Annotated in this window: 90 protein-coding genes (2 of these 90 only partly in view); 42 read left to right on the top strand and 48 right to left on the bottom strand. The window is 43.9% G+C overall.

Going from position 1 to position 115,343, the window contains the following annotated elements; genetic code table 11:
* A protein-coding gene (locus KUV50_RS09955) for an amidohydrolase family protein (RefSeq protein WP_222579990.1) crosses the window boundary here: on the bottom strand, positions 1 to 2,248 show its 5' portion. It extends 1,028 nt beyond the left edge of the window; the window shows 2,248 of its 3,276 coding nt (coding positions 1-2,248); the start codon lies at positions 2,246 to 2,248; its stop codon lies off the left edge, out of view.
* Positions 2,249 to 2,658: 410 nt separating this feature from the next.
* Positions 2,659 to 5,199 (bottom strand): M14 family metallopeptidase, encoded by a 2,541-nt coding sequence (locus KUV50_RS09950; protein ID WP_222579989.1) that lies wholly within the window; start codon positions 5,197 to 5,199, stop codon positions 2,659 to 2,661.
* 267 nt (positions 5,200 to 5,466) lie between these two features.
* On the opposite strand from KUV50_RS09950, the gene KUV50_RS09945 reads away from it, so the two are divergent.
* Entirely contained in the window at positions 5,467 to 6,855 is a 1,389-nt protein-coding gene (locus KUV50_RS09945) for an aldehyde dehydrogenase (protein WP_222579988.1), read from the top strand.
* Between the two features lie 49 nt (positions 6,856 to 6,904).
* The gene (locus KUV50_RS09940) at positions 6,905 to 8,047 is read left to right on the top strand and encodes an SGNH/GDSL hydrolase family protein (RefSeq protein ID WP_222579987.1); all 1,143 of its coding nucleotides are present in this window, start codon (positions 6,905 to 6,907) and stop codon (positions 8,045 to 8,047) included.
* A gap of 19 nt (positions 8,048 to 8,066) precedes the next feature.
* Here the strand turns inward: KUV50_RS09940 and KUV50_RS09935 are convergent, their stop codons facing one another.
* Complete coding sequence (locus tag KUV50_RS09935) at positions 8,067 to 8,246, bottom strand: hypothetical protein (protein WP_222579986.1); 180 nt, start codon at positions 8,244 to 8,246, stop codon at positions 8,067 to 8,069.
* A 1,033-nt stretch (positions 8,247 to 9,279) separates the two neighbouring features.
* Here KUV50_RS09935 and KUV50_RS09930 point away from each other — a divergent pair.
* From KUV50_RS09930 to KUV50_RS09920, 3 genes are all read left to right on the top strand, one after another.
* The gene (locus KUV50_RS09930; protein ID WP_222579985.1) at positions 9,280 to 10,053 is read left to right on the top strand and encodes a DUF6503 family protein; all 774 of its coding nucleotides are present in this window, start codon (positions 9,280 to 9,282) and stop codon (positions 10,051 to 10,053) included.
* Positions 10,054 to 10,213: 160 nt separating this feature from the next.
* Complete coding sequence (locus KUV50_RS09925) at positions 10,214 to 13,153, top strand: hypothetical protein (protein WP_222579984.1); 2,940 nt, start codon at positions 10,214 to 10,216, stop codon at positions 13,151 to 13,153.
* A 463-nt stretch (positions 13,154 to 13,616) separates the two neighbouring features.
* On the top strand, positions 13,617 to 14,993 hold the full coding sequence (locus KUV50_RS09920) for an amidohydrolase family protein (RefSeq protein ID WP_222579983.1): 1,377 nt from the start codon (positions 13,617 to 13,619) through the stop codon (positions 14,991 to 14,993).
* Positions 14,994 to 15,345: 352 nt separating this feature from the next.
* Here KUV50_RS09920 and KUV50_RS09915 read toward each other — a convergent pair whose 3' ends face one another.
* The 6 genes from KUV50_RS09915 to KUV50_RS09890 form a co-directional block, all read right to left on the bottom strand.
* On the bottom strand, positions 15,346 to 15,939 hold the full coding sequence (locus tag KUV50_RS09915) for a TlpA family protein disulfide reductase (RefSeq protein WP_222579982.1): 594 nt from the start codon (positions 15,937 to 15,939) through the stop codon (positions 15,346 to 15,348).
* Positions 15,940 to 15,953: 14 nt separating this feature from the next.
* Positions 15,954 to 17,618, bottom strand: a complete 1,665-nt coding sequence (locus KUV50_RS09910) for a bifunctional metallophosphatase/5'-nucleotidase (protein ID WP_222579981.1) — start codon at positions 17,616 to 17,618, stop codon at positions 15,954 to 15,956.
* A gap of 39 nt (positions 17,619 to 17,657) precedes the next feature.
* Positions 17,658 to 18,080 (bottom strand): DsrE family protein, encoded by a 423-nt coding sequence (locus KUV50_RS09905; RefSeq protein ID WP_222579980.1) that lies wholly within the window; start codon positions 18,078 to 18,080, stop codon positions 17,658 to 17,660.
* A complete protein-coding gene (locus KUV50_RS09900) occupies positions 18,077 to 18,499 on the bottom strand; it encodes a hypothetical protein (RefSeq protein ID WP_222579979.1) in 423 nt (140 codons plus the stop codon). The genes KUV50_RS09905 and KUV50_RS09900 overlap by 4 nt, the downstream gene beginning before the upstream one ends.
* A complete protein-coding gene (locus KUV50_RS09895) occupies positions 18,496 to 18,906 on the bottom strand; it encodes a DoxX family protein (RefSeq protein ID WP_222579978.1) in 411 nt (136 codons plus the stop codon). Before KUV50_RS09895 ends, KUV50_RS09900 begins: the two co-directional genes overlap by 4 nt.
* Before the next feature lie 173 nt (positions 18,907 to 19,079).
* On the bottom strand, positions 19,080 to 19,430 hold the full coding sequence (locus KUV50_RS09890; protein WP_222579977.1) for a hypothetical protein: 351 nt from the start codon (positions 19,428 to 19,430) through the stop codon (positions 19,080 to 19,082).
* 92 nt (positions 19,431 to 19,522) lie between these two features.
* On the opposite strand from KUV50_RS09890, the gene KUV50_RS09885 reads away from it, so the two are divergent.
* Entirely contained in the window at positions 19,523 to 20,992 is a 1,470-nt protein-coding gene (locus KUV50_RS09885) for a pyridoxal phosphate-dependent decarboxylase family protein (protein ID WP_222579976.1), read from the top strand.
* Positions 20,993 to 21,071: 79 nt separating this feature from the next.
* Here the strand turns inward: KUV50_RS09885 and KUV50_RS09880 are convergent, their stop codons facing one another.
* Positions 21,072 to 22,493: a hypothetical protein gene (locus KUV50_RS09880; protein WP_222579975.1), complete on the bottom strand. Its 1,422-nt coding sequence runs from the start codon at positions 22,491 to 22,493 to the stop codon at positions 21,072 to 21,074.
* A gap of 137 nt (positions 22,494 to 22,630) precedes the next feature.
* A complete protein-coding gene (locus KUV50_RS09875; RefSeq protein WP_222579974.1) occupies positions 22,631 to 22,966 on the bottom strand; it encodes a translation initiation factor in 336 nt (111 codons plus the stop codon).
* A gap of 298 nt (positions 22,967 to 23,264) precedes the next feature.
* Between KUV50_RS09875 and KUV50_RS09870 the strand changes: the two genes are divergently transcribed.
* Both KUV50_RS09870 and KUV50_RS09865 read left to right on the top strand, forming a co-directional pair.
* A complete protein-coding gene (locus KUV50_RS09870; RefSeq protein WP_222579973.1) occupies positions 23,265 to 24,197 on the top strand; it encodes an arginine deiminase-related protein in 933 nt (310 codons plus the stop codon).
* Positions 24,198 to 24,338: 141 nt separating this feature from the next.
* A complete protein-coding gene (locus KUV50_RS09865; protein ID WP_222579972.1) occupies positions 24,339 to 25,163 on the top strand; it encodes a patatin-like phospholipase family protein in 825 nt (274 codons plus the stop codon).
* 18 nt (positions 25,164 to 25,181) lie between these two features.
* On the opposite strand, the gene KUV50_RS09860 is transcribed toward KUV50_RS09865, so the two are convergent.
* Entirely contained in the window at positions 25,182 to 25,676 is a 495-nt protein-coding gene (locus KUV50_RS09860; RefSeq protein ID WP_222579971.1) for a phosphoribosyltransferase family protein, read from the bottom strand.
* A gap of 156 nt (positions 25,677 to 25,832) precedes the next feature.
* Here KUV50_RS09860 and KUV50_RS09855 point away from each other — a divergent pair, with 156 nt between their 5' ends.
* The 4 genes from KUV50_RS09855 (at position 25,833) to KUV50_RS09840 (ending at position 29,272) form a co-directional block, all read left to right on the top strand.
* Positions 25,833 to 27,158, top strand: coding sequence for a (Fe-S)-binding protein (locus KUV50_RS09855; protein ID WP_222579970.1), 1,326 nt, complete (start codon positions 25,833 to 25,835; stop codon positions 27,156 to 27,158).
* Between the two features lie 307 nt (positions 27,159 to 27,465).
* On the top strand, positions 27,466 to 28,242 hold the full coding sequence (locus KUV50_RS09850) for a (Fe-S)-binding protein (RefSeq protein WP_222579969.1): 777 nt from the start codon (positions 27,466 to 27,468) through the stop codon (positions 28,240 to 28,242).
* Between the two features lie 16 nt (positions 28,243 to 28,258).
* Positions 28,259 to 28,747, top strand: coding sequence for a hypothetical protein (locus tag KUV50_RS09845; RefSeq protein WP_222579968.1), 489 nt, complete (start codon positions 28,259 to 28,261; stop codon positions 28,745 to 28,747).
* A 57-nt stretch (positions 28,748 to 28,804) separates the two neighbouring features.
* Positions 28,805 to 29,272, top strand: coding sequence for a hypothetical protein (locus KUV50_RS09840; RefSeq protein WP_222579967.1), 468 nt, complete (start codon positions 28,805 to 28,807; stop codon positions 29,270 to 29,272).
* Between the two features lie 268 nt (positions 29,273 to 29,540).
* Here the strand turns inward: KUV50_RS09840 and KUV50_RS09835 are convergent, their stop codons facing one another.
* Positions 29,541 to 30,962, bottom strand: a complete 1,422-nt coding sequence (locus KUV50_RS09835) for a hypothetical protein (protein WP_222579966.1) — start codon at positions 30,960 to 30,962, stop codon at positions 29,541 to 29,543.
* A gap of 183 nt (positions 30,963 to 31,145) precedes the next feature.
* Between KUV50_RS09835 and KUV50_RS09830 the strand changes: the two genes are divergently transcribed.
* Positions 31,146 to 33,518 (top strand): T9SS type A sorting domain-containing protein, encoded by a 2,373-nt coding sequence (locus tag KUV50_RS09830; RefSeq protein ID WP_222579965.1) that lies wholly within the window; start codon positions 31,146 to 31,148, stop codon positions 33,516 to 33,518.
* Here the strand turns inward: KUV50_RS09830 and KUV50_RS09825 are convergent.
* Genes KUV50_RS09825 through KUV50_RS09815 form a run of 3 tightly spaced genes read right to left on the bottom strand, consistent with a single transcriptional unit; the run spans position 33,508 to position 36,153 of the window.
* Positions 33,508 to 34,371, bottom strand: coding sequence for a fructosamine kinase family protein (locus KUV50_RS09825; RefSeq protein WP_222579964.1), 864 nt, complete (start codon positions 34,369 to 34,371; stop codon positions 33,508 to 33,510). The two genes, KUV50_RS09830 and KUV50_RS09825, sit on opposite strands and share 11 nt — an antisense overlap.
* Positions 34,371 to 35,072, bottom strand: a complete 702-nt coding sequence (locus KUV50_RS09820; protein WP_222579963.1) for a LytR/AlgR family response regulator transcription factor — start codon at positions 35,070 to 35,072, stop codon at positions 34,371 to 34,373. The genes KUV50_RS09825 and KUV50_RS09820 overlap by 1 nt, the downstream gene beginning before the upstream one ends.
* 13 nt (positions 35,073 to 35,085) lie before the next feature.
* Positions 35,086 to 36,153 (bottom strand): sensor histidine kinase, encoded by a 1,068-nt coding sequence (locus KUV50_RS09815; protein ID WP_222579962.1) that lies wholly within the window; start codon positions 36,151 to 36,153, stop codon positions 35,086 to 35,088.
* Positions 36,154 to 36,466: 313 nt separating this feature from the next.
* On the opposite strand from KUV50_RS09815, the gene fabD reads away from it, so the two are divergent.
* From fabD to KUV50_RS19590, 3 genes are all read left to right on the top strand, one after another.
* Positions 36,467 to 37,345: an ACP S-malonyltransferase gene (gene fabD, locus KUV50_RS09810; RefSeq protein ID WP_222579961.1), complete on the top strand. Its 879-nt coding sequence runs from the start codon at positions 36,467 to 36,469 to the stop codon at positions 37,343 to 37,345.
* A gap of 91 nt (positions 37,346 to 37,436) precedes the next feature.
* Complete coding sequence (locus KUV50_RS09805; RefSeq protein WP_222579960.1) at positions 37,437 to 37,991, top strand: YqgE/AlgH family protein; 555 nt, start codon at positions 37,437 to 37,439, stop codon at positions 37,989 to 37,991.
* A 6-nt stretch (positions 37,992 to 37,997) separates the two neighbouring features.
* Positions 37,998 to 39,923: an ABC-F family ATP-binding cassette domain-containing protein gene (locus tag KUV50_RS19590; RefSeq protein WP_222579959.1), complete on the top strand. Its 1,926-nt coding sequence runs from the start codon at positions 37,998 to 38,000 to the stop codon at positions 39,921 to 39,923.
* Between the two features lie 538 nt (positions 39,924 to 40,461).
* Here the strand turns inward: KUV50_RS19590 and KUV50_RS09795 are convergent.
* Together KUV50_RS09795 and KUV50_RS09790 are read right to left on the bottom strand one after the other, a co-directional pair.
* Positions 40,462 to 41,214 carry an SGNH/GDSL hydrolase family protein gene (locus tag KUV50_RS09795; RefSeq protein WP_222579958.1) on the bottom strand — a complete coding sequence of 251 codons (753 nt, stop codon included), beginning with the start codon at positions 41,212 to 41,214 and terminating at the stop codon, positions 40,462 to 40,464.
* 55 nt (positions 41,215 to 41,269) lie between these two features.
* Positions 41,270 to 41,887 (bottom strand): trimeric intracellular cation channel family protein, encoded by a 618-nt coding sequence (locus KUV50_RS09790; RefSeq protein WP_222579957.1) that lies wholly within the window; start codon positions 41,885 to 41,887, stop codon positions 41,270 to 41,272.
* 432 nt (positions 41,888 to 42,319) lie between these two features.
* Between KUV50_RS09790 and KUV50_RS09785 the strand changes: the two genes are divergently transcribed.
* Positions 42,320 to 43,033, top strand: coding sequence for a hypothetical protein (locus tag KUV50_RS09785; protein WP_222579956.1), 714 nt, complete (start codon positions 42,320 to 42,322; stop codon positions 43,031 to 43,033).
* Between the two features lie 3 nt (positions 43,034 to 43,036).
* Positions 43,037 to 43,945, top strand: a complete 909-nt coding sequence (locus KUV50_RS09780) for an aminotransferase class IV (protein WP_222579955.1) — start codon at positions 43,037 to 43,039, stop codon at positions 43,943 to 43,945.
* 446 nt (positions 43,946 to 44,391) lie between these two features.
* Here the strand turns inward: KUV50_RS09780 and KUV50_RS09775 are convergent, their stop codons facing one another.
* A complete protein-coding gene (locus tag KUV50_RS09775; RefSeq protein ID WP_222579954.1) occupies positions 44,392 to 44,745 on the bottom strand; it encodes an MmcQ/YjbR family DNA-binding protein in 354 nt (117 codons plus the stop codon).
* 310 nt (positions 44,746 to 45,055) lie between these two features.
* On the opposite strand from KUV50_RS09775, the gene KUV50_RS09770 reads away from it, so the two are divergent.
* Positions 45,056 to 47,323 (top strand): FUSC family protein, encoded by a 2,268-nt coding sequence (locus KUV50_RS09770; protein WP_222579953.1) that lies wholly within the window; start codon positions 45,056 to 45,058, stop codon positions 47,321 to 47,323.
* Positions 47,324 to 47,788: 465 nt separating this feature from the next.
* On the opposite strand, the gene KUV50_RS09765 is transcribed toward KUV50_RS09770, so the two are convergent.
* The 4 genes from KUV50_RS09765 to KUV50_RS09750 form a co-directional block, all read right to left on the bottom strand.
* Positions 47,789 to 48,427, bottom strand: a complete 639-nt coding sequence (locus KUV50_RS09765) for a hypothetical protein (protein ID WP_222579952.1) — start codon at positions 48,425 to 48,427, stop codon at positions 47,789 to 47,791.
* Positions 48,427 to 50,025 carry a toll/interleukin-1 receptor domain-containing protein gene (locus KUV50_RS09760; RefSeq protein ID WP_222579951.1) on the bottom strand — a complete coding sequence of 533 codons (1,599 nt, stop codon included), beginning with the start codon at positions 50,023 to 50,025 and terminating at the stop codon, positions 48,427 to 48,429. The genes KUV50_RS09765 and KUV50_RS09760 overlap by 1 nt, the downstream gene beginning before the upstream one ends.
* Positions 50,000 to 51,373, bottom strand: a complete 1,374-nt coding sequence (locus KUV50_RS09755; protein WP_222579950.1) for a patatin-like phospholipase family protein — start codon at positions 51,371 to 51,373, stop codon at positions 50,000 to 50,002. The genes KUV50_RS09760 and KUV50_RS09755 overlap by 26 nt, the downstream gene beginning before the upstream one ends.
* Before the next feature lie 293 nt (positions 51,374 to 51,666).
* Positions 51,667 to 52,701, bottom strand: a complete 1,035-nt coding sequence (locus KUV50_RS09750) for an agmatinase family protein (RefSeq protein ID WP_222579949.1) — start codon at positions 52,699 to 52,701, stop codon at positions 51,667 to 51,669.
* Positions 52,702 to 52,881: 180 nt separating this feature from the next.
* On the opposite strand from KUV50_RS09750, the gene KUV50_RS09745 reads away from it, so the two are divergent.
* The 6 genes from KUV50_RS09745 (at position 52,882) to KUV50_RS09720 (ending at position 60,826) form a co-directional block, all read left to right on the top strand.
* On the top strand, positions 52,882 to 54,078 hold the full coding sequence (locus KUV50_RS09745; protein WP_222579948.1) for a saccharopine dehydrogenase family protein: 1,197 nt from the start codon (positions 52,882 to 52,884) through the stop codon (positions 54,076 to 54,078).
* Between the two features lie 22 nt (positions 54,079 to 54,100).
* Entirely contained in the window at positions 54,101 to 55,240 is a 1,140-nt protein-coding gene (nspC, locus tag KUV50_RS09740) for a carboxynorspermidine decarboxylase (RefSeq protein ID WP_222579947.1), read from the top strand.
* A gap of 204 nt (positions 55,241 to 55,444) precedes the next feature.
* A complete protein-coding gene (gene prmC, locus KUV50_RS09735) occupies positions 55,445 to 56,257 on the top strand; it encodes a peptide chain release factor N(5)-glutamine methyltransferase (RefSeq protein WP_222579946.1) in 813 nt (270 codons plus the stop codon).
* 179 nt (positions 56,258 to 56,436) lie between these two features.
* Entirely contained in the window at positions 56,437 to 59,031 is a 2,595-nt protein-coding gene (locus tag KUV50_RS09730) for a TonB-dependent receptor (RefSeq protein WP_222579945.1), read from the top strand.
* A 181-nt stretch (positions 59,032 to 59,212) separates the two neighbouring features.
* Positions 59,213 to 60,370 (top strand): hypothetical protein, encoded by a 1,158-nt coding sequence (locus tag KUV50_RS09725; RefSeq protein ID WP_222579944.1) that lies wholly within the window; start codon positions 59,213 to 59,215, stop codon positions 60,368 to 60,370.
* Between the two features lie 42 nt (positions 60,371 to 60,412).
* Positions 60,413 to 60,826 carry an NUDIX domain-containing protein gene (locus KUV50_RS09720; protein WP_222579943.1) on the top strand — a complete coding sequence of 138 codons (414 nt, stop codon included), beginning with the start codon at positions 60,413 to 60,415 and terminating at the stop codon, positions 60,824 to 60,826.
* Positions 60,827 to 60,955: 129 nt separating this feature from the next.
* On the opposite strand, the gene KUV50_RS09715 is transcribed toward KUV50_RS09720, so the two are convergent.
* A complete protein-coding gene (locus tag KUV50_RS09715) occupies positions 60,956 to 62,407 on the bottom strand; it encodes a S41 family peptidase (protein ID WP_222579942.1) in 1,452 nt (483 codons plus the stop codon).
* A 116-nt stretch (positions 62,408 to 62,523) separates the two neighbouring features.
* Here KUV50_RS09715 and KUV50_RS09710 point away from each other — a divergent pair, with 116 nt between their 5' ends.
* From KUV50_RS09710 to KUV50_RS09700, 3 genes are read left to right on the top strand one after another with little or no spacing between them, the layout of a single operon-like run.
* On the top strand, positions 62,524 to 62,928 hold the full coding sequence (locus tag KUV50_RS09710; RefSeq protein WP_222579941.1) for a hypothetical protein: 405 nt from the start codon (positions 62,524 to 62,526) through the stop codon (positions 62,926 to 62,928).
* Position 62,929: 1 nt separating this feature from the next.
* On the top strand, positions 62,930 to 64,330 hold the full coding sequence (locus KUV50_RS09705) for a hypothetical protein (protein ID WP_222579940.1): 1,401 nt from the start codon (positions 62,930 to 62,932) through the stop codon (positions 64,328 to 64,330).
* A gap of 41 nt (positions 64,331 to 64,371) precedes the next feature.
* A complete protein-coding gene (locus KUV50_RS09700; RefSeq protein WP_222579939.1) occupies positions 64,372 to 65,118 on the top strand; it encodes a YggS family pyridoxal phosphate-dependent enzyme in 747 nt (248 codons plus the stop codon).
* A gap of 219 nt (positions 65,119 to 65,337) precedes the next feature.
* On the opposite strand, the gene KUV50_RS09695 is transcribed toward KUV50_RS09700, so the two are convergent.
* Both KUV50_RS09695 and KUV50_RS09690 read right to left on the bottom strand, forming a co-directional pair.
* The gene (locus KUV50_RS09695) at positions 65,338 to 66,471 is read right to left on the bottom strand and encodes an AI-2E family transporter (RefSeq protein ID WP_222579938.1); all 1,134 of its coding nucleotides are present in this window, start codon (positions 66,469 to 66,471) and stop codon (positions 65,338 to 65,340) included.
* 33 nt (positions 66,472 to 66,504) lie between these two features.
* Entirely contained in the window at positions 66,505 to 67,392 is an 888-nt protein-coding gene (locus KUV50_RS09690; RefSeq protein ID WP_222579937.1) for a DUF1080 domain-containing protein, read from the bottom strand.
* A 155-nt stretch (positions 67,393 to 67,547) separates the two neighbouring features.
* On the opposite strand from KUV50_RS09690, the gene KUV50_RS09685 reads away from it, so the two are divergent.
* Complete coding sequence (locus tag KUV50_RS09685) at positions 67,548 to 69,110, top strand: sulfatase (protein WP_410000042.1); 1,563 nt, start codon at positions 67,548 to 67,550, stop codon at positions 69,108 to 69,110.
* A 146-nt stretch (positions 69,111 to 69,256) separates the two neighbouring features.
* The gene (gene gdhA, locus KUV50_RS09680; RefSeq protein WP_222579935.1) at positions 69,257 to 70,588 is read left to right on the top strand and encodes an NADP-specific glutamate dehydrogenase; all 1,332 of its coding nucleotides are present in this window, start codon (positions 69,257 to 69,259) and stop codon (positions 70,586 to 70,588) included.
* A 105-nt stretch (positions 70,589 to 70,693) separates the two neighbouring features.
* On the opposite strand, the gene KUV50_RS09675 is transcribed toward gdhA, so the two are convergent.
* Complete coding sequence (locus KUV50_RS09675) at positions 70,694 to 72,229, bottom strand: hypothetical protein (RefSeq protein ID WP_222579934.1); 1,536 nt, start codon at positions 72,227 to 72,229, stop codon at positions 70,694 to 70,696.
* 282 nt (positions 72,230 to 72,511) lie between these two features.
* Between KUV50_RS09675 and KUV50_RS09670 the strand changes: the two genes are divergently transcribed.
* From KUV50_RS09670 to KUV50_RS09660, 3 genes are all read left to right on the top strand, one after another.
* Positions 72,512 to 73,063 (top strand): RNA polymerase sigma factor, encoded by a 552-nt coding sequence (locus KUV50_RS09670; protein ID WP_222579933.1) that lies wholly within the window; start codon positions 72,512 to 72,514, stop codon positions 73,061 to 73,063.
* On the top strand, positions 73,060 to 73,911 hold the full coding sequence (locus KUV50_RS09665) for an anti-sigma factor domain-containing protein (RefSeq protein ID WP_222579932.1): 852 nt from the start codon (positions 73,060 to 73,062) through the stop codon (positions 73,909 to 73,911). The genes KUV50_RS09670 and KUV50_RS09665 overlap by 4 nt, the downstream gene beginning before the upstream one ends.
* A gap of 229 nt (positions 73,912 to 74,140) precedes the next feature.
* Positions 74,141 to 76,789 (top strand): valine--tRNA ligase, encoded by a 2,649-nt coding sequence (locus KUV50_RS09660; RefSeq protein WP_222579931.1) that lies wholly within the window; start codon positions 74,141 to 74,143, stop codon positions 76,787 to 76,789.
* Positions 76,790 to 76,852: 63 nt separating this feature from the next.
* Here KUV50_RS09660 and KUV50_RS09655 read toward each other — a convergent pair whose 3' ends face one another.
* The 3 genes from KUV50_RS09655 to KUV50_RS09645 form a co-directional block, all read right to left on the bottom strand.
* On the bottom strand, positions 76,853 to 78,337 hold the full coding sequence (locus KUV50_RS09655) for a M48 family metalloprotease (RefSeq protein ID WP_261395080.1): 1,485 nt from the start codon (positions 78,335 to 78,337) through the stop codon (positions 76,853 to 76,855).
* A gap of 57 nt (positions 78,338 to 78,394) precedes the next feature.
* Positions 78,395 to 78,721, bottom strand: coding sequence for a HesB/IscA family protein (locus tag KUV50_RS09650; protein WP_222579930.1), 327 nt, complete (start codon positions 78,719 to 78,721; stop codon positions 78,395 to 78,397).
* Between the two features lie 168 nt (positions 78,722 to 78,889).
* Positions 78,890 to 80,071: a cysteine desulfurase family protein gene (locus KUV50_RS09645; protein WP_261395079.1), complete on the bottom strand. Its 1,182-nt coding sequence runs from the start codon at positions 80,069 to 80,071 to the stop codon at positions 78,890 to 78,892.
* Between the two features lie 120 nt (positions 80,072 to 80,191).
* Here KUV50_RS09645 and KUV50_RS09640 point away from each other — a divergent pair, with 120 nt between their 5' ends.
* Positions 80,192 to 81,037, top strand: a complete 846-nt coding sequence (locus tag KUV50_RS09640) for a hypothetical protein (RefSeq protein ID WP_222579928.1) — start codon at positions 80,192 to 80,194, stop codon at positions 81,035 to 81,037.
* An 86-nt stretch (positions 81,038 to 81,123) separates the two neighbouring features.
* On the opposite strand, the gene KUV50_RS09635 is transcribed toward KUV50_RS09640, so the two are convergent.
* Positions 81,124 to 81,534: an Hsp20/alpha crystallin family protein gene (locus tag KUV50_RS09635; RefSeq protein WP_222579927.1), complete on the bottom strand. Its 411-nt coding sequence runs from the start codon at positions 81,532 to 81,534 to the stop codon at positions 81,124 to 81,126.
* A 249-nt stretch (positions 81,535 to 81,783) separates the two neighbouring features.
* Entirely contained in the window at positions 81,784 to 82,953 is a 1,170-nt protein-coding gene (locus KUV50_RS09630; protein WP_222579926.1) for a dipeptidase, read from the bottom strand.
* A 140-nt stretch (positions 82,954 to 83,093) separates the two neighbouring features.
* Between KUV50_RS09630 and KUV50_RS09625 the strand changes: the two genes are divergently transcribed.
* Entirely contained in the window at positions 83,094 to 84,410 is a 1,317-nt protein-coding gene (locus tag KUV50_RS09625; protein WP_222579925.1) for a gluconate:H+ symporter, read from the top strand.
* Positions 84,411 to 84,528: 118 nt separating this feature from the next.
* Here KUV50_RS09625 and KUV50_RS09620 read toward each other — a convergent pair whose 3' ends face one another.
* Positions 84,529 to 85,197, bottom strand: coding sequence for an LrgB family protein (locus KUV50_RS09620; protein ID WP_222579924.1), 669 nt, complete (start codon positions 85,195 to 85,197; stop codon positions 84,529 to 84,531).
* Positions 85,194 to 85,583, bottom strand: a complete 390-nt coding sequence (locus KUV50_RS09615; protein WP_222579923.1) for a CidA/LrgA family protein — start codon at positions 85,581 to 85,583, stop codon at positions 85,194 to 85,196. The genes KUV50_RS09620 and KUV50_RS09615 overlap by 4 nt, the downstream gene beginning before the upstream one ends.
* Positions 85,584 to 85,923: 340 nt before the next feature.
* Here KUV50_RS09615 and KUV50_RS09610 point away from each other — a divergent pair, with 340 nt between their 5' ends.
* Genes KUV50_RS09610 through KUV50_RS09595 form a run of 4 tightly spaced genes read left to right on the top strand, consistent with a single transcriptional unit; the run spans position 85,924 to position 94,050 of the window.
* A complete protein-coding gene (locus tag KUV50_RS09610) occupies positions 85,924 to 89,034 on the top strand; it encodes a SusC/RagA family TonB-linked outer membrane protein (RefSeq protein WP_222579922.1) in 3,111 nt (1,036 codons plus the stop codon).
* A 25-nt stretch (positions 89,035 to 89,059) separates the two neighbouring features.
* Positions 89,060 to 91,015 (top strand): RagB/SusD family nutrient uptake outer membrane protein, encoded by a 1,956-nt coding sequence (locus tag KUV50_RS09605; RefSeq protein WP_222579921.1) that lies wholly within the window; start codon positions 89,060 to 89,062, stop codon positions 91,013 to 91,015.
* A 60-nt stretch (positions 91,016 to 91,075) separates the two neighbouring features.
* Positions 91,076 to 92,353 carry a DUF4959 domain-containing protein gene (locus KUV50_RS09600; protein WP_222579920.1) on the top strand — a complete coding sequence of 426 codons (1,278 nt, stop codon included), beginning with the start codon at positions 91,076 to 91,078 and terminating at the stop codon, positions 92,351 to 92,353.
* A gap of 38 nt (positions 92,354 to 92,391) precedes the next feature.
* On the top strand, positions 92,392 to 94,050 hold the full coding sequence (locus KUV50_RS09595; RefSeq protein ID WP_222579919.1) for a DUF4998 domain-containing protein: 1,659 nt from the start codon (positions 92,392 to 92,394) through the stop codon (positions 94,048 to 94,050).
* A gap of 1,031 nt (positions 94,051 to 95,081) precedes the next feature.
* Here KUV50_RS09595 and KUV50_RS09590 read toward each other — a convergent pair.
* The 7 genes from KUV50_RS09590 to hemA form a co-directional block, all read right to left on the bottom strand.
* Complete coding sequence (locus KUV50_RS09590) at positions 95,082 to 95,837, bottom strand: glycoside hydrolase family 16 protein (protein WP_410000041.1); 756 nt, start codon at positions 95,835 to 95,837, stop codon at positions 95,082 to 95,084.
* A 236-nt stretch (positions 95,838 to 96,073) separates the two neighbouring features.
* A complete protein-coding gene (locus KUV50_RS09585) occupies positions 96,074 to 96,484 on the bottom strand; it encodes a hypothetical protein (protein WP_222579917.1) in 411 nt (136 codons plus the stop codon).
* On the bottom strand, positions 96,471 to 96,722 hold the full coding sequence (locus KUV50_RS09580; RefSeq protein WP_222579916.1) for a UPF0175 family protein: 252 nt from the start codon (positions 96,720 to 96,722) through the stop codon (positions 96,471 to 96,473). The genes KUV50_RS09585 and KUV50_RS09580 overlap by 14 nt, the downstream gene beginning before the upstream one ends.
* A 427-nt stretch (positions 96,723 to 97,149) precedes the next feature.
* Complete coding sequence (locus KUV50_RS09575) at positions 97,150 to 97,893, bottom strand: carboxypeptidase-like regulatory domain-containing protein (protein ID WP_222579915.1); 744 nt, start codon at positions 97,891 to 97,893, stop codon at positions 97,150 to 97,152.
* 200 nt (positions 97,894 to 98,093) lie between these two features.
* Positions 98,094 to 99,134: a 6-bladed beta-propeller gene (locus KUV50_RS09570; protein ID WP_222579914.1), complete on the bottom strand. Its 1,041-nt coding sequence runs from the start codon at positions 99,132 to 99,134 to the stop codon at positions 98,094 to 98,096.
* 480 nt (positions 99,135 to 99,614) lie between these two features.
* Positions 99,615 to 100,673, bottom strand: a complete 1,059-nt coding sequence (locus KUV50_RS09565) for an LD-carboxypeptidase (RefSeq protein WP_222579913.1) — start codon at positions 100,671 to 100,673, stop codon at positions 99,615 to 99,617.
* Positions 100,674 to 100,919: 246 nt separating this feature from the next.
* Positions 100,920 to 102,197 (bottom strand): glutamyl-tRNA reductase, encoded by a 1,278-nt coding sequence (gene hemA / locus KUV50_RS09560; RefSeq protein WP_222579912.1) that lies wholly within the window; start codon positions 102,195 to 102,197, stop codon positions 100,920 to 100,922.
* A 203-nt stretch (positions 102,198 to 102,400) separates the two neighbouring features.
* Here hemA and aspS point away from each other — a divergent pair, with 203 nt between their 5' ends.
* A complete protein-coding gene (aspS, locus tag KUV50_RS09555; RefSeq protein WP_222579911.1) occupies positions 102,401 to 104,167 on the top strand; it encodes an aspartate--tRNA ligase in 1,767 nt (588 codons plus the stop codon).
* Between the two features lie 164 nt (positions 104,168 to 104,331).
* Here the strand turns inward: aspS and KUV50_RS09550 are convergent, their stop codons facing one another.
* From KUV50_RS09550 to rimP, 4 genes are read right to left on the bottom strand one after another with little or no spacing between them, the layout of a single operon-like run.
* Positions 104,332 to 105,078, bottom strand: coding sequence for a TIGR02757 family protein (locus tag KUV50_RS09550; RefSeq protein ID WP_261395077.1), 747 nt, complete (start codon positions 105,076 to 105,078; stop codon positions 104,332 to 104,334).
* A 36-nt stretch (positions 105,079 to 105,114) separates the two neighbouring features.
* A complete protein-coding gene (gene infB, locus KUV50_RS09545; RefSeq protein ID WP_222579910.1) occupies positions 105,115 to 107,964 on the bottom strand; it encodes a translation initiation factor IF-2 in 2,850 nt (949 codons plus the stop codon).
* Positions 107,965 to 108,013: 49 nt separating this feature from the next.
* Positions 108,014 to 109,282 (bottom strand): transcription termination factor NusA, encoded by a 1,269-nt coding sequence (gene nusA / locus KUV50_RS09540; protein ID WP_222579909.1) that lies wholly within the window; start codon positions 109,280 to 109,282, stop codon positions 108,014 to 108,016.
* 4 nt (positions 109,283 to 109,286) lie between these two features.
* Positions 109,287 to 109,790 (bottom strand): ribosome maturation factor RimP, encoded by a 504-nt coding sequence (gene rimP / locus KUV50_RS09535; protein WP_222579908.1) that lies wholly within the window; start codon positions 109,788 to 109,790, stop codon positions 109,287 to 109,289.
* A gap of 52 nt (positions 109,791 to 109,842) precedes the next feature.
* Here rimP and KUV50_RS09530 point away from each other — a divergent pair, with 52 nt between their 5' ends.
* Both KUV50_RS09530 and asnB read left to right on the top strand, forming a co-directional pair.
* Positions 109,843 to 110,667, top strand: coding sequence for a purine-nucleoside phosphorylase (locus KUV50_RS09530; protein WP_222579907.1), 825 nt, complete (start codon positions 109,843 to 109,845; stop codon positions 110,665 to 110,667).
* Between the two features lie 164 nt (positions 110,668 to 110,831).
* Positions 110,832 to 112,493: an asparagine synthase B gene (gene asnB / locus KUV50_RS09525; RefSeq protein WP_222579906.1), complete on the top strand. Its 1,662-nt coding sequence runs from the start codon at positions 110,832 to 110,834 to the stop codon at positions 112,491 to 112,493.
* Positions 112,494 to 113,138: 645 nt separating this feature from the next.
* Here the strand turns inward: asnB and KUV50_RS09520 are convergent.
* The 3 genes from KUV50_RS09520 to KUV50_RS09510 form a co-directional block, all read right to left on the bottom strand.
* The gene (locus KUV50_RS09520; protein WP_222579905.1) at positions 113,139 to 114,266 is read right to left on the bottom strand and encodes a glycosyltransferase; all 1,128 of its coding nucleotides are present in this window, start codon (positions 114,264 to 114,266) and stop codon (positions 113,139 to 113,141) included.
* A gap of 72 nt (positions 114,267 to 114,338) precedes the next feature.
* Positions 114,339 to 114,776 carry a hypothetical protein gene (locus KUV50_RS09515; protein WP_222579904.1) on the bottom strand — a complete coding sequence of 146 codons (438 nt, stop codon included), beginning with the start codon at positions 114,774 to 114,776 and terminating at the stop codon, positions 114,339 to 114,341.
* A 97-nt stretch (positions 114,777 to 114,873) separates the two neighbouring features.
* Positions 114,874 to 115,343: the end of an ABC transporter ATP-binding protein gene (locus KUV50_RS09510; protein WP_261395076.1), read on the bottom strand. It continues 1,246 nt past the right edge of the window; 470 of the gene's 1,716 nt are visible here — the last part of the coding sequence; its start codon lies off the right edge, out of view — the gene reads right to left on this strand; the stop codon is at positions 114,874 to 114,876.

Below are 115,343 nucleotides of genomic sequence, written 5' to 3'. Positions count from 1 at the left end.
GATCATGTACCGTCGTCACACCAAATGCCAGATTGGCCATCAACCGCCAGTTTTGCTGCGTAATCAATCCCTGGCGAAAAGCTCCAATGTGCGCATGGGCGTCGACCATGCCAGGCAGAATGGTCTTCCCCGCTAAGTCATAAATAATGGCATTTTTAGGAATATCTACCGATGTCCCTATCTTCTCGATCCGATTGTCACGGATCAATATTGTACCCTGGTTAATCACTTCATTATCCGGATTCATGGTGATCAGCCGGGCGTTTTTCAGAGCGATTACTCCGTTGGGTTTGTCGACCTCAACAGTCAGATCGATGGGCGTCCCGGTTTTCGCCATGGGTGGTAGACTATCTGGCGAACCCGGAAGAAATGCAAATCGATTTTTCAGTTCATTGACAAAGTACTCGTCCCCCAAGGTCCAGTAGATGTGCTCGCTGTCCGGTGACCAGTGGAGGTTAATTCCGGCATCTTGGGCAATCTGTGAAACCGGTACATAGCTGGATGAATTATCCAGATCGATGGTTTGACCGTTCATTACCAATGGTGCTACATATGCTTTGTGCAAATGGGTAAACGCAATCCATTTATTATCCGGACTCGGCACCAGTCGATTCGCGTACTTCGAGGTAACATGAATCTTTTCATCATTTCCCTCTAGATCGACGCTGATCAACTTTTTCGTCAGCGCACCAAAGAAAGTACCGCCGGTCTGAAGGAAAATCCGGTTCCCTGTTTTATTAAACATCGGATACGCTCCGTGATCGGTCACCTTACGTTCATTCGAGCCATCGACATCCATCAGGTAGATGCCCGGATTGACAGTATAGGTAAATCCCTGGTCTGTGTTTCCATTCTCTTTTTGAAATACGACATGCTGTCCATCCGGAGAAAAAGAAGGTGTGCGATAAATCCCTTTCTCGGTAGTCAATTGTTCTGAACTACCGGACGATAGATCCAATAAATGAATGGCGCCTTTCTCCCGATCATTCCAAGTCACATACAACAAGCGATTCCCGTTCGGAGAAAAAGCGGGCTCAAATTCAAAGTCACTTTCATCAGTCAGTCGTTCGGGTTGCCCGTCAGGCAAGGATTTTTTCCAAAGATAACCGACCGACTGAAAAACCAGCGTTTTACCATCCGGTGACGTCACGGCATCCCGGATCATCTGCGATGTAAATTCATCCGATGGTATCGGGTTGTTAAAATGAACCCGTTCAGCGATATCGATTTTCACATCTGCCGTAAAAGGAATAATCTGTACTTCCAGGGTTTTGATATCGATACGATTAATTTTGCCGCCGCTCCAAAAAATGATTTCGTTGTTTTCCGGCATCCATGCCATGTTCGGGTACACTCCAAAGATGGCCCACGCCTCCTGTTGATCCTTATCCAGCTGATCATAGATCGGCCATTCTTTTCCGGTAGAAAATTCATGGATATACAACACACTTTTTGTCCGAACCCGCTTGACATAGGCCATCATCGACCCATCCGGAGAAATGGTTGGTCTCGCTGCGCCACCCGGACCTCCGGTTACGGTTTTTGTTTCACCGGTCTCAAAGTCATACCGTTTGATTACATATATCTGGCTGTTGGGGTCTTTGTTGTACTGAAACTGTCCCCCGGGATACATATCTTCACTGTAGTACAGGTATCGGCCATCCGTTGACATAAACGGTTCATTCACATCCTGCTGATCGTTTTTTCTTTTGGTCAATTGAAGGCCGCTCCCACCGGTGATGTGGTATTGCCACATTTCTCCGGCGCCCAGACTTCGCTGTGAGCTAAAATGTTTTCGGGCAATCAAATAATTCCCATTGGGCATCCAGACGGCATTATTCAGTAAACGAAAATCCTCTTTAGTCACCTGCCGAGCTTCGGTACCATCTGCGTTCATGACCCAGATATTATCCCCACCACCGGCATCACTGGTAAATGAGATCATCGACCCATCCGGTGAAAAACGAGGTTGTATCTCAAAAGGAATCCCCGTGCGCAATGGAGTCGCTTCACCACCGTCAATAGACAACGTATAGAGATCACCCAATAAATCAAAAACAATCGTTTGACCATCCGGACTGACATCCAGATTCATCCAGGTCCCCTCATCCGTCGTGAAGTTATGTGGTTTGTATTGGAATTCTTCACCGGGATTGGAGACATCCCACTTGGATTTATCGTTCGTTGTTTCCTGACCGAAAACACCCCATGAACTGACCAGTAGAAGGAGCAAAATGATGACTCTCATAAGTAAACTATTTTATTTTCGCCCAAATATAAGGTAAATTAGCACGATCAGGAGATCCAAGAATAACCGAGGCTATGCTAAAACGTATGAGAATCTCCTTTGCCCTTTCTCCTTGCCCCTTTTTCCTTTCTCCTTTCCCCCTATTTATCCCTCTCTAGCAGTTTATATAATTCCTCGAATTGAAAGACTGACAGGTCAGTCGGCACCGCACAATGCAGTTTCAATGGTGAGGCCAAATTCTCCCCAAAAAACCATTCTAATCCAGACGCTGTCAGGTTATTCCCCGAGCCACCTTTCAGCTTGGGTTTTTGAGCTTCCTCGCTTTGAGCTTTGAGCTTTCAACTTCCTCGCTTGGGGCTTTGAGCTTAGTCCTTTCAGCTTCCTTGCTTTGAGCTTCCTCGCTTTGAGCTTTAATTACTCGCTCTCGAACTAATCAACCGTCCAAAAAAGATGGAATTAGCAAACAGTTTATTGGTACCATACCAAAATGCCCGAAAATTGGGGTTATCGGCAAAATTGATGATCCGTCCCGAACCGATCGCTGCCACCTGAACCGCACTGCTTCCACTGAATAATTTTATATTGGATTCATGCAAATATCCACTCCACAAAGGATCATCCGCATATACGATGGGATTTTTGTACGCCAACGGATCGACCTCAAAAACATGATTCCCTTTTTTGAATAATGGCAGGACGTCCTCTAGGTATCCAAAATTGAGCGGATGAGAACGATCAATTTTAGTTTTTACTATAGCACCACCGGTCACCCGGGCTCCGTATAAATCACTCATCTCATCATAGCCGGCACTGGTCGTGTCGATCGATACAGATTTCTTGTATTTGAAATGGCCCGGAAATTGCCGATCTGCCCAGCGTCCAGCGGATCCCTGTACAATAAAGGTACCACCCCGAGAAATCCATTGCTGTAATTTCTCTTTGGACACCCCACGGATTGATCCGGCGGTCAAAACAAGCACATTGTAATCATCCAGGTTATACGAAGAGAAATGTTCTCCGTCCAGTCTGGTTACCGGAATATGATAGCGGGTGTCCAGCAAATGCCACACCTCGCCGGAAGAATAAGCGGATGCCCCGTTCCCCACGATGAGACCAATTTTTGGCTTAACGACCTTTGCAAAATTCCGGGAGCCCAAATTGACCATACCGGTCGCACCGGTTGGGATACCTATGACCGGTACACCTTCCTGCTCCACGGCTGCTTTCAAGATGGATTCGATTGTTTCTTTGTCCTGGTTTTGGATGGGAATCAATACGCTGCCATAGTTAAAGTGATGACCATCATAAGTAAATGGCTGAGTACCCACGAATGCCCGGATCCCCTCATCAAGAAGCTGGTACAAAACCCGGGGAGCCAGATAATGCTCCCAAGGAAGGATATACGCATAGGTGGAAGTGGTGAAGGTCGCTTTTTCACCGGAAACTGGTTGGAGAACTTTCTCCAGACTTGACGGTTCCTGAACCAAGTCGTATGGGAGATCAAACGCCAGTGGTAATGTCCACGCAGATACATCATAAAACAGACTATCCTGGAAAGTGGTATTCGTTTCAAAAATGGTTCGGATGAGTTGTTTCTGGCGCTGATCCAGGGGTACATAATACGCATCATCGGCAGAATAACTATGATCACCGTGGGTCAGTTCTTTCGTGAGCCGAAAGATATTGATGTCATGCAATTGCAGTATTTTAGCCAATTCCTGCGTCTTGTGCGGATAGCTCTTATGGCCAAAAACATAACCTTCCGATCCGGAATAATCCTGTGAGTGGAAAAAGTCACGCTGGTACTTTTGGAGATCATTCTTCAGAGAAAGTCCGGCCTGAAGCGTGGATAGTGAGGTCACGAACTGATTGCGGATCGTGAAAGGAAAGGTCAATATTCCATGATCGGAATGTTGGATGTGCCCCCGTGAACTGCCCTGCTCAAACAAAATTCCTATACTGCCCTGAATATCCGGATAGGTCGATCCCTTGCCGTAGTAAAAATCATCAAAACTCTCTTTGGAGTAGTATAAGGAACCCATGCTGTCCAAAGCCGCTGCATGGAAGGTTCCGATTTCTTCCGTCAAATCCTGATTAATCTGAGGCGTCAGCGGATTGGTCCGGGAAGGAATACCAGGCTGAAAAAAGAAGGTTGAATTCGTTCCCATTTCATGATGATCGGTAAGGATGTTCGGACGCCACATCTGATACAGCTTGATTTTCACTTGACTCTCCGGTTGCTGAACCGGTAGCCAGTCCCGGTTCAGATCAAATCCATAATGATTGGTCCGACCGCCGGGCCACACCTCATCGTACTCCCGGTCCTGATTGTCAGGATTGAGTGTTTTACTTTTATTCATGTTTACCCAGGACGAAAAACGCTGCATGCCATCCGGATTGAAACTCGGATAAAAGATAATCACTGTGTTATCTAATATTTTCAGAATCTCCGGATTGTCCGAGGCAGCGAGGTAGTACGCCACCAGCAAAGCGGCATTGGATCCGGAAGCCTCGTTGCCATGAATGGAATAGCCCTGCCAGACCACTAACGGGAGTTCCTCTTGTGGGGCGGTCTGATCAGACATGGGATCGGACCAATTCAACTGATTTTGCCGGATTTCTTCCAATCGCTGCAGGTTGTCGGGACGGGAAATATACAAATGCACCAAAGGCCGGTCTTCGTGGGACTTTCCCATCGAATGAAACTGAATCCGATCCGACTCCTCGGCAAGTTTTTTCATATAGTACACCTGCTGAGTATGGGTCACGTGCCACTCCCCGATTTGAAAACCCAGAAACTCCTCTGGCGTCGTGATTTCCGGATTCAATGTTTGGACATCCGGCAAAAAATAGGACAGATCCTTTTGACTCTTTACTGAATAAGAAAGCAATACGGCTGATACAATAAAAAAGAACCGGGCAAACGTAATAATTGAAGATGTGATTTTCACTTTGAAATATTTAGTGGAAAGGAAAGATACTCTAGCCAGCGCATAATTCAAAGTAGCCGGTTGATTTTATGGCCAATATCGTAGAACAAGTTCATCCCCCCCTTTATAATCGGGATTATTAAACCAGAAGTGATATCGTTTGTTTGATAGTATAAATCGTCCTAATAAGCGCCTGATTTTAGCATGGACAATTTTCAACCGATCCCATTTTTATAAATAATCCAACGAATCACCCCACGACCATATAACGGTCGTTTAAATACGAGTATGATAACTACCAACCAAATCGTAAATTCTAAAACCATATTTACCAGGCAACAAGACTATTTCCGTTCAGGCGCCACCTTGCCCATCGATGCGCGGAAAAAGACTTTGAGAAAACTAAGAACCCTTCTCCAGGACCATGAAACGGTACTCAATGAAGCCATATACAAAGATCTTCGTAAATCATCGTTTGAAACCTACGCCACGGAGATTGGTCTCATTTTTGATGAAATCAATGTTCAGCTGAAATCGATAAAAAAGTGGAGTCGTCGGACCCGGGTCCCCACCAATATGGCCAACATCCCGGGTAGCAGCTATATCCAGCCGCATCCATATGGGGTTTCCCTGGTCCTGGGAGCGTGGAATTATCCGTATCAACTGAGCCTGGCGCCGGCGATTGATGCATTGGCTGCCGGGAACACTGTGATCCTAAAACCGAGTGAGATAGCGCCCCATTCCTCCAACGCCTTGGCAAAACTGATCAATGAACACTTCCCGAAAGAGTTATTTACAGTTATAGAAGGTGATGTGGATGTGGCCAGCGAGTTGCTGGAACTTCCCTGGGATAAAATATTTTTCACCGGCAGTCCACGGGTTGGCAAGATCGTGATGAAAGCTGCGGCAGAACATTTATCGGATGTCACCCTGGAACTCGGGGGAAAAAGTCCGGCACTAATTTCGGACGCCCTTTCAATGGACGTGGCGGCCAAACGGATCATCTGGGGGAAGTTTACCAACTGCGGTCAGACCTGCATTGCCCCCGATTATGCCCTGGTTCATGAATCGGTGATGGACGAAATGTTGTTAAAGTTCAAAGAGCAGATCGATGAAATGTATCAGAGCGGACAGGCCGACGAAGAGTATGGACGAATTATCAATGAGGAACATTTTGACCGGTTGGTCGGGTATCTGAACCAGGGAAATATCTATACCGGTGGACATCACGAAAGGGCCGATCTTTGGATAGAGCCAACAATATTGACAGAGGTTGATGAATCCGCTTCGGTCATGCAGGAAGAGATTTTTGGTCCCATATTGCCTGTTATTCCATTTAGCAACTGGGACGAAGCGCTTGAAAAAGTACGGAGTAAGCCACATCCCCTGGCTACATATGTTTTTTCGAATCGAAAATCTGAACAAAATAAAGCCAGTGATGAGCTCCAATTTGGTGGTATGACCATCAACGATACCATGCAACATATTGCCAATCCAAATCTTCCCTTTGGTGGTGTAGGTAATAGTGGTATAGGATCCTATCATGGAAAATGGGGATTTGATGCCTTCTCACACTACAAATCCGTCCAGAAAAAAGCGACCTGGATGGATGTGCCGCTGAAGTATCCACCTTACACCTCGTGGAAGGAAAAGATCCTGAGGCGAATTCTGAAGTGATTATTGGAAACTCTAATTTCCTTATATTAGCCCTTCAAACAAAATCAACATGAAATTAAACTTTCTAATCACATTTTTCATTTTCGCTTGTCTTTTTCCAATAGCTGTGCACGCACAGCCATCAACCGACCTTCAATGGTACGACCCGGTTCAGGAAGATAACATTCAGTTCCACGGTCAGGGATGGGAACACACCGATCTGGCTTCCCCCTACGACCGATTGCCCGCCAAAGCAGAACAAACCGTACGAAAAGCGGTCTGGAATCTGTCGCGCCACAGCGCAGGGATTTATCTTACTTTTTCTACAGATGCACCGGAAATCATCGTTCGTTACCAAACCACCAGCAGTCGCCTCGAAATGCCCCACATGCCTGCCACCGGCGTCAGTGGTCTGGATCTGTATGTCGATTATCAGGATGACGGTGGGCTTATGTGGTGCCGGGGCAAATACTCTTTTAAGGATACGATCACCTATACTTATTCTGCATTGAACAGCCGCCACCCGAAACCTGGAAAGATCTATGATTACCGCCTTTTTCTGCCCTTGTACAATGGGGTGAAATGGATGGAAATAGGTATTCCGGAATCAGCTTCTTTTTCAAACTCCAAATCAAAACCGAATCAACCGATCGTGGTGTATGGCACCTCCAGAGCGCAAGGCGGGTGTGCTTCCCGGCCAGCCATGGCGTGGTCGTCGATCCTTCAGCGGGATCTGGACAACCCGGTGATTAATCTGGCCTTTTCAGGCAATGGACAATTAGAGACCGAAGTAATCAGCCTGATCAATGAAATTGATGCCCGGCTCTATATTCTGGACTGTCTGCCCAATCTGGGTAGTCAGAAAAACTTCCCAGATGAAGAATTAAAAAAACGGGTCCGTCAATCTGTGGAATCCTTGAAAAAAGCGCATCCCAATACACCCGTATTACTGACGGACAATGCTGGATATTCGGATGAACCGGTCTCCGGACACATTCATGACGTCGTCGTCCGGGTGAACGGAATTCAAAAAGAGGTTTATGAGGAACTCAAAGCAGAGGGGATCTCCGATTTGTTCTATCTCACCAATGAAGAAATCAATATGTGTATGGATTGCACCGTAGATGGGACCCACGAAACAGACCTCGGAATGACCTATTATGGACTGGCTTATGCAAAGAAAATCCGGGAAATTTTCGACGAAGGGCATTGATTGGCAGATACTATTAATCTCATTTGTACTCAATTGAAAATAACACAATATAATCGTTGCCTCTTACATTTATTTCCTTCTGAAAAATATTTGAACCACCCTCATGGTCTATGTAATCCGCCAGTTCCTGAGCACCCACTGTCAAAACAAAAGTATTGTCATCAATGCTACCTTTCAGTTGTCCTTTGGGTAAATTCATATTTTCCGAGGTGATTACTGAATCATGATTTGACAAGCGTCCACAATATGCAATAAAGATGTGGTTGATATTTCTATATAATCGGGGTGATAAAAAACCAAAACCATGTTCAAAACTAAGATGGTCAGGTTGAACATCTTACGGAGTTTAATGCATTAACATTCCCGACCCCGAATGGCGCCTGCCGGCTTATTCGGGGTTATTTACTTTCAATAACTCCGGTTTTGTTTGGTATGAAGTCTGTTCAATATGAGACCGAATAGATTAGAATTTCACGATAAATAGAGATCATCACTATTCAGAACCCCGGATGGGGTTCAATGTGAATAACCCCCGGCAAGCGTAGTGCAGCCGGGGGGATACAGACCATCCCCAAAGAGAACCCCGTATGGGTTCAAATGAATAGCTTTAAAGCGAAAATGAAAAGAGTGTTTATAGAGAATGAATTTAAAATTGTTTCAGCAAAATGGTGAAAATTTGGGCTCCTGGAAATAGGTTTGATTTCCAAGTCGTGCATTCTCTTAGTCTAATCGACCGATTTAGAACTATTTTATTTCGTTCTGGAATTCATTTTGGACGGATATAATAGTACAAAAAGTAAATCGATTTTGATTATTTTATAGAGGTGTAGTCAATTTTGTTGATCATCTTCGGACTTCAGTCCTTTGATGCTTCGAGTAAATGGTCATAGGCCAGCACTTGTTTAGCGTATCAATGCTGCGTAGGAAGGGCCTCCGGGAAGAAGGAGCTCCTGCTCCTTGGAAAGCTTTTTTGCCCAAGAGCTGGAGCTCTTGCTTCCCGGAGCACAAAACACGATAAACAAGTAAATTGGCCACTTGCGCCACCGTTCTCCGTTGCTGACCACATGCTGAGATGAAGGGTGATGGATCCTCCGGGAGCTTTTGATCGTTATAGAAAATAAAGGATTGATGCACCGCGTGTATGACAACTGTATCTCATTAACCTAAGTTGTTTTACCAACAATTTTATCATACAGCTGTAGTTATAATGACAAGTATAAAAACAAAGTAAAATGAGTAGAATAAATGTCATCTGGTTGGTCGTATTCGTATTTGGGATCATGTCTTGTAAAGACCAGGGTGATTCCCCGTCTGGAAAAATTGATAATCAGGCGCACGATATTGTTTCCAAAGCCATAGAGGCCATGGGCGGTCATCAACTGGATCACGCCAAAGTGACTTTTGATTTCAGGGATCAATCGCTCAGTTACTACAACAAAAATGGCCAATTCCGGTACACTAGAACATTCCCAGATACCGCCGGCCACATCATCAAAGACACCTTGACCAATGACGATTTTGTCCGATATAAGGATGGTCAGAAACTGGATCTTACTTCTGAGGAAAAGGAAGCCCTGAAAGGGGGTGTGAACTCCATCATTTACTTTGCTTTTCTGCCCTACCGCCTCCAGGATGCCGCCGTGATCAAGGAATACATAGATCAAGTTAATATCAAAGGCAAGCCTTACGAAAAAATAAAAGTATCCTTTGAGCAAGAGGGCGGTGGAACCGATCACGAAGATGTGTACTACTATTATTTTGATCCGGAGGATTACAGTCTGGATTATCTGGCCTATGACTTTCATGTGAATGATGGCGGAATCCGATTCCGGTCTTCCTACAATGAAAGAACCGTCGATGGACTCACTGTCCGGGATTACATAAACTACATGGCCAATCCGGATTCTGTGGACTATTCCCGCATCGAACAATACTACGACGACGATGAACTCAAGGAACTTTCCAGGGTTGAGCTGAAAAATGTCAAGGTGGAACCACTGAAATAGTGAGGATGATAAGGTGTAAACCTCCTGGATCGCCCGATCAGGCTTTATACTCAGGATTCTTCATCCACCATACCTCAATGCAGACTGTCCTACGAGCTAATCAATCAAATGCGCAAAGAATATAATTTCAGTTTTAGGCAGGAATTGCTTTTATTTGAAGATGCTTGCCTGCACAACCATAGTACGCCCGGATAAAAACAACACTCGTTCTAATGCAATACGAGGTATTGATCAATCCACTTTGTTGCTGCGTCAACAAAATAAAACCGGACTATTTCGATTTCTGTTCTTGTTTTGTACTCTTTTTTTTACAACTGGCACTTCTCTTCTTTCCGCCCAAAACTTTGGTGGCGTCCCGCCCGGGAAAGCCTGGAAAATCAAAGGAAACGAATACATCGATGTGATCTACAACCAAAGCGGTTCACATATAGCGGATACCGTTCTTTTGCTGGTCAACTGGGTGAATAAATTTGACCCCTATTCACTGGGAAGTAAACGGGAACACGTCAACATCGTTCTGCGCAATGAAAACCTGGCGACCAATGGCTTCGTTGGCTATATCCCGTTCCGGTCTGAGTTCTACCTGTCCGGTGCTCAAAACCCGAATGTTTTGGGGTACAACGACTGGATCCGGCTGCTGACTCTACACGAATACCGGCACGTGATCCAATACAGCAATATGCGCTGGGGCATCTCGCGCATTGCCCGGGATATTTTTGGGGATGCTGCACAGGCCGGCGTTTTTAATCTCCTGGTCCCGGATTGGTTTTCAGAAGGCGATGCGGTGTTTTTTGAATCCCAGGTGACTGGGGGTGGCCGCGGACAACTGCCGGCTTTTTCTGCGGACTTTAGAGCCTTATTACTGGAAGATGAAAAATACTCGTACTGGAAATACCGCAACGGGTCATTCAAAGACCTCGTACCCAATAAGTACGTCCACGGTTATATGATGACCGGTTTTGGTTATAAGAATTATCAAGAACATTTTTGGCGGGATGTGCTTCATGAAACTTCGCAGCTAAAAGGACTCATACTCCCATTCCGCAAAGCAATCCAAAGAAATTCCGGATTAAAGCTCCCCGATTTTCACGATGCGATGATGGACGAGTATCAACGTTATCTGTATGACAAAATGGAGACGACACACCCCCCATCCGAGGAATTACTGCCCACTTCCGAAAAGATCAAAAACGAAATCCAACTTCTCATAGATTCTGCCGGCACGAAATATCTGCTGGAAAACAGTTATGATGAAATCAGTACCGTCTACCGGCTTGAGGGTAGTAAGAAAAAAAAAGCATTTAGTCTGGGGCGTACCAATGATCCATACCTGACACTGCGGGGTAACCGGATCTATTTCACCAATACCGAAGTTGGGTCCCGCTGGACCAACAGAGAATTCAGTGATATCTATTATTATGATTTGGTGAAAAACAAGGTGCATCGGGTCACCCGTCACAAAAAATACCTGGCGGTGGACTACCAACCAGGTACAGGTCGGTATCTTGCTGTAGAAGCCGGTAAAAACGGAACCAATAACATCGTCTCTTTCCGGGAAGGAGACGATCAGGTCGACACCCTGCTCCATGATAATAACACTTACTATTCGTATCCACGCTGGATGAGTGCATCGGGCGATGAGTTGATCTTCACTGGACGAAAGTATGGGAAAATGTCGCTGAGCACCTATGATATCTCCAGTAATGTATCCCAATATTTAGTGGGTCCGGTCCACGAAACCATCTCCAGACCTTTTGTCACCCCTTCTTGTATTTATTTTTCATCATCAAAATCGGGGATTGACAACATCTATTATTATGATCTTAAATCAGCAGAGGTGATCCCGGTGACGAAGGATATCATCGGAGCATACAATCCGACTATTCAATCCTTAAATAATTACGATGAAGACGAAAAGTTGTTCTTCAGCGCAAAAACGGCGTCCGGCCAACGGATTCAATCCATTCCATTGTCCAGGAAACAGCTTCGTTCCGCTTCGAACAATTCGGTGCCTGAATATACCCCCTTGTACGTTACCACGAACGCGGAAGGACTGAAAATGGATCTAACACCCGAGGATACCATCGCGATCGGAAAAAAATATTCACCCGCCAGGCATCTCATCCATTTTCACAGCCTTTATCTGGAACCTTCTTCTTCCCAACCCAAACTGTCACTACTTAGCAATGACTATCTGAACACCACAAAAGCAGGGGTGTACGGAAGTTACCTCCGGACAGATGAATCGTTTGAGTTTGGAGCAGAAATGACCTATGCAGGCTGGTATCCGGAATTGACCTTGAACGCGAATCACAGGTTCAACCGCAAATTGAGGTTCCAGCTCGATGACATCATCTATACCTTACCCAAAACGGAGACCTCCATCAACGCCAATGCTTCCGTCCCCTTGAATTTTTCCCGGCGTCATATGACACATTTTCTTCGATTTACCGGACAATATGGGTGGACCAAAGAGCACTTTGACCCCACTGCGATGGAATTGCCTCCACAGGTGAAGTTGGAGCCCCGATTATTCCAATCCGGTTTATTTAATGTCGACTGGACGTTTCGTCGACAAATGGCGTATCGGGACATTTTTCCAAAGTGGGGTGTAACGGGCAACCTTTTAGCCAAGAGAAGCTTTAGTCCGGGAGAAAGCTGGTTGCTGTATGGCGGTCAGGACTACTATTTACCGGGATTGTTCCGCAACGACGGATTTAAAATCGATTGGCAGCTTCAGCGCAACAGCCGTCTGGCGAATAATTTTCTCGCCTTCGAGCTTCGAACCACCCACAATCTGGATTATGATTACCAAAACTTCCACACCGGGGGTATCCTTAAATTGAATTATCTATTCCCCCTCGCCTACCCCGAAATCGTGATACCGCATGTGCTTTATACCAAGCGAGTTGCGGTCAATCTGTTCACCGAATATTTCCAATCAAACACTCAAAGTAAAACCTGGACCGGGATGGATGTATTTCTCACGGCGCGCTATTTTAATTTATTTGATTTCACGGCAGGTTTACGCATTTCGAGGCAATGGAATCAGGAATCCGAGCCCTGGTCGTGGAGTGCGGTGTTTTTGCATGATTTGTAGGTTCCGGGAGAAAGGAGCTCCAGCTCTTTGGATAATGCATAATTTGCCTTCCCTACGAGCTATACATTGGGATTACACGGACAAAACACTGCCACCGCCCCGATAGTTCTGAAAGAACTGAGTGGTTCATGAGCCCCGGTAGCGGCGATCTTTAGTCGCCGATATTTTCATTTTTAAAAAATGAAAATATAATGATGCCCAATCACATTAAAGATAGTGGAGCGTGCTTTATACCAACTATCGATACGCACCAGCCGAGATCACCGATACGTAACCTTCGGTTTTTTGGAAAACGATTGGAATGGATTTCCAAGAGCTCCCGGGGCAGCATTTCTTTTCCATGAGCTGGAGCTCCTGCTCCCCGGGGTGTTGTAAGAGTTAATTTTTTTCCTATCTTTAGTAGAATACATTTATTGTTTATGCGTCGACCTCTGGAACGTACCGTGATATAAACACATTGATTATGAAATACCTGATTCCACTTTTGATTCTTTTCGTTTCTTGTTCTGGCGAGCAGGATACTTCCATTTCTTTATCCGACGATGCTACCGTGATCAGCGAGGTAAATATAGTCGATGTGCGTGATGGGTCTATTCATTCAGACATGCATGTAGTGGTGGATTCCGGAATAATTACAGCTATCCTGGATGAGTCAAGCTCCTGGCCCGACAAAACCAAGGTCATTGAGGGAGACGGTAAATACATCACGCCCGGATTGGCGGAAATGCACGCCCATATTCCCTCTCCCAATGAAGGCGAAGATTGGATCGAAGACGTGTTGTTCCTCTATCTGGCCAATGGCGTAACCACCATCCGGGGCATGCTGGGCCACCCGCGGCACTTGGAATTGCGTCAGGAAGCACAAGAAAATAGCATTCTCAGTCCCCGGATATACACTTCCAGCACTTCCTTCAATGGGAATTCTGTTCCTACCGTGGAAGCCGGGCGCCAAAAGGTCCGTGATTCCAAAGAAGCCGGGTACGACTTCCTGAAGTTTCATCCGGGCATTAAGAGAGACGTGCACGATGAAATCATACGAACAGCCAATGAGGTAAACATCCCCTACGCCGGGCATGTGTCTCGTGATGTGGGAATCCGACATGCGCTGGAAAGCAATTATGCCACCGTGGATCATGTGGATGGCTATCTGGAAGGCCTGGTACCTAAATCTGCTGGCGTGGATCCCAATGACAACGGTTTTTTTGGGTACAATTTTACACATCTGGCCGATCCGTCTATGATCGATGAATTGGTCCGGATGAGTAAAGAACATCAGGTGTGGGTGGTGCCTACCCAGGCTTTGTTCGAACGGTGGTTCTCTGCCCTTCCCACGACCGACCTGGCCTCCGCTCCGGAGATGAAATATATGCCAGCATCAACAATCAAAAGCTGGACCAACCGTAAAAATGACATCACGGATGGTTCCCGGTTCAACGCTGAGACGTGGAACCGCTTCAATGAAATCCGTCGCGAGTTAATTCTCAAGCTCCATCAGGATGGTCAGGGTCTGCTGTTGGGCTCAGATGCGCCGCAGGTATTCAATGTGCCCGGTTTCGCCATCCACCATGAACTTCAGTACATGCTGGATGCGGGACTAACTCCGCTAGAAGCGCTACAGATTGGCACCATAAATCCCGCCGTTTTCTTCGGTGAAGAAGGGAACTATGGAGAGATTATCGAAGGCGCCAGCGCTGACTTTATCATGACCGATAAAAACCCACTTAAAGATCTGTCCAATCTTCAGCATCCCGACGGCGTCATGGTTCGCGGCCGCTGGCTGAGCCGGGACGAAATGGATAAAAAGCTGGCAGACCTGGCAGCAAGAAACCAGGATAGGTAGTTGGGACGCTACGCTTTGGAGTGCTTCCCTACTTCATAGCTGTGGGGTAAACTCCGCTTTGGTTCAGTTTTGATTATTGAGGATACGGTTTAAGACGAGTCGCTAGCCGTTAGCTAAACGGCCAGAAACGGATGACTACTGCGTACGTCGGTATGTGGGCGAGCCTATAAAACCTATACCCCATGCCGCGGTACGCGGTAGGAACCTAGAATTTAGTGTTTGAGGACCTTAATGCTTCATTCCCCTATATGCTAACTTTTCAAATCGCTACCACCACAAATAAGTTTAACCACAGGCACTCTATATCTGGCAAACAAAACATTCATCATCAACCATTTATAATCAATAATCACTACCTCAATCCCAGCACAAAGTTTTTAAACTTATCTGTTCCGTAATTCGCCATCCCTTTATGAGTCATTTCCAGATTACCATTGGCACCGATGATGTAGGTGGTCGGGATGGCCGAGGAATGATACATTCGGGGCAATCCGGATTTGACCCGGTAAATATTAAAATCATACCCTTTGCGTTTCCGGTAGTCGATTGCTTTCTGAAAATCGTCGTCCACCGACAACATCACGAATTCTACGTCCGGACCATCTACCTCGTCATACAAAGACTGAATTGAGGGCATCTCAGCAATACAAGGCGGACACCACGTCGCCCATATGTTCATAAAAATGACCTTGCCTTCGAAGGATTTCATTGACACCGTCTCACCGGCTTCATTGACGAGATCAAAGTTTAAGTCTGCTTTCTCCGATGCTGAATCCGAGACACTGGCCTCGGCCTGCTCTATTTTGGGATTCATCACCCCAGTGGCCAGCAAGCCCCGCTGCACAAACCCTATCACTTCCGTATGAAGACCGGTTAGGTAAAGTGTGAGGGCAACCACTGCCACCACACCAAACTCGATCAGATTTCTTTTTGTTTTTTTCTTCATTTCTTAATCATTAATTATTGAAAAATATATTCTGTTCCGGGTACCGTAGAAAACGAATACGGTCCGAGCGATTCACAATATGCCCGTTCTTCCAGAACCGGAGACACAGGAGAAAACTTCCCCAAATACTCTTCCACCACCTCATGAATCGTATAGTCCTTAATCTCCACGTCGGATACCCCCTTCATGCGGCAGAGGGTTTCGAGGGGTTCTCCGGCCCGCAGACAAGCGGATATTGTATATGATTCATCATCGTCGATCGGTTCTCCATTCACGGTGATCGACTGAATCCGTTCGTTCTTATCGTTCTCACTGTTGAATTTTACTTCCATCCCTGAAAACCGAACCAACCAGCCGCCAAATCGTTCGATGGCATTCTGCGCAAAAGCATTGTGCATTTCTTGTTCCAGCCAATCCTTAATCTGTCGGCCTGTAGCTTTACCCATTTTGACCCGTTCATTCACAGGCAGCATATTCCACAAATTAGCCCGGGTAATGGGTGCCGTCTTTCCGGCTTCCGGCACAATGGGATTGCCAAAGCGGAACCCATTGGAGATCGAAATATCCGCTCCGGTTTTCCATCGGGCTGCATCAGTGATCAGATTGTCCATCGGTGTTTCTACGGTCAGATATCGGTACATTGGGGTCTGGGTGTACCCGATCACGGCTTCCAGGTATTTTTCATACGGTTCTTTGGCTTTATCAACCATGGCCTGCAAGGCCGGGTCTCCCGGGTATCTTACCGGATCCACCTCGATCAATTCGTATTCATCGTCGACCAAATGGCCATCGACCACATGCAAAGTCAGTTTCCCTACAAAAGATCCAAACGCACCAGGTTCCGTCACTTTGGCATATTTTCCTTCGATCATTTCACGGACTCTTTCGTGGGTGTCATTTCCAAGAATATAATCCACATTTTCAGCTATCTGATTGTTGGCCAATTCCACCTGCTTGAAAATACCAATGTGCGTGATCAAAAACATCACATCAATATCTTCCTGCACCTTAAGATCATCAATCATTTTCTTGACGCTGGAATTGATACCGCTGAATTCAATGCCTTCACTGAAGGTCGGGTTCTGCCGAACAGGAACATCCGGATCGTTTATCCCAACAAAAGCCATCCGCACTCCTTCCATCTCCGTCACCCAGTAGGGTGGAAAAAGATGATCCTTCGTGTCATCATCGAACATATTCTGTACCACTACCTGCGTACCATATCCATCCATGATCTCCATCATGGTTTGTTTGCCATAGACCACTTCCCAGTTGCCGGGAATGATCACATCGTAGTTCATCGCTTTGATGAGTTCCGGAAAAATAGCCCCTTCAGATAGGGCGGCGTAACCACTTCCTTGAATCAGGTCTCCGCCATCCACCACCAGCGTACGTCCGGGATTTTTGGCCCGTTCTTCATCAAACAGGGTCTTGATACTAGCGAGTCCACCCCTTTCCTTGATCACAACGTCCTCATTTTCCCAAAACAATTCCGGGTGCGCATCCAGCTGACCGTGAATATCGGCGGTCTGAAGAATGGTTATCTTGGTGGTGTCCCCTTTAATGGCCGATGCGGTTTCCGCAGAAGCATTATTTTGAGATCCACAGGAATACAATAATGGTATGGATGCGAGAAATAGGATTAAAATAGAATTCTGTTTCAAATTATTAAATAGCATGAATTGAATGTTTTTGGAATTAAAAAAAAATTGGATCTATTACAAGCTTAGTATAAAAAAGCCCGCTTTCTGTAGTTCCAATGCATGCAAAAATGCATTGTCCACCACTTCAAATTCTGGTGGAATATCAGCCGGATCTACCTTCATTTTTTTAAGCGCCATGGCGCATACGGCAAGCTTCATAGAGGAACTGCGTGCCATTTTGAGCACTGGTTTCATCCGTTGATAATCGGTCAGCTGCACCACTTCCGGACCGTACAGCACCACTTTAAACTGACCAAAGTTGTCACCATCTTCCTGGGCCAGTGATTTGGAAGCCAGGCTGATGGGTTGAAACTGCGCAACCTTATTGGTCAGTACCGCATAATTTATTTTGGTGCTCGGAGTCGATTGTCCGTTTACCGGTACGACGGCCAACCCATAGAACAACATCGCCCCCAGTATAATCATTAGATTTTTCATAGTCCTAAACTTTTATAGCCCATTTTCTGCATTTGTAGATTATATAAGATCCCATTGTCTACCGTGGACAATTCTTCGGGTACTTTATCTGCATCAACTTTGAATTTTTTCAATGAAAACCCACAAGCAATTAACTCGACCCCAAGTTTCGACGCTTTTTCCAAATGAGGCTCCATCTTACTCAGGTCGGTAACATCCCCGATGTTTTTTCCGCAGATAATAACCTTAAAAGCACCAAAGTGTGCCCCATCTTCTTTTTTCAAGGCTTCTGCACTTAATAGTATCGGTGTAAGTTGTTCTACTTTCTTGGTGAGTACCACATAGTTTTGTGGTTCATTCTGCGAATTGGTTTGTGCAACTATAGGATGAACCATGGCAACAGCCAACCAGAATAATGAGATTTGAAACATTATTTTCATAATAATTTAGTTTTGAATTTGGTATTAAAGTCATTGAGCACGAAAAAAAGCAGTCCGCCCAGAATAGCTACATTCTTGAACAACGGTCCAAGCGTAGTTATCTGACCGACCTGAATGGTCAGCGTGATGGGTATTAAAATAGCGATCAGGACCAGCGCGGCCCAGCGCGTTTTGTACCCTGCCAGCAAGCTCAGGCCGGCGACCAACATAGCAATTCCGGATAGGATGACCAAAATGGTCGGGTCCCCAAAAAAATAGGCAAAACCTTTAAAGCTGGCTTGGTCGATTCGCCCTACCGTTTTTTCGGTGTTCACAAGATGGCTAAATCCTGCGACCAGGAAAATACCACTGACCATCATCCGCAATAGATGTACAGACCACGGGGTTACTGTGATTTGATTCTTCATAATTTTGTATTTTAGGTAAAGACAACGGGATGTTGCCGTTGATCAGGAAATTACATGATAAATTCGTCTGCTGTCCCGCGGTATAAAACCACGGACTAAGTTGGGAGCCATCGGTTGATCAGTTGAACTGACACCTCGGCAATTCAGCATATAAAGTTTAGTAAGACGGGGAGTTACACTTGTGGAGGGGGATAGTGCGTATCCAGATATACCGTATAGGCCGGCAACGTTCTAAATGTTTTTGCATTTAAAGAGATGGGGTTATATTGGTATTCAACACCATCTACATCCAGATAAAGGATTGAAGAGCAAACTCCGTCCAGTACGTTGATTTGATTGTCCACAAATTTCTGGATACTGGTTTCGCCAGCCGTACCGGAACCATTTTTGGATTTACAGAATGGATTGACCAACACATATTCTTCTCCTGCCATCGCCGTAATCATCCACTGACCATCGATCAGAAGGATTTTGACTGCGAAAGTCATGAACAGCAAGAGTGCTATGGTGTGGTACAACTTCATATCAAAAGCAAATATAGTGAGCTGATTTCCGATGGTGTGTGACCTAGGTTACAATCCCCTATTTTTTTCGTAATTTACTCAAAATTGGACCAATGACAGAGATAAATAAAATCATACGCGAACTCGACCATTTGCAGGAATCCGCCAGAACTTTGGAAGCTACATCACCACATCGCGCTGTACTCATGGAGGAAGTAAGGGGGTATGCAGAAGATTTTTTGAATAAACTTCCAGAGGCCAAGGCTTTTACAAATGATGGCTTTGACCGGACCGAAAAAGATGATTTCTTTTCCATTGATGAATCTGGTGAAACGCTGTCCGACATCCTGTCTTTCATAAAGAAACGTGTCAACCATGCCGGTTTCAATAGTGCATCTGGTGGATACATGGGCTACATTCCCGGTGGTGGCATCTACGAATCAGCGCTTGGAGATTATATGGCTGCGGTCACCAATACCTATGCCGGGATCTTTTCAGCTTCTCCCGGCGCTGTTCGAATGGAAAATTCACTCATTCGATGGGCCGGCGAGTTGGTGGGATACACGGCTAATTTTGGAGGAAACCTCACCTCCGGTGGCAGTCTTGCTAACCTCATAGCCATTTCTGCGGCCCGAACCACACATGGTATCAAAGGAAAAGACCTTCATAGATCCATCATTTATACGACCAGACATACGCACCACAGCAATCAAAAAGCCCTCAAAATATGTGGTATGGAAGAGTGTCCAATCCACTATATTGATCTGGATGAAAACTACCGCCTGGATGCAGATCAACTGGCAGACCGGGTCCGATCGGATCGGGCATCCGGACTCAATCCGTTTCTTGTGGTCGGCAATGCCGGCTCCACGAATCAAGGCGCTGTCGACCCCCTGAATGAGATCAGCCGGATTGCCAGTGAAAACAAGATGTGGTTTCATGTGGATGGGGCGTATGGGGGCTTTTTCCTATTGACTGATCACGGAAAGAAAAAACTACAAGGCATCGAAAAAGCAGATTCGGTGATTCTAGATCCACACAAAGGATTGTTTTTACCTTATGGCACAGGGATGGTTCTGGTCAAAGAAATACGGCATTTGTTAGCTGCGAACAGCTTTGAAGCCCACTACATGCAGGATGCCCGGGAACACCAGGAAGAATATTCACCCGCCGAACTTTCGCCGGAGCTCAGCAGACATTTCCGGGGAATGCGGATGTGGTTGCCCCTGAAGCTCTACGGTCTAGAGCCATTTAGAAAGAACCTGGATGAAAAGATATTATTGGCCCGGTATTTTTACTGGAAGATCAAAGCCCTGGGATACGATACGGGACCCTATCCGGACCTGTCGATCGTGGGATTTCGATATGTACCTGAAAAAGGAGACGCCAACGAATGGAATAAGAATCTGGTGAGGCACATCCAGGAGGATGGCCGGGTGTTCATCTCCAGTACCTTTATAAAGGACATTTACGTCATACGATGTGCTATTCTTTCATTCCGGACGCATCGAGAAAAAGTTGATTTACTACTTGATATTATCGAAAAATATACCAAGAAACACTCGACCTCCACAGTTCAATAAAAAAGCCATGGACAGCAGACCCGCCCATGGTTCTTAGATTAATTAAACCTTAGTCGTCGTTTTAATCTAACTCCTTACATTATTGCTTGATAAATCGGCCCGTTTTTCCGTCTGCCGTAACCACATAGGTTCCGGGGGCCAATCGTCCTACGTATATATTGCGCCGATAGTACCCAAATCGCACCGTCCGTCCTTTCATGGATGTAATCCGATAAGGTGTTCCGTAAGGCACATTTGTTAGCCTAATGTAGTAACTCGCCGGGTTCGGGGCGATAATTATTTGTGCCGGATCTGGTTTCGGATCTGGTTTTGGTTCTGGTTTTGGGGGAGCCGGTGGATTGTTATCTGTAACGTCTTCGCCCGGCTGATCGGGTGTTGGATCTGTGGGATTAGCAGAAGGTTTGCAGTCGGCCACATTGAACACAAAAACTTCAGAGGCATAAAAACTTCCTTCTTTGGTGACGGCTTTGACAAATACTTTGGATTCTTTTCCACTCGTGCTGAAGTTGGACGAGAAACTCTTTGCCGCCCCTGGTTTCACGGTCGTCACACGCTTGTATCCTTTCCCGTCGGTGCTTTGATAAACTTCAAAGTTTTGAATCTGGCCTGTATTGGTGGCTGTCCAGGTCGCTTTTAAACTGGTGCAATCGCTTTGGCCGTTTACTTTCAAGTTTTGAACAGCAACGGTAGCGGGTTTGCACACTTTTTTACCATTGCTTTTATCCCATTTGCAACTTGAGGAGCGGCCTTTTTTTGCATAATCCCAGGTCATAAACCAGGTGTCATAACTCCGGCTGCTCCCAAAACTATATTTTCCTTTCTTATAACCAAAGCCCATTCGCCAACTATTATCATATGTGCATTTCAGAAAATTTTCACGGTGGCCATTGTTACAACAGGCCAGGTCATCGTACATCATCCCAAAAATAGCCCATTCCATGGCACCTTCAATGGATTTGGAGGTGTTGATCGCGATGTTCTCTGAATACCCCGTCAAACAGCTTCCCCAGGAACCGACTTGTTCGGATATCCGTGATTTGGGCGATCCGGTACAGGACGATTGGTGTGTAAACTGGTTGCATGAGATCATTTTACAACTGTGGTTCTGTGCAGCGGTAACCACACTGGCGTCCAGTGGGATATCGACAACTTTAATCCCATATGCGTTGGCGTACGCTTTCCGCAATGCAGTAATGATCTTATGGGCATAGTCCACCGGGTCCGAATAGTAGGCAGGATGTACATAATCGCCTATGTTTTTCTGACCAAAAGCGACTCGTTCTCTTTTAATCGCTGCGTTTACATTGGCTTCGAAAGATTTCTTAAAATCGTAGCTGACATCTTTCTTGGGGCTGGGCACACAAACACGCCGTGTCTCAATCCGATGATCGAGGTCTTGATGTACCCCGGGCCCAAACTCCTGAATTTCCTGTGAAAATCCTTTTGGGACACAAAATATCATTGAGGCTACGATGAAAATTATTGCTTGTAATCTATTCATATAACTATTTTTATTTTCCTTAATTTATTGTTAAGCAACTTTACACTTTAAAGTAACTGGATCGGAGCTAGAATATTGAGTCGCAAACTGTTAAAGGTGCAAAATTAACATATATACAACCTGCATCCGGGCCTCCATTAACCTCCGGATTTTTTGACATCCGTATATCCAGATTGTTTCAGCAGTTCGATGACTTTATCCCGGTGATCGCCCTGGAGCAAAACTTCCATATCTTTTACGGAGCCACCGGTACCGCATTTCTTTTTCAGGTTTTTACCCAGTTCTTCCAATACGGTCTCCTCCCCTTCAAATCCTACGATGCGCGTCACTTCCTTATTCCCTTTGATCCGATCCAACCAGACCCGAAGTCGTTGTGCCTCAGGCGCGGGTGTAAACTCGGGATCCTGATCGAAAAACTGATTTACAAAATCTGGATTAGTGGAATAAACCGTTCTTTTCTTTTTTTTAGACATGGTATGTTTGATTTTTAATACCGAAAAGACAATTTTCTGCGCAAAGAAAGTTATTTTACCTTCAGCGCACCAAATAATCAATTCATTATTATTGATGAAATATGATAAAATAGCGACACTATTGCCTCATTGAAATATAATTTATTAAATGGCAACACACCGGGACTGTACCTCCGCATGTTAGATATTCCAAACCGACTATTATTCCAGTGTGGAGGAAGAAGCCCAAACAAATGCAGCGGAACATTCAAGAATAAAAACAGATTACTAAATTATATCGATTTAAAAAAATTAAATTTTGATTGCACATAAAATTTTTATGGTTCGACCGGCCCATTTTGGTTTCAATCCCGAAACCGCTGTAAATAATGTATTCCAACAGGAACCTGGTTCTGGTGTCGACAATCTACAACAACAAGCACTTGATGAGTTCGACAATATGGTCATAAAGTTGCGACAAGCAGAGATTCAGGTGGACGTTCTTCACGACAATCTGTCCGAAAAACGACTGGATGCTATTTTTTCCAACAATTGGATCAGCACCCATCCGGATCAGACACTAATAACCTACCCCCTGTTCTCTCCCATCCGGCGCAAAGAACGAGATCCGCGACACATCCGATATATTGCAGATCATTATCAGGTACGAAGTCACCTCGCCATGGAGTACTATGAACGGGAAGGTTACTTTCTGGAAGGTACAGGGAGCCTGGTCATCGACCATGAATACGGTCTGGTCTTCGGGAATCGGAGTCCCCGTACCCATGAAGTCCCTTTTACCCAATTCTGTCTAAAAATGGGGTATACGCCCGTACTGTTTGATGCTGTTGACCAGAATGACATTCCGGTCTATCACACCAACATCGTGCTGGGAATAGGCCGCGGATATGTAATCGTTAACAAATCAGCCATCCCCGCCTCCGACTGGTCAAAGTTAGCGTATTACTTCAATCAAGCCGACAAACAAATCATCGAGATTAGTCACGATCAAATGAATTCATTCGTCGGGAATTCCGCATTTCTTCATAACGCAGCTAAAGAACCATTCATCGTTCTTTCTCAGACCGCCTATCAAGTACTTTCTTCCCGGCAAAAAGACCAACTCGCTGACTTCGGTCAACTGCTCCCTTGCCATTTGTCGACGATAGAACGCATTGGTGGTGGAAGCGCCAAATGCATGATCACGGAAAATTATTTAATACCCCGATGGCCGGAAGGAAGGAACTTTTGAAAAGGCGATCGATTGGTATGATTTCTGTACCTGTATGTTTCTGATGGCCAAAGGGGATAATTTATCTCCGTAGGTAGCACTTGTTATGCCTGTGCTTTATATATTAGCACATGTTTCCATTAATAAGCAGCTAAAATGACTATGAATTTACCACCAGATTTTAAGATTGGACTCACTTTATCCGGTGGTGCATCCTATGGAATAGCTCATGTGGGTGTGGTTAAAGCCTTGCGTGAATACGGGATCGAGCCCCACATTTTGTACGGCACCAGCGCGGGTGCTATTGTGGCAGCATTGTATGCTGGCGGGGCCAGTATTCGGGACATGAGAAGGTTTATCAAAGAGAATAATATTCTCAGTATGCGTAGACTTCGACTACCGAAGCTAGGTTTTATTCCTCTTACGTATCTGGAAAATCGACTCACAGACTACATTCCTTTCGAAAACCTGGAAGACTTACCTCGCCGAACCATGATCGGTGCGACCAATCTGGAAACCGGCCAACATGAGTCGGTGGAATCAGGTCCAGTCTCGAAGGCTGTGGCGGCATCCTGCGCAATTCCCGTTTTTTTCAGACCCATCGAACACAACGGTAGTTTATTTGTAGATGGCGGCGTTTCCAATAATATGCCTGCTTTTCCCCTGCGTGGGCAGTGTGACTTTATCATAGGGAGTGATGTGGTCGAAGCCAAACAGGTGGACCGCAAATACATCAATGGTTTCAAAAGATTACTGGAGCGAACACTCACTATATCGTTAGCCAATCGAACCGTTATCAATTACAAGGATTGCGATTTTGTCATCCGGCCAAAAGGCATGTATCAGTACGCCAAATTTGATTTTAGCCGCAGCGATGAATTTATAGAATATGGCTACCACCAGGCCCTGATTGACCTTCCAAAAATCCTGGAAGGAATTCGAAAAAAAATTAAAGAGAAAAAGGAAAAGTCATCCGTGATGCCATAATGGCTGTGAGCACGTCCCTCAATTAAGTTCTACAGCAAATGCCCGGCCATCATCCAGATCAACCTGTATGTCTTGTTTGAGTGTCGTCGCCAGTGAGATACCCACGTAATCCACATTGACCGGAAACATCTTGTGTGTACGGTCCACAAGCACAGCGGCTTCCAGTCTTCCAGGCACAATCTCCATGAGTGGTTTCGTTGCGTAGAACAGAGTGCGTCCGCTGTTCGCTACATCATCGACCAAAATAAGTGTCTTACCGGCTAAGGTGTCAACATCCACAGAAAGGGTAATGTCTTCCTCCAGCGGACGGGCGGTATTGAGTCGGACATTGATTAACCGGACTTCCGCACTTCCCATAGACTGCATCTCTTTTTGGATCAGTTTTGCAAACCGGAACCCATTATTATTAATGCCGATCAGATATATCACCTCTTGATCATAGTTGTGTTCCAATATCTCGATGGCCAGTCGTTTAATTTTCTGTTTGACCTGTTTGTGGGGAATGATTTCCATATATTTACACTTATCATACTATTTACAAATGATTACATCCAAGGCGCTCAGTACCTTGGATTGGGCTAAATTATTTAAATTTTCCCTTAATTTACTGTTTATTTGCTATATCTTGATCAGGAATGAATTCTGCAAATTTCTTTGAATGACATTAAAATGGATATTGGACAAATTATTTTTTTACTATTACTCATTGTAGTGTTGTACATCTCTGCTAAACTGTACAGCAGAATATGGCGCAATATCCACCTGGGGAAAAAAGAATCATTGCGGGATCAGCCTGCCCGCAGAATCCGCCAGGTTTTATTGGTTGCCTTCGGACAGAAAAAAATGTTTAAACGCATTGTACCGGCCATTTTCCATTTATTTATCTACCTGGCCTTTTTGCTCACACAGATCGAATTAATTGAGATACTCCTTGATGGTCTGACCGGCAGACACCGGATTTTTGCCACCTCACTGGGTGGGTTTTATACTTTTGTCATCGGTTTTATAGAAATTCTCTCCGTTCTTGCACTGATCGCCACGATCGCATTTATCGTGCGACGGGTTATTTTAAAAGTTGCTCGTTTCCAGCAACCTGAAATGTGGGGCTGGCCGAGTCGTGATGCGCTGATTATTTTAACGCTCGAACTCGTCCTTATTTTTGGCATATTAACCATGAACAGCGCCGATGTCGTCCTACAGGCTCGAGCGGTACCTCACTTTCCGGATACTGGTGAATTACCCATATCGGGATGGTTGGGACCAGCACTATTGGGGGGGATGGAAACTTCGACCCTGATTATCCTGGAGCGGTTCGGGTGGTGGTTGCACATCCTGGTCGTGTTCGGATTCCTTATATACTTACCCATCTCCAAACACCTTCATATACTACTGGCATTTCCAAATACCTATTTTGCCCGACTGGCGCCCAAAGGAAAAATGAAAAACATGCCGGAGGTTATGAATGAGGTCAAGTCTATGCTGGGGTTGACCGAAGAGGAAGATGCGCCCCCCATGACGGATGAATTGCCCGAATTTGGGGCAGCCGACGTTATGGATCTCAGCTGGAAGAATGTGCTGGATGCATACACCTGTACCGAATGCGGACGATGTACGGCAGAGTGCCCGGCAAACATCACCGGTAAAAAATTATCTCCACGTAAAATCATGATGGATGTGCGGGATCGCGCTGAAGAAATCGGAAAGACCCTGGATACTAATCCGGAAATGACCAGGCAAAATTATGACGATGGGAAAAATTTGTTTGACAGAATTACCCCCGAAGAATTACATGCTTGCACCACCTGCAATGCCTGCGTAGAAGCGTGTCCGGTATTGATTAACCCGCTGGATATTATTTTACAAATGCGCCGCTATGAAATATTAACCCTGGCTTCAGGTCCATCGGATTGGACGTCAATGTTCAACAGTATGGAGAACACGGGTGCGGTATGGCAGGTTCCCGAAGAAAGGGATGCATGGACGAAGAATGACTAGGATAGACTAGGATGGGTAGGATGGACTAGGATGGGTGGGATGGACTAGGATGGGTAGGATGGACTAGGATAGACTAGGATGGGTGGGATGGACTAGGTTGGGTAGGATGGACTAGGATGGGTAGGATGGGGTAGGATGGACAGGATGGACTAGGATGGGTGGGATGGACTAGGATGGGTAGGATGGGGTAGGATGGGTGGGATGGACTAGGATTAGTAGATTAGTAGAGGATTTGTAAAGATAAGGCATGCCTAGTCTCCACACGCCTTGTCTCAACAGACCTTGGCTCAACATAAAAAACAAGATAATGGAAGTAAAAACAATGGCAGAAATGAAAGCATCCGGAGAAACGCCCGAAATCCTGTTCTGGGTCGGATGTGCCGGTAGCTATGACAGCCGTTCACAACAAATCAGCCGAAAACTGGTCGAGATACTGAACAAGGCCAATATATCGTTTGCCATACTTGGCAATGAAGAAATGTGTACCGGGGATCCGGCACGCCGGGCAGGAAATGAATTTGTATTCCAAATGCTCGCGCTTCAAAATATACAGACGCTCAACGAATACGAAGTCCGAAAAATCGTCACGATTTGCCCGCATTGTTTCAATGTCATGAAAAATGAGTATCCGGCATTGGGCGGAAATTATGAGGTCATCCACCACAGTCAATTGCTAAAATCCTTGCTTGATGAAGGACGGATTAAGGTGGAAGGCAATGTGTTCAAGGATAAAAAAATAACCTACCACGATTCGTGCTATCTCGGACGGGCGAACAATATTTACGAGGCGCCCAGGGACGTGCTCGAACATTTGGACAACGAGCTTGTTGAAATGGGACGTTCCCGATCTAAGGGTTTTTGCTGTGGTGCCGGCGGTGCTCAAATGTGGAAAGAGGATGAACCCGGCGACAAACGGGTCAACGTGGAGCGGACCGAGGAAGCACTTGGTACTGGTGCTGATATTATCGCCGTAAACTGTCCTTATTGCATGACCATGATGACAGATGGGGTTAAAGCAAAAGAAAAACAGGGAAGTGTTATGGTGTATGATATTAGCGAGCTAATTTTGCAGAATCAAAAATAGAAAGAGGTGACGATATATGGAAATATTGCAAGCTAAGGCGCTAACTAATCAGGCACGGGTCTGGATCTATCAAGCGGATCGCAAACTAAACGATCAAGAGGTAGCCTGTATAACCAGAAAACTTGAAAAATGGCAGAAAGAATGGAACACCCATGGACGGCCGTTGTACAGTGAAGCATGGGTCGAAGACCAGCTGTTCCTGATTCTTGCCGTTGATGAATCTCAACAACCGGCCAGTGGTTGTTCGATCGATTCATCCGTTCATTTTATCCGGCAGATCGGCAACAGAATTAATGTCAATTTTTTCGACCGCATGAATTTTGCGTATCAGGACACACAGGGACAGGTTCATCTTACGACAGACAAAGAAATAAGTCGTTTGTATAAAAAAGGGCTCATCCATAATGACACACTGTTTTACGATACAACGATCACTACCAAAGGCAAGTGGAAAAATCAAAAATTGATTCCACTAAAGGAAAGTTGGCACCAAAGATTTTTATAAGATTTGAATCTTTTTAGTGGCTTTTCCCTTATACTAGGTGATAGTAAAGAAGAATCTATGCTAAAAAAAGTAAAGAAATGGCTTGGTATCGAAGGAGTCCGGATCAGTGTTGAAGTGCCGGACGATATATTTCTCCGGGAAAAAAAACTCAGCGGTTCGTTGATTTTCGAAAGCAAGCAAGATAGCGTGGTCTCAGAACTCCGCCTCCGTCTGATCGAAAAATACAGTCGGGGGCGACGACACAGCAAGCTCATCGATGAATACATTCTGGGCGCTGAAGTCCTGGACGCACCCATTCACTTGTACGCCAATGAGCCTCAATCGATTCCTTTTGAAGTCCATTTTGAACCACTACAGTCCGAGATGGATACTTTGGAATCCAAAAATATACTCATGAAAGGCCTTGTTCGTACAGCCAAATTAATCCGCAATGTGCAATCTACCTATCGTCTTGAAATAGAGGCCGACGTAGAGGGAATGGCCATCAGTCCACTGGTCAAAAAAGAAGTGAAGATAATTTCTTAGATGTTAGAATTTAGGGTGCTACGCTGTTAGCACGTTGTGCAATTAGGCGACGCTCTGTTACGTAACGGGAGGTAAACTCCGGTAGGGGTTATTAGGTATTGGTTATCTGCATTTCAAACGGTTTATAATGTTTATGCGTTGAGAAGTTGAGGTGTTGAGGTGTTGAGGTATTGAGAAGTTACTGTACTTCTCTGCTTTGAGCTGGGGTCTTTAAGCTTCACTGCTTTCAGCTTGAATCTTTCAGCTTTGAGCTTCCTTGCTTTGAGCTTCACTGCTTAGCTTCTATTTTTTCTACCAACCAGGAATAAGAAACCACTTCGTGATCCGATTGCAGTTGATGCAAAAGATCCTGCCATTTTTCATGTTCCCAATCTGGTGTTTTCGTGATCTGATTGAGCAGATTGATAAATCGCTGATGTCGGTCATACTTCTCGCTGGATAGACCTGATTTTTTCCTTCGCAGATAAGTACTGAATGTAGAAAGAAAATTGGACAACAAATCATATTCACCGAGTTCATAATAGGTGGCGGCTAAGATCAACTTGGACTGAAGGTTATAGGACAAACTGATGTAATCGACATTCATAAGATACCGGATCACCTGATCGTAGTCTTCTTTATTGAAGGCAATTTGTCCCAGACTTAACATCATGGTGGATTCCCGGATATCAGACTTGAGGTACACCGAATAATCTTCCGCAAAGTTGATGGCCCAATCATACTCCTGCAAACGAATGGCAATCAATACAATATTCCGATACGTCGTGGCAGCCAGATGTTCATTTTCAACCAATATCGAGGCTCGAATCATCATCTGATACCAATCCAAGGCTTCCCGGTAAAATGAACTTTGATTTTGATTGATTTTCCCAATGCAATAAGACAAGGCAATGGTGATCAGTTCCCTGACATAGTCATTGCCCTTTTGGAGTGGAAGCGCATTTAAACCCGCTTTCAGATTAAAATACATTTGATCACCATCTTCATTTTGATAAGTCAACACAGCATAATAATACAATCTGATCAACGGGTAGTCATCCAGATTCCCCGAATCGATCAACTGGAATATCACTTCAAGAAACGGGAGTTCTTTTTCGTATTGGATGTATTTTTGTCGGGAATAAATACTGAGCGCCAGTCGCAGCTTTTCTAGCACAAAAAACGCATTAAGGTTCTCATCGATGCGATCAATGTTGCTCTTCTTCCAGGCCGAACCTGATCGAAAATTGTTCCCATAATCGAGCTCCTCAAGACGAAAACGTTCATAATATCCCGGCCCCTGATCATTGTTTTCACTCTGGAACAACCGGACTGATTTGGAAATTTCTTTGGTGACCAAATCATGATCAAATTCATGGTCCATTAAAAAATTCAGATAATAGAGTCTCCGATCCATCGGAGACTCTTTTAGCCGTAGCGCGCTCAAAGCCAATTCCATATGGTTCATCAGATCTGCACACATTTTTCGCAAAGTAACATCCTTAATATCCTTGCTTTTATACAGTTTTTTCCATACGTCCTTCCGGTCGAGATTACCCGTCCCCTTCTCCAAATGAGCGGAAACCACTTCATACAATCGGAACGTCAGTGTATGGCGGCCGCCCGTATAGTTTTCTAAGTAGGGAATAACTTCCTGTCGCACCCTCGATGTCATCCCCGCAATGATCCGGTAAATCTTCGTGTTCTCCATGGGGTTAAAAATATGACTTTCTCTTGGAAACAGAGGGTTATTCTTGACACACTTATGCTGTTATGCATGATGCACGTGCCATAATTTCTGGACTACAATTTTAACACATTCCCGAGGTAAAGTATTTATTTAATATATCGATATATGGTTATTCATTCGTATATTGCGGTAAATTATTATTCCATGTCCGCTTTGTCCCTCCAAAGAATTACACTTCTGGCTGTGCTGTTGTGGCCTTTTGGTATAGTACTGCCTTCCTTGCAGAGCCAGTCGTTGCCATTCTACAAGACGGAAAAGGTCATTGTCGGGGAATCCTGGCTCAAGAACATCAACACCTCCCAGCCGCCCCGAATCTTAAAGTTCCCGGAAGTAGGTCATGCTTCCTTTAATAGAGCGGGCAAAGGTTATGTGCTATCATACAACAACCGGGGTATAGCAGAATACGATACGATTGTTTTCTCGGCAGATGGGAAAATTCACGCCTACGCATTAAAGAATAAATTTCTACGGACGAAAGAAGATTATTTCATCCTGGAGTCAGGCACTTCGGCCGTCCTCGATGTCTTGGCCAATGATGAGACCTATTCTCAAATTCACCTTTCCAGCATTCCATTTGAAGAAGGTGTTTACGCCACCATTCAAAATAACAAAGTCCACCTGGAGACCAATGCCCCCGGCTTGTATCATTTTTACTACACAGCCTGTGACGGATCCGGCCATTGTGATGAAGCCAAAGCCACCGTATTCGTAACACAGCCGAACAAACCCCACGATACCATCGTATTGTCCCGGGTTCTCGATCAACAACTACGGCTTCCACTCCCCGGGCCAGATTTTGAATTGGTACATGCGACAATCGACCATGTATATCCGGATGGTAACGGCTATTTTGACATTGATTTATTCAAAAGAAACCTGGGTGAAAATGAAATATTATTTCAAAGCAAACAAGGTCAGACCCTACTCTACCGCATTAATTTTGTCGACATCTGGGAAGAAAATCACCTCAATACCGGTGATAAGGTCTACGTACATCCTGACAAATCAATCGACGTATCTCTGACCGATAACGACTTTTGGGTCAACATTTACAGTTTACTGCCCACTTCTTCTGATCTGCAATTGACCAATTCCGGCGGAGGTCGGGTAACGATCACACCGCGTTCCGGGTTTTCAGGAAAAGCAAGTTTTCAATATGTGACCTGTGCCTTCCCCCGGTGCGATACGACAACTGTTGAGGTTTATGTAGATCATTTCAAACCCGCGCAGGAACATTTTGACTTTCATGTCGATCCGGCAGTTCCGTATCACATCCCTTTCTACACACCCAGCAAAGATTATCAACTATCAATCCAGCGGGGGCCCAAAAAAGGTGTTATAGAGGTCGTAGATCAAGGTCGTTCTTTAAAGTATATACCGAATCCTGGTTTTACGGGCGAGGACATGGTCAAGATCAACTATTCCTATCAAAATAATGCAGGTGGGTTTGAAAGCTCGCACACTCTTCGGTTTCTTCCATCTCCACATCCATTCCAGGGAAATTGTACAGACTGTGTGTGGCCGGGAGATGCAGACGGAAACGGAGTAGTTGACATGGCGGACATCGGACCGATTGCCCGATACATTGGTGAACAAGGACCATCAAGATCGCAAGGTGCCGTGTGGAAAGGACAGTGGAGCTACCCCTGGATGAATTTTGAACATAAAAACCTCAACCATTTTGATGCGAATGGTGACGGTCTGATTTCAAATTATGATTTACAGGTTATTATCGATCATATGGGTCAGACCCATGGATTGTATACCGCACCGGTCACACTAATGGATGTTCCCGTGGTCGTGGATCCGTCCAATGGATCTGCTGCGCCAGGTGACGAATTAACTTTTGAATTCATCATTGGCGATAAAGAACATCAACTCTATAATGTAACCGGTTTTTCCACGGACGTAAAGATAGAAGGCCATACGCTCTCATCAGAAAGCGTTGATGTTGTCCGGGATGAAAAAATCTGGCTAAAGTCCCACCAACCAACCATGTCTCTGAAAGCACCTGGATCAGATGATAATCAGGTCGCAGCCGGCGAATACCGAGTCCGGTCTGTCGGGGTAAAAGGATTTGGAACCGCCCTAAAACTACACATCATCGTAGAAGATGAAGTGGAAGGTTTCCGAACACAACGTGCCAGGACCAAAGCCATTAAATTCATTTTCAGCAACTTAAAAATTCATACAGCCAACGGCGTATTTGCTTTACCCGACCAGATTATTGAATTACCGTGGAGAATTGATGAAAAATCCAATTCGTCAGAATCCAACGAACTCGAGGTGTATCCCAATCCCGCACAAGAGCAAGTCTCTGTGCGCTGGCCTGAGGTGCAGAAAGATGGTTTTTTAGAGATTATGGATCTGACCGGAAAAAAGGTGTCTTCTTATGAACTCAGCGTTGGAGCATCGAAAACAGAAGTCGGTGTGGAAGATTTAGCACCCGGGATTTATATTTTGCGTTTCAAATCAGGTGATAAAACCTGGAACCAGAAACTATCCATTATCCGCTAAATTTCTTTATGATTCGTTGGACGCCCGGCAGGTAAGCCGTTCCAAACATATTCAGGTGAACCAGGAGATAATACAGTTGATACAATTCAATTCGTTCAAATAAACCTGCACTCAGCGGATATACTTCCTCGTAAACCGGAAGGTATTCGGGAATGGGAAAGCCTGAAAAAAGCGCCATCATGGCAAAGTCCATTTCCCGATGGCCATAATAGGGACATGGATCGATCATCAGAATTCCATCCCGGGTCGAAATAATGTTCCCCCGCCATAGGTCTCCATGCACCAAAGCCGGTCGTTCGATCGGCATCCACTGTGGTAAATTTTCAAACAGACGCTCCCAGGTTGCCTTGTCGTCCATGGAAAAATAGCCTTGGTCTAAAGCGCGTTGCAATTGTGGTTTTAGTCTGTTATCTAGATAAAAAGGAACCCAGTTATTTCGACGGGTATTACGCTGAGGGAATCGGCCAATAAAATTATCAGCCCCTCCAAAATCACCTTGGCTAAGTTGATGCATCAGAGCCAGATTTCGAAAGAAGGATTGCCAAATAGCATCATCTGAATCAGGGAGCACCTCATAGAAAGGCATGACCAACAATGCATTTTCTTCGTCCTCGGCAAAGCGAATATCGGATGGAATCATGGTAACACCAGCTGACTTCATCATCTGAAGCCCCTGTGATTCTGCAGTGATAATCTGCTTGGGCTGTCCTGATGAATTGATCTTGGCGAACAGATGCTTTCCCTGTTCTGTGGAAACTTTGAACGCGTCATTAATATCTCCGCCCGACACGGGTGTCATTTGCAGCGGATCTATCGATATCGAACGAAGCAACTGGACCAAACGATTTTCCATTACAGTCGACGTGAGTTAACGATATCCAGCAAATCGTCTCGATAAATCTTACCGATGGGCAATTTTGATTTTTTTCCATCAATTTCGATCTCCACGTTATTCCCAATCACAGACTTTATTTTATCCAAGTTAATAATATAGGATCGATGGATCCGCATAAAGCTTCGATGGGGTAGTTTTACCTCCAGACTCTTCATCGTTTGCAGGGTCACTATCCGGGACTGGGCGGTCTTGATAATGACGTAATCTTTCAAACCTTCGATGAAAAATATTTCATCATAAAACAAGCGATGGAGCTTTTTGTCCGACTTGACGAAAATGCTATCCTCAAATGCTTCCGAAGATTTCCCAAGTTCTGCTCTGATCTTATCGATGGCTTTGGAGAACCGATCTTTGCTGATTGGTTTAAGCAAATAATCCAGTGCATCCAATTCAAAGCCTTCGAGGGCATACTCTTTAAAAGCCGTCGTGAAAACTACTAAAGGCGGGTTGTCCAAAATTTTAAGAAAATCAATTCCGTTTAGTTGGGGCATTTGAATATCAAGAAACATAACATCTACCTTGTTATCTTTCAATAATTTATTGGCTTCCATCGCATTTTTACAGGTTCCAATCAATTCAAAATCTTCATAGCTTTCCAGATAGGTTTCCAATATTTCCTGAGCAAGTGGTTCGTCATCAACGATAATAGTGTTAATCATAAAGCGGTTATTTTTAAAATTTGATGGTCAGTTTCACCCGGAAACTATCCAGGTTTTTAATGATTTTCAATGTATTTTGGCCCGGGTATAATAGTTCAAGTCGACGTTTGGCATTTTCCAGGCCAATGCCACCACTCCCGGCTCCAAGTTTGGACAAGTGAATTTGAGGTGACACACTGTTTTCTATGTCAAATTCCAACTGATCTTCCAAGATACGAAAATGAATACGAACGTAACCTTTCTCCACATTGTTCACCCCGTGCTTAAAAGCATTCTCTACAAAAGTAATTAGTAAAAGCGGCGCCAACGATTTGCCTTCCGGGTTGCCCTCTACTGTGAAACTGATTTCATTGTTCGTTCCCTTTCGAAATTTTTCTAAATCCAGATAGTTTTTCAAATAGTTGATTTCCTGATCCAATGGTACCACGTCCTCGTTGCAATCATAGAGCATATAGCGCATAATCTCTGACAACTTCAAGATAAGATCGGGTGCATCATCCGATTTTTTGAGCGCCAGCGCATAAATACTATTGAGTGTATTGAACAAAAAATGCGGGTTAATCTGAGTTTTTAAAAAATTAAGTTCTGTTTCAATATTCGTGGTATATAATTCGGAAACTTCCGCTCGTTTTTTCATCCAATCAACGATAATAGCATAGAACAAGGAACCTATAGCTACAAACAGTTCTAAAAATATGATGGAACTAATATTAAAGTAATACAGGCTCGCCTTGTCGGGGTAATTGCGATAAATCAACAATTGCAAACTGATGTAAACCGGTGTAATAAGGACGATTCCTGTAATCAGAAAAACGACATATAAAAACGTTTTCTGGGTAAACAGGTATTTGGGTATAAGATATAGAATATTGACATAGGCAATACCGGCAAAAAAGAGCGTCATGGTAAAATTGGACAATATATTCGTCCATATCCCCAACTCATTACCATCTAAGAGAATCAGCGCAACCAGAAAGACCACCCAAAAAATAATATGAATAGAACCAGAGTATCTTGCCGCGTAGGAATAAAACGGTGCATGCCTGAAATACTTATTCTTGAGAGTCTTATTGGGTATCATGCTACTAAAGAATGCAAAATAATTAGGTATAAAAATATTTTTATACGATATTTCCCAAAATTTAGACGAAACTCAAGTTCCGCAATATGGAATGATCTGTGGAATGTTCGATGTCTATATACGAAGATAGCATGAAAGCGATACAGAATATAGGTCCAGACACTGATCCGTCTTACCTTTTGATTGGTAACCAGATACCCGAATGTTTAAAAAAAATAATCAGGTACGATAGGCATCACGCCAAGAAATGCTTTCTTTATACAAGGATGAGTTGTAGCATATTTTTAAACAAGATTTAAATTAGATAAAAACGATGAATGTTTTTTTATTTCCCGGTCAGGGTGCTCAGTTTTCAGGCATGGGCAAAGAATTGTATGAGTCATCTTCTGCAGCCCGAAAACTATTCAAAGAAGCCAATGAAGTCCTTGGATGGGATATTGACCAGATGATGTTTGATGGCACGGAGGAAGAGTTAAAACAAACCAAAGTTACTCAACCAGCCATATTTATTCATTCTGTGATCACAGCAAAGGTCAATAGCCAGGATAAAGTACCAGCGATGACGGCCGGCCATTCTTTGGGCGAGTTTTCAGCACTTACTGTGGCTGGCGCATTAAGTTTTGAAGACGGGTTGTATCTGGTCAACGAGCGTGCCTTGGCTATGCAGGATGCGACCGACGAGACCGAGGGAACTATGGCAGCCATTCTTGGTCTCGAGGACGAAGTCATTGAATCAATTTGTGCAGACATCGACGAAATTGTTGTTCCTGCAAATTACAATGCACCCGGTCAACTGGTTATTTCAGGTTCTGCGAAGGGTATTGAAACCGCCGTAGAGAAGCTCAAAGAGGCCGGAGCCCGACGAGCGCTGGTACTAAAAGTGGGAGGAGCTTTTCATTCACCGCTGATGCAGTCTGCCGAAAAGCGATTGGCTCAGGCCATCGAAGACACCGACTTTCATAAACCCGTTTGTCCGGTCTACCAAAACGTAACAGCCACACCGACTTTAGATCCGGCCATTATCCAAGAGAATCTAATCCGGCAGTTAACCGCTCCGGTCCGATGGAAGCACACCATGCAACAAATGCTGGATGACGGTGGTGAGCTATTTTATGAAGTAGGTGGCAAAGGCGGCATTCTTCAGGGGATGCTCAAGAAAGTAGATCGTAAAGTCCAAACATTTTCACTGTAAATGTGTAAATTACATACGATTTGATGGAGATGGTAAACACCTGAATTTTTCAGCAACCAGTTCCTAGGAAAAATTAAACATGCTTTTTAACATGAAATATGGCTTAGAGACCGGAAAGCTTTTATTAGCAGATCCATTTATGGTGGATGCAAACTTCAAAAGAGCTGTGATCCTTCTGTGCGATTGTCACAGTGAAGGCTCATTGGGTTTTATCGTCAATAAGCCGATGGAAATCAAAGTCAACGAACTACTGGACAACTTCCCTGAAAAGGAAATGCTCTTGTATTTTGGTGGCCCCGTAGCACACGATACGATACACTTCATTCATAGAAAGGGCGATCTCGTGGAAAACAGTGTAGAAATCGATCATGGAATTTTCTGGGGCGGAGACTTTGAAAAGGTTAAATTCCTCCTGAAAAATGAATTAATATCTTCTTCAGATATTCGGTTTTTTATCGGTTATGCCGGATGGTCTCCGGGGCAATTGGAAGAAGAATTGGCCTACAAATCCTGGGTTCTGGCTAATATGGATCGAAATTACTTGTTTTCAGACCGTAACAACGACTTATGGTCCCAGGTGATGAACAACAAAGGCGGACATTTTGAGGTGATTGCAAACATCTCTGATTTTTCAAACTTAAACTAATCAACCGTGATTTCAGGAAGAGGAATAAATCTCTATTTTGGAGACCGTATTTTATTTGATAATATAGAGTTTACCATCCGGGACGGAGGAAAATATGGTCTCGTGGGGCGCAATGGAACCGGTAAAACGACTCTTCTTAAAATCCTGACCGGAGAAATTGTTCCACAGGAAGGTCAGGTTGACTTTCCCGGACATTATACATTGGGGTATCTGAGTCAACATCTGACTGTCGATGAGACCTTAACGGTCCGTGAAAATGCCAGTCTCGCTTTTTCCTCCATCAATAAAACGGAAGCAAAACTTGAATCCCTGAACGAAGCACTTTCCACTCGTGAAGATTATGAGAGTGAGGCATATCATGACCTGATTCAACAGATTGCCGATCTGACAGACCGACTCAGCTATCTGGGTGTTGAAAACAGAGAAGCAGAGATTGAAAAAGTCCTGAAAGGCTTGGGATTTACTTCAAAAACATTTGATAAACTAACCGGAAAACTCAGCGGAGGCTGGAAAATGCGGGTCCAGCTTGCCCAGATTCTTTTATCCGGCCCGTCCGTTCTACTCCTGGATGAACCCACCAACCACCTGGACATCGATTCCATTATCTGGCTGGAAAAATTCTTAAAAAATTATCCGGGGATCGTCATCCTGATCTCGCACGACCGACAATTTTTAGACAATATTATTACGGACGTCTATGAACTACATCGGGGTCATATAGAATATTACCCGACGAATTATTCAGGCTATCTGATTGAAAAAGAAGAACGGGTTCGCATCCGGCAGGCAGCTTATGAAAATCAACAAAAATTAATCGCTGACAAACAACGTACCATCGAACGGTTTCGGGCCAAAGCGACCAAGGCATCCATGGCACAGTCTATGGAGAAATCACTCGATAAGATGGAAAAAATCGATGAAGTGGTGGAAGATCATTCGCAAGTTAGTTTAAGCTTTCTGCCCGTTCGTCGCTCGGCCAATGAGGTCTCGAAAGTAATCAACGCCGGCAAATCGTTTGGAACCAACCAAGTTTTTGACAACGTTTCCATGGAGATTTTACGGGGTGAACGGGTTGCTTTTGTGGGCCAGAATGGTCAAGGTAAATCAACATTGACTAAAATAATAGTTGGCGAATGGGAACCCTCCGAGGGAACTGTCACGCTCGGTAACAATGTTGATCTGGGCTATTTTGCTCAAAACCAAGTGGAGTTTTTACCAGGAAACGAAACACCCTTATCCTACATGGAATCGGTGGCACCGGCTAATATGCGCACCAAAGTCAGGACGATCCTGGGATCGTTCTTGTTTTCAGGCGAAGAGGTTGAAAAAAAGATCAAAGTATTGTCCGGGGGAGAAAAAACAAGATTGGCACTGGCGCGCCTCCTATTGAAGCCGATTAATTTTCTAGTTCTTGATGAACCTACGCACCACCTGGACATGCAAACAAAAGCCATTCTAAAAAACGGTTTAGAGTCATTTGAAGGCACACTGCTGGTGGTGTCTCACGACAGGGACCTGCTGGCGGGGTTGACGGAAAAGACTTATGAATTCAGAAACGGAGAGGTGAAAGAATACCTGGGAGACATCGAGTACTTCCTGATGAAGCGGGAAGAAGATGATATGCGAGCCATCGAAAAGGGTGATCAAGCGTCTAGTAAGAAAGCGGCTCCCCTTTCCAAAGAAGAACGAATCGAGTTGTTTGAAAGAAAAAAGTTCCTTAAAAATCAGATCAATAAGCAGGAAAAAAGCATGCAAAGGATTGAGAAAAAAATTCAATCCTGCGAAAAAGACATGATGGATCCGGAATTTTACCAGTCAAAAAATGCAGCAGAAGTTACGCAGACCCACCATCAGCTAAAAAGTGAACTGGATGAAGTCATGGAGTCATGGGCTCATCTAATGGAAGAAATGGAGGCTCTTGATGAGGGTTGATTCTAATTGGTAAATTGGTAATGTTTAGTTTTAAATTATTGATGGTTGTGATGATGGTGTTTGTGGTTTGTGGCCTTCGGCCGTTTGTAGTTTGAGGGTATCCAATCTTCTGTGTCAATAAAATTTAGTACAATCCGCACGCGAGATCTTGTTCATCAGGACTATGGTCCTGAAGCTATGCTAGTGCTATGGGGCATGTCTTACGGGCTGACAGCCGCCCGCGATCGTTGACTGCGTGTCGCCTTAGCTTTAGGCGCCTGCGCCATAGCTTCATCGCCGGTGCACGGTGGCACAAGTTCATGCGGATCGCAATCGGCTTCAAAAGCTCGGCGTCGGACGAAGCTTACAAACTGCAAACCACAAACGAGGCCACATTACACTGGAAATAGCCCGAACAAATAGGTACCAACAAAACGGAAGAACTAAATCAATACCTAGAACCAAACCACAAACTATAGCACGAAGAAATAGTGAAACCCTTCAATACTATAAACCTTCATCAAATTCATAAACGACACTCAGCGCAGTGCACTTCCGACTACTTAAGTTTCAATTTATCGAAAGCTTTGACCCAATGATCGGCCATCAACTGTGCGCCGGCGAGACTGGGGTGAACTCCATCCGGGGCCCAATACGATGCCGGGGCCCGTTTCAACGCTTTGTCAAATATGGACTGAAAAGGCACGAATTGTGCATCGTACTTTTTAGATAATTCTCTGGAAGCTTTTCTGTAATCATCGAAGACGGGAACCCACTTTTCTTTCTCAATAGCCGTACCATCCAGCAGCACAAAAGGCTCGCATACAATCAATGCAGTGTCCGGTAGTTCCTGTTTCGTACGGGTCAATAAAGCATCAAAATCATCTCTGTATTTTTCAGGTGTTCCCGCGTAATCCCGCAGGGAATGCCAGTGATCGTTCACTCCAATCAATATACTAATCACATCCGGCTGAAGATCAATAGCATCCCGGTCCCACCGGTCCGCCAGTTGATATACTTTGTTGCCGCTGATTCCACGATTATAGACCTTGGGCTGAAGATCGGGATGCTTTTCATACAATTGAGTAGCAGCCAGAAAGGCATAACCACGCCCTAAGCCTACTGGTTTGTCAGGAATTTCACTTTTTCGATCTCGTCCCGCGTCTGTAATCGAGTCTCCCTGAAATAAAACGACGGTTCGATCACCTGTCTTTGTCTGACGGTCGGAAGAAAATTGAGGGATATACCCCGGGACGACAACCGGCAAAGCGCCCATGCCGGCTGACAATTGTATAAATTTACGTCTCTTCATAATTTTTCGATCGTTATCTATTAGTAGTAAAATGTTCTGGCACTACATCTCCACATTATGTCCTATCCACGTGAGGAGATACCGTCCAGTGCCTTTTGATGGCAATAATGCGGATCAAGATAATTAAAAAAATGGTAATAAGTTGGTTGACTTCTTCCGGCGATCCGGTAGATCTTAAGATCAAATACACAATGCCTCCAATATAACAGGGTATAGCGTATATTTCATCCCGAAATATCAATGGAGGAACATTGGAAAGCACATCGCGGAGTACGCCGCCAAAGACCGCCGACATCACCCCCATATTCAAGGCGATAAAGGGTGTAAATCCCAAGCCAAGTGTTTTTTCCAATCCAATGATCGTAAAAACACTAATTCCTATCGTGTCGAACAAGAACATCGTCTTTCGAAACCGAAGTACTGTGGACTGGAAAACGGTGGCCGCCAAATACCCGATAAAAATATATAAAAAGTACTCCGTGGAATGTATCCAAAATACAGGACTGGCTCCCAAAAACAGATCACGTAAAGTCCCTCCCCCAGTGGCTGTCACAAAAGCAATGACCAGAGCTCCAAAATAATCGAATTTGTTATTTAATGCGGCTAAAGCTCCACTCATAGCAAATACGATGGTGCCAATGATGTCCAGGTAATCCACAAAATTAATATCCATAGGCTTTCCGGCTTCGGGGCAAAGATGGGAAATTTAAGCCACAACTATTTGCATCCATAGTCAATTTTCAACGCGCGCACCGCATACACTTCATCGATTCTGGCATATAAAGTAATCGGTGATACCATTTGTATTTGATAATGCCGTATAAGATTTTGTAAATATTCAAAGATTGTCGAGGAAAAAAACGGAGGTTTAGCTGGAGTTACACCGTGTATTTTTTATTCCACAAGATGCGCTGTGTTATCAAAAGATGTGTAAGTCATACGAGCATACCGTGCATTTTTGAGTGACACTTATTTCTTATCCAGATATCAAGGATAGATAATTACGTGAAATATTTTAATTCCGATATGAACCTTACGTATTTTTATTTTTATCTTTTACCTGCCAGTTTCGACAACAAATTTTAATTTCATTGATCAGGTATTTATGATTATTCACCTCATTGCCAGCCCACGGAATGTCTCCACGGCATTAATGTACAGCTTTGGTCAGCATACGGACGTTCTACCGATGGATGAACCCTTTTATGCCTGCTATCTGGCCGAAACCGGCAAAAATCACCCTGATCGGGAATTAATTTTGGCACATCAATCAAAAGATCGGGCCAGCATTATCGGTGATATTCATAAAGCAGCGGAAAAATTTCCGGTGGTCTTTATCAAAAATATGGCGCATCATATCCAGCCTGAGGATTTTAGTATGATGGAGGACTGGAAGCCTATTTTTCTCATTCGTCACCCTTGTCTTCATATTCAGTCCTTTGCCAAAGTGATCCCTGAACCCTCCCTTGAAGATCTGGGGACGACGACCCAACGGCAATTATACGACATCCTGAAAGTCCAGGGCGTAAATGCTCATGTCATAGATGCCAATCAACTATTAGCAAACCCGGAAAGGATACTTCGTCATTTGTGTGAAAAGTTGAAATTTCCATTTCAGAAATCCATGTTGCGCTGGCCCCCGGGTCCCAAATCCTATGATGGCTGCTGGGCGCCTCACTGGTACCAAAGTGTATGGGACACGACGCGGTTTGGTCCGGCAAAAAGTCCGGATTCAGTCACACTCCCAGAATATTTGCAGCCATTGCTAATGGAATGTTTGACCGATTATCAATATCTTTATGAACAAACGAAAACATAAACCATGCTTCAAAAATTTGACTCCCGAAATGAAGATATCCACATCTGGGTAGGTGATGGTTTATACCCCAGAGGTGAGGCGAAGGTATCCGTATTTGACAGTAGTGTTCAGGGTGGCGATGCAGTATGGGAGGGGATCCGTGTTTACGAAGAAGGCATCTTCTCGCCGGATCGTCATCTGGACCGGTTGTACCACTCGGCCAAGGCACTGGCATTTGATGTTATCCCGGACCGTTCATACATCAAAAAAGCAATCTATGAAACACTCACGGCCAATAAAATGTACAGCGATGTGCACATCCGGCTCACCCTAACACGGGGTGAAAAAATCACCAGCGGTATGGATCCCCGGGTTAATCAATCAGGTCCCTGCCTGATCGTACTGGCAGAATGGAAACCACCCGTCTATGACAATAAAAGCGGGATTCGGGTAATCAGCACCTCGGTCCAACGCAACTCACCTCGTCACCTCGATTCCAAAATACATCACAACAACCTGCTCAATAATATTCTTGCCAAGATCCAGGCCAACGTCGCCGGAGTGGATGCGGGATTAATGCTGGATACGGAAGGTTTTGTAGCGGAGTTAAATGGCACCAATGTATTTACAATCCGGGATAATGAGGTTTTTACGCCACACGCGCATGCGTGCCTGCCAGGAATTACCCGCGGACTGGTCATGGAATGCTGTAGAGATCTGCAGATCCCCTGTACAGAAAAGAATCTGAGTCTTACTGAGTTCTATACTGCTGATGGAGTATTTGCCACAGGAACCATGGGAGAACTCACTCCGGTGACAGAGATTGACGGACGAGAAGTAGATTTTGACCGAGGTTGGGACATCTTCGAAGATATTCAAGGTCAGTTCAGAACCCTGATTCCGAAGTATTGCATTCCGGTAAAGGAGTTGTGAGGCTGAGGTAGAGGTTAAGTTTGAGGTAGAAGTTAACTTGAGCGTGTTCCAAATTGAAGTTGAGGACCCATTTAGGGACTATCAAGGGACTAATAAATAGCAGAGAACCGAACCTACCTTCCTATTCCAAATCCGGAAGATCTTCCTTATCTACATGTAGTTTTATGCTTCTGGCGACTCCCTTTTCTTTTGTGATAAAGCCCTTTTCCTCCAGTTTTTTATGGTGCTATTGACCGTCGCCAGACTTGTTCCGAAATAGTTTTCGAAATCTTTAAATGTAGGAGGAATTCTATTCAGCATTGTGTAATGGGATATGAACATTAGGTACTGGCCTTGTATAGGTGTGAACCTACTTTTCATTCCATTTGCTTTTCAGTAGTAAATTTTTGTATCGTTTATCTGTGCTGGTTAATGTTATTACACATTTTAGAATTAACGATTTACAGTCAACCAATCACAATTGATTCTTGTTCCTTCTTTGTCAACTTTGCAAACACCAGATCATAGGACGCACGAATCCATGTTCTGTATTCGTCATCACTTATCCGATGGGTGATCTCTATCGTATTCCAATGCCGTTTGTTCATATGGTAACCAGGTTTCACCTCAGGGTGTCGGGCCCGGAGGTCGATCGCTTTATCCGGATCACATTTTAGGTTGATCGATTCGAAGTTTTCTATATCCGTCAGAGCAAACATTTTTGTTCCCACTTTGAATACTAATGTATCCGGTCCAAATGGAAGTGACTCGGAAGTTCCCGGAAGCGAAAGGCAATAATCACGAAAATTTTCTATGTTCATTGGATCCAAGTTGACTTACTTATGCCCCTAAAATAGTGAATTAATAGCACTCGCAGGTTATCAAATCAGCTTCTATTACTAACAATAGTGACCAATGTATCAAATCACTGAGTGGGGTTGACCAGTTGAAAAGGCGTTACCTGAGTCCGTCTGCAGAAGAATTCTTCTCCGCAGTAACATCCCCAGTCGAAGCCTCGACGCAGACAGACTTTCAAATCCCGATTGCCAAGGAAAGTTCAATTCACTTTCCACCGTTAATAATTCAATTCTTTTTCTTCACTTATATTTGCAGTCCACTACCACAATCAAAATGAAGATTAACCTTCGGGAATTTTTACGATCAGAAGACACAGAATTTGGGTTTCGAGTTATTCTCGGAGGCGGGATTCCACTGTTCTTGCTAACCTTTCTCGGCTTTCCTCGAGAAGGCCTGATGGTTATGATCGGTTCTACTTTTATCTCCGGGATTGACATCCCGGCCGAACTACCGCGGAAACTCCGGTTAATGAGTTATTCACTGATATCAACACCCCTGGTTTTTATCATGATCTCATTGGCCCACCCATACCCGGTCTTGCTATACCCATTGTTAGCCGGATTTATTTTTGTGTTTAGTTTTTTGGCGCCATTTAGCTTCCATTTTGGGAAAGTCGCCTTTATGTCCAACCTGGCCATTATGCTTTCGCTGGGGTTTGCAGCTAATCTTTCTGAAATCAGTGAGATTTTTCGATCGGCCGGGCTTCTTTTTTCGGGTGGTCTGTGGTATATAGCATTTGCCAGTCTCATGCATTTTATTCAGCGCCCGGTTCAAGTCACGCGCCGCATCAGCAGTGTCCTGCATTATACGACAGGTTACTTCAAGGCAAGAAGTGCTCTATTTTCTCCGAACGAAGATTATGAACAACTTCTTTTGGACCTGGCCAAAAAACAGGCTGAATTAACCGATGCCCATGAAAAGGTTCGGGCAATGTTGATGCGAGATTTTGACTACTCTCGACAGACCAACAGCAGGCTGGGACGGATGCTTCATTTTTTTGCGGCTTTGGTTGACTTGTTCGACGAAGCTCTGGCCACATCATGGCGAATACAAGCCACTTCGGATGTAAGCGAGAATCCATTGCTCCGGAAAATCCTTTGTGATATCAATAATTCGATAGCCCGAATATTGACCAATCTTGAAAACCACCTCAATAAAGAATTATCCCTGAACGAATTAGAAGAGCTTCGTCATGATGTTCGATCCATGACGACCGAACTGGAAGCCGAACTTACGACCATGCGCACGGAAGTTCAAGCCAATAATAAAGCTGGAGATCATTACCATGCTTATAAGCCGATTCAGATTTACATTCAAGAACAAATGAACACCTTGGAATATATGATAGGTATTCTGGAGGGGACATCCACGATCGATCACACTAATTTAAAAGCAAAAGATCTTCCGCATTTCGAAACAAAAGATCAATTGCGACTGGAACAAATGCGGAGCCATCTTACCTTCCGGTCGGGGTATTTCAGATATGCGTTACGCGTGATGGTAACCGCCATGACCGCATATTTCGCAGTCCTCTTGCTGGGTTTTCAAAACCCCAACTGGGGATTGTTTACGGTTCTGGTCATTTTGAAGCCAGGGTATCGTGTTTCTAGAAAACGGCTTGTACTCCGGGTAGCCGGCACAGCTATTGGGGTGGTAGTAGCTTACGCACTTTTCATGGTCTTTCATCCCGGGCATCTCATAAGTTCTGTGATATTTCTGGCTGCTTTTTTTGGAGGATTTGCATTTATGACCCGCAATTATGCCATTGCATCGGTCTTTTTTACCATGTATATTCTGTTTTTATATGTCTTTTTGGACCGGAACTTTGAAATGTCAGCCTTCTTTCGATTTACCAATACCCTGCTGGCCGCCATAATAAGTATCTTTTCCATCCGACTTTTATTCCCGTACTGGGAAAACAACAGCATCAAATACTACCTGACCAATTCCATGCGCGCCACAAAAAACTACCTTCAAGTCATCTACCGGGAGCTCAAAGCTCAAGACATGAACCTGATGGCATACAAAGTAGCGCGAAAAGATGCTCAGTTGGCCATGGGCGAATTCACTCATGCTTACCAGCGCATTCTCGCTGAACCAAAAAGTAAACAGGGTAATATTGGAGAACTTAGCTCATGGGTATTGAATGCCTCAAGTATCCTGGCCGTTTGTTCCAATATTGGATTGTTCCTCCGGAGAGAACCCGATTACATTTTAGGACAGCATTACTTACAGGAATATTTTGATTGGATCATTGAATTCTATGGGGATGTCGTTTACGCTGTCGAGCACCATACGACAATATCCACGACTGATCAGATGAAATCTGTTCTACATGACCTGAAAGAGGATCACGAAAGACTCAATGAAGATATAAACCGGCTGGCCTCGGGCTATACCGAAATCTACATCGCCCGGGTTCACGAATACTTCCTTATTCACGAAATTCTTACACTCTATCACCTGATCGAACGTCTGCGGGCTTCCACGGAAGATTCACCTGTATTGGCAGAAGGAAGTGTGCATATCGAATATAGTTAATACATTTGAATTCATAAACCAGCAATATCTTTCGTTTTTCTTCGTCAAAAATCCTCGATGTAGCCCAGGCTGCTCCTCCGCTTTTTTTCCTCGCCTATCTTTGAATATCTACAGAACCTTGTACGGTATTAATACCAAAACCATCACCAGAGAGGTAAGTCAAAAGCCATGAATTTTGCGGCCTAGATTAATATAATCCAATATTTTAATGATCCCTGCCCCAGAAACACTATCTATATTTAATCTAATTAAAATTATTATACTACATTTACCACGGCATTATAAGAATTAAATGAAAGCACCGAGCCGACTAACAACGAACCTACAGGATACTGAACAGATCTTTTACCGACTCCAGACCGACAATATGGGGAGCTGTTCTTGCGGAAAAAAGAAAAAATGCTGTAAAAAGTATAAGAAATCCGGGAAACGGTGCGGGAAGTGTCCAGGCAAGAAGAAAAAGATCTAGTAAAAGTAATAGCCTGCGCCCAACCTGACAAATAGATGTTGAGAATCAATCGTTTCTTCAAAAGGATAATCTCTCCCATTCACAAAATTGGAACCATATTTTCCAAATTGCCCGGTAACGATTAAACTCAGTGAAAATTCCGGGATTACATAATACATCAAGCCTCCACCGGCCTCCACTGCAAACCCTTTCGATACCAATTTAGCATCATCGACAGGGTCCGTTCCATTGATGAATATTCGCGCCAGATTAAAATTCTGATACACCCCGCCTGCATGGACAATCGGCCGGATTTTTGAAGTCGTACCTCCAAAGGTGTACTGCCCGCCAAACCGGTACAAAGTGGTATTATATTTTTCCCATTCATCATCGGTATCAAAATTGATTCCTTCAAAAGCCAGGTATCCACTGATTGAATTGGTAAAACCATACCGCACTTCGGCCCCAAAACCTATACCGCCAGGATCCTCACCGGAAATGTCAGAGAGAAAATGTGAGTTGCTGTTCCAGCGCGCAAATTGTCCATGTACATGGACTGAAAACCCCTGAGAAACAGACTGAACAGTTTGACTTCTTAGTGGGATGCCCAAAATCATGATACCAAATAAAAAAAGAAGGATAACATGCCTTTTCATCAATTTAGGATTTTCAAATTTATAGTAATTGGTTCCAATTTAACATTCTCGAGAACGCTTCCTTTACTAAATACTATCTCGCCCCTGCGTTTCTCCAATATATCATGGTAATTCAGCTCCAGCCATTGGCCATCCAGTGTTTCTATAGCTTCGATGCGAATCCCCAGTGAACCCCTGCCTCCCTGTTGTGATGCTTTTGCATCAATGATTTTGGCTCTGACCCGCGCATTTTGTTCCGTGACCATGTGTTTCCCGGACCAAATTGGTTTTTCCGCTGTTAAATAAACCAATTCTCCCTCTTCTACCATGTTGGATGAGATATCATGTGTAAATCGTACTGTAATCAGGCTTTCAGGCAGGTAAAGGTTTTCAATCCGGGAATCCACCGACTCTTTGTTTAGTTTTACATCAGGCAATGTGTTTTCAGAACCGGATATATGTCTTTGTTTATTCAAAAATACATTGGCCGATGTCTCATCTAAATTTTTAGATAGCTGCTTTTCTCCACTGGATCCAGATTCTCCCGGTTGGGTTGATTTAATTGCACCCGAATCCAAATTAATATTTTCGGATTCCTTTCCGGTCAATTTATGCAATTTTGAATCGGGACGTGATGCTGATGGAGGAACTATGTTTTTATCGGCCTGAGCTATTTCATAAGATTGATCCACAAAGGATCGTGAATTCACCGACTGGTTGTCCGGATCTGTATCAGGAACCTGCCGGTCAGGATTAAGCGCGGACAATTCGACCCTGTTGTCCCGGGAGCGCAGTACCTTCTGCTCTGATGAGATGCCTTCAGGGTCCGGCTTACCATTCTCACGTTGCACGAACCAACGGTATACACCGACTGATAACAACAAAGAGATCACAACATATGGTAAAATTCTAAAAATTTTTGTCCACCATTTTTTAGAAGTTAAATTTTCAGATTCCCTGGCGGCTGCCGTTTCGTGCAATTGCTGTGCGCTGCGCACTCCTGAGGATGGAACGCCTTCTGCCTGATCTTCCAAATGGCTTTTTTCCAGATAACTTTCAATAGCAAATATCAGGTCATTGTAGTCATTTTCTTTATGAAGCCGGATATTGAGCGTGTTGATATCTTTGAGTATCCGGGTCAGATTAGCTATATTGTTACGGATTTTCTGATAGAGATTGAGATCGTCCGTGATACCTTCGATATAACTGAGATTCTTTAGTTCTCTGATTTTTGATTCGAGATGATCCGTTTCATTTTCCCAGTACCGAACCAACTCAAGTCGTTCTGCTGATTTTGCAATGGATACTTCATCCAGCACTATCGGAAATATACGTTGAATCATATTCTTATTCTCATAGATCTGCAACAACTCAAACATACAGTATTCACTATGCAAATACTTATTACTCACCACAAGAATGATGGCATCTGCCTGGCCCAAGTTTTCCATAAAAGAGGTAATGCTTTCACGGTATCCAAGATCCTGACGATCCATGATAATATTGAGCCCTGTTTTACGGCACCGGTTGTATATTTCCTGAACTACTTCTTCACTGACACCCCCCCAGGCATGAGATATGTATATGCTATGATCAGTCTCCGGTGTCATACCCTTCATAAGTTTCATCATAAATGGAACGGTCACAGACATATAATTCACCCCGTACACCTTTCATTAGATAGTCTCCGGGCTTACCTTTCATCACTCCTTCGATGGTTTCCACTTCAAAAGGTTCATTGATCTGAACTGCCTCTACAGCCAGTGGTTTCTTTTTGACCATTTCAAAATCCAGATTCCAACCTTTGTTTTGTGTAAACCGTTTTACAGGTTGGCCTGAAGGATGATTCAGCGAAAAACGATCAGGAAAATGTTCCGTTTTCATATGACGTTCTGCGGCTAGACGACCTATATCATATAGGGTGGAAATATTTCGATAATTGTCCATGGAGCTCAGATTTTTCACTTCTTTTTCTGAAAAGTCGAGCCCCATTTCAGCCAGATAAGACCGGTCGTAAAGCACATCATACCGAAGATAACTCAGGGCATGTTTTCCATTGAGGCTGTCAAGTTTCAGATCACCTATTTCGCTGTCAATTTCCGTGGCCGTAGGTGAATCTGATAGAATCTGCATAATGACCTGATTGTAATAATTGGCATCGGTCATAAAATGATCCGGTAACATACTCGCCCAATCCATCAGATTCAAATGTTTGAAATCTGAATAGCTATATTTCCGGCTCAGTGAACCGGTACCCACGGAGACCATTTTGAGCTGATCTGTTCCCATCTGCCAGTGAAATGGATACCCTTTTAGTGTGGCTAGAAGCAAGAGGGTTAGCGAAGGATTGTTTGCCATGCTGATGCCACCGTCTATGAATGAGCCCTTTTCCTTATTACCGATATCCAGGATCAGTGGGAGAAAATAGGTAGGCGCTGCAGCACTGGCCCGTACCACTTTCCAGAGTGGGATGTCTTTGTTAAGGTCATAATACTTCCCCTCCGGGTGGTTGTGAAAAGGCCAGGTACTGAATGTATCAGCTCGTTTTGTAACGATGCACAGCCCTGTTTTGACTTTGTCCTGATCACCCAACTTGACATCTCCAAGCACATCTTTCAATGACTTATTAAGTGGCTTGATATCGTATTTCTCGCCTTTGGTCAGATATCGGAGTAAATTTTTCTTTTTACCAAAAATCTTATCACCAAGGGTCATATAATAATCAGTGAGTTCAGATACAGGCATTCCCAAAGCAAGACCGGTGGCAATGATTGACCCCGTGCTCGTCCCGCCGATTAGATCAAAGTAATCGCACAGGAGTAAGTCCGGATTATCGTGTTGTTCACGTAATATCATCTCCATCCGTTCCAAAAAACCAAGAGTGAGAATACCGCGAACACCTCCGCCATCGAGCGAGAGAATTCTTTTTGGTCCGGGACGTGTTAATCGTTGTTGAAGTGGTGTCATACTTCCGGATTGAGGCGATAAACAATACTTTGCAACAGGCATTTCTCTTTCCGCTTGATCAAATCTGCAGGTAAGATACTAAAATAATTAGAATATAGGGGTTTAGGGGTTTAAGGGTTTAGGGGAAGCAAACCGTTGGATACTCCCGCACATTTTTCCGGATTTATTTTTCAACAAATTGCGATTCAATACCACCTATATCAAAATGCTCTCAGAACTTAAAATGATTCGCCATAGCACACCAAATCAGAATATGGTCAATCCTAAAATCCTAGTCAATCCTAAAATCCTAGTCAATCCAGTAAAAGCAAAGCCAGTTTATACGCTAACCGGGCACCGACGTTCCCATCCCAATCATTCCCAGCACCGGCTACCTCACAGAGATCCGCCCCGATAATCTCCCGTCCGGAATCATGAATTTGTTCCAGTAAGTAAATAACCTGCTGATAATCCAATCCTCCCGGTACCGGTGTTCCGGTATTGGGACAGTTCGCAGGATCCAGTCCGTCTATATCCAGGCTGATATAAATCCGTTCCGGAAGATCGGCAACGATCCGCTCACACTGATCCCCCCATGATTCTCCTTCAAATATCCTTTGCACCATATCATGCATAAAATGCGTTTTCACCCAACCATAGGAGTCGTTGATCCGCTGTTCCTCTTCCGGACACCAATCCCGAATACCAACCTGAACTAGATTGGTAACACTGGGACAATCGTTCATCACATTGTACATGATGGAGGCATGCGAATATGTAAATCCTTCATATGCTTTCCGCAGATCACAATGCGCATCGATCTGAAGGACCCCGAACCCCTCATGATATGCTTCCAACGCTTTGATATATCCGTAGGGCGTGCTGTGGTCTCCGCCGATCAAGAGTACCTTTTTATGCAGTTCCAGGTACTTCTTACTCATATTATAAACCTTGGTATTGAGTTTTTCTGAAGCTCGGTTAATGTCATCCAATCTTATCCTCCATTCATCAGATTCTTCTATCTGCTCGCCTTCTTCCCACGCCGTAATTATCTGAGTGGCTTTATTTCGCCATTTCTCGTTCCATTTTAATATTTCGGGATTGGACGGTACCATAAAAATCCCCTTTTTCCACGTTTCCGGGAAGGCATGGTCACCTATATCCAGCTGATAAGAAGATGCAAGGATGTTCATTGGAGCTGTTGCTGTTCCTTCTGCAAATGAAGTAGTTACATCCCAGGGGACCGGCAAAAGGACACAATGGGCGTCTTCTTCTTTGAAAGGTAGCCCCATGAACTGACCATTGACCACACCAGGATTATTTGGGTTGTAATTTTTGATAAAAGTCATACTTTAAGATTTACCCACCCAAAGATACAGGAAAAAAGTCTGGTACAAAGCACCAAACCCAGGTATGGGCCTCATTAAGGTTTCTTAATTGTACTAAGCTTCATAACTATAACCAATCAGTTGCAATTTATCAATGCGATTTAGTATTTTTGTCATTCAGCTATAAAACAGAACAGCCTTATGAAAAAAGACATCATAATTATAGGTGCCGGCGGTGTCGGTCGGGTCGTTGCGTACAAATGTGCGGAACAAAAGGAGACCTTTGGCCGGATACTTCTGGCCAGCCGGACCAAATCCAAATGCGACGAAATCAAAGAAGCCATCGGTGATGATCGCATCACCACGGCCTCTATTGATGCTATGGACACCCCGGCGGTGGTCCAGCTTATCAAAGAATTTGGGGCAGACCTCGTCATTCATGTAGCCCTCCCCTACCAGGATCTGGCCATCATGGATGCTTGTCTGGAAGCGGGTGTGCATTATCTCGACACCGCCAACTATGAACCGGAAGATGAAGCCAAATTCGAGTATAAGTGGCAATGGGCCTATCACGACAAATACAAAGAATCCGGAATCATGGGGTTATTGGGCTGCGGATTTGATCCGGGTGTGACCTCGATCTTTACGGCTTATGCTGCCAAGCATTATTTTGATGAAATCCAATACCTGGACATTGTGGATTGCAATGCCGGGGATCATGGCCATCCGTTTGCTACCAACTTCAATCCCGAGATCAACATCCGGGAAGTCACCCAAAAAGGAAAATACTGGGAAAACGGACAATGGGTAGAAACCGAACCACATCAGTTCATGAAAGAATTGACCTATCCCGGAATTGGCCCCAAAAATTCTTACCTGATCTATCACGAAGAACTTGAATCGCTGGTCAAAAACTTTCCGACCATCAAACGAGCGCGTTTCTGGATGACCTTTTCAGATGAATACCTGACTCATTTGCGTGTGATACAGAACATCGGTATGGCAGATATCGAACCAATCAACTATGAAGGAAAACAGATCGTTCCCATCCAGTTTCTCAAAGCCGTTCTTCCCGACCCAAAAACATTGGGCACCAATTATAAAGGGTGGACCTCTATCGGATGTCGCATCCGGGGTGTAAAAGATGGTCAAGAACGAACCTTGTATATTTATAACAATACGAATCACGAAGTGGCCTATGAAGAAACAGGAACGCAAGGTGTTTCTTATACGACCGGCGTACCAGCCATGATCGGTGCTAAGATGATGATGACCGGCCAGTGGATGAAGTCCGGGGTATTCAATGTGGAAGAATTTGATCCGGATCCATTCATGGAAGAGCTCAATAAAAATGGGCTCCCGTGGGAAGTAGAACAGGATATAGATCTCGAACTGTAACCCACACCACCAACCCACAGATATGACCATTAATGAAAACTACCCCCACATAAATGCTCCGGCATATGTACTCGAGGAAAAAAAGTTAATCAAAAACCTGGAGATGCTCCGTGAGGTCCGGGATGAAGCAGGCATAGAAATCATCCTGGCACTGAAAGCAGTCGCGTTGTGGCCGGTCTTCCCGCTGATCCGTCAATATCTCAATGGCGCCACGGCCAGTTCACTGAATGAGGCACGATTAATTAAAGACCACATGGGAGACAGAGCCCATGTCTATGCACCGTCCTATCGATCAGAAGAATACGAACTCTTAGCTGCCACCGCCCAGTCTATCACCTTCAATAGTTTGAGTGAATACAAACGTCATTATCCCTCCCTCAAAAACCTAAATTCGTCTTTGCATTTTGGTCTAAGGGTCAATCCGGGATACAGCGAAATCGATGTAGCGCTCTATGATCCGGCTGGCCCGGGGTCGCGCTTGGGCATTCATACGTTAACCCAGCTTCCGTCCGGTATTACAGGACTTCATTTTCATGCGCTGTGTGAGAATAATTCATTCACTTTTGAACGGGTACTGGAATCTTTTGAAACCCGATATCAACAGTTTCTACCGGACCTGGAATGGGTTAATTTTGGAGGAGGGCATCTGATCACTGAAGCATCTTATGACATTCCCCACTTGATTTCTGTACTCAAAAAATTTAAGGAACGCTACCCACATCTCAAGGTGATTATGGAACCCGGATCGGCTGTTGCCTGGCAAACCGGCTTTTTGAAAACCACCGTCAAAGATGTGATCGACACACCAGATCGAAAATTCCTTATGCTTGACATTTCTTTTACCGCGCACACCCCGGACTGCCTTGAAATGCCTTACAATCCCGCCGTGCGTCATGCTCAGTTTGGAACAAATGGCGAGCACGTTTATTATCTAGGTGGAGCCAGCTGTCTGGCCGGTGACCAACTGGGCCCATACTCCTTCAAAAACAAAATGCAAGCCGGTGACCACCTGATCCTGGAGGATATGATCCACTATACACTGGTCAAGACAACCATGTTCAACGGGGTGCAACATCCTGATATAGGAATGATTGACCGAGCCGATCAATATAAAGTCCTTCGACGATTTGATTACGAAGATTACAAAAATAGAATGGGGTGATTATTAATTATTGATTGTGAATGGTTCATGGTGAATTATTGAGGATGAATTATGAAGCAATCGCCATGTATTCTTCATCGATGCTTTGACATGATTTACATATTCATCAAAATCTTTCATGGCATTGCTTTGAAAAATTGTTCGAGTGGTTGAAGCAGTGCCCGCATAAGAAGTCTACCAAAAATTTGTTACTTGCAACCTTCAATGAAAATAAAAAAAAACAACGAAAACAAATACCATCAATGGTTGAGTACTTTGGAGCCACTTTATGGGGAAAGAGAAGCCCGGAGTATGTGGCGTTGGTACCAGGAAGCCGGACGACCCGAAAAAAAGTTTGCAGACGATCTGGCGAAATTGGCCAACCACTACCCCATCCAATACCTCACAGGGTATAGCTATTTCTATGGTGACAAGTATTTGGTCAACGAGGACACTTTGATTCCGCGTCCTGAAACCGAAGAACTGGTATACCAAGTTTTGGAAGATCACCCCAATGATCAGGCCTCCCTGCAGGTGGTCGACCTGGGGACCGGGACCGGTTGTATTCCTATTACGCTAAAGAAACACAGGCCGGCATGGCAGGTAATGGGAATTGACCTCTACGAACCAACGCTAGAAATAGCCCACACGAACAGTGCTCTACATAATGTATCTATTCAATGGGAAATACAGGATATACTTACCCTGGATGTCCGTTTGCTTCATAATGTTGATCTTCTAATTAGCAATCCGCCCTACATTTCACCTCATGAAAAACAGTACTTGGGAGGTAATGTATTGAAATACGAACCGCATCGAGCGCTTTTCACAACTGATGATCAGGGTCTCGAATTTTACAAGGCGATAGCATCATTCGGCGATAAGTTAAAATCAGGATCCGAAATATATCTGGAGATCCATGAACACAATGGGCCGGAAATTGTCCGATTGTTTGAGGATGTTAAGGTATTCAGAGCGCCGCGGGTTTTCCAGGACATGCAGGGAAAGAATCGAATCGTTCACATCATCCGGGAATAAATACATTCATAGATTAAAATATATAAAAAGCTGACATATAGGTCCGCATAAACCTTGATTTAGGGTCATGGTTTCAACATTTCTTTCAAAACGGGTAAAATTTTAAAGTAAAAAGATGGCCGGGTTCATGAATATTATTCATTTTTGCGGCCAGATTTACTTACTTAAATTCACAAGGCATGAAACAGGTTTTACTTTTATTCATTTTATTCAGTAGTTTTTGTTCATTGGGATATTCCCAGACAATCTCCGGAAAGGTGATTGATGCGAACACCGATGAATCTTTGATTGGCGCTACAATTTCCGAAAAAGGAACTTCGAGTGGTACTGTCACGGATTTTGAAGGTGATTTTTCACTGGCGATCCAAAAGACTCCAGCTATCCTGACTATATCTTATGTGGGATACGAGGCAAAATCCATAACGATCAACGAAAGTTCTAATGCAGATCTAGGAACTATTTCATTAAGCTCCAGTGCATTTGGCCTGGAAGAAGTAGTCATTACTGGAGTTATGGACATTGTTCAAGATCGTCGGACCCCCGTCGCCGTATCGACGATAACGTCAGCAGACATTCAGGCAAAAGCCGTCGGAAACGTAGAGCTTCCTGAAATCGCCAAAGCAACACCATCCATCTATGTAGCCAATCAGGCAGGAGGTTATGGCGATTCAGAGGTATGGACCCGCGGATTTGATCAAACAAATACGGCATTTCTGCTTAATGGTCAACCAATTAATGGCATGGAAGATGGGAAAATGTATTGGTCGAATTGGTCCGGATTGACAGATGTTGCCAGTGCCATACAGATCCAGCGTGGTCTGGGTGCTTCTAAACTGGCCATATCCTCTGTAGGAGGAACATGGAACTTTATCATGAAAGCAACCGATATCGCGAAAGGCGGAAATGTATCAACGACGATTGGCAATGATAATTACAACAAAGTCGGAGCCTCCTACAGTACGGGGTTAATCGATGACAAATGGGGTCTAACCGTGCTCTTTTCCAATTGGTCCGGTGACGGTTGGGGCTATGGTGCCAAAGGGCAAGGGCAAACATACTTCATCTCAGGTGGATATAAACCCGCAAAAAATCACGCCATCAATCTACTTATTACTGGTGCCCCTCAGTGGCACGACCAAAAATTCACCAACACCATAAATAGTTACTATAATGCAGAAGGTGAGTTGGATCCGCGCTATAACAGCAACTGGGGAATCTATGATGGTAAATACTTCACGGAACGAAGAAACTATTACCACAAACCGATAGCCAATCTTAACTGGGATTGGGATATTAATGCTCGATCGTCCTTTTCCACCGTATTATATGGATCCTTGGGACGTGGCGGCGGAACCGGTGGACTCGGTGGCTCTAAAATAAGAACAGAGTCCGGTTTAATCAATTTTGATGCAACAGCTGTGGACACCTCGACCAACTACATCCGGCGTTCGTCAGTGAATAACCACAACTGGTTTGGTGCTGTATTGAAGTACGAAAACCAACTCACCAATACGCTGCATCTTAGTGTAGGATCTGATCTTAGAAGATATTACGGCGATCATTTCCGACAGGTCAACGAACTTTTTGGACGAAGTGGTTTCACTCAAAGGGGGATACCTGCATTTCCTAACGGATATACGATTCGTGAAGAATTCAAAGCAACACCCTGGGCCTCCATTTCCAACTATGCTCCGGAAGGAAAACGCATCGCTTATAATAATGCAGAGACAATCCGCTACGCCGGAATGTTTGGTCAGCTGGAATTCGCCAAAAACAATTTCTCTGCCTACCTTCAAGGAGCCATATCAAGCCAGGATCACGTCCGTCACGAACTTTTTTATGAAACCAAAGGCAATCAAGACTCAGAAAAAGTAGTCAACGACGGGTACAATGCCAAGCTCGGCATGAGTTATTCCATCAGTGATAATCATCTGTTCTTCGCTAATACGGGTATCTATTCCCGACAGCCTTTTCACGATGTCGTCTTTGTGGGCAATTCCAATCAGGTCAATGAGAACACGAACAACGAGGAAATTTTTGGCGTAGAGTTGGGGTATAAATTTACCTCTTCTGATTTTTACGCCAATGTTAATGTTTATCGAACAGCCTGGAACAATCGCGTGGACTTCAATAGCCTGGAAGTAAAACCAGATGGTACTGTTCGATTGACGAACAATAATGTATATACGGCGATCGGAATGGATCCCTACGAGCTTCTATTCCAGGATCAGTTGCACACCGGTGTTGAATTGGACTTGGGTTACCATGTCTCAGACCAATTCCGACTTAAAGGGTTTGCGTCGCTCGGAAACTGGGAAGTTATCGGAGATCGCGATGTAGAACTTTACGATGGAGATGGCGCCCGTCAGAAAGTAGATGATTATACCGTAAGCGGTGATGATGTCAAAGTAGGAGGCGCTCCACAAACCTCCTTTGGTGTCGGTGCGCACTGGAAAATCACCAACAAGCTGGCTGCGGAAGCAAATTATTTATACTTTGCTAATCTTTATGCGCGCAACGGAGGCATCGAGTTACCAGCCTATGGAATTATGGATTTAAATATGAGTTATACCATTCCACTGAGCAATGGTCATGTATTCCGGATTATCGGAAACGTCTACAATCTTCTCGATGAACTGTACATATCAAATGCCCGATCTTCTATTCCGGCCAGCAACAGTGAATCAGAAAACTGGAAAGGCATCAACAAAGAAAACGATGTTATGTTCGGAAAAACCAGAACGGCGAATATTACGCTCAAATATTCTTTCTGATGTTTCGAAAGGATTTCGGACTGCGATTTGCAATGATTTGACGGTGGTCAAAAAACTTGTGATGAGCCATCATTCTTAAAATATCACTGCCCTGAGTAATCTTATTCAGGGCAGTTTTGTTATATACATGTATCTTATATGGCTATTACCTATTTTTTGATTTTAAACCACACGTACGAACATGGTAAAATTGACAAAAAATCTGATCGAAGACCTCAGTAAATTCACGGGTAAACATTGTATTTCCATCTACCTCCCCACCCATCAATACGGTGAAGAAGTAAAAAGCGGAAAGGACATTATTGTTTTTAAGAACTCGGTGGCTGAAGTTAAGGACCGACTTGAAGAATCAGGGATGTCTCCCCGAAAGATTGAATCCCTTTTGGAGCCTTTTTATAAACTTATAGAGGATCCCATATTTTGGAACAATCAGTTGGATGGCCTGGCTGTTTTTGCAGGTGAAGATTTTTTTAAAACCGTTCATCTAAAAACAAACGTGTCGAAAATTCAATGGGTGTCAGACCATTTTCTTTTAACTCCACTCATCGCCCACCTGGAACCGAAATGGGAATTCTATGTACTGGCACTGGATTTGAAAAATATTACCTTGTATCATGGTTCCAATACCGATATAGAGGACATCACCGATACACTTCCTGGTCTTCCAAGAGAACTCACCGATGTGGTCAGCGATGAGGACCGCTCAGCTGGTCTCCAGTTTAGAAGCCAGCAAGGCGGCTCAGGAGAAGCGATGTATCACGGTCATGGGGGGGGTAAAGAAATTCGAAAAAAGGAAATTCTCCGTTTTTTCCGAGAAATCAATGAAAGTGTAATTTCATTTTTAAGATCTGAAAACAAACCCCTCATAATTTTTTCTCAGGAATACCTTTTCCCGATCTATCAAGAAGCCAATGAGTACGGAAATCTTTTGAATAATTTAATTGCAAAGCATCCGGCTGGTGTCCAGTTAGATGAAATACACAACAAAGCCTGGGACCTAATCAAACCTTTGTTTTTCGAGAACAGGGATGGTAAGATCGAAACTTTTAAACAGATACATGGTGTAGGAAAAACAACGACCGATATTGAAGAGATTGTTCTAGCCGGACGACAAGGTCGTATAGACACCTTGTTTATTGCAAAAAATAAAGACATACTGGGTTATTATGATCAGTCAAATAATGAAGTAGTCGTCAAAGAAATGCCTTGGACCAGAAAAAATTCACTCGTCAACGATGCAGCGATACATACTTTTTCTACCGGCGGTGATGTGTTCCCTTTGGAACAGGACAAAATGCCGGACAGTCAAAAACCAGTCAATGCTTTATTGCGCCAATGAAACAGGCCGCTTTTTTAGACAATTCATACTGCTTATAAGAAGATGATTGAACGATTTAATCTACGAGTTTACGGTATCCTTGTCCGAAAAGGCAAGCTCCTGCTGAGTGAAGAACAATACCTGGGAAAAACATTGGTAAAGTTTCCCGGAGGCGGTGTGGAATACGGCGAAGGCGTGCAAGAAGCGCTCGTGCGTGAATGGAATGAGGAAGCTGGGTGTCCTATTAAAATTAATAGCATATTTCATGCCACTGATAAGTTCATCCAGTCCGCATTTGATCCAAAAGACCAGCTGGTTAGTTTGTATTACATCATATCCAGTGACGAAGATGTAAATGATTCGTTGGCAGAACACAAATTCTTTTGGGTAGATCTGAATCATAAGAATGCGACGACATTAACTTTCCCACAAGACAGTGAAGTCTTTCGCCTGGTGTGTGATACCTATGGGCACTAACCCGCGTTGGTCACCGTGCCTGTTTATTTTGATACATAATACTCTGTGTATTAATTGTTCATATTCCAATACTGGGATTATTACATATCCCTGTTTGGTGCCGGTTGACTTTTACAGGCCACTTGCGGTTTAATTGGGATTGATCTTATACACACCATCCACGGTCAGTGATCGGTAAAAAGGATTCTCCGATTTACGTTCAGCTACTAGCTTCATGGATGAACCATCAAAATTTTTCGTAATCTGTCGGGATGATCGGGTCGGACTCAAATACTCCAACGCGGCGTGGAGCAACGGTTCATCGAGACTACCCAATGGTTTAAGGTCAACGATATAATCCAACTCAGACAGTTCTATATCAGGTTCAAATCCATTTTCATATTCTCCAAAACCCGCTGAGTTGACGATTTTGGTCGTCAGGGGTTGCAGAGCATAAGTATGCAATTGGTTTCCTTGTGGTTTGGCCGCATAGTCACTGTCCGGCGTATCATATAATGTACGAGAGCCGACATTCTTACCCACGGTTGTCTCTCCAATGACCACAACATCCATGTATGGATTCAGACCGTTGATGATGGCTTCACTGGCAGATGCTGTAGCTGAGGAGGTGAGGACAAACAATCGTTTTAATCCTAAGCTGGTTAATGGTTCTGTCCCGGTCACCTCAAAATCTTCATTGAATTTATAAACCTTGTTCAAGAAGTTCAGCGGGTTATCCAGCTCTTCATGTTTGGAATTATAGTCAAAAGTAATAAATCTTTTCCCAGGATCATCCGAAAAGATCATACTCGCCAGGGTAGCTGCCGTAATCACCGAACCACCTGGATTGTAACGTAAATCAAGTACTAATTCTCCCACATTATTGTTTCTGAACTTGGTAAAGGCTTGATTGAGCTCACTGTGATACAGATGATTAAATCCGTTGAGCACCAAGTACCCTACAGTTACCCCTGAATTAGAAATCAATATTTCTGATTTAAATACCGGATTTTCGTGGACTATGGCTGCTGTCATGGGCACGGTGTTCCCCTGAACAAAGTTTCCATCATTTAATTTTACCAGCCCCAGATCATACGCTTTCTTATTGAATAGAAGTTCTTGATAATTTGAAATCGTTAGTTGGGTACCATTAACCTTACCGAACAAATCTCCCCTGCGAATACCTGCTTCATATGCCGGCGTACCCGGTAATACATACCGCACATACCCAATCAAGTCATTATTGGATGAGGAGAAACGTACTAATTGATAATCAAATCCAAAATCCTCAGAGATACCCTGAAGCTCGTTTTGAAGCGCAGTATAATCATCAACGATAAAAGAAAATTTATCCTTGACGTTGGGTTTGTAAAGCAAGCCGTCAAAAAAAGCCTCGGGGGACGAATAGGCGTTTAGGAGTGCTGCATAATCAGGAATATGATCATTTCTTGCATCATTGAGTAAGGGTTGATCCTCCTGGTAGAGGTACCAGGAATTCATGGCATTCCAGACAAAGTCTTTGATCTGGGTCTCTTTATCCTCGGGCAACTCAGTCAATTCTTCCTCCGGCTCCAGAATAGGTTCGCGTGAGCACCCTGTCAAAATTAAGAAGAGTGCGAATAAAATTAAAATTTTGTTATATTTAAGATGTTTGATAAAACTCATGCGTTTTTGACGTGTTTAGTTTGTAAATCGATCAGACAAAAATTAATAAAACAATGCAAATTTCTCAGGACTTATTGCCTTTTGCAATCTTCTTAATGGCTCTCCTATCTGGTTGCTCGACCCAGCAATACCTTACGGTCGAAGAAGCCAGCTACCAACCGGCCGTCTTCAATGAGTCCAGCCGAATTACAACCATTGAAGTCATTGTGTCTGATGTAGATACTAACGTCGTATTTACTGATTTGGTTTTTCAGAACCTGCGTGTCCCGGTTAGCACTGAAGAATTACCAGGTAACAGAGTCAAGGTAAGCGGTTATATCCAAATTGGTGGAAAACTAGCGGATGATCATTACCAAAAAATGACTGAAGAACCCAATAAATTATACTATAAGGTAGAAAAAAGCCAAAAATCAATTCTCCTGAAAAACGTAGAAAGACAAAAAACACAATTGCCATAAGATGATGAAGACATTCTGTTCAACCATATTTTTTATTTTGGGCCTGGTCCATCCTATCTATACACAAAGCACAACATGGAATGTCATGGCCATCCAACCTTATACGGAAAATAAAGCATATTGGCAGTACGAGAACATTCCTGTTCTGCTCATCGGCGGCACAGATAATGATAACATCTTTCAGACGCAGCACTTCCATTCCCATCTGGACAGCCTAAGTACAGTAGGTGGAAATTATATACGGTGTACCATGAGCGATCGTGATAATGGCGACCTGAGGGCATTTGAGAAACAAAATGATGGCAAATATGACCTCAGAAAATGGAATTCAATTTATTGGGACCAGTTTGAAGATCTGCTGCAAACTGCCCAATCCCTGGGTATTATTGTTCAGATCGAATTATGGGACCGTTTTGATCATTCCCGGAAGGAATGGTTGACAGATCCCTGGAATCCCGGAAACAATGTGAACTATACCTATGATGAAACTCGTCTGGAATCTTCCTATCCCAACCATCCCGGAGCGAACGAACAGCCTTTTTTCTACACGGTCCCTGCACTTGAAAACAATCAGGTGCTGCTCTCTTATCAGCGGTCCTTCGTCGATAAACTACTATCTATTTCACTCAATTACAATAATATTCTCTATTGCATAGACAATGAAACCAAAGGAGCACCCGAGTGGGGTCGCTACTGGGCTCACTATCTCCATCAAAAAGCGGGTGATAAAAAGATTTACATCACGGAGATGTGGGATGCCTGGAATGTCACAGCCGGTCTTCACAAAGAAACCATCAATCATCCTGAAATATATGATTTTATTGACCTGTCCCAAAACAGTCAAACCACCGGACATGCCAATTGGGTAAATCCCCAGACCGTAATTAATAATCTAGGTTCATTCTCCCGGCCAGTCAACAGTGTCAAGATATATGGCAGTCGCTGGAATCCAACTTATGTAGAACAAGGTAAAGATGCTGATCATGCCGTACAGACCTTTTTTAAGAATATTCTTGGAGGATATGCCTCCAGCCGTTTCCACCGCCCCCCGACTGGTCTGGGACTCAGTGAAAGAAGTACTGCTGCCATTCTCACTATCCGGGAGATTGAGAAAAAAGTCAAATTTTGGGATCTTAATCCACGCCTGGATCTCTTATCTGATCTGCAGCCGGGAGAAGCATATCTGGCCGCTGACGCAGGTCAGTCTTATGTCATTTACTTCCCGTCTTCCGGAGAAGTAGGGCTGGATCTGACGAATGTCGGCAGCTCTTTGACCGGTGCATGGATTTCAACACGGGGTAGCAGCTGGAAGAAGGAAGAAAGCCTTTCTTTGTCCGAAGGGATCCGCATCAAACCACCGGATGATACTGGATGGTTCTTTGTGATATTTGATAAAGATTGATCATTTCTTTTTATATTAATGGTCCACAGAAAGACCACACCATGAAACAGCGAACTTCTGAAAACACTCAAAACATAATCCGGAAAAACATTGCCGATATCCGACTACGGATCAAAAATGCGTGTAATCAAAACGGACGAAATCCCGAAGAAGTTCGGCTCATGCTCGTAACAAAAACCGTCCCGACTGAAAAAATAGTGGTTGCCATGGAGGATGGAGAACATCTCCTGGGCGTAAATACTATCGACGGTCTGATACAAGTGAAGGAAGAAATAAAAGCGCACCATCCTGAAATCCATTTCATAGGCAATCTTAGAGAAAGTGACCTGGATACCGTTCTGGCATATGCTGACTGCATCCAATCAGTAGATAACATGGAATCTGCAAGGGAAATAAATCGGAGATTGGAAAAGCTCGATAAAAAAATTGATGTTCTGATTCAGGTAAATACGTCAAGACGGGACAGTCCGTATGGTATAATTCCTGCACACGTTATAGGTTTGGTTCTGCAAGTTTCAAAATTAGAACATCTCTGCATCAGAGGACTTATGACCTTAGGAGTGTTTGGTGCCTCTCAGGAAAAAGCTCAATCATGTTTCCGGTTGTTAAAAAATTTATACGAGGAAATTGTGTTTCTCGATATCCCGGGGATCCACGTCAATACATTGTCCATGGGCATGAGCTCGCATCTGGAAACTGCCATTGCCGAGGGTGCTACCATGGTTCGCGTGGGAACCGCCATTTTTGGGGATCGTGACACCCCGGATAGCTATTACTGGAAAGAATGAAGATTAATGATGAATGGACAATCGTAAATGAATGGTGTGTATTCTTTTGAGGTGGAGACCTTAATATGACTTGCTTGAAGAGAGAAACAGGTCCTGTCGAAACCCTAATTATCTTATGTCCTGATGTGGCTTGTCACGGTGAAGTCAACACGCATTGAATTCGCGTGACAATCGATTAGGAAGTCCTCGGACAAATGGTCTAAAAACTAAAACTCTGCGTTAACCACCATCTTTCCCTTTTTTCAATGGAAAGGAATAGATACCTATTTTTTTAAGTAACCGCTTCCGGGCTCCCTTGTCCAAATGTTTGTCGGAAGGTTCTCCCAGCAAAAAACCGAAAGCTTTCCATTCATCACTCGCGTCCAATAGGACTTTGGTAACCGCCACCATCGGCATGGCAAGAATCAACCCGGCTAGGCCAAACAGTTTCCCCCCCAAAAGAAGGGCTATGATAGCGATCAGAGGACTGATATTTACTTTTCCTCCTACAATATTTGGCGTTATAAAATTTCCTTCAAAAAACTGAACGATTTGAAACCAGACCAGAACACCAAGCGCATAATACGCGCTATCTTTTGTTGCCAAGGCAAAAAGTGCCGGCAGAAGTGATCCGATTGCAATCCCAATGTAAGGTATCAAAAGCAACAATGCAGCTAACGTCCCAAAGAACCAGGCATTCTCAATTCCAAGTACTAACAATCCGCCCGAATTTAGCAGCGCCACGATCACCATGACCGTGAGCAGTCCAAATAAATAACTGTGGATCACGGAGTAAATTCGCTCCAGGGTAGCTTTTATTTTTACCTCCGGTGTTTTCTGAAAAGCCCTAAAGAAAAACTCCACAAAAAAGATCCGGTAATACAATAAAAAAAACATATACAATGGAATGAGGACCGCATTTGCAATGGTATTTCCTGCTGATCCGAAAAAAACTGTAAGATAGGAAGTAATATTGGATATCACCTGCATCGATGACTCTCTGAGTTGGTTCCACAAGTCGGTGGTTTCCAATCCGAATTGTTCCGTCATAAACTGTATAATTACAGTAACAATCTGATTGAATTTCTCACCGAGATTGTAATCGCCGCGACCTATTTGAATCACCTGATTGATCACAAACCAAACGACTCCTCCGAGAACTACGATCGCGATCAGGACGCATAAGATGGAAGTTAGCACGCGCGGCATTCCCCATCGTTCGAATATCCGAGCCACCGGATAAAGCGCCATGGACAGTAATATTGCAAATAAAAAAGGAACCAGGATGCTTTGTGTGAGATACATGATCCACACAATAATCACCAGAGTGATCAAAGAATAAGCAATTTTTCCTGTACCAGATTTCGCTTCCAATAAAAATAAATTATGGTCCTATTAAAGAATTCATTAACCACCACTATTCTTCTCCGAAGAAATCAATTCTTTTATCACCTCATCGAGCTTCTCCTTATCGTCGTAGATAGGGTTCAGGTCCACCAGTGCAATCTTTCGAAATTGAGTGGGATGGCTTTCACTTTGGAAAGAAATATAACCTTCTGTCAGTAGTTTTCCATCCTGTTTGATCGAGGGGTCCACCGGGGATGCATTTCCCCCTCCAATCTGAGGTTTTGTATACTCCAATACCACTTCACCTTCCAGATAATGCTGTATCAAAGAATCTCTCAAGACCAAAAAAGTAGCCCGAACCCACTGATCACCACGGTAGGTCTTAGAATTAGAATTCACACAATGGGGTGTAAAAAGTTCCCCGTCCATGACAACGTTTGTACCCGGTGTACAAAGATTGGATGTCGTGCGATCTCCTTCTTCTGGTCCTCCCAGCAGCTGCCCTTCAATGCTAATGGGAAAATCCTGATCTTTCAACATGGTTCGGGGATCCTGCCCGTGCAGCATAGCACCATTATTCCGCCATGCCCAACCTGGTCCACCAGACACCTGTTCACCGACAAATCGGTATTCGACAGCCAGATAATAAGCAGAAAAAGGTTCATCATAAAAGATATGGCCATATTGGTCATCAAAATTATCATACTCATCATAATTAACCGTCAAATACCCATCCGTTACTTGAAACGTATTGTTATAATTTTCTCCCCACTCATGTTTTGATATTTTGGGGATCCAATTATCCAAATCCGTCCCATTGAAAAGATCGACCCATTCAATAGAAAAAGGTTCATCCTTGTCCTGATCTTCTGCCGTACTGACTTGACACCCTGACAACACCATCAGAGCACCACTCATAAACAAGTAAATTATCCGATATAAATGCATTTGAATGATATTTTAGTTTTTGATCACCACGCCCTTACACGAATGGATTGGTCGGGTGTGGAGGTGAAAGATAGGAATTAATTTTTTCATAGGAAAGCACATAACCCTTCGTAAACGGACTTAAATTTTTAACTTACAACAAAAACATGGATAAAATCGGTTGTATTTTTTTGCTTCTAATTGTATTCGCATGTACTGATCATGGAAAGAATACCTCATCGGATAAGTACAATGTCGTATTTATTCTCGTAGATGATCTGGGATACAATGACCTTGGTTTTATGGGGAGTTCATTTTATGAAACACCGCACATTGATAATTTAGCAGAACGCGGCACCATTTTCACTCAAGCCTACGCCGGATCGCGGGTGTGCAGTCCTTCCAGAGCCACGATTATGACCGGACAATTCTCAGCCCGCACGGGAATTACCGACTGGATCGGTGCACCGGCAGGTGCGGACTGGAGACGTCTTGGCAGACACGATAAGCTGTTACCAGCTAACTACATCCGTCAGCTTGAGCACAAGAAAGTGGTCTTGCCCGAGGCTTTAAAAGCAAATAATTACCACACCTTTTTTGCAGGAAAATGGCATTTGGGCGGTGAGGGTTCCGCACCCGAAGACCACGGTTTCGACATAAATATTGGTGGTTATCAAAGTGGCAGTCCAAGGGGCGGATATTTTTCGCCCTATAAAAACCCGAAATTGGAAGACGGACCCGATGGAAAGAATCTTTCGATGCGACTGGCTGATGAAACGGCACGATTTATTAGGGAGAATCGCGATACAACATTTTTTGCCTTTCTCTCTTTTTATGCCGTTCACGGACCGATTCAGACCACTCGCAGTAAATGGGCTAAGTATCGCAAGAAAGCTTTAGATGCCGGAATCGATGAATCCGGGTATCGCATGGAGCGTGTCCTACCCTATCGACTTCATCAGGACAATCCGGTCTATGGTGGATTGGTCGAATCGATGGACGATGCCGTAGGTAAAGTCATACACACATTGGAAGAAACTGGTTTGATGGACAATACGATCATCATCTTTACTTCAGATAATGGCGGGGTCGTATCGGGCGATAATTATTCGACCAATTTAGCCCCATTGCGTGGTGGAAAAGGATATCAATGGGAAGGTGGCATTCGTGTTCCCCTAATCATCTATCATCCGGGTATCGCTTCAACGAAAAAGCCTTCAAAAATTCATACACCTGTATCCGGGGCTGATTTATATCCTACGATCCTCGACCTGACGAAAACTTCCCGGCCTGATGACCTAACGATGGATGGTCGTTCACTGACCGCTCTATGGCAGGGAAAAGAAATGCAGGACCGCCCACTAATCTGGCATTATCCGCATTATGGCAATCAAGGCGGTGAACCCGCATCCATTATCCGAGAGGGTGAGTGGAAGCTCATATGGTATTATGAAGATGCCCGCCCCGAACTTTATCATCTCTCGGAAAACATTTCAGAAAATAAAAATGTTGCCGAAGTATATCCAGATCGGGCCAAAAGCATGAAAACAAAGCTGATGAGCTATCTTCAGGAGGTTGGCGCCCAATTTCCCGAAAGCGATCCCACCTATGATGAGAGCAAACGCAAAAAATGGGAATCCATCGTTCGTACAAAACGCCTGAAAAACCTCGAAAATCTTCGTAAAAACAGGCTTTCAGAAGATTACCAACCCAACGAAGATTGGTGGGGCAGTCAGTGATTATTCGTTTGATCATTGGTAGTCTTAACAGACGCCTAAAAAAATGGACCCGTTTAAGAAGAATATTTTTCAGCTATTTTTATTTATCTTCGGGGCCTGTTGAAATTGAGGTGTATTTCAGCATTCATTCAAAAGAAAAACAACCTATGGAAATTGATCAATTTATATCTTATGTTGCCCAACGTGACGCCAACGAACCTGAATTTTTACAAGCAGTCAGCGACGTTACAGAATCTGTACTCCCCTTTATACGAGACAATCCCAGATACCAAAAAGAAAAAATTTTGGAGCGGATTGTTGAACCCGAACGGGTAGTTATTTTCAGAGTTCCATGGGTCAACGATAGAGGTGAAATAGAAGTCAACCGTGGTTTTCGGGTTCAAATGAACAGCGCAATCGGCCCCTATAAAGGGGGACTGCGTTTTCACCCCTCTGTCAATCTCAGCATATTAAAGTTTTTGGCTTTTGAACAAACTTTTAAAAATAGTTTGACCGGATTACCGATGGGGTCAGGAAAAGGAGGCTCTGATTTCAATACCCGGAATCGTTCCGACGGTGAAGTTATGCGTTTTTGTCAAAGCTTCATGACCGAGTTATTTCGTCATATCGGATCCAATCTTGATGTACCCGCGGGTGATATCGGTGTGGGAGCCCGGGAAATCGGGTACTTGTTCGGACAATATAAACGGATTAAGGGCTCGTTCACGGGGGTGTTAACGGGAAAAGGAAGTGAATTTGGAGGAAGTCTTATTCGTCCGGAAGCCACCGGCTACGGTTTGGTATACTTCACAGAAGAAATTCTGCAGAACAAAGGTGATTCGATGCAAGGAAAGAAAGTGACGATTTCCGGGTCTGGAAATGTAGCTCAGTACGCTCTTCAAAAAAGCATTGAGTTAGGAGCTACAGTGGTTTCAATGTCCGATTCTGACGGAACCATTTATGATGAAGCGGGAATTGATGACGAAAAGCTGGCTTACATTATGAAGCTCAAAAACAACCATCAGCGGATCCATGAATATGCCTCAAAATACAAATGTGAATACTTAGAGAACGAAAAACCATGGAAAATACCATGCGACATCGCCTTACCATGTGCCACTCAAAATGAGCTAAATCAGGAGGATGCCCGTCAACTTATCGACAATGGAGCGATATGCATTGCCGAAGGTGCCAACATGCCGTGTACCTCAAAGGCGATTCATCTGATCGAGGAATCAAATATTCTTTATGGCCCCGGGAAAGCAGCGAACGCTGGTGGAGTTACAGTATCGGGTCTTGAAATGTCTCAAAACTCCCTTCGTTTTTCGTGGAGTCGTGAAAAAGTCGACCATAAATTGCGAAATGTCATGCACCAAATTCATAAGAAATGCCTTCATTACGGGCGGACCGAAGATGGACATATAAGCTACGAAAAAGGAGCCAACATTGCCGGATTCGTAAAAGTGGCGGAAGCTATGATTGCATTGGGTGTGGTCTGACACAGATCATTTACCGCTCTGCATGAAAAGGAGTGACTGGTCCAAAAAAAAACCCGGTTGAAACTATTTCCAACCGGGTTTTTTTATAAAACTAGCTTATATCAGTTATTCGACTGTAAAACTCGTGAAGATAACGTTGCCTGGAAAATCTGCATTCCCAAATATTTCCGGTCCATCTAAACCATTGTTTCCATCAAATTCATATTCACCGATTTCGCCGGTATCGATATGAAGCATTGGAAATAGTTTTTGGCCTACCGTGAAAGACACAGATTCATCAAGGCTTATCTCAACATCTTCGGTTACACCTTTAGATACTTGAACTTTTCCGATAATGTCAGGCAATACGATATTCCCTGTTCCATCATCGTTGTGAATGACCAACCAACCATCAGCTGCAGCTGTCACTTTTCCAATCGTGACTTTATTGTCAACGATCTTTTGATCACTGACTTCTATGGCCGGGGTGGAGATCTCGATGGGTGTGATTGCTATATCTCCGGACTCCGTAAAATACGGTCCGTCTAAACCATTTTGACCGTCAAATTCATAGGTCTTTGTCGTACCATTATCCACATGCAACATAATCCATAACGTTTCACCATCTGTCAACGATTCAGAATCTAATACAGGTACGGAAACATTTTCGGTGGTACCAGACTCGAGATAAACTGGTTCAGAAATAATCGCTGGAACAGTTGGTCCTCCGTTTCCATTATCCCGGTGTATAACCACCCAACCATCAGCAGGAAGTTCGACCGAGGAGACCAGTACACTGTTTTGCGAGATCACCTGATCATCAACTTCAAGACTACCTATGGGTTGGGTTACTGCAAAACTGGTAAATATCACATTGGCAGGGAAATCTTCATTGCCAAATACCTCCGGTCCATCAAAGGAGTTTTCGGAACCATCAAATTCATATTCACCAATCTTTCCGTTATCCAGGTGAAGCATAGGGAATAGTTTCTGATCAACCGCATAAATATTGTTGGAATCCAACTCTATTTCGATGTTCTCATTCACTCCTTTCGAAACCGGAGCTTTTCCAATAATTCCCGGCAAGGTAATGTTACCACTGCCATCATCATTGTGAATGACAATCCAACCATCCTGGGCTGCAGTGACAGACTCAATAATGACCTTGTTGTCATAAACCGGTTGCTCAGATACTGCAATGGAAGGTGAACTCACTTGGATAGGTGATACAACAGCTGATCCGTTATCAGTAAAAAACGGCTTGTCGATATCTCCACCATCAAATTCATACTTGCCGCGTTCACCGGTATCTTCATGCAGCATAACCCAGACCGTTTCTCCGTCTGTGAGTGCTTCTGAGCTTTTGATCGGCACTTCCACATCTTCATTGACGCCGGAAGAAAGCGAGACTGGTTCTGAAATAATCTCCGGTACAACCGGGCCTCCGCTTCCATTATCCCGGTGGATGACCACCCAGCCCTCGCGGGGTACATCCATTGAAGGAATGACGATCGTATTCTGAGATATGACTTGATCATCCACAGTAAGCATGGCTGTTTCTTCAGGCTCGGGATCCATATCATCATCGTCCTTGTCACAGGAAAAAATGGTCAGGCCCAATAAAGCGATTAGCGTAAGGAATAAAATTCTTGACTTTAACATAGTTTGTATTTTTAGTTATTTGCTATACATACGCTCTAACAGTGAAATTGGATTTATATGTTTTGAACAAATCCGCTCTTTTAATAATATATCCACTACTACTATATATATATCGTTAACTATCAATATAATAATACTACTCCAGAGCCTATGTTAATAGCCTTATAAACATACGTTAAAGGGTTTCGCGACAAAGGCATTTAATATTTGAGCTGAATACTAAAAAAAAACATACCTTAGTTTATCATTAGGTAAAAAATGTCCGTTCATTACAGGACTTAGATGAAACAAACGTTCGAACAGTCAGAGGAAAAGATGCTTGTCACCCGCTTACAAAAGGGGGATCAAACAGCTATATCCGATATCTATGATCGCTACGCTGAAGCACTTTACGGGGTATGTCTTAAGATTTTACGCAATAATACCGGCATGGCTGAAGACGCTTTTCAAGAAGCCATGGTAAAAATATGGAAATATGCGGCTTCGTATAATCCTGAGAAAGGTCGGCTTTTCACCTGGATACTCAACATTACCAGAAATACGGCGATCGATTATTGGCGCAAGATGAATAAACGAAGCGAAATCCAAAATGACATTTCTGACGTACATGTCTCAAATCCTCGCATGATCCGAAACCCCAATACTGATACTATGGATGTGGAGGACCAGCTGGAAAATCTAAGTTCAGAAGAACGAGATGTGATTGAATTAGCTTATTTTAGTGGTCTGACCCACCAACAAATATCGGGTCAATTGGAACTCCCTTTAGGAACTGTAAAAACAAGAATTCGCCGGGGAATAACCAAATTGAGAAAAATATACAGGGCAAATTGAATATTAAAGAATACATAGCGAGTGGAATACTGGAGGCATATGTCTCTGGCGCTGCCAGCGACCAGGAACGTCGGGAGGTAGAATGTCTGTCGTCTGTGTATCCGGAAATTCAGGCTGAATTAAATCTCCTGGAAGACACAATGATTGGTTTCGCAAATGAATATCAAGCTCCACCACCACCTGGCTTAAAAGATAAGATTATGGCTTCGATCGGGGATGAAGCCCAAGTGCCAGCTTTGAAAACAGTCACGGACCACAGTGATGAAGAGGTGACCGATGAAGATTTGAATATGGATTCCTCTGCGGTAAAACGAACCAATCGTGATCCCTCAAACTTTCCATGGCGGATAGCAGCCAGCATTTTGTTAATTGTCTCGTGCGGATTGCTGTACTTCCTTATCACTCTGGAAGATGACTACGAATCTGAAATTGAAAGCCAGCGGACGAATATCACGACATTGCAAGACAAGCTGGATAACTTGTCTCATGAACTAGCTAACCAACAAGATCAATTAGCCATCTTGTCCAGTCCATCTATTTTGAAAATTCCTCTGGCAGCTGCCAATGAGGAAGAACAGGGAAACGCACTGGTTTTCTGGGATGCTTCCGATCAAAATGTATATCTGGATCCGAGTCAGTTACCTTCAGTGGACGACGACCAACAGTACCAACTATGGGCTCTTAAGGATAACCAACCGATCGATTTGGGAACGGTTCTCAAAGGAGATATTGGTTTTCAACAAATGAAAAAGGCGACAGAGGCAGATGCCTTTGCCATCACCCTCGAACCACTGGGCGGCAGCGAACAACCCACCCTCGAGCAGCTCAAGGTAATCGGGAAGATATAAAGGGAATGGATGTTTAAGTTAATAGGACGCTACGCTTTTAAGGGTTGGGACGCTGCGCTTTAGTCCTTGGAGCAGTGCGCTTTCGGATATGCCCGTTAATGATCTCATTCCGTCCAGTATATTCATCTTTTCACTATCTCTCCATTTTATTCACTATTCGTATTCAATAATTCATAATTCCTCCTTTCCTTTCTATATTTGCATCTGAACATTAAAACGAACACATCGGATGCCAAACCTATCCAAGCACTATACCTCCGGAACTGTCGAAAAAAAATGGTACGACACCTGGGAAGAACATAAAATATTTGAATCCCGGCCAGATGACCGGGAACCCTATTCGATCGTTATTCCACCACCTAACGTCACCGGCGTTCTCCATATGGGACATATGCTGAACAACAGCATCCAGGACATTCTTATTCGGAAAGCACGGCTGGATGGAAAAAATGCCTGCTGGGTGCCCGGGACTGATCATGCTTCGATTGCGACGGAGGCAAAGGTGGTCAACTGGTTGCGGGAACAGGGCATCAAGAAAGGAGATTTGAGCCGGGATAAATTCATGGAATATGCCTGGGAATGGACGGATAAATACGGAGGCATTATCCTCAAGCAACTGAAGAAACTGGGGGCGTCCTGTGATTGGTCCAGAACAGCATTTACCATGGATGAAGTTCGGTCCGGACAGGTCATACAGGCTTTTGTCGATCTCTACCAAAAAGATAAGCTGTATCGCGGATTGAGAATGGTCAACTGGGATCCGGAAGCACAAACGGTCCTTTCTAATGAAGAGGTAATTCATAGCGAAGAAAACTCGCTTCTTTACCATGTCCGTTATCCGGTAGAGGGCACCGACGAACATTTGATTATAGCGACCACACGGCCTGAAACTATTCTTGCTGATACCGGCGTGGCCATCCATCCGGATGATGAACGATATCATCATTTAAAGAATATGAAAGTCCGGATTCCCATTGCAGACCGCATTGTACCCGTTATTTCAGATGATTACGTAGAAATGGAATTTGGTACGGGAGCCTTAAAAATCACCCCGGCCCATGATGTTAATGATTATGAAATCGGTCAGAGACATGAACTTGAGGTCATCGACATATTCGAAGACGATGCGACCATTAATGATCTGGGGCTTCATTACAAAGGATTGGACCGATTTGAAGCTAGAAAAAAGATCGTCAAAGAACTGGAAGAAAAAGGGTTTTTGGTCAAAACAGAAGACTACTCCAATAGCGTGGGTCGTTCGGAACGAACCGGTGCTGTCGTGGAACCCAAACTTTCTCTCCAATGGTACGTCGATATGAAATCCCTGGCGGCCCCTGCGCTGGATGCGGTCATGACCGATGAAGTTCGGTTCTTTCCGTCCAACATGAAGAACACCTACAAACACTGGATGTCAAACATCAGAGACTGGTGCATCTCCAGGCAGCTGTGGTGGGGTCACCGGATACCGGCCTGGTATTACGAGGATCAAATATTCGTAGCCACTACCGCCGAAGAAGCTCTGGAACAAGCCCAAAAAGCCTTTCCGGATCAAAACCTTACGGCTTCTGATTTACGACAGGATGAGGATGTCCTGGACACGTGGTTTTCATCCTGGCTTTGGCCATTCTCCGTCTTTGATGGTATGGATGGTGGGGATGAAGTGGATTATTATTACCCGACGGCCACCCTGGTGACCGGATGGGACATTATTTTCCTATGGGTGGCGCGAATGGTCATGGCCGGGTACGAGTGGAAAGGAGAAAAACCATTTCAACAAGTGTACTTCACCGGAATGGTTCGGGACAAACAACGGCGTAAGATGAGCAAATCGCTCGGGAATTCACCAGATGCACTGGAACTGATCGAAAAATTTGGTGCCGATGGTGTGCGGTTTGGGTTGCTCTCGTCTTCCCCGGCCGGTGGCGATTTGCTTTTCGAAGAAAAGCTCTGCGAGCAGGGACGAAATTTCTGTAACAAGATGTGGAATGGGCTGCGGTTGATCAAAGGCTGGACCATTTCCTCCAGCACCAATTCTACATCGGACAAGGAGACCATTATTCGTGAAATAGCACTCACCTGGTTTGAAGACAAACTCAAGGAACAGGAGGATCTGATTCAAAAAGACTTTGACGAATACCGGTTATCTGAAGCCGTCATGAAGCTGTATAATTTCATCTGGAATGACTTTTTCTCCTGGTTACTCGAGGTGGTTAAGCCACCCTATGGGGACGCCATTGACCAAGCTTCTTACGATCGGATCATTCAAATTTATGAAAACCTCATGAAGCTTCTCCATCCTTTTATGCCTTTTGTGACCGAGGAAATCTATCAGCAACTGCGATTACGGAAAGAAGGAGATTTCATAGCCACCTCAAGTTGGCCGGAAGGCGGAGAATGCGATACCAGCATGTTTGATACGATGGAATCGATCAAAGCCCTGGTCACACAAATCAGAGACCTGCGGAACAAGCATCAGCTCAAACAAAAAGAACCCCTTGACCTCTATTTTGCAAAAAGCGAATCCACCACTAATCTACTCAGGCAAAGTGGCATGAAGGAAATTCTTATAAAAATGGCAGCACTGGGTAAGGTAGAACAGACCACCGAGGCACCGAAAGATCTCCATGCCAGCATCGTACAGGGTCGTATCAAGGCCTATTTGATGCTTCCAGGTGTGGATGTGGAAGAAGAACGACAGAAGTTAGAAGAAGAACTCGATTATGCCAGAGGATTTGTGAAAAAAATCGAGTCCAAACTGGCCAACGAAAGATTCGTACAGAATGCCCCGGAAGCGATTGTGGCAAAAGAACGAAAAAAACTGGAAGATGGCAAAGGACGTGTAGCTATGCTGGAGGAAAGTCTGGAGCAACTTTTGTAAGCATATGCAGCAGATGCACTCTATTGAATGCATCATAGTAATAAGATTGAATAAAAAACCGGGTTAAGGACGGCCTGATTTTCCTTTGCTGATCACTTTTATTTTTTCGTTGGCGTTCAGCTTGTCGGATAATTCCATACTATTGAGTATGGCGAGTTCATCAAACCGGTCAGCAGGCATATTGTACCGCCGTAAAGCCTGCGCCAAGGTCATCGACGCGGGCACAGAAACGATCCGGATGTGGTCGGGTTGGACATTAATACGCGCTGGATCACGAAGGGTCTTAAAATTATCCATCGTAAACATAAAATAGTTTGACAAGCTATTAAACTCCTGCCTCGGTGCCACTCCAAGCATCTGGTAGATAACATTATTACTTTTATCCTGATAGAAATAAGTCAGCAATCGGACGCTTTGACTCGGGTCTTGTTCATTTACCTGATCGGCCACCATCTGATACGAAGGATATCCATTGACTGTCTTGCTGTTCGTTTCAGACACCGTTAATTTGAACTGCTGTACAAATCCATCTGCCGCTTCCCGAAGCGACTTTGCCGGTGCCAAACTAAATACCATCATAGCATTTTGATCTTTGGGGGCCATCTGAACTTGCTGAGGAGTATTAACCAACTGCCACCCACTCGGATAGGGAAATGAAAACCGCAGCTCCGGATGATAAAATACATTATTATCGGTATACCCTTCACGCGGATCTTCCCCATAAATGATACCGTCAATCATCTCCAGATAGGAATCCCGGTTGATTTTGTATTCCGGCAACTGCAACTTCTGTTGCCACTTCTCTGCCAATTCATGAACCTTCGAGAAACGGTCGGCGGGATTGGGATGAGTCGAAAGAAAATCAGGAATTTCATTCGCTCCGGCGCGGGCGCCAATCCGTCCGATCGTACGAAAAAAATTAGCCATTTGATTGGCATCATATCCAATTTTCGTCGAGTATTCAACTCCCAGTTTATCCGATTGACTCTCATTGGATCGCGAATTACTCAGCATCATGAGTTGAACACCCTGTGATATTTCATTAGCGAATTGACGAACCGTAGGTGATACAACCAGCCCAACCATTAATCCAACTTGTGAGAGAATCTGATTGGTATATTGTTCGGCGCCATGCCGTGCTGTCACGTGGCCGATCTCATGCCCCAACACACCAGCAAATTCAGCTTCATTGGAAAAATGAGCTAGAATTCCTCGTGTAAAATAAACATAGCCACCTGGTAATGCAAATGCATTGACCACCGGTGAATTCAGAATCTTAAATTCAAAATCCAAATCAGGGCGATGGGATATTTTCACCATTTTCTGACCTTCTTTATCGATAAAATTTTGTAGTGTTTCATCTTCGAATAGTCCAAACTGAGCGACCACATCCGGATCAGATTGCTCACCCATAGCAATCTCTTGAGATTCACTCATAAAATTAAGTTCTTTCTTTCCGGTCACTGGATTTCTGGAACAGGACGATAAAAAAAGGAGCGCAATCGTGACGATTAAGGGATTAAAAATGTACCGCATCGTGTTTTTCATAAGTAATTATTTTTGTGGGTGCCCTTTCGTTTTAAGTAATCAATTTTATCCATCCGCTTATAGTGAGAAACTCTCACCACAAGCACACGAACGACTGGCGTTGGGGTTATCAAAATAAAACCCCTTTCCGCTAAGTCCACCTGAAAATTCTAGTTTTGTATTACAGAGATACAGAAAACTTTTCAAATCAGTGACTATACGGACCCCATTGTCATCAAAGACCTGGTCGTCGGGGCGCTCCTCCGTATCAAACTCCATCTGATATGTCAATCCGGAGCATCCACCGCTGGTCACGCTCACCCGCACAAAATGGCCATCTCCAATCTCTCCTGTATGACGGATCTCTTCTATTTTATTCTTTGCACTATCTCCAACAAATAACATTTCGACAAATTTTTACGATCGTGGATTAATTGTATTTTATTTTTTGCACAGACCATTATATGGTCTCACCGCAATGAATTACAAACCTCAAACAAATATACATGGGAATCTGTTCATTTTTCTTAGTGAGAACCACATTTATCATTGAAACAGCAATTGATACCTCACCTAAATACCCAGGTCCACCCCGGAAGTAAACAATTCCCAAACAGGATTCTCGTTGCGCAATTTCGCCACCTTCTCTTCAAAAACGGCGGCAACACGGTCAATATCTGTTTCGCTGGTACTTCGGCCCAGACTAAACCGGATCGAAGCCTTCGCATCCGCTTCGGAAAGTCCCATGGCCAGCAATACATGCGAAGGATCAGGATCAGCTGATGTGCATGCTGAACCGGAAGATACCGCAACTATTTCGTTAACCAACACCATCAATTGTTCCCCATCCACCAACTTAAAACACAAATTACTAACATGAGGTAATCGATGATTGACATCACCATTCCGTGAAACTTCTGCTATATTTTCTAATAGATAATTCTCAAGATTATTTCTTAATTTGGCCAAACGAGCTTGTTCTTTCATACCATGGGTCATCGACAGCTCTGCAGCTTTTCCCATCCCCACTACACCGGGCACATTTAGAGTCCCGCTTCTCAATCCATGCTGATGCCCCCCACCATGTATCTGGGGTTTGATTTTCGTCCGTGGTTTATCAGGACTCACATAAAGTCCCCCTATTCCTTTGGGTCCGTAAAATTTATGCCCACTAAATGCCATCAGATCAATCCCATATTTTGCAGGGTACACTTCAATCTTCCCCACCGCCTGTGTCGCATCGCACACAAAAAACACCTTATGCTTGCGACATATAGCTCCAATTTCCGGTACCGGGTGAATCACACCGGTTTCATTGTTCGCCCACATGATGACCACAGCCAGCGTTTCTTTTGTCAATGATGATTCCAGTTCATCCAAATTAATATGTCCTTCTTCGTTGACCGGTAAACGGGTGACCTTCCACCCTTTTCGTTCCAGATAGTCCAGCGTGTCCAACACAGCTGGATGTTCAGTTTCACAGGTCACAAAATGAGCGGCTTTGTCTTTCCAGGTTTCTGCTAACCCTTTCAATGCCAGATTAATAGATTCCGTAGCTCCGCTGGTATAAATCAAGGAGTCTTCACTAACATCCAGCAATGATGCTAATTGTGCCGATGCGTGTTCCACCGCTGCGGTGGCTTCCCAACCATATGGATGGCTTCGGCTATTGGCATTCCCGGGTGCTTCCGTAAAAAAGGGCAGCATGGCTTCAAGAACGACAGGATCTACCGGAGTCGTTGCATTATGATCCAAATAAATTCTTTTATCAGTCACGATTATTTATCTTTCAATAATAAAATGCGGGTTTATTCCGCTTAGAAAAATATCAACACGCTTAAGTTCATAGTTGTTGTTCGGTAAATTACAAGAAAAATGACGGAAATAAAAGAATACGAAGCATGGTCCACACTATTCCGGGTTGAGCAACAAGGAAAAAGTCCGCACGACATGGTTTATCAGCCAGTGCCCGAGGTGTCCCTTACTCCTTACCAGAACCCTGCAAATAAAGGTCCAAACTTCCATGAGCATCTGGTTAGCCATATTTCGCACTCGATGGTCATCAATAGCAAAACAGCAGAATTACTGAACAATAATTCTATAAATACGGCCTCCTATGAAATTGATTCGGTATATGGAATTAACTCAGATAACAATTCAATGAAAGGAAATCAGTTTTTTGAGACCTTTCAACCAAAAAAATTTGAACATGTTCTTCCTGAGAAAAGAGTCAACCTTCAAATTTTGGATTTTAGAAACAAAACAATCTTAGAAGATTTAAAAAAGGTCTTACACCGTTTCGACGCTCAAAATAATCATCATATCTGGATCACCCCCGGGCATGACTTTTTTTGGAATATAGGTTTGATTCGAGGAATTAAAAAGTACCAGTCCTCCAACATAAAACAGAATTCTACATCAGTTCCACTTTCCGTTTATGTGCCACTCCAAACATTTCAACAGGCAAATGAAAGTCAATTAATCGCTTTATCCAATCAACTCCTTTCTACCTTAATCTCTGGGATTGGTCACTTTGTCTGGGATCTTCGGAACAGCAGCAGCTGGCAACTAGAAAATTTATCCTATTTACTCAATGTTCCAGAAATTTTAGTCCGTGAAGGCAAGATTCTTGGCGAAAAAGACCCTATAAAAGGCAGTGGTTTCTTTGAGGAATTAAGTGATCAGGTGGCGACATATCTGTCCAAAAAAAAGCAGGAATGAATTCGTATTGAATTCATTCCTGCTTGAATTACCATTACTCCTATTCTTTAAGCTGCAATTCTGGAGTGATACGGTTGCTACTGATTTTATTTCACATCAATGAGTCGGGCCGGTTTTTTCTTTGCTTCTTCCTTTTTTGGCAGATGTACAAACAGGATTCCCTCGCTGTACTTCGCAGATACCTGATCACCGTCCACTGAATCAGGCAGGGTAAAACTTCTCTTAAATGAACTGTATCCAAACTCCCGATGGGTATAGTGCTCTCCTTCCTTCTCAATATTATCTTCAAAATCATAGCTAATAGTCAGAACGCCGTTATCTACATTCACCTCAAAATCTGACTTTTTCATGCCTGGAGAAGCTACTTCTATCACAAACGCATCATCTTTCTCTCGAATATTGGTAGCGGGCACCTTTAATCTTGTCGGAACATCATCCCAAAAAGTAGTAAATTCAGGACCAAGCATATTTTCTACCCAATTAGAAAGTCTTGGCATAACGTTTCCATTTGAAATTTTTGCTACAGATCTCATAGTTTAAAAATTTTATGGGTTAAAAAATAAATTCACTATATAATATGCAACTTGCATACCACGCCTCCCAACCTGACAATCCGGCACAAAACCAAGAATTCAACATGCCATAATGACACACCATGTGCAATTCATTGTCATAATGACTTATATAATTGCTTCCCAAACTCAGATCTCACTGTAGGGCTGAATTATTCCAAAAGTTTCATTCGTTCACTGTTGGGGTAAATTCTTCATTAAGAAACGATAAATATTCTCGCCCATTACGGCTTTGATTTCATTTCTTGAAAATCCTGCATCCATCAAACCTTGTACGATATAAGACATCCCGGTAATATCGATCGGTGTGGTGGCTGCCCCATCAAAGTCCGAGCCTAACGCTACGTACTCAATGCCTACCAAATCCCTGACATATTTGATCGCTTCAACTATATCTACGATTTCGCCATGAATTGCACCTTTAAAAAATCCGACACCTATGAGCCCTCCGTTTGTAGCAATCTTTTGAATGTGCGCATCCGACAGGTTTCTGGGGCTATCCTTCGTACCTTTGACCCCGGTATGAGATACAATAACAGGACGAGTGCTTAAATCCAATATATCATCAATCATTTTCGGAGAAGCATGTGAAAGATCGATGATCATATTTATACGATTCATCTCTTTGATCACCTGATGGCCAAATTCGGTGAGTCCTTCACCGGACATACCATGGGCTGATCCTCCGAGTTCGTTATCAAAAAAGTGCGTTGGTCCCATCATTCTAACTCCTTCTTCAAAAAGTTTTTGCACATTGCTTATCTTTCCTTCCAGGCAATGTGCTCCTTCGATTCCTAAAAATCCAGCAATGACAGATTTGTTAGTTTTTCTCCGGTCGACAAATCGCTTCACATCGGATTGCGAGGTAATGAGCATAAACTCATCGTTGTATCTTTGAGCAAGACGATGCAATTGCCGGGCCTGCTTTTCAGCTCGGTTATATAAACTAAACCATTGACGCGGTCCTCTGCCTTGAAGAAAATTAAGAAGGGTAACCATGTCAAAAGCATCCGCAGAATTACTTGTGAAATTTTGCCCTCTGGGTGATTTTGTCACGATCGTAAAAGCTTCCAGCGCCACATTCCCTTCTTGCATACGCGGAAAATCAACGTGACCATAATTGGACCTTTTTGTCAAGTCTCGACCCCATAACAGGGCATCGCAATGTAGATCAGCCACAAAGGACAATGAATCGAAGAAGTCCTTGGCCTCCGAACTCAAATGCCTGGCATTTTTAAACTCGACTAAATTTAGATTTTTCTCAAAAAGAGTTGGTGCAATAGAAATCGTTAATAGATAGATAAACATCAAAGCAACGACGGGGTAACCTATTTTCTTAAGCATGGGGTTTTTCTTTTGGATCTTAAAACAACCGAATATAAAGATAGAAGAACTAATCTCCATTATCTGGGCCTTCAAATATTTTTGGAAGTAAATAAAGTAAGTTTTCGTATCTTTTCCATCCTTTAAAACAAACTTACGCCGTGTCACTAATTATTGTTCTCGCCGGAATCGCCATTCTGATCCTTTTAATCGGGTATTTCAAACTGGACACTTTCATTTCGTTCGTCCTGGTCTCTTTGGGCATTGGATTGGCAGAAGGAATGGATCCCATCACCGTGTCTGAATCGATTCAAAAAGGGATAGGAAGTGTATTGGGTTTTCTGGTGATCATACTGGGCTTTGGTGCCATGCTGGGAAAAATAGTAGCGGATAGCGGCGCTGCCCAACGCATATCGAGCAGTTTGATCAGCGCCTTTGGAGAGAAATATGTCCAATGGGCATTGGTACTGACGGGCTTTATTATTGGAATACCAATGTTTTATTCAGTAGGTTTTGTAATTATGGTTCCCTTGGTGTTTACGGTGGCTGCGACAACCAAATTACCAATGCTATACATTGGTTTGCCCATGCTTTCGGCACTCTCGGTGACACACGGGTACTTACCTCCGCATCCTGCCCCAACTGCTCTGGTAGCCGATTATGGGGCTGATTTGGGTTTGACGATGATCTACGGCATTATCGTAGCTATTCCTGCCATTATTTTAGGTGGACCAGTTTTTTCGTCAACCTTAAAAAAGTATAGACCCAAACCACTGAAAGGATTTTTCAATGATAAAGTGTTTACTGAGGAAGAGATGCCTTCGCTTGTCGTGAGTCTATTAACCGCATTATCGCCTGTGATTTTATTGGGATTTACGGCAATATTAAAATTTTTCGTGATCGAAGATTCTTTAGCAGGTGTGATCGTGTATACATTGAGTGATCCAATTATAGCAATGCTAATCGCCATTCTAATCGCCATATTTACATTGGGTATTTTCAGAGGAACCCTCATGAAAGACTTGTCTTGGCAAATCAGCGAATCCATCCGAAGTATCGCCATGATTCTGCTCATCATCGCCGGAGCGGGTGCCTTGAAGCAAATATTGATCGATAGCGGAGTTAGTGAGTACATCGGATCACTACTTCAGGGCGTAGAAATGTCTCCGCTCATTCTGGCCTGGGGTATAGCAGCGATCATTCGGGTCTGTGTTGGCTCCGCTACTGTTGCTGGTCTGACAGCAGCAGGAATCGTACTTCCATTGATCACAGAAGGTAACGCGAACCCCGAACTGATGGTCCTCGCCACGGGAGCCGGCAGTCTGATGTTTTCTCATGTGAATGATGGAGGATTTTGGATGTTCAAAGAATACTTCAACTTATCAGTCAAAGACACCCTGAAAACCTGGTCTGTCATGGAAACCATCGTTTCTGTAACCGGACTAATTGGGGTTTTGGTGCTAAATATATTTGTATGAGCTGTAATGTAGTGTGTAAAAGCGGAACCAAATAAAAACCCCGGATCGGTGACCACCATAAGAAATCACAAGCACATCCAATAGGGCAGCTTCAATATTGCTCGTGACTCAACGCATGTCATCCATAAAACAAGGACCACATCAGCGGTGCCGTAAATACCGTAACCACACCATTAATACACATCGCCAAGCCACTAAAAACTCCGGTCATCTCGTGAAGTTGTATCGCCCGGGCTGTTCCGATACCATGACTCACCATTCCAATGGCGACTCCTGAAGCTCCGACGTCAGTAATCCTAAACCAGCGAAGCCAGATCGGGCTGAACATATTCCCCAAAAGCCCAATCCCGATCACGACCACCGATGTAATGGCCGGATCACCTCCCAGTGGTTCTGACACTTCGATTGCAATGGGAGTGGTAATACCAAGCGGCAAAAGGGAAGCCGCTAACTCTGATGGCAGCTTCAACACCACAGCCAAAACAGCTACCAAAAACACGCTGGCCAGACTCCCACAAGCTATGGCGATCAACAGAGGACCCAACCGTGATTTTATGGCATCCATCTGTTTGTACATGAGAACGCCCAGGGCAACCACAGCCGGTCCCAATAAACTGGTCAACACTTTGTTTTCTTCAAAATACTGGGTAAAATTCATGCCGGTTCCTTTCAAAAATAGGATGCAACCTAACACACTGAAAAAAACCGGCACAAAAATCAAATAAGGCTTCCTAGAATGCAGCAGCCGCGCCAACAAAAAAAGACAAATGGTGACCAGACTACTCATGAAATATTTTTTTTATGAACCAGATTTTGGAAGAGCTTACCCGATACAAAAAACACGGATAAAATCGTAAGGAGGACCAAACCCAAAATTTCAAGTCCCCACTTTTCGATCAATGTTCCGCTTTCGACAATACCCACCCCATAAGGGATATAAAACATCCCCATAAAAGTCAAAAGCAAAACAGAAGCATTATCCACCCAATGTAACGGCACCACACGCAAACGCAGCAATAAAAACATGATCACCATTCCAATTACCGCTCCAGGTACGGGTATGGGAAGATATTTTGCAATCCATTCACCGAAAAGATAAAGTCCCACAAGAATCACAAAACCCCGCACCAGTCGTCCCAGGTTATAAAGAATACGCATCAATCTATCTGGCATACTGAAAATTTGCCACAATATAACGAGAGAAAATTATTCTCAAAATAAAACATTCCAAAGGCGGTTGTTCAAACATCACCGACTGTGCTCGAGATCGAAACCATGCACTCAACACACCATACAATTTATTGCATTCGAAACAAATTAAGCATTTATTAGCACATGTTTTTGATTATAGAAATATATTACTAAATTGGACTTCGATTGTTAAGACATCGGTAATTTAATAGGATTTTGCAGCATAGACTTCCATCCATAACTAGTAGCTATGTGAGCTAATGGGAAATCACCTGATACTGTGCGAAAAGCTGCTATCTTTTTTAAAAGAAAATTTTAAATCATGAAAACACCTTTACTGGGAATTTTAATTTTTCTATTTATTGGATTAACCGGCTTCAGTCAAGCCAATCAATCCAAGACCATATCCGGGATTGTTAAGGACCAGGATGGAGTGGGTCTGCCCGGTGTATCGATCGCGGTCATGGGCACAGCTCAGGGAACCGTTGCTGATGAAAACGGCGAGTTCACCCTGCAAGCAGCAGTCGGTGACACCTTGAGTTTTTCCTACATCGGGAAAAAACCGGCAGAAGTCGTCGTTGGTGAACGGAACATCATTGAGGTGGAAATGTATGACGACGCCTCGCTGTTGCAGGAAGTACAAGTGGTGGCTTTCGGTACCCAAAAGAAGGAAAGCGTCATATCGTCGGTTGAAACGGTCAAACCCTCTGACCTCAGACAACCAGCATCCAACCTGACCAATGCGCTTGCGGGGCGAATTCCCGGTGTCATTTCGTACCAGACCTCGGGAGAACCCGGGCGCGACAACGCGGAGTTTTTCATCCGTGGAGTTACTACTTTTGGGTACAAGACCAATCCATTGATTTTGATCGATGGTTTTGAAGCCTCCACCACCGACCTGGCCCGAATGGAACCGGACAACATTGAAAGTTTCTCTATACTAAAAGATGCATCTGCTACTGTGTTGTACGGACCTCGGGGTGCCAACGGAATCATCATGGTCGTGACAAAATCCGGGCAGGAAGGACCGGCCCGGGTCAACGCGCGGGTCGACTATCAGGTCGCGATGCCCACCCGAATCAATGATTTATTGGATGGAGTATCTTATATGCGGCTCTACAATCAAGCCAGAGTCTCACGGAATCCACTCTTGGGTACATTCTACAGTGAGCAAAAAATACAATCCACTGCGGATGGCGTAGACCCTATTATCTATCCCAATACTGACTGGTACGACCAGCTCTTTAATAAGTCCACCAATAATAAACGTGGGAACTTCAATATCTCCGGAGGTGGAAAGGTAGCCACTTACTTTGCTGCCGGTACGGTCGAAAACGAAACAGGACTTCTCAAGGTAGATGACCAAAACAACTTCAACAACAACATTAATATTAATCGGGTCCAGTTGCGAAACAATGTCATATTCAAACTGACTCCAACTACCAAACTGGACACCCGGCTACAAGGCCGGTTTGAACGATACAATGGACCCCAGGCGCCAGCCAGTGACATATTCAATATGGTCATGAATTCCAATCCGGTCGATTTTCCTGCGGTTTTCGAACCCGATTCATTGAACCAGTTCACAGATCATATTTTATTTGGAAACACCTTTGTGAAAGGCGCATTAAAGCAAAACCCCTACGCAGAAATGGTCCGGGGGTATGAGGACAAAAATACAAGTTCGATCACTGCGATGGCAACCTTGTCACAAGAGCTGGATTTTGTGACGGAGGGGCTAAGGTTGCAGTTAAAAGGATCTGTAAACACCTGGAGTGAATATTCCAGCAGACGATGGTACAACCCCTTCTACTATGATCTGGAATCGTATGACCAGATCAGTGGGGATTATAAATTGTTCGCACTCAATCCGACCAGCGGCCGCGGTTATCTGGGGGATGTAAACCCCCACCGGGATGCCAGCGGACATTACTATTTCGAAGGCCGGGTGAACTGGGATCGAAGCTTCGCTGATCATACTGTTGGATTTATGACCGTCGGGATGTTTGAAGAATATTTGTTGACAGGAGGAAACAGCAACTCGATCTATGAGACATTGCCCGAGCGAAATCAGGGGATCTCCGGTCGTATTTCGTATGATTATGATACGCGCTATTTTGTGGAATTCGCGTATGGCTACAACGGTTCAGAAAAATTTAGCGGTCAACGACGATATGGATTCTTCCCATCCATCGGAGGAGGTTGGTTGGTCTCCAATGAAGATTTTTGGTCGCCAATTAAAAACACCATCAACACACTTAAATTCAAACTGACCTATGGTAAGGTAGGAAATGATGCTATTGCTGAGCGACAGGATCGGTTTTTCTATCTATCTGATATCTCCAAAGGGGGTCGTGGATACCGCTGGGGCAATACATTTACCAATGCGTACGGTGGATATCGTATAAACCGGTATGCCAATCCGGACATCACCTGGGAGATATCAACGAAAACAAATTTTGGAATCGAAGTCGGATTGCTCGATGAAAGTCTTGAAATCCAATGGGATCTATTCCGGGATGACCGGAGTCAGATCTACCTGCAGCGACAGAATTTTCCTTCTTCCGTCGGACTGGAAGCAGCGATCAATGGCAATGTTGGCCGGGTTCTATCCTGGGGACATGAAGGATCTCTGGACTTTCAAAAGATCATCACTCCTGCATTCTGGCTGTCTGCTCGCGCAAACTACACTTTTGCTACCAACGAATACGTAGAACTGGATGAAAAGAACTATGCCGATGAATACTTAAAGCGAAAAGGGCAGTCGATCAACCAATGGTGGGGCCTGATTGCTGAACGGCTGTTCGTAGATGAAGCTGAAATCGAGAATTCTCCCAAACAAGATTTCGGCACCTATCAAGCCGGCGATATCAAGTACAAAGATGTCAACGGCGATGGTGTCATCAACGGCAATGACCGAGTACCATTAGGTTTGCCTGTCGTTCCAAAAATTCAATACGGATTTGGTTTATCTGGGGGGTACAAGAATTTTGATATGTCTTTCTTTTTCCAGGGGAATTCCCAGGTTTCACTTTTTATAAATCCGGGCACCAATGATAATGGCATTGCTCCTTTTGCGAATCGACGGAACGCTTTGTCCATCATCGCTGAAGATCACTGGAGTGAAACCAATCCCGATGTCCATGCTTTCTGGCCACGATTATCGGTGGATCCGTTACCCAACAATACACAAACATCCTCCTGGTGGCTCAGAGATGGGTCCTTTATGCGTCTGAAAAGTGTAGAAATGGGCTTCAATTTGCCTGAAGGTAGTTTTAAAAGCATCGGAATGGAAAACAGCCGGATTTATCTGAGTATCCAAAATCTGTTTGTCCTCAGCAATTTCAAACTTTGGGATCCGGAGATGGGGCGCAAGGGACTGGGCTATCCACCCAATAAGCGATTTAACGTAGGTATTCAACTATCCTTTTAAGTACAACAATTAAAATATATAAGCAATGAAAAAATTATCCGGGATAATTTTACTATTTATACTGTTATCAGCCTGTGAAGGTTATCTGGATGTCGTACCAGACAACACATTAACTCTCGAAGACCTGTTTAAGCAAAAAGAAGAAGCCTGGGACGCGCTGGCCAAGGTTTACAGTTATATGCCGCACATCGATGAGACCCACAATTCCATGTGGACTGCCGGTGATGAATGGATCGGACGGCTGGATCTCAATGAAAACACCGGACACTTGCGAGGGATCCGACTCATGCGTGGGCTTCAGACGGTGACCGACCCCATACTGGGAAATTGGTCGGGAAATCAGGGTGCTCAGCCGCTCTATGACGGCATTCGTTCGGCCAATGTATTCCTGGAACACATCAATGATGTACCTGACATGTCCGAACAGGAAAAGAAAGATTGGTCTGCTCAAGTGACCTTTTTAAAAGCTTATTATAGTTTTTTACTCATTCGAAAATATGGTCCGATCATCATCGCAGAAGAATTGATTACCTCCGATGCAACCAAGGACGAGCTTTTTCAAAGAAGATCCACCGTAGAAGAATCGTTCGCCTATGTGATCCGCCTGATGGACGAGGCCATACCCAACTTACAAGAAAGAGCAGGCTCCAACCTGTATGGACAAATCGATCAGGTCGCCGCAAAATCCATCAAAGCACGCGTTCTTTTCTACCGAGCCAGTCCATTTTTCAATGGTAATAAAGAATATTTCGGTGATTTCACGAATGAAGACGGAGAACCATTTTTTCCACTAACCTATGATAATGAAAAATGGAAAGATGCACTTGATGCCTTGGACGATGCACTGGAAGCTTGTCAGGCAAACGGGGTAGAACTCTACCGCTATTCAAAAGAACCCTATGTTTTTGATCGCGAAGACTTCAAAGCCAATGAAGAAAAGTTACAGACCTTGTATGACCTTCGGATGGTGGTTACCGATCCGTGGAATAAAGAATTAATCTGGGGGTACTCCAACCTCAACTTTTATGGACAGGGCGAATTGGCTCATAGTTCCAATATTCGATTGCCGGAAGGATATGGAGGTGGCGTCACCAACACCGCTTCGTACTCCTGGCAATGGATGGCCTCCACGTACCGAATGACTGAACGATACTACACAGAAAATGGCGTCCCGATCGAAGAAGACCTCACTTTTGATGTTGACAATAAATGGGAGCTCACGACCACACCTGGAGCGGAAGACGAGGATTATGACCAAAGTCGAGGATACATGCAGCCCGGTGCCGAAACCATTAATCTTTACCTGAACCGGGAGCCCCGTTTTTATGCGAATCTCGGTATCACGGGTGGTTATTGGCGTTCACACAGTGTACGAATCAATACGATGATGTATGCGGGTAGTGATGGAGGATACAATTCCTCTCAACACTCCACGGATTTTCTGGTCACCGGCATCGGCGTTAAAAAATTGGTACACCCTGAATCGAAATCAGGTGCCTGGCAGCGGACCATCAAATACCCCTACCCCATCATCCGGTTTGCGGACCTCCTGCTCATGAAAGCCGAAGCACTCAACGAGTACAACAGCAGTCCGACCCAGGAAGTATATGATCTGGTCAATCAAGTCCGCAAGAGGGCGGGAATTCCAGACCTGGAAACGGTATGGTCCGATCCGGACATCGTAAAAACAGTCAACAAGCACAAATCAAAAGAAGGTATGCGAGATATAATCCTGAGGGAAAGGGGCATCGAATTTGCCTTTGAAGGACAACGGTTTTGGGATATGATCCGTACCAAAAGAGCGGTATCTGAATTTTCAAGTCCGGCCTGGGGATGGAATCACACCGGTGAGACAGGCGCTTCATTCTTCAATTTGGAGGTGAAACAAGCCCGGCAATTTACCATCACGGACAACTTATGGCCCATTGATCTCAATGAGATAAACACAAATTCCAATCTGGTCCAAAATCCCGGTTGGTAAAACCACGACAACATCGATATGACCCACGTATTTTTAAAAACAGCACAATATCCAAATACAATGATACGATCAAATTTATCTATCTGGCTATCCATTACAGTACTTCTTCTGCTCATCAGCAGCTGTGATGATAATGAGGTTAAACGCACCAATTCCGATGACACGATACCTCCCTCACCCGTCACCAGTGTTGAATACAAGCCATTGTTCGGGGGTGCCCGGTTCTTTTATACATTACCGAAGGATGAGGATTTGTTGCACATCGAAGCTTCTTATACAAACGATAAGAATAAAACTTATTCCTTTTCTTCCTCCTATTTTGTCGACTCGCTCGACGTTTACGGATTTGGAGATACAGCTTCTCATGAGGTTCAGATTTACGCTGTAGACCGCGCAGGAAATAAGTCAGAACCGGTATCGATCAACGTAACCCCACTAGAACCAGCCATTAGTCGTGTCGGCAAATCTCTGGAAGTCAAACCAGCATTTAACTCCTTTTTCGTCGATTGGAAAAACGAACTGGAACAGAGTATAAACATATACGTTGACTTTTCTTTTACCCAAAACGGAGAAAAGAAAGAGTTTACTTCTGTTTTCTCATCGAATTTACCGGAAGAACGCCGTTTTGTGGAAAATCTAAAACTCAATTCGGACGAACCCGTGAGTGTAAAAATTCGGGTAGCAGACATTTATGACAACATTACAGAGCCTATTGATATGGGAAATGTCTCCCTGTTGACCGATGTGAAAATACCAAAATCAGAATGGTACCTGCCTCCTGCCAATGATTCCATGGGCGGGGTCCCCCAAGCATTTGGAAATGGATTGGAAGGACGACTTCGGTACCTGATCGATGACATCATCGATCGCGGGGACAACCTCAATTTTATGCACACCCACAGTCGGGGACGCACCGGTGATCCGGATGATGGAAATATGCCCTGGAATGTCATTATCGATTTAGGTGCCGAATACAAATTGAGTCGAATCGTCACCCATCAACGCCATTCCGGTGGGATTAACAATGTCAACCGGGGCCAATATTACAGATACGAAAATGTGGGCATTTATGAAATGTATGTATGGGACGAAGACAACTCCGAATGGGTGTATGTGACCGAACATATGATTCCCGTGCCTGACGGCCTCAGTGAGTTGGAATTTGTCAAAAAAGGAGAAGCGGGTGACCAAGCCTATATGTATCCGGATGATCCCAAGTTTACCAAACCCACCCGATATTTCAGATACCGGGCCACAAAGGGGTTTTCTGCTAATTATACGCGGGAAGACGCCAACTGTCTTTCAGAGATCACCCTGTTTGGTCAAAAAGTACAATAAATTTCATCGATCACAGATAAAATTCAAGTTTGAAGCTTATGAAAAATATACTATTCATTTTATATGCCTACCTGCTTTTGGTCACCGGGTGTGAAGACATCTATGAAAAACAAGCAGAATTTGAAGGCGAAGTTGTTTACCCCGCTAAATACGATACCATCATAGGTCATATTGGCTTTGAAAGGGTGGAAATTGATTTGTTGAAGGCCGGACGAATTCCCAGCAGTGCCATTAACCTGGGCAAAGCCACCAAAACAAAAATAGAGTACGATGATGAAGTCATCACACTCGACTCGCTGGTTTCCTATGTCAACATCACCGGACTCGACCAATCAAAGCTGTATCGTTTTAAAATCTCCACCCTGGATGAATACGGCAATGAATCCGTACCCCAAGAAATAGCACTCATCCCCTTTACGCAGGAGGGCCTCAACAATCTCGTCGTCTCGCCACCACGGATCCTCGCATCACCGTCAGCGGCTGTCGTGGAATGGCCGTCCGGGATCTCTTCGGTATTGATGGAATACGAAAGCCTGAAATATTCGTACACGGACAAAGAAGGGGTAGAACGTTCCGGTGGTATTGATGGAAATCCTCGATTTTTTGTCGGCAATGTGACACCGGGCCAACCAATCACGATCAATATGGCATACCGGGTCATTCCCAGAGTCAATCAAAAAGAAATACTGGATACCCTGACCATCACCGATGAACTGGTCATCAATATGCCAACAGAAACCACCCCATTCACGCCGGCAGAAAAAGACATCCTGGCTGCCAACGGTGTGACTACATTCACCGCTCAAGGTGTCTCTGACGTGACAAAATTAACGTACCCGGTACACGCACGATCCCTGCAGGACATTTTCTTTTTTCCAAACCTAAAAACGCTGGATCTTACCGGTGGCGACTTATTTGAAATACCAACATTGACCTACGACCGCAACGGCGTCGTCGATGTAGTCGGTGGTGGAGATTTCGTTGAATTTCTCAGAAAAGCAGGAGATATCCCGACTAATAATTATCAGTCTCTCAAGGATTTGTTGGAAGCAGGTATTCTGGAAAAAGTCATCTACCGACCACACAGTATGGGGCTGGATGAGTTATTAGCCCCCTACGTTGACGATGGCACCGTGGAGTTGGTAGATAATCCTGCAGAGATATACATCGACAACAAATTTCATCTCGACGGAAATGTACAAGATCACAATTGGAATATGGAGATCACCTATCCGGCGACCGATGCCCCACAAAGCAGCATGGAACTAAAGAACGTTTACAAAACGGTCCCGAAAGCCCGGAGTGCTTCTTTTGTCTTTGCATTGCCGAAGGAATACGAGTTCAATATCGAAGAATATAAATACTTGAAGGCAAGTATTTATGCCCCTGAAAAATCCGTATTTACCGGTGAATACACGCCCTTCCAAAAAATATGGCCCCGGTTTATGAACCGGATGTGGTCGTTTGCTGACTTCAGTAATTTTGGACAGCAGTACTGGGCCATCGATGCTTTTGAATTACCGGACAGCTACCTGGGTGAATGGAAGGAGGTCACCGTGGATATGTCCAATGCGCTCGATAAGCACAACCGCGTCATCGTCCTTAACATTGGCGGCGAACCGGGCATCAGCAACTGGGATCCACCCAAAGAAATAGAATACTACTGGGCCAATCTTCGATTTTCAAAAACGGAGTAGGTTAATGGGTAATGGTTAATGGTTAATGGTTAATGGAAAAAATAAAATATAGCCTCTGGGTGAAAAATTCAGGGGCTTTTTTGTGGGGCGGCTGGAGATTTGACGTATATGTTTAGCATTCCAAACATTGGTGCAATGTGGTTTCTGGGTGATTGGAGCTCCAGCTCCGATCTCAAAGTCAGAGTTGAGTATGTGTCTAACATCTCAAATGTACTTAACCTGGGGATGATTTACCCCGTCCCCAACTCGTTGGGATGGCCGGGTTTACATAGCAGAGTTAAATTGGGCTTTAGGCACAAATTCATATTTATTAATGGCTAAAGCCAAGTTTTCTCGCATCCTGGAGTCCCCGGGCTGATCCCCAACAAGTCAACGATTTTGCACCTGGATTAATAATACTTTCTACTCATTTTTAACGGAGGTTCAAGCTACTCCGTTCTGGTATTCAAGGTTCAATTCGAAAGTCGATGCGTTTATCAGATTGGTTTCTGGCTCAGAATGTAAAGAATGACACTTTAGTTTTTTAATATATCCCCTTATCTAAAATGTCAGTTCACGAATGTTGTCAAAACCCAATACACCCCACATATCGGCTGCTTTTGCTGCCGATAATTTCATTCCTTAAGAATGAAATTATACCACCTCTACATCATTTTTCCGGGTACACTCATTACCTTCTTCAAATTTCATTAACTGACCATGGGTCTAAAAACAAACTTTAAAAACCGGCTACCTCACCTGGCACCTCCTGGGGTACCACTTTCTGTGTTAAAAGAAGGATTTGAATTAGGTTGAAAGAATGGCCTTTCGGCCAATGCGCCATTGCTAAAGCCTGCCTGTCTAATTCATATGGTTAATATTTGCCGGCAGACAGTTTTTTTTAGAATTAGGAGCATTTGTAATCGGATGGAAAAAAGTGTAAGATATACTGCCCGCTAAAAATCTATGACAGGCTGGGAACGGGGCAAAAACACGCTAACCAAGTACGATTTGATGAGGTCTATCAAATCTGCCGCCCTGCCAACCTATTGTTATTCCTTCGTATAAAACCGGACCCAGTCCACCCACATCTCAGCCGGTAAATCTTCCGGATAGACCCGGCCCACCCAGCTTCCTCCGAGCTGCATATCGATCAACAAGTAATAGGGTTGATCAAACGGGTACTGACCTTCTTTATCGGTTTCTATTCGGGGATAGGTCAAGATATGTTCATCATTGATATAAAAGCGTAAACTGTCCGCACCCAATTCCACTGCATATACATTGTACCCGTCCGGATCGATCTGACCCGTACCTCCTTTGCGGGGCGTGGTTTGCTTAAGCTGTACCGTATAATATGAATGAACGGTCTGATAAGCGATGGACTCGCTATTGAGCCGTTCCATGATATCGATCTCACCGCCATCCGGCCATTGACCATCCTGAGGCAACAACCAAATCGCAGGCCACGCCCCCCGTGCACCGACCAGGCGGGCCCGAATTTCTAGGCGCCCATTATGAAAACCTTTTTTGTCTTTCGTGAAAACACCCCCGGTCAGGTAGGTCGCTGTATCATCCAGGTTGTATTCCGGTCTATTGGCGATTCCCCGGAGCACCAGATTCCCATCCTGCATATCATAACAGGAATCAAAATCCGACATATAGTTCTTCCAGTCCGGAGTTCCTCGTGGGATCTTACTCCATACATTGGTATCAAAATGATCCGGTTGATCAAAATTCTCTTCCCAAGCTATTTTCCAATCCTTATTTGAAGTTTCCGGTTTCTGGCATGAACTATGTATCCCCATGAAAGTCAAGAATATGATTATAGTGTATGCTTTGTTCATTTTATGTATTGTTCGTTAATTTCAATTTCATCAAGGTTATGAAGGGCTTCTTCACTCCAAAAGATTTTATAAACCATATTTTGCCTTTAAAAACATGTCACAACCGATGTAATCTTTAGATTCTAAATCCATTTCTCCAACTCAATGACTTTATGATAAAGTTTATCGCTGATCCAAAATCCTATGGTTCTCAAATCTTAAATTTTCATTTCTACAGAGTTTATGAACCCACTTTGTTTTGCCTTTATAAGTATTCCCAGCGTTCCAATTATTTTCATTCCTCTTTTTACCCCTTCCATTCGCCCTGATTTTTCATCAATCAATAGATAGTCTGCATTGAGTTCCATTCCAAGAATAATCGATTCTGATTCACCTAGATCTAATCGATTTAACAAATCAGACACCATATCATGGCTCACAACTGATTTCACAATAATCCAATCTACTTCTAACTCTCCTCTGGACACTATTCCTCTATCAACAAGTATTTGCAATTCATCATAAACGCTCACGGGAATAATCACCTCAGAGTAAAGCCGCTCTAAGATTTCAAGTTCATCTATTTGTACGAGATTACTTATTATTGTTGTGTCACTAATTACTCTCATCTAATGAAATACCTAATATTTCCAAATCTCTTGTCAACTCTTCTTCATCATAGTTTACAGGTATTCTTCTTTTACCGAGCTCCTTTAAAAATAGTATTCGATTAATACGCGCAAACTTACTCGCTCTCCCAGCAGAAACTTTCTCCTTCTCATATAACATTATGGCTATTTCCAGCCTGAGTTCATTTTCATCCATTTGAACGAGTTCTAACTCGCTATCGTCAATCAACAATGCCATAATTACATCCAATTTTTTATTTACAAATAAATTATTAAACCCATCCACCTGTTACCCAAAACAAATTTGTTCGTTATTTAGTTCTGGATCACTCCATTGAATGAACACTTCTCAACTCACGCAATGTTTGAATCCACAATTCAACTCGTGTCAGATCAAATAAGTCGCAAATAATCCGTAACTACACAGCCATCGGAATAATCGCCTCGTTTTGCCCCAACCCTAAGGGAGCCGAATCGATTTTCAGTCTTTTCCCTCTTGGGGAAGGACAAAAAAGAGCAAAATAAATTGTCATTACCAAGTGACTGTGTATTTACAATAATCCCTTTTTCCAGTCCAAGTCTATAATCGTCAGATAGCTATAAATATCATAACCTTATACCAGATAATGTCAATCTGCCATTATCCAATATATAACCATGATGGATTAGTTTTTCAAATCAAGCTTAATTAGCATGGGTGGATCATTCCAGGTATAGTTCTTATACTTTTGGTACAATTCACTAGTTTCTGGCAAGTTCTGAATCTGATTAATAAAATTGCTCTGGTACAATTTTCCAATTACTGAATTTTTATATAGATCAAAAATTAGAAATTGAACATCGACTCCGTCGATATCGTTTTTAGCGGTCCTGCCGTGTATTAATTGACCAGCTTTACCGCTGGTAATGATTGGTTCTTTCAAGAGGTCTGTAAATAGGTCTTCTGAATACACCCTATTGGGCTGAACGGGTTCTTTGGCTTCCAGAAATCGCAGCATAAAAGGGGTGTTCGGTTTTCCTCTTGGAAGGATGAAGTATTCAATAGATTTTAACACGCCCATATTCTTACCAGGTAATTCTATAAAAACTCCGGAACTGAGCCCTGCGGAATTTGACGGAAGCAATCCTGTCAGTTCACCATTTGTATTTTTGAGTATAGTTCCTCCAGGAAGACCGATTATTTGCTCCACCATTCCTTCACCTCGAATAGTGACCTCAGGTAACGCATAAGCTCTCTTCTCAAGAAGTACTTTCAGATTCTCATCCTTACTTGCATTTACAGAGATTATCGTATCCTGATACCCTACACAACTGATTTTCAATTGAACTGGCGTGTTCGACGCATTTTTTAATGCGAGAGAAAATTCACCATCCTGATCAGAGGTCGTCCCGTTCTCATAAGAAGACACATCTATTATTGTCGCTTAGGCCACAGGAATATGACCACCGGCAGAAAGTAAGCTCCCTGATATACCATCTAATTTTTGTGACTTTGCAACTTGACAAATCATGACAAGAACTATTAAGATGATGTGTTTTATCGACATAAATAATTGTATCTCAAGGATCCTTTATATTATTAAAAATACATGTTGGCATTAAATCTAATCTACTTAGTTTTAGCAATGGAGAAGATTGTTAGCACATCATTATCATAAGTCTCTACAGTTAATTTCTTGGCAGATGAATTTCCGTAATTATTTTTCCATGAATTAAAATCGCTAGGTGATGAAACTATCACAAAATTTTTTTCACCATCTAATGCCATAAGCTTACCATGCGGTAATTGGCCACTATTATAAGCTTCAATTGAAGTTATATAATTTTTGCTACTTTTGTCATAAATTACATATTCATATTTTTTATCCCACATGATTGTGAAGCCGATCGCCTTTCTTGATTCAATGATATTTCGTATTCCTACCACCTTTGATCCATCCCATGCCATTTCTAAAATTGTAGACATATCATTCTCACTAATATCTTTATAACTTAGGCTTAATTCACGAAAATCAAATTCATACGCCACATATATCATCGTATCATTTAAACCTAAGATTCTATAGCCAAATGGTTCGACAAATTTTATATCACCGAAATACCATCTTGATATAGGATGCTTCATAAAGAGGTCGTGATAATCCTTTGGTCTTCTGACAAAAAGTTTCTCGATGGAATTAAATGATGTAGAATCAGTAATGGCATAAAAGAAGACATTATCATCTCCATTGACCGGAGGTTCTGGCTTACTAATCAACCATTTACCATTATGTAAAGGCGCCATATTATAAATCGGCACATTGGATTGCATATGAAGCTGTGTCTTGTAATTTAATTTACTATCAAAGACTACCATCTTATTTAATATATCCCACAGATAAATGTCCTTCTTATCTTTTGACACAAAAAAATCCACTGGATGAAAGACTTCTCCAGGTCCTTTTCCAACCATTGTCTTATTGACATAAACTCCTTTCGTGGTAAAATTATATAACTTAAGATTTTCAGGTTTTTTGTCAAGTATATATATGTTAGAATCTGTCATATACATCTTGCGCATTTCGGCATACAATGCCTCTTCTGTGGATTCCAATGCTATATGACCCACTATATCAATAATTGAATCTGCATAACTATTTTCTCTGGACAAGTCTATCGGAATAGCTGTTGACCTTTTTTCATCGTCTACGCAACTGATTATAAAGCTTATTATTAGGATTATTATTATATATCTTATGCTTGAATATATATTTTACAAATAAAGAAAAGCAATATTATGAATCATCCTTCTCCTTAAAATATCAACATATTTAGGAAAAGCGCCAAATTACCCCCCTCCCTATTCCCTTCTTGATTAGTAAAAAACTGTACGTACCCGCGTCGTAGAACGTAAGCTTAAACGATAAGCGGTGTCCAATCTGCGTTAATTTGTGCGATCTGCGGGAGAGTGGGTAACTACCAGCACATAAAACTTGTCACACTAGGCCATTGGTGTGTTAATATCACACAATATATCTGTTCTGCTATGCGGGATCGGGAACAAGTGCTGTATCAATCTGTATGATCTGCGGGCGATTTTGATAGCAATACCGGTACCGCGGTACGCGATATGAACTTTGAATTTCGCACACTACATCCCACTTTCACTGAACCGGATCACCCCGCTATCTGCATCCATCTCTGCTTGCATTCCCACAGCCACCGTAGCTTGATTGGATATATGTCCGATCGAATAGCCTTTCACCACTGGAATATTCAGCGATCCAAAATGATCATAAAGTACTTCGGACACGGTCTGATCAGAGGACCCTTCCTCAGGACCACAACGGGTAAAATTACCAAATATGAGTCCGGCAGCGTTTTTTAAGTTAGCTGCCTGAATCATTTGGACCAGCATCCGATCGATCCGGTAGGACGCCTCCCCAATATCTTCAATATAAACAATCTTGCCGGAGAGATCCGGAAGGAAGTCCGTACCACAAAGCGCAGACAATAAACTGAGGTTACCTCCCAATATCGTACCGGCTGCAACCCCGGAATGGACCACTTCAAAGGACTCTTCGCCCGCTCCAGGTTCCACCACCGGTTCAATGCTATAGTTATAATCAGAGCCAAATAAAGCATTTTTAACGCTGGCTGTGGTATACTCCGTATAATCCGAAGCTGCCACAGGCCCATGGAATGACACCAATCCGGCCTGTGTATAGAAAGCCATATGCAATGCCGTAATATCCGAATACCCAACAAAGACTTTCGGATGCGACCGGATCAGATCGTAATCCAGCATTTCAAGGATCCTCGTCGTGCCGTACCCACCACGAACACACCATATGCCATCGATGTCTTTTCGCCGGAACATGGTATGAATGTCCTCCACCCGCTCTCCATCGGTTCCGGCAATAAATCCATTTTCCTTCCACAAGTACTTGCCCTCTACGACCTCAAGTCCTAAAGATTCCAAATTGGAAATAGCTTCCCGGGTTCTTATTTCACCGGCATAACTAGCTGGAGCAATCATTCCAATACGTGCACCCGGCCCAATTTTGGGGGGCAGAATGACCGATTTCTTTTGATCGACGGCGGTAGTGGGAATCCGGGGATGGCATCCAGTCAGCAAGGTAGCACCTGCTACGGAGGCTAATAATTGCTGTGAAAATCGTCTTCGGCTCGCGGAATGGTCGTTCTTCATAACTTGGATTGATAAGTTTCTTACTTACGCTAAATATCTAAAAAAAACAGGATTTTAAGACAACAGGGATATTGCATTATCTTTTTGATAAATAAGGGCCTCGAAAGAGCGCCCATCATAAATCTATATGGTTGGTGTTTCAAAAGCAACTGATCAATCGCAGACCTGTTTTATTTATAAAAATCAACCCTCGGCAAAAAAAAAGAAAGTGCTTCCTTTACTCCACATGCACCCGATGCCAGTATATTACTCTTTTTGTTGACCAGCATGAGCACCTTTCCGCAGTTCGTTCCGGATAGCTGAGTATTGCTTGCGTGCAGTCTTCATAGGGATACTGACACATTTACGTGCCATGTAATCCACCAGTTCCACCATAAGTTTCTTTGCTTCCGGGTCCAGCTGGTCAATCCGATCTCTATACACCTCGTTGACAGCTTTATCACGGACCGCATAGATCTCGGAAGGAATTTCGCGAAATGCTCGTTCAATAAACCGTCGATGTATTTTTTCGCGGAATGCATCGACCTCTCCATTGATTAATTTTTGCGCAGCTATAACCTCTTTGATCCGAAATGCTTTATTTTTTTCTGCGACCATTCTCAGAGATTCGACTTCAATCACCTTAAGCCCATAGGCTGTAACAATGGCTGGGTGAACATCTCGGGGGATGGCCAGATCCAGGATGCCCCGAGTATTAGTCAATCCGGATGTTGCTCTGGATTGGTCGATTAGTTCCGGCGTCAATACGTAATCATCATGACCAGTACAGGAGATAATGTAGGGGACATTAAGGTTTTGCTCTGCCAATTGATCGAGAAAATAAAGCTCTGCTGAAGGTAATATCTCCTTAATCAATTCAAGATTTTTCTTGGATCGATTAAAGACCCGTATTTTTTCCATGCCCCACTCCCGAAGGAAAAGAGCTACTTTCCGAATCGTTTCTCCTGCTCCGATTAAAATCACTTCATCCTTGGGATGAATCCCTAACCGACGGAGCTTTTTCATGGCTAGTGATACCACACTCACGGTCTTTTCACTGATTCGGGTTTTATGGTGTACTGTTTTGGCAGCGTGCAGTGCACTTTGAAACAGTATCCGGATTTGATCACCGGACAATCCGATCGCTCTGCTCTGTTCATAGGCTTCCCGAACCTGTCGTAAGATTTCTTGTTCTCCGATCACCATTGATTTTAAGGAAGCTCCGACTTCAAAAAAATGACGTATCGCATCTTCTCCCGAGTAGGTGTTTAATCGAAGTTGATCAGTATTTCGATCCGAATTTTTCTGAATATACTGAACAAGGCCTTCATGTAATTCTGATACCGGTGTGCTGCTATAGAATAGATACAGGACCCGATTGCACGTTTGCAAATAGAAAAGCTCTTCTACAGCCAATGCTTCTTTCAATGCATTCAACTGCTGACTTTCGGACACCTCTTCTTCGGAGGGGATCAGATAGTCCTTCAACTCTTCCAACCGTGCGTCACTGAAGGTAAGTGTTAGTATTTTGTAGTTATCAATCATAGTGTTTTCTCTTTAACTCCGATCTTTACTCAAGTTCAAAGCTAAAAATATCAATGCAAAATCTTACGACCACAAATATAGGGTTTCAAATTTTGAAATTGCACCAGGCCAATTGGAGAAATTTTATTTTGAATCATTTTAATTAATCTTAAAAGGGTTAATCCCGGTATTAGTTTATAATTTAGCCCAAAATTTCAGAAAACATGTACAGATCACATCATTGTGGACAATTACGCAGTAAAAATATTGGAGAAAGAGTCGTGCTCAGCGGATGGATGGCGACTAAAAGAGATTTTGGTGGAATGACGTTTATCGATCTCCGAGATCGATATGGAATCACGCAGCTTATATTCAACATGGAAACAGACGAAGCCCTGTGTTTGGCAGCCCGTCAGCTTCACCGAGAAGATGTCATACAGATCCATGGGGACGTCCGTGAACGCAGCAATAAAAATCCGGATATTCCGACGGGGGATGTAGAAGTGGTCGTTTCTGAAATCAATGTTCTCAGCCGCTCCAAACTTCCTCCTTTTACCATAGAAAATGACACAGATGGCGGCGATGAGCTTCGGATGAAATATCGCTACCTCGATCTTCGACGTCCGGTGTTGCAGGAGCAAATCCAATTTCGAAGCAAGCTCACTTTGGCGATTCGAAAATACATGGACCAGCAGCAGTTTCTTGAGATAGAAACACCCGTGTTGATCAAAAGCACTCCGGAAGGAGCTCGTGACTTTGTGGTTCCATCCCGGTTAAATCCCGGTCAGTTTTATGCACTGCCCCAGTCCCCTCAGACCTTTAAGCAACTATTTATGGTGGCTGGAATGGATCGGTATTTTCAAATCGTCAAATGCTTTAGAGATGAGGACTTGAGAGCAGACCGACAGCCGGAGTTCACGCAGGTGGACTGTGAGATGGCGTTCGTTCACCAAGAGGACGTGCTTCAGACTTTTGAAGGACTCACTCGATTTGTGTTCCGGGAAATGCTCTCCGCTGAACTACCTGAATTCCAAAGAATCACCTACGATGATGCGATTCGACTTTATGGCTCAGACAAACCGGATACCCGTTTCGACATGCAAATCATTGATTTCACAGATCCCGTAAAAGGCCATGGCTTCAAAGTATTTGATCAGGCTGAATTTATAGGGGGACTACTCCTGGAAGGGAAGGCTGATGAATATTCCAATAAGAATATGAAAGAAATCACCACCTGGGTACAGCGTCCACAGGTGGGAGCCAAAGGCTTGGTCTATGCACAGTGGAAGAATGACGACACCATCAAATCCTCCGTGGGCAAATTCTATCCGGATGATGTGATCAAATCCTGGTTTGAAGCAGCTGGTGGCCAGAAAGGTGATATTCTGTTTTTGATGAGTGGTGAAGACGCTCTGACCAGGACCCAAATAGGAACACTCCGTCTTGAATTGGGACGACGGCATGAATTAATCTCACCCACGGCCTTTAAACCCCTCTGGGTGGTCGATTTTCCTTTGCTGGAATGGGATGAAGAAACGCAGCGATTCTATGCCATGCATCACCCTTTTACCGCACCAAAAACGGAGGATATCGAAAAGATGAACTCCGATGATCGAAAAGTACTGGAGTCTATCCGGGCAGATGCCTATGATCTGGTCATCAACGGAGCAGAAATCGGCGGTGGCTCTATACGGATATACGATCGCGCATTGCAGGAAAAGAATTTTGCATTGCTTCAGTTTACACCGGAAGAAGCGGAGTCTCAGTTTGGATTTCTGATGAGTGCATTTGAGTACGGCGCCCCACCCCACGGTGGTATCGCCTTCGGGTTGGACCGACTTTGTGCGGTCATGAAAGGCAAAACCTCCATCCGGGATTTTATCGCCTTTCCTAAAAACAATATGGGACGCGACATCATGATTGATGCACCGGCTAAGATCGATGAGGAACAGTTGAAGGATTTATCTCTTAGAGTGGTAAAAAAGAGCTGAAGCTTTTTTTTATTGTTTATAAGGTTGATGAAGGTTGATAAAGTATATGCTGGAATAAAAATCTACGCAAATATTCCCTACTGTCAAGCGTGCATTGTCGCCGGTCGGCGGTCCACAATCTGTGATAATTTTTTGGAAGCACCATCTGACCTTTCTCCTTTCACTTAAAACCTTTCACCTTCCAATCCCATATTGAACAGCGCAAAATCATACTTCACCGGATCCGCCGGATCCAGCGTCCGGAGGTAATTGGTCAATTCCACAACGGATGTCCAATCATTTTTGTCCCGTGAAAGAATGCACAAATGACGGGCGACCCGGGTCACATGAACATCCAACGGAATGTAGAGCTGGGCAGGCTTAATATTCTTCCACAAACCAAAGTCGACGCCGCGATCCGATGAACGTACCATCCAGCGCAGATACATATTAAGCCGCTTTGTAGCTGATTTCCGGGCGGGAGACGGGATGTGTTTTTTGGTGCGTTGAAGAGCGTACTCTGAATCAAAAAACCGGTTTCGGAATTCGATCAGTCCGCTTTCCAGATCATTGAATCCACCCTCTTTATCCCGGAAAGCTTCTTCCAGAGTACTGTGCTTCTGATAATATTCATGCAGAAAATGGACAAAATATAAGGTATCCGCGGGCTGAAAGGTTCGGTGCTTGAAATGCTCCAATCGCTGTAGGTCTTGATCGGTATGATTTAAAATAAAATCATGGGGTGAATTATCCATTAGTTGAAGCAATTCCAAACTTTTGGATATGATGGTCTTTCGCAGTCCCCAGGCAAAAACCGCTGCAAATAATCCCGCAATTTCGATATCTGCTTGTGCTGAAAACCGATGAGGTATCGAAATGGGATCCGCAACGATAAAAGACTCATTCTCATAGTGCTGAGCCTTTTGATCCAATAGTAATTTAATATTATTTCTGATGGAATCGCTGCCTTAAAGGGTTTGTCGGACTTCGATCACTTCGTATGCTTCAATGTTATCACCAACCTTGAGGTCATTGTAGTTCTTGATGGTAACACCACATTCCACACCGCTCTTGACTTCCCGTACATCATCCTTAAATCGTTTCAAGGAATCTATTTCCGCCACCTGACCTTCCTTTGAAGGATAGATCACAATGCCATCACGGATCACCCGCACAAAATTGTTCCGGTTAATAGTGCCTTCCTGCACGATACAACCTGCCACGGTTCCTACTTTAGACACTTTGAAGGTATGGCGTACTTCCAACTGGCCGGTCACTTTTTCTTCTTTGGTCGGTTCAAGCATGCCCTCCATGGCCATTTTCACTTCTTCAATGGCATTGTAAATGATGGAATAGGTATTGATCTCTACACCTTCTACTTCAGCCAATTTACGAGCACCCAGTGATGGTCGAACCTGGAACCCGATAATAATCGCATCGGAGGCCGTGGCAAGCAATACATCCGACTCAATAATCTGACCGACTCCTTTGTGAATAACATTCACCTGAATGGATTCAACACTTAGTTTGATCAGACTATCGGACAAGGCTTCTACCGACCCATCGACATCACCTTTCACGATCAGGTTCAACTCTTTAAAGTTCCCCAACGCTAATCGTCGACCGATCTCATCAAGACTGATTCGTTTCGCCGCACGATTCGTTTGCTCTCGTATGATCTGGGCTCGCTTGTTAGCGATCTGTTTGGTTTCTTGCTCCGATTCGAGGACTTTCATGGTTTCCCCCGCCTGCGGTGCACCCCCTAGTCCCAATACCAACACAGGTTGGGATGGACCTGCTGTATCAATTCGCTTGCCAAATTCATTGAACATGGCTTTCACCTTGCCGCTGTATTCACCAGCCACCATCGGATCGCCGATTTCCAGTGTTCCATTCTGTACCAAAATCTTGGAAACATAACCCCGTCCTTTGTCCAGGGAAGCTTCCACGACGGTTCCATATGCCGGACGATTCGGGTTTGCTTTTAATTCGAGTAATTCTGACTCCAGGAGTATTTTTTCCAACAACAGATCAATATTGGTTCCGTTGATCGCTGCAATTTCCTGAGACTGGTACTTCCCACCCCAATCTTCCACCAATAAATTCATATTGGCTAATTCCTGCTTTATTTTTTCAGGATCTGCTCCGGGTTTATCAATCTTGTTGATCGCAAATACGATGGGAACACCCGCTGCCTGTGAGTGTGAAATGGCTTCTTTGGTCTGTGGCATGATGCTGTCATCTGCAGCTATAATCACTACAGCAACATCGGTGACTTTTGCCCCTCTGGCCCGCATAGCGGTAAAAGCTTCGTGCCCCGGGGTATCCAGGAACGTAATTTTTTTATCATCTTCACCAACGATTACTTCATAAGCGCCAATGTGCTGTGTAATTCCACCAGCCTCGCCTTCGGCAACCTTTTCCTTTCGGATATAATCGAGCAGTGAGGTCTTACCATGATCCACGTGACCCATCACGGTCACAATCGGAGATCGTGGTTCGAGATCTTCCGGATCATCTTCGTATTCATCCTCCACATCGATATTCTCTTCTGCATCCACAAATTCCACTTCATGTCCAAATTCTTCAGCAACCAATTCGATGATCTCGGCATCCAGTCTCTGGTTGATGGAAACGATGACACCAATATTCATACAGACCGTGATCACATCCGTAGCTGACACGTCCATCATATTAGCCAGTTCCTGTACCGAAATAAACTCGGTCACTTCCAAACTGGTTTGTTCCTGCTCCTGCTGTTGCTTCAGCTCTTCTTTTTCGCGTATCGTTTCTCGTTTATCACGCCGTGTTTTTTGACGCTTGCTTTTGCCCCCTTTATTGAGACGAGCCATGGTGGCTTTGATTTGCTCTTCAATCTCTTTTTGGGTGACCTCTTTAATATCTTCCTTGCCTTTGCCGCCTTTTTGACCTGATCGGGCACCTCTTCCACGGGCACCTTTGGATTTGACGACCTTACGACGACGACGCTTCCGTTTCCGGGAACTTTCTTCCGGGGTCTCTTTCTTCTCCGTCTTTTTCTTTTTCTTCTTGGTCTCCAGTTTGTCCGCGGATATTTTTCCAAGAATCTTCAACCCTTTCAAGCGGGGTGCATCGGCTTTAATCAACGGGGCTTTATCTTTTTCCTCCGGGGTTTCCTTTTCTTTTGGAGTTTCTTCTTTTACTTCCTCTTTTGCTTCTGCGGCCGGTTCTTCCTGCTTCGCTGGTTCCTGCTCGGCAGGCTCATCCACCGGTTCTGGTTTTTTGGGTATCTTAGTTTCCTTGGCTACCTCTTTCTCAGGAATCGCATCTTTTTCTTTTTCCGGCTCTTTTTCTGGCGTCGTATCAACGCGTTCTTTCTCTTTGAGAGCCTTTTCCTCAACCTTTTTCTCCGGTTTAGGCTCCGATTTCCGTTTAGGCTTTTTATCAAGATTAATTTTACCTACCACTTTTAGTCCACCCGGTGCAGCTTTTTCAGCTACTTTTTCATCTGCTTCTTTTTTCTCTTCCGTAGGTTCATCTTTTTTAGGAGTCTCCTTTTTCACCTCAGGAGCTTTGGTTTTTTCATCTTTAAAGAGCGATGGCTTTTCTTCCTCTTCCTTCTTTACAGTTTGGCGGGTGGTCCCAATGACCAATTGATCGGCTTGTTCCTTGACCGTCATGGAACCTCTGAATTCCTGAACCAAAAGATCATACATTTCATCTGAAACCTTGGCTGTAGGTTTATTGTCAACTTCATAGCCACTATTGGCCAGAAAATCCACAATAGAGCCGGTTCCGACGTTAAGCTCTTTAGCAATTTTTACTAATCTTTTTGACATTCAGTTTCTAATATTTTCTGCAAAGTTACAAAAGTGAGGACTTTTTATATCATTCCTCTTCAAATACCTCCTCAAATTCTTCATCAAACTCCGCTTTCAGTATGCGAAGTAGTTCATCTACGGTCTCCTGTTCCAAATCGGTACGGCGCACCAGTTCGGCGGCATTTAATCGCAATACACTCCGGGCAGTGTCGCATCCGATCGATTTCAGTTCATCGATGACCCAGCCATCAATTTCATCGGTAAACTCATCCAGATCGACGTCATCTTCAATTTCAAATTCTTCCACATCTCTGTACACATCCAATTCCAGATTGGTTAACCGGGATGCTAGTTTAATATTGTGCCCACCCCGACCGATGGCCAATGAGACCTGATCCGGTGCCAGGAAAACGGAAGCACGACGTGCTTCTAAATCCAAATCAATGTTGGAAATCTTAGCTGGTGTCAAGGACCGCTGAATGAACAAGTTAATATTGTTGGTAAAGTTAACAATATCGATGTTCTCATTGCGCAATTCCCGCACAATTCCGTGAATCCGAACCCCTTTCATTCCCACGCAAGCTCCGACCGGATCGATCCGATCATCATAGGATTCTACGGCGACTTTTGCCCGCTCTCCGGGTATACGTTCAATTTGTTTGATATTAATGATCCCGTCTTCAATCTCTGGAACTTCCTGCTCCATAAGACGTGCCAGAAACATGTTATCTGTACGTGAAACGATAACAACCGGATTATTGTTCCGGACATCGACTTTCTTAATCACAGATTTCACCATATCACCCTTGCGGAAAAAATCACCTTTGATCATTTCACTTTTGGGCAATACCAATTCATATCCTGTAATATCATCAAATATAAGAATTTCTCGCTTTAGTATTTGGTTCACCTCACCGGTAATCAAATCACCAACTCGTTCGTTGTATTGCTTAAATATATTGTCTTTCTCCAACTCCATGATCCTGGAGATCAAAGTTTGCCGCGCTGCCATAATTGCTCTTCGGCCAAAATCCTCCAAATGGATTTGTTCATAACACTCCTCGCCGATTTCATAATCATCATCAAAATCTTGTGCTTCCGTGATGGAAATCTCTTTGAGCGTATCCGTCACCTCCCCGTCCGGCACAATGTCTCGGACACGAAAAAACTGTAGATCACCCCGGTCTGCATTGACAATAATGTCAAAGTTTTCATCCGAGCCATATTTCTTCTTGATCAATGTCCTGAATACATCTTCCAGGATCCGTACCATTTTAACCCTGTCTATGTTCTTCCCTTGCGTAAACTCAGAGAACGATTCGACTAAATTGACCATGTTTTTAAAATTTAATTTGTACTAATGCGGTTGATATTTCTTCAAATGGGATTTCCAAAATCGCTCCCGTTTTCTTTTTTCCTCTTATTTGTTCAATACGGATAGTGTCTTCCAATACTTCAATTAATTCTCCTTTTGCCCGCGATCCATCGGTTTTCTGTATCTTAAGATCACGACCTATATTATTCTGGTATTGCCGTCTAAGCTTGAGTGGCCTGCCCACACCAGGTGACGACACATCAAGTTCATACTTTTCTCCGAGCATCAATGATTCATCAAGGTAAGCTTCCACATGCCGACTAAACGCCTGGCATTTTTTCAGCGACATGCCTGAGTCACTTCCAATATAAAGGGTGAGATGATTTTTGACTTTATTGTATTCGATGTCTACCAGGTAGCAATCATTATAATCATCTTCAGCCTGTTTTTGTTCAATTACTTGTTTAATTTTGGCCTCATCCATAACTTCAATCATTAAAAAAAGGGAACGCTTTTGGTTCCCTTTCACTTATTGTTTTGCAAAAGTACTGAAAAGCAATGGAAAACCCAAAATTATTATCATGGCAATCAATGAACGAATAAGAAAGGCCGCCCATTATCTGAAATCCCAGGTACAAGAGTTGCCTCGACACACTATCGTACTGGGAACAGGACTTAAAGATATTACAAATCAATTTTCTATTAAATACCAGACCAAACTTTCCAAAATCCCTCATTTTCCCAGAATGACCGTTCACCATATGGATGCTACCCTTTATCTGGCCACAAATCAGGGGATCCTCTTTTGGATTCTTGGAGGTCGATTGCATTACTATGAAGGTTACACCATGGCGGAGGTCACCTTTCCGATCAGAGTCCTTGCCGAGACCGGCACCCAATCCTTCTTCTTCACCAATGCAGCCGGAAATGTCAACCCATCTTTTGCAGCTGGAAATCTGGTCTTAATCCGTGATCACATCAACTGGTCCTTCCCAAGTCCGCTTATCGGTCCAAATAATGAAAAATGGGGACCTCGTTATCCATTCATGAGCGAAGTATACGATCCGAAATTCATAAATATGCTTTTAGAATTTTCCGAAAAATCAGGCTTACAACTCGACACGGGTGTATATTTGGGAGTAACCGGTCCTCAGCTGGAAACACCTGCCGAATACCGATTATTTCGTCAATTGGGGGCCGACATGGTCGGCATGTCTACTATACCTGAGGTGATCATTGCTGCTCATATGAACCGACAAATCACTGCTCTATCTGTTCTGTCCAACGATGCAGTGGATACGCCTACGGAGGATTCCACGGATATCACAGCAATACTGAATCACATCAAGAGCAGAATAGATGATGTAGCGGAATTGATCAAATACTGGCTAAAAATGGACGGTTAGAAATCACATTTCCGCATCTTCTGAATCGTAGCAATAGCGTGATCGTGCACTGGGTACAAGCGCGATACCTCAATTTTAAATTGACAATAGGCTAAAAATAGTACAAAGTTCGGAACCTCGATTTTTATACTTTGCGCAATCGTTCACAAAATAAATTCAGAATTATGTGTGGTATCGTCTGTGCTTTTGAACTCAAAGAATCCGTGGGGGAATTGCGTCCCCAAATATTGGAAATGGCCAAGTGTATTCGTCACCGGGGACCGGACTGGAGTGGCATCTATAATTCTGATCATGCCATCATGGCTCATGAACGGTTGGCTATCGTAGATCCCACCTCCGGAAAACAGCCCTTATTCTCTAAGGATAAATCCCTCATCCTGGCCGCAAACGGCGAGATTTACAATCACAATGAGCTACGCAAACAATTTCCGGATTATCATTTTCAGACCAAAAGCGATTGTGAAGTGATCCTGGCACTTTACCAGGAAAGAGGCCCTGATTTTTTGGATGAAATGAATGGAATTTTTGGATTTGCGATCTATGACCTTGAGAAAGATGAATATTTTATTGCCCGCGATCACATGGGTATTATACCGCTTTACATCGGGTGGGACGAAAAAGGCACTTTTTATGTAGCGAGTGAACTTAAAGCCCTCGAAGGGGTCTGTGTAAAAATCGAACTTTTCCCCCCGGGTCACTACCTTCACAGCCGGGATGGCCAAATTACGCGTTGGTATTCCCGCGACTGGATGGATTATCACAACGTTCAGGATAACTCGTCCGACATTATGGAATTAAGAGCCGCACTGGAAAAGGCGGTTCACCGGCAACTGATGAGCGATGTGCCTTATGGGGTATTGTTGTCCGGCGGACTTGATTCTTCCATTACTTCTGCTATTGCAAAAAAATATTCGCAAAAACGGATTGAAAGCGGAGATAAAGATGCCGCCTGGTGGCCCCGTTTGCATTCTTTTGCCATAGGTCTGGAAGGGTCACCCGATCTGGCAGCTGCCCGTCTGGTGGCAGAGCATCTCGATACAGTACATCATGAGATCGTTTATACCATTCAGGAAGGTCTGGATGCCATCCGGGATGTCATCTATCATCTGGAAACCTACGACATCACCACCATTCGCGCAAGCACCCCCATGTATCTCCTGGCGCGATCGATCAAATCCATGGGAATCAAAATGGTGCTCAGCGGCGAAGGAAGCGATGAGATCTTTGGAGGATACTTGTACTTTCACAAAGCACCCTCGGCCAGGGAGTTCCATGAAGAAACCGTCCGTAAGCTGGATAAACTATACATGTACGACTGTTTAAGAGCAAACAAATCTCTGGCCGCCTGGGGGATCGAAGGGCGGGTACCCTTTCTTGACAAAGAATTCATGGATGTGGCCATGCGACTCAATCCGGAAGATAAATTGATCCGGAACGGTAAAATGGAGAAGCACATTCTTCGGCAAGCTTTCGAAGATTACCTGCCAGAAAGCGTGGCATGGCGTCAAAAAGAACAATTTTCAGATGGTGTGGGTTACAGCTGGATCGATACACTTAAGGAAATGGTGGATGCCCGGGTCAGCGATGAGCAGATGCAGCACGCCCACCTTAGGTTTCCCATACAGACGCCTACCAGCAAAGAAGAATACCACTACCGCTCCATTTTCCATGAACACTTTCCCAGTGATGCAGCTGCCCGCACCGTACCATCCGTGCCCAGCGTGGCCTGCAGTTCAGAAGTGGCGCTGGAATGGGACCAGGCTTTCAAGAACATGAACGATCCGAGTGGACGGGCAGTCCGGAATGTACACATGGAGGCGTATTGATCTCAACTTTTTAATTACATAAATAGTTTATTTCAAATAGAAAACCGTTATGAAGAAGGATATGTCACATCTCGTTGGTTAATGTAGCAAAAGCATATTGCTTTTGTAATCTATCCTGCGTCCGCGTCTGGGCACCTGCTTAACGTATATTAGTAAAAAACCCCGTAGAGATAGAAGGTTATAGCCAGGGTTGTCAGACCCTGGAAAGGCTATATGAGTGCGATAAGTCCGTCTTTGCGGACGACAGAATGACAAACTTTTACACCACCCCATCCGCCAAATATGCCGCCTGTCAGGGTCTTTTTAATATAATAAAGTATCATACCAGAGTCTCACGAACAGTATGTGATTAACATATCAACACCGCATAATCAGGTACCTTTGGGAAGAAGGAGCTTACCGCTTTTCAGCGGCACAAGTTCTGCTCCTTGGAAAACGTTTTCATCCATAAGCTGGAGTTCTTGCATCCCGGAACGCAAAAAACCCACACGGAGCTGGAAGATCCGGCTACCTTACAACAGGATCTTATTCAACACACTGATTGTTTACTACATTGAATTAGTAGAATTGGAGGAGGAAGAACTAAATTTATTATCGAACAAATAGCAACCATTCAATCAACAATCTACCATCAACAATCTACCATCAATCATTTTTCCATCCTCCCTTTTTTCCTTGTACCAGCAAAATGGTAACATACACCACATAGCCTACCTGAAACAAGCTTGCTTTCAATACATCCTGCCAGCACACCGGACGATTACCCCAGCGCATACCCGTGTAGATGATCAGATAATCCACAATGAATTTGATCAACAAACCATAGAATAGGTAGGAATAGAAAATGGGCTTCCATACCCCGGCGATCAATAAAAAAACAAACGATAAATTCACGATTCCGAAACCAACCAAATAAAGCTTCGTCGGCCAATGCGAATAGCCGGACGATTTACCAGCCCAACGCATGCGCTGCCGGATAAATGCTGTATATGAAACAACAGGACTGGTATATACCATGGCTGCCTGCTCCAGAACAAACCGGACTTCTCCCCCACTGAGATACACCTGGTGAGCAAAAAAAACATCATCGCCGGAAGGCACATTCTGATTATCCGCATACGGATCCAGCTCATAGAATAGAGATCGGAAGTAGGCCATATTGGCGCCACTCGCAGAAAGGACCACTCCGGAATTTATTCCGCCGCAGGTCAACACATTTAAGGCGGCCTGCTCCATTTCCTGGTATTTCTGTAAAAAACCGGATTTATCCGGTACCATCCACACCGGTCCGGTGGCCAGTACATGATGATCTTCACCGACAGCCCGGATCATGGAATTTACCCAGTCCTCCCCCGCTTCACAATCTGCATCCATCGTCAATACGACTTGCCCCGTCGCGACTTTTACCCCATATTCTATCGCTGCTTTTTTACCCAAAAAGCCTTCCTTCTGATCGATGACTTGAACGCCAGAATAGGATCGGGCAATGGTTGCGGTTTGATCAGTCGAATGATCATTGATCATGATAATCTGTAGATGAGTGGATATGTAATTCTGACGTTTTAAAGAATCCAGGCAACGTCCTATACTTTGTTCTTCGTTCTGAGCAGGGACCAAAACAGTGACAGTGGGAACATCCCCTGCACCCTGTTCATTATTGCTGGTATTGACTTCCGGTGAATAATCTTTTAATTCACCCGACGACCACCACAAATAAATCTGGACTCCAAAAAATAAAAAAAGGAGGATAAAATAAAACACCGGGACCATCATGATGCCTTCCGCCTGCTGCGATGAGATAGAAACTCAGAGCAATGATACAATGTGGCTTGCTTTGTCATGATTTTAGTTTCGTCGTTCCAGCAAGTCAATACGTCGTTTGTGAGTTTGCTCCTCATCGACTACTTCATAGTCAATGTATTCACTCCCATCGGAGGTAACTTCATCGACATAATTTCGGCGCTTTCGCCATTGTGACCAGGCTCGTACAAAAAGAAGCGTACAGGTCACCGGAAATCCGATGACGGCTAAAAACGTCAGCATCAATCCCCAGATTGGTTTTACTCGAATCAATCCCCACAAGTATTTTACAAAATTTTTTATGGTCGCAAAATTAAGCACTGCTGCTGCCACCAAAAGTGCAGGAGCCAGAAACCCCAATGCATAAAGTATCCACTTGGTGATATAAAACCCGACGTACAGAAAAGCAAACAGGACAAAAAACCCGATAAGGATCTGCAGTAGACTAGGTCTTCTTATATTATTATTGTTGAATATGATCATTCTGCCAGATGTTGTACATGATTTAAACTGGATATATATCCAAAATGTTTGAAAATAACACAGAATTTGAAAAAATCCATTTTAAACTGCGAAGGCCTTATTCGATTTCCTCAAATTGCAACTCATACAGCCTTCTAAAATGCCCCCCTTCTTTTTCCAGCAACTCATCCATGGTCCCCTGTTCGATAATACGTCCATGGTCGAGTACGATTATTTTATCGGCATGTTTGATCGTGCTCAGACGGTGGGCAATAATAATGGAGGTCCGTTCAGCAATCAATTGTTCAATGGCATATTGGATCAGGTTTTCGGTCTCCAGGTCAATATTGGATGTCGCCTCATCAAGAATTAGAATATCCGGATCAAAAATCAACAGCCGGGCAAAAGAAATCAATTGCCGCTGCCCGGAGGAAAGATTCGATCCGCGTTCCGAAACCACAAAATCATAATCGCCAGGCAAGTCCATGATAATATCGTGGGCTCCAATCATTTTTGAAAAATAGATCACCCGGTCTTTATCAATGGTTTCATCCATCATCCGGATATTGTCGAGAATAGTTCCGGTAA

It is taken from the genome of Membranihabitans marinus (assembly GCF_019802045.1).
Classification (GTDB): Bacteria; Bacteroidota; Bacteroidia; order Chitinophagales; family Saprospiraceae; genus Membranihabitans; species Membranihabitans marinus_A.
This window is presented reverse-complemented; position numbering and strand designations above follow the sequence as displayed.

Coding starts and splice junctions, on each gene's coding strand:
- KUV50_RS09945 (WP_222579988.1), top strand. CDS start 5,467: ATGATAACTACCAACCAAATCGTAAATTCTAAAACCATATTTACCAGG.
- nspC (WP_222579947.1), top strand. CDS start 54,101: ATGACCATTAATGAAAACTACCCCCACATAAATGCTCCGGCATATGTA.
- KUV50_RS09940 (WP_222579987.1), top strand. CDS start 6,905: ATGAAATTAAACTTTCTAATCACATTTTTCATTTTCGCTTGTCTTTTT.
- KUV50_RS09910 (WP_222579981.1), bottom strand. CDS start 17,618: ATGCTATTTAATAATTTGAAACAGAATTCTATTTTAATCCTATTTCTC.
- KUV50_RS09590 (WP_410000041.1), bottom strand. CDS start 95,837: ATGGGGATACATAGTTCATGCCAGAAACCGGAAACTTCAAATAAGGAT.
- KUV50_RS09920 (WP_222579983.1), top strand. CDS start 13,617: ATGAAATACCTGATTCCACTTTTGATTCTTTTCGTTTCTTGTTCTGGC.
- KUV50_RS09640 (WP_222579928.1), top strand. CDS start 80,192: ATGACGGAAATAAAAGAATACGAAGCATGGTCCACACTATTCCGGGTT.
- KUV50_RS09875 (WP_222579974.1), bottom strand. CDS start 22,966: ATGTCTAAAAAAAAGAAAAGAACGGTTTATTCCACTAATCCAGATTTT.
- KUV50_RS09610 (WP_222579922.1), top strand. CDS start 85,924: ATGAAAACACCTTTACTGGGAATTTTAATTTTTCTATTTATTGGATTA.
- KUV50_RS09605 (WP_222579921.1), top strand. CDS start 89,060: ATGAAAAAATTATCCGGGATAATTTTACTATTTATACTGTTATCAGCC.
- KUV50_RS09830 (WP_222579965.1), top strand. CDS start 31,146: ATGTCCGCTTTGTCCCTCCAAAGAATTACACTTCTGGCTGTGCTGTTG.
- KUV50_RS09520 (WP_222579905.1), bottom strand. CDS start 114,266: ATGATGGTCCCGGTGTTTTATTTTATCCTCCTTTTTTTATTTTTTGGA.
- KUV50_RS09635 (WP_222579927.1), bottom strand. CDS start 81,534: ATGCCAAGACTTTCTAATTGGGTAGAAAATATGCTTGGTCCTGAATTT.
- KUV50_RS09675 (WP_222579934.1), bottom strand. CDS start 72,229: ATGTTAAAGTCAAGAATTTTATTCCTTACGCTAATCGCTTTATTGGGC.
- prmC (WP_222579946.1), top strand. CDS start 55,445: ATGAAAATAAAAAAAAACAACGAAAACAAATACCATCAATGGTTGAGT.
- KUV50_RS09580 (WP_222579916.1), bottom strand. CDS start 96,722: ATGGCATTGTTGATTGACGATAGCGAGTTAGAACTCGTTCAAATGGAT.
- KUV50_RS09650 (WP_222579930.1), bottom strand. CDS start 78,721: ATGTTATTTGTTGGAGATAGTGCAAAGAATAAAATAGAAGAGATCCGT.
- KUV50_RS09655 (WP_261395080.1), bottom strand. CDS start 78,337: ATGAAAAACACGATGCGGTACATTTTTAATCCCTTAATCGTCACGATT.
- KUV50_RS09925 (WP_222579984.1), top strand. CDS start 10,214: ATGCTTGCCTGCACAACCATAGTACGCCCGGATAAAAACAACACTCGT.
- KUV50_RS09930 (WP_222579985.1), top strand. CDS start 9,280: ATGAGTAGAATAAATGTCATCTGGTTGGTCGTATTCGTATTTGGGATC.
- KUV50_RS09730 (WP_222579945.1), top strand. CDS start 56,437: ATGAAACAGGTTTTACTTTTATTCATTTTATTCAGTAGTTTTTGTTCA.
- KUV50_RS09785 (WP_222579956.1), top strand. CDS start 42,320: ATGATTATTCACCTCATTGCCAGCCCACGGAATGTCTCCACGGCATTA.
- asnB (WP_222579906.1), top strand. CDS start 110,832: ATGTGTGGTATCGTCTGTGCTTTTGAACTCAAAGAATCCGTGGGGGAA.
- KUV50_RS09840 (WP_222579967.1), top strand. CDS start 28,805: ATGCTAAAAAAAGTAAAGAAATGGCTTGGTATCGAAGGAGTCCGGATC.
- KUV50_RS09915 (WP_222579982.1), bottom strand. CDS start 15,939: ATGAAGAAAAAAACAAAAAGAAATCTGATCGAGTTTGGTGTGGTGGCA.
- hemA (WP_222579912.1), bottom strand. CDS start 102,197: ATGATTGATAACTACAAAATACTAACACTTACCTTCAGTGACGCACGG.
- KUV50_RS09705 (WP_222579940.1), top strand. CDS start 62,930: ATGATGAAGACATTCTGTTCAACCATATTTTTTATTTTGGGCCTGGTC.
- KUV50_RS09880 (WP_222579975.1), bottom strand. CDS start 22,493: ATGAATAGATTACAAGCAATAATTTTCATCGTAGCCTCAATGATATTT.
- KUV50_RS09515 (WP_222579904.1), bottom strand. CDS start 114,776: ATGATCATATTCAACAATAATAATATAAGAAGACCTAGTCTACTGCAG.
- KUV50_RS09815 (WP_222579962.1), bottom strand. CDS start 36,153: ATGATACCCAATAAGACTCTCAAGAATAAGTATTTCAGGCATGCACCG.
- KUV50_RS09725 (WP_222579944.1), top strand. CDS start 59,213: ATGGTAAAATTGACAAAAAATCTGATCGAAGACCTCAGTAAATTCACG.
- KUV50_RS09670 (WP_222579933.1), top strand. CDS start 72,512: ATGAAACAAACGTTCGAACAGTCAGAGGAAAAGATGCTTGTCACCCGC.
- KUV50_RS09690 (WP_222579937.1), bottom strand. CDS start 67,392: ATGCATTTATATCGGATAATTTACTTGTTTATGAGTGGTGCTCTGATG.
- KUV50_RS09750 (WP_222579949.1), bottom strand. CDS start 52,701: ATGACTTTTATCAAAAATTACAACCCAAATAATCCTGGTGTGGTCAAT.
- KUV50_RS09700 (WP_222579939.1), top strand. CDS start 64,372: ATGAAACAGCGAACTTCTGAAAACACTCAAAACATAATCCGGAAAAAC.
- KUV50_RS09845 (WP_222579968.1), top strand. CDS start 28,259: ATGGAAATATTGCAAGCTAAGGCGCTAACTAATCAGGCACGGGTCTGG.
- KUV50_RS09765 (WP_222579952.1), bottom strand. CDS start 48,427: ATGAAAAGGCATGTTATCCTTCTTTTTTTATTTGGTATCATGATTTTG.
- KUV50_RS09825 (WP_222579964.1), bottom strand. CDS start 34,371: ATGGAAAATCGTTTGGTCCAGTTGCTTCGTTCGATATCGATAGATCCG.
- KUV50_RS09905 (WP_222579980.1), bottom strand. CDS start 18,080: ATGAAAAATCTAATGATTATACTGGGGGCGATGTTGTTCTATGGGTTG.
- fabD (WP_222579961.1), top strand. CDS start 36,467: ATGAATGTTTTTTTATTTCCCGGTCAGGGTGCTCAGTTTTCAGGCATG.
- KUV50_RS09890 (WP_222579977.1), bottom strand. CDS start 19,430: ATGAAGTTGTACCACACCATAGCACTCTTGCTGTTCATGACTTTCGCA.
- KUV50_RS09935 (WP_222579986.1), bottom strand. CDS start 8,246: ATGAATTTACCCAAAGGACAACTGAAAGGTAGCATTGATGACAATACT.
- KUV50_RS09565 (WP_222579913.1), bottom strand. CDS start 100,673: ATGAAGAACGACCATTCCGCGAGCCGAAGACGATTTTCACAGCAATTA.
- KUV50_RS09745 (WP_222579948.1), top strand. CDS start 52,882: ATGAAAAAAGACATCATAATTATAGGTGCCGGCGGTGTCGGTCGGGTC.
- KUV50_RS09900 (WP_222579979.1), bottom strand. CDS start 18,499: ATGAAAATAATGTTTCAAATCTCATTATTCTGGTTGGCTGTTGCCATG.
- KUV50_RS09805 (WP_222579960.1), top strand. CDS start 37,437: ATGAAATATGGCTTAGAGACCGGAAAGCTTTTATTAGCAGATCCATTT.
- KUV50_RS09620 (WP_222579924.1), bottom strand. CDS start 85,197: ATGAGTAGTCTGGTCACCATTTGTCTTTTTTTGTTGGCGCGGCTGCTG.
- nusA (WP_222579909.1), bottom strand. CDS start 109,282: ATGGTCAATTTAGTCGAATCGTTCTCTGAGTTTACGCAAGGGAAGAAC.
- KUV50_RS09770 (WP_222579953.1), top strand. CDS start 45,056: ATGAAGATTAACCTTCGGGAATTTTTACGATCAGAAGACACAGAATTT.
- KUV50_RS09855 (WP_222579970.1), top strand. CDS start 25,833: ATGGATATTGGACAAATTATTTTTTTACTATTACTCATTGTAGTGTTG.
- gdhA (WP_222579935.1), top strand. CDS start 69,257: ATGGAAATTGATCAATTTATATCTTATGTTGCCCAACGTGACGCCAAC.
- KUV50_RS09835 (WP_222579966.1), bottom strand. CDS start 30,962: ATGGAGAACACGAAGATTTACCGGATCATTGCGGGGATGACATCGAGG.
- KUV50_RS09795 (WP_222579958.1), bottom strand. CDS start 41,214: ATGAAGAGACGTAAATTTATACAATTGTCAGCCGGCATGGGCGCTTTG.
- KUV50_RS09755 (WP_222579950.1), bottom strand. CDS start 51,373: ATGACACCACTTCAACAACGATTAACACGTCCCGGACCAAAAAGAATT.
- infB (WP_222579910.1), bottom strand. CDS start 107,964: ATGTCAAAAAGATTAGTAAAAATTGCTAAAGAGCTTAACGTCGGAACC.
- KUV50_RS09615 (WP_222579923.1), bottom strand. CDS start 85,583: ATGCCAGATAGATTGATGCGTATTCTTTATAACCTGGGACGACTGGTG.
- KUV50_RS09820 (WP_222579963.1), bottom strand. CDS start 35,072: ATGATTAACACTATTATCGTTGATGACGAACCACTTGCTCAGGAAATA.
- KUV50_RS09885 (WP_222579976.1), top strand. CDS start 19,523: ATGACAGAGATAAATAAAATCATACGCGAACTCGACCATTTGCAGGAA.
- KUV50_RS09585 (WP_222579917.1), bottom strand. CDS start 96,484: ATGAGAGTAATTAGTGACACAACAATAATAAGTAATCTCGTACAAATA.
- KUV50_RS09790 (WP_222579957.1), bottom strand. CDS start 41,887: ATGGATATTAATTTTGTGGATTACCTGGACATCATTGGCACCATCGTA.
- KUV50_RS09720 (WP_222579943.1), top strand. CDS start 60,413: ATGATTGAACGATTTAATCTACGAGTTTACGGTATCCTTGTCCGAAAA.
- KUV50_RS09600 (WP_222579920.1), top strand. CDS start 91,076: ATGATACGATCAAATTTATCTATCTGGCTATCCATTACAGTACTTCTT.
- KUV50_RS09710 (WP_222579941.1), top strand. CDS start 62,524: ATGCAAATTTCTCAGGACTTATTGCCTTTTGCAATCTTCTTAATGGCT.
- KUV50_RS09760 (WP_222579951.1), bottom strand. CDS start 50,025: ATGAAGGGTATGACACCGGAGACTGATCATAGCATATACATATCTCAT.
- KUV50_RS09530 (WP_222579907.1), top strand. CDS start 109,843: ATGGCAATCAATGAACGAATAAGAAAGGCCGCCCATTATCTGAAATCC.
- KUV50_RS09865 (WP_222579972.1), top strand. CDS start 24,339: ATGAATTTACCACCAGATTTTAAGATTGGACTCACTTTATCCGGTGGT.
- KUV50_RS09850 (WP_222579969.1), top strand. CDS start 27,466: ATGGAAGTAAAAACAATGGCAGAAATGAAAGCATCCGGAGAAACGCCC.
- KUV50_RS09780 (WP_222579955.1), top strand. CDS start 43,037: ATGCTTCAAAAATTTGACTCCCGAAATGAAGATATCCACATCTGGGTA.
- KUV50_RS09860 (WP_222579971.1), bottom strand. CDS start 25,676: ATGGAAATCATTCCCCACAAACAGGTCAAACAGAAAATTAAACGACTG.
- KUV50_RS09660 (WP_222579931.1), top strand. CDS start 74,141: ATGCCAAACCTATCCAAGCACTATACCTCCGGAACTGTCGAAAAAAAA.
- KUV50_RS09595 (WP_222579919.1), top strand. CDS start 92,392: ATGAAAAATATACTATTCATTTTATATGCCTACCTGCTTTTGGTCACC.
- KUV50_RS09630 (WP_222579926.1), bottom strand. CDS start 82,953: ATGCTTAAGAAAATAGGTTACCCCGTCGTTGCTTTGATGTTTATCTAT.
- KUV50_RS09775 (WP_222579954.1), bottom strand. CDS start 44,745: ATGAACATAGAAAATTTTCGTGATTATTGCCTTTCGCTTCCGGGAACT.
- aspS (WP_222579911.1), top strand. CDS start 102,401: ATGTACAGATCACATCATTGTGGACAATTACGCAGTAAAAATATTGGA.
- KUV50_RS09895 (WP_222579978.1), bottom strand. CDS start 18,906: ATGAAGAATCAAATCACAGTAACCCCGTGGTCTGTACATCTATTGCGG.